Origin of the sequence: Kribbella sp. NPDC048915 (assembly GCF_040649595.1) — a bacterium.
Lineage (GTDB): Bacteria > Actinomycetota > Actinomycetes > Propionibacteriales > Kribbellaceae > Kribbella.
In genome coordinates this window covers 1-85604 of record NZ_JBEZFT010000025.1, presented here as the reverse complement: position 1 = coordinate 85604, position 85604 = coordinate 1, and the positions used below count along the sequence as shown (strand labels likewise).

Annotated in this window: 74 protein-coding genes; 28 read left to right on the top strand and 46 right to left on the bottom strand. The window is 69.1% G+C overall.

Annotation, left to right across the window (positions count from 1 at the left end; translation table 11 throughout):
- The first annotated feature begins 295 nt into the window (after positions 1–295).
- Complete coding sequence (locus AB0B82_RS16040) at positions 296–1666, top strand: MFS transporter (RefSeq protein WP_360167917.1); 1371 nt, start codon at positions 296–298, stop codon at positions 1664–1666.
- A gap of 298 nt (positions 1667–1964) precedes the next feature.
- Positions 1965–3719 (top strand): heparinase II/III family protein, encoded by a 1755-nt coding sequence (locus AB0B82_RS16035; protein ID WP_360167914.1) that lies wholly within the window; start codon positions 1965–1967, stop codon positions 3717–3719.
- Positions 3720–3798: 79 nt separating this feature from the next.
- Here the strand turns inward: AB0B82_RS16035 and AB0B82_RS16030 are convergent, their stop codons facing one another.
- On the bottom strand, positions 3799–4401 hold the full coding sequence (locus AB0B82_RS16030) for a helix-turn-helix domain-containing protein (protein ID WP_360167911.1): 603 nt from the start codon (positions 4399–4401) through the stop codon (positions 3799–3801).
- 54 nt (positions 4402–4455) lie between these two features.
- Here AB0B82_RS16030 and AB0B82_RS16025 point away from each other — a divergent pair, with 54 nt between their 5' ends.
- Both AB0B82_RS16025 and AB0B82_RS16020 read left to right on the top strand, forming a co-directional pair.
- Positions 4456–5238 carry an SDR family NAD(P)-dependent oxidoreductase gene (locus AB0B82_RS16025; protein ID WP_360167908.1) on the top strand — a complete coding sequence of 261 codons (783 nt, stop codon included), beginning with the start codon at positions 4456–4458 and terminating at the stop codon, positions 5236–5238.
- 98 nt (positions 5239–5336) lie between these two features.
- Positions 5337–6686 carry a peroxidase family protein gene (locus tag AB0B82_RS16020; RefSeq protein ID WP_360167905.1) on the top strand — a complete coding sequence of 450 codons (1350 nt, stop codon included), beginning with the start codon at positions 5337–5339 and terminating at the stop codon, positions 6684–6686.
- Here AB0B82_RS16020 and AB0B82_RS16015 read toward each other — a convergent pair.
- From AB0B82_RS16015 to AB0B82_RS16000, 4 genes are all read right to left on the bottom strand, one after another.
- Positions 6664–8004 carry an FAD-dependent oxidoreductase gene (locus tag AB0B82_RS16015; protein WP_360167902.1) on the bottom strand — a complete coding sequence of 447 codons (1341 nt, stop codon included), beginning with the start codon at positions 8002–8004 and terminating at the stop codon, positions 6664–6666. The two genes, AB0B82_RS16020 and AB0B82_RS16015, sit on opposite strands and share 23 nt — an antisense overlap.
- Positions 8005–8080: 76 nt before the next feature.
- Positions 8081–10822, bottom strand: coding sequence for an AAA family ATPase (locus tag AB0B82_RS16010; RefSeq protein WP_360167899.1), 2742 nt, complete (start codon positions 10820–10822; stop codon positions 8081–8083).
- Positions 10823–10952: 130 nt separating this feature from the next.
- A complete protein-coding gene (locus tag AB0B82_RS16005; RefSeq protein ID WP_360167896.1) occupies positions 10953–11585 on the bottom strand; it encodes a sigma-70 family RNA polymerase sigma factor in 633 nt (210 codons plus the stop codon).
- Between the two features lie 107 nt (positions 11586–11692).
- Positions 11693–12403, bottom strand: a complete 711-nt coding sequence (locus AB0B82_RS16000; RefSeq protein WP_360167893.1) for an alpha/beta hydrolase — start codon at positions 12401–12403, stop codon at positions 11693–11695.
- 134 nt (positions 12404–12537) lie between these two features.
- On the opposite strand from AB0B82_RS16000, the gene AB0B82_RS15995 reads away from it, so the two are divergent.
- Positions 12538–14268: an FAD-dependent oxidoreductase gene (locus AB0B82_RS15995; RefSeq protein WP_360167890.1), complete on the top strand. Its 1731-nt coding sequence runs from the start codon at positions 12538–12540 to the stop codon at positions 14266–14268.
- A gap of 69 nt (positions 14269–14337) precedes the next feature.
- On the opposite strand, the gene AB0B82_RS15990 is transcribed toward AB0B82_RS15995, so the two are convergent.
- From AB0B82_RS15990 to AB0B82_RS15960, 7 genes are all read right to left on the bottom strand, one after another.
- On the bottom strand, positions 14338–15018 hold the full coding sequence (locus AB0B82_RS15990; RefSeq protein WP_360167887.1) for an NAD(P)-binding domain-containing protein: 681 nt from the start codon (positions 15016–15018) through the stop codon (positions 14338–14340).
- Positions 15018–16061 carry an LLM class flavin-dependent oxidoreductase gene (locus tag AB0B82_RS15985; RefSeq protein WP_360167884.1) on the bottom strand — a complete coding sequence of 348 codons (1044 nt, stop codon included), beginning with the start codon at positions 16059–16061 and terminating at the stop codon, positions 15018–15020. Before AB0B82_RS15985 ends, AB0B82_RS15990 begins: the two co-directional genes overlap by 1 nt.
- Before the next feature lie 68 nt (positions 16062–16129).
- Positions 16130–16492 (bottom strand): hypothetical protein, encoded by a 363-nt coding sequence (locus AB0B82_RS15980; protein ID WP_360167881.1) that lies wholly within the window; start codon positions 16490–16492, stop codon positions 16130–16132.
- A gap of 12 nt (positions 16493–16504) precedes the next feature.
- On the bottom strand, positions 16505–17389 hold the full coding sequence (locus AB0B82_RS15975) for an RNA polymerase sigma-70 factor (protein WP_360167878.1): 885 nt from the start codon (positions 17387–17389) through the stop codon (positions 16505–16507).
- Positions 17382–17606 carry a hypothetical protein gene (locus tag AB0B82_RS15970; protein WP_360167875.1) on the bottom strand — a complete coding sequence of 75 codons (225 nt, stop codon included), beginning with the start codon at positions 17604–17606 and terminating at the stop codon, positions 17382–17384. The genes AB0B82_RS15975 and AB0B82_RS15970 overlap by 8 nt, the downstream gene beginning before the upstream one ends.
- On the bottom strand, positions 17603–18358 hold the full coding sequence (locus tag AB0B82_RS15965; protein ID WP_360167872.1) for an SDR family oxidoreductase: 756 nt from the start codon (positions 18356–18358) through the stop codon (positions 17603–17605). The genes AB0B82_RS15970 and AB0B82_RS15965 overlap by 4 nt, the downstream gene beginning before the upstream one ends.
- Before the next feature lie 91 nt (positions 18359–18449).
- Positions 18450–19013, bottom strand: coding sequence for a TetR family transcriptional regulator (locus tag AB0B82_RS15960; protein WP_360167869.1), 564 nt, complete (start codon positions 19011–19013; stop codon positions 18450–18452).
- Between the two features lie 52 nt (positions 19014–19065).
- On the opposite strand from AB0B82_RS15960, the gene AB0B82_RS15955 reads away from it, so the two are divergent.
- Positions 19066–20022, top strand: a complete 957-nt coding sequence (locus AB0B82_RS15955; protein ID WP_360167866.1) for an SDR family oxidoreductase — start codon at positions 19066–19068, stop codon at positions 20020–20022.
- Here the strand turns inward: AB0B82_RS15955 and AB0B82_RS15950 are convergent, their stop codons facing one another.
- On the bottom strand, positions 20023–21015 hold the full coding sequence (locus AB0B82_RS15950) for a Gfo/Idh/MocA family oxidoreductase (RefSeq protein ID WP_360167863.1): 993 nt from the start codon (positions 21013–21015) through the stop codon (positions 20023–20025).
- Between the two features lie 11 nt (positions 21016–21026).
- Positions 21027–22007: a Gfo/Idh/MocA family oxidoreductase gene (locus tag AB0B82_RS15945; protein WP_360167860.1), complete on the bottom strand. Its 981-nt coding sequence runs from the start codon at positions 22005–22007 to the stop codon at positions 21027–21029.
- A gap of 179 nt (positions 22008–22186) precedes the next feature.
- Between AB0B82_RS15945 and AB0B82_RS15940 the strand changes: the two genes are divergently transcribed.
- Genes AB0B82_RS15940 through AB0B82_RS15930 form a run of 3 tightly spaced genes read left to right on the top strand, consistent with a single transcriptional unit; the run spans position 22187 to position 26550 of the window.
- Complete coding sequence (locus AB0B82_RS15940) at positions 22187–23326, top strand: ROK family transcriptional regulator (RefSeq protein WP_360167857.1); 1140 nt, start codon at positions 22187–22189, stop codon at positions 23324–23326.
- A 59-nt stretch (positions 23327–23385) separates the two neighbouring features.
- Positions 23386–25119, top strand: a complete 1734-nt coding sequence (locus AB0B82_RS15935) for a DUF4832 domain-containing protein (RefSeq protein ID WP_360167854.1) — start codon at positions 23386–23388, stop codon at positions 25117–25119.
- Positions 25120–25128: 9 nt separating this feature from the next.
- Complete coding sequence (locus AB0B82_RS15930) at positions 25129–26550, top strand: DUF4832 domain-containing protein (RefSeq protein ID WP_360167848.1); 1422 nt, start codon at positions 25129–25131, stop codon at positions 26548–26550.
- Positions 26551–26598: 48 nt separating this feature from the next.
- Here AB0B82_RS15930 and ftsH read toward each other — a convergent pair whose 3' ends face one another.
- On the bottom strand, positions 26599–28590 hold the full coding sequence (ftsH, locus tag AB0B82_RS15925) for an ATP-dependent zinc metalloprotease FtsH (protein ID WP_360167845.1): 1992 nt from the start codon (positions 28588–28590) through the stop codon (positions 26599–26601).
- A gap of 141 nt (positions 28591–28731) precedes the next feature.
- On the opposite strand from ftsH, the gene AB0B82_RS15920 reads away from it, so the two are divergent.
- Positions 28732–29403, top strand: coding sequence for an ATP-dependent Clp protease proteolytic subunit (locus tag AB0B82_RS15920; protein WP_360167842.1), 672 nt, complete (start codon positions 28732–28734; stop codon positions 29401–29403).
- A gap of 3 nt (positions 29404–29406) precedes the next feature.
- Here AB0B82_RS15920 and AB0B82_RS15915 read toward each other — a convergent pair whose 3' ends face one another.
- The 5 genes from AB0B82_RS15915 to AB0B82_RS15895 are packed head-to-tail and all read right to left on the bottom strand — an operon-like array spanning position 29407 to position 33551.
- Positions 29407–30372, bottom strand: a complete 966-nt coding sequence (locus tag AB0B82_RS15915; RefSeq protein ID WP_360167839.1) for a zinc-binding alcohol dehydrogenase family protein — start codon at positions 30370–30372, stop codon at positions 29407–29409.
- A gap of 9 nt (positions 30373–30381) precedes the next feature.
- Positions 30382–30744 carry a hypothetical protein gene (locus AB0B82_RS15910; RefSeq protein WP_360167836.1) on the bottom strand — a complete coding sequence of 121 codons (363 nt, stop codon included), beginning with the start codon at positions 30742–30744 and terminating at the stop codon, positions 30382–30384.
- Complete coding sequence (locus AB0B82_RS15905; protein WP_360167833.1) at positions 30741–31604, bottom strand: hypothetical protein; 864 nt, start codon at positions 31602–31604, stop codon at positions 30741–30743. Before AB0B82_RS15905 ends, AB0B82_RS15910 begins: the two co-directional genes overlap by 4 nt.
- Positions 31605–31620: 16 nt before the next feature.
- A complete protein-coding gene (locus AB0B82_RS15900; RefSeq protein ID WP_360167830.1) occupies positions 31621–32427 on the bottom strand; it encodes a citryl-CoA lyase in 807 nt (268 codons plus the stop codon).
- The gene (locus AB0B82_RS15895) at positions 32424–33551 is read right to left on the bottom strand and encodes a CoA transferase (RefSeq protein WP_360167827.1); all 1128 of its coding nucleotides are present in this window, start codon (positions 33549–33551) and stop codon (positions 32424–32426) included. The genes AB0B82_RS15900 and AB0B82_RS15895 overlap by 4 nt, the downstream gene beginning before the upstream one ends.
- 202 nt (positions 33552–33753) lie before the next feature.
- Here AB0B82_RS15895 and AB0B82_RS15890 point away from each other — a divergent pair, with 202 nt between their 5' ends.
- From AB0B82_RS15890 to AB0B82_RS15880, 3 genes are read left to right on the top strand one after another with little or no spacing between them, the layout of a single operon-like run.
- On the top strand, positions 33754–35229 hold the full coding sequence (locus AB0B82_RS15890) for an amidohydrolase family protein (protein WP_360167824.1): 1476 nt from the start codon (positions 33754–33756) through the stop codon (positions 35227–35229).
- Positions 35230–35266: 37 nt separating this feature from the next.
- The gene (locus AB0B82_RS15885; protein WP_360167821.1) at positions 35267–36088 is read left to right on the top strand and encodes an IclR family transcriptional regulator C-terminal domain-containing protein; all 822 of its coding nucleotides are present in this window, start codon (positions 35267–35269) and stop codon (positions 36086–36088) included.
- A 60-nt stretch (positions 36089–36148) separates the two neighbouring features.
- Entirely contained in the window at positions 36149–36580 is a 432-nt protein-coding gene (locus AB0B82_RS15880; RefSeq protein ID WP_360167818.1) for a VOC family protein, read from the top strand.
- A 12-nt stretch (positions 36581–36592) separates the two neighbouring features.
- Here AB0B82_RS15880 and AB0B82_RS15875 read toward each other — a convergent pair whose 3' ends face one another.
- From AB0B82_RS15875 to AB0B82_RS15865, 3 genes are all read right to left on the bottom strand, one after another.
- On the bottom strand, positions 36593–37054 hold the full coding sequence (locus AB0B82_RS15875) for a hypothetical protein (protein ID WP_360167815.1): 462 nt from the start codon (positions 37052–37054) through the stop codon (positions 36593–36595).
- Between the two features lie 4 nt (positions 37055–37058).
- On the bottom strand, positions 37059–37643 hold the full coding sequence (locus tag AB0B82_RS15870) for a sigma-70 family RNA polymerase sigma factor (protein WP_360167812.1): 585 nt from the start codon (positions 37641–37643) through the stop codon (positions 37059–37061).
- Positions 37644–37727: 84 nt separating this feature from the next.
- The gene (locus tag AB0B82_RS15865; RefSeq protein WP_360167809.1) at positions 37728–40331 is read right to left on the bottom strand and encodes a CHAT domain-containing tetratricopeptide repeat protein; all 2604 of its coding nucleotides are present in this window, start codon (positions 40329–40331) and stop codon (positions 37728–37730) included.
- A 46-nt stretch (positions 40332–40377) separates the two neighbouring features.
- Here AB0B82_RS15865 and AB0B82_RS15860 point away from each other — a divergent pair, with 46 nt between their 5' ends.
- Complete coding sequence (locus tag AB0B82_RS15860; protein ID WP_360167806.1) at positions 40378–41646, top strand: S8/S53 family peptidase; 1269 nt, start codon at positions 40378–40380, stop codon at positions 41644–41646.
- A 208-nt stretch (positions 41647–41854) separates the two neighbouring features.
- Here the strand turns inward: AB0B82_RS15860 and AB0B82_RS15855 are convergent, their stop codons facing one another.
- Positions 41855–42331, bottom strand: coding sequence for a hypothetical protein (locus AB0B82_RS15855; RefSeq protein WP_360167803.1), 477 nt, complete (start codon positions 42329–42331; stop codon positions 41855–41857).
- Positions 42332–42491: 160 nt separating this feature from the next.
- On the opposite strand from AB0B82_RS15855, the gene AB0B82_RS15850 reads away from it, so the two are divergent.
- On the top strand, positions 42492–43934 hold the full coding sequence (locus AB0B82_RS15850; protein WP_360167800.1) for an alkaline phosphatase PhoX: 1443 nt from the start codon (positions 42492–42494) through the stop codon (positions 43932–43934).
- Here AB0B82_RS15850 and AB0B82_RS15845 read toward each other — a convergent pair.
- Positions 43903–45009, bottom strand: coding sequence for a serine hydrolase domain-containing protein (locus AB0B82_RS15845; protein ID WP_360167797.1), 1107 nt, complete (start codon positions 45007–45009; stop codon positions 43903–43905). The two genes, AB0B82_RS15850 and AB0B82_RS15845, sit on opposite strands and share 32 nt — an antisense overlap.
- Positions 45010–45080: 71 nt before the next feature.
- Here AB0B82_RS15845 and AB0B82_RS15840 point away from each other — a divergent pair, with 71 nt between their 5' ends.
- Entirely contained in the window at positions 45081–45665 is a 585-nt protein-coding gene (locus AB0B82_RS15840) for a TetR/AcrR family transcriptional regulator (protein WP_360167794.1), read from the top strand.
- Here AB0B82_RS15840 and AB0B82_RS15835 read toward each other — a convergent pair.
- The 10 genes from AB0B82_RS15835 to AB0B82_RS15790 form a co-directional block, all read right to left on the bottom strand.
- Complete coding sequence (locus AB0B82_RS15835) at positions 45631–46770, bottom strand: MFS transporter (protein ID WP_360167791.1); 1140 nt, start codon at positions 46768–46770, stop codon at positions 45631–45633. The two genes, AB0B82_RS15840 and AB0B82_RS15835, sit on opposite strands and share 35 nt — an antisense overlap.
- Before the next feature lie 56 nt (positions 46771–46826).
- The gene (locus AB0B82_RS15830; protein ID WP_360167926.1) at positions 46827–47159 is read right to left on the bottom strand and encodes a metalloregulator ArsR/SmtB family transcription factor; all 333 of its coding nucleotides are present in this window, start codon (positions 47157–47159) and stop codon (positions 46827–46829) included.
- Between the two features lie 16 nt (positions 47160–47175).
- Positions 47176–48825 (bottom strand): chaperonin GroEL, encoded by a 1650-nt coding sequence (gene groL, locus AB0B82_RS15825; RefSeq protein ID WP_360167788.1) that lies wholly within the window; start codon positions 48823–48825, stop codon positions 47176–47178.
- A 63-nt stretch (positions 48826–48888) separates the two neighbouring features.
- Positions 48889–49914: an NAD(P)-dependent alcohol dehydrogenase gene (locus AB0B82_RS15820; protein WP_360167785.1), complete on the bottom strand. Its 1026-nt coding sequence runs from the start codon at positions 49912–49914 to the stop codon at positions 48889–48891.
- A complete protein-coding gene (locus AB0B82_RS15815; protein WP_360167782.1) occupies positions 49911–50708 on the bottom strand; it encodes an iron-sulfur cluster assembly protein in 798 nt (265 codons plus the stop codon). Before AB0B82_RS15815 ends, AB0B82_RS15820 begins: the two co-directional genes overlap by 4 nt.
- A complete protein-coding gene (locus AB0B82_RS15810) occupies positions 50705–51736 on the bottom strand; it encodes an amidohydrolase family protein (RefSeq protein WP_360167779.1) in 1032 nt (343 codons plus the stop codon). The genes AB0B82_RS15815 and AB0B82_RS15810 overlap by 4 nt, the downstream gene beginning before the upstream one ends.
- A gap of 11 nt (positions 51737–51747) precedes the next feature.
- A complete protein-coding gene (gene mimD, locus AB0B82_RS15805; protein ID WP_360167923.1) occupies positions 51748–52083 on the bottom strand; it encodes a propane 2-monooxygenase effector subunit MimD in 336 nt (111 codons plus the stop codon).
- A gap of 5 nt (positions 52084–52088) precedes the next feature.
- A complete protein-coding gene (locus AB0B82_RS15800) occupies positions 52089–53186 on the bottom strand; it encodes an aromatic/alkene monooxygenase hydroxylase subunit beta (RefSeq protein ID WP_360167776.1) in 1098 nt (365 codons plus the stop codon).
- Between the two features lies 1 nt (position 53187).
- Positions 53188–54231, bottom strand: coding sequence for an FAD-binding oxidoreductase (locus AB0B82_RS15795; protein WP_360167773.1), 1044 nt, complete (start codon positions 54229–54231; stop codon positions 53188–53190).
- 10 nt (positions 54232–54241) lie between these two features.
- Complete coding sequence (locus tag AB0B82_RS15790) at positions 54242–55873, bottom strand: hypothetical protein (RefSeq protein ID WP_360167770.1); 1632 nt, start codon at positions 55871–55873, stop codon at positions 54242–54244.
- 141 nt (positions 55874–56014) lie between these two features.
- Between AB0B82_RS15790 and AB0B82_RS15785 the strand changes: the two genes are divergently transcribed.
- Entirely contained in the window at positions 56015–57712 is a 1698-nt protein-coding gene (locus AB0B82_RS15785; RefSeq protein WP_360167767.1) for a helix-turn-helix domain-containing protein, read from the top strand.
- On the opposite strand, the gene AB0B82_RS15780 is transcribed toward AB0B82_RS15785, so the two are convergent.
- The 3 genes from AB0B82_RS15780 to AB0B82_RS15770 form a co-directional block, all read right to left on the bottom strand.
- Entirely contained in the window at positions 57705–59000 is a 1296-nt protein-coding gene (locus AB0B82_RS15780) for a BNR-4 repeat-containing protein (RefSeq protein WP_360167764.1), read from the bottom strand. The two genes, AB0B82_RS15785 and AB0B82_RS15780, sit on opposite strands and share 8 nt — an antisense overlap.
- Before the next feature lie 57 nt (positions 59001–59057).
- Positions 59058–59597 carry an LLM class flavin-dependent oxidoreductase gene (locus AB0B82_RS15775; RefSeq protein ID WP_360167761.1) on the bottom strand — a complete coding sequence of 180 codons (540 nt, stop codon included), beginning with the start codon at positions 59595–59597 and terminating at the stop codon, positions 59058–59060.
- Positions 59598–59673: 76 nt separating this feature from the next.
- Entirely contained in the window at positions 59674–60246 is a 573-nt protein-coding gene (locus tag AB0B82_RS15770) for an NADPH-dependent F420 reductase (RefSeq protein ID WP_360167758.1), read from the bottom strand.
- Between the two features lie 115 nt (positions 60247–60361).
- On the opposite strand from AB0B82_RS15770, the gene AB0B82_RS15765 reads away from it, so the two are divergent.
- Entirely contained in the window at positions 60362–60844 is a 483-nt protein-coding gene (locus tag AB0B82_RS15765; protein ID WP_360167755.1) for a MarR family transcriptional regulator, read from the top strand.
- Here the strand turns inward: AB0B82_RS15765 and AB0B82_RS15760 are convergent.
- From AB0B82_RS15760 to AB0B82_RS15725, 8 genes are all read right to left on the bottom strand, one after another.
- Entirely contained in the window at positions 60822–61829 is a 1008-nt protein-coding gene (locus AB0B82_RS15760; protein WP_360167920.1) for an L-idonate 5-dehydrogenase, read from the bottom strand. The two genes, AB0B82_RS15765 and AB0B82_RS15760, sit on opposite strands and share 23 nt — an antisense overlap.
- 77 nt (positions 61830–61906) lie before the next feature.
- The gene (locus AB0B82_RS15755) at positions 61907–63037 is read right to left on the bottom strand and encodes a glycosyltransferase family 2 protein (protein ID WP_360167752.1); all 1131 of its coding nucleotides are present in this window, start codon (positions 63035–63037) and stop codon (positions 61907–61909) included.
- Positions 63037–64107 (bottom strand): SDR family NAD(P)-dependent oxidoreductase, encoded by a 1071-nt coding sequence (locus AB0B82_RS15750; RefSeq protein ID WP_360167749.1) that lies wholly within the window; start codon positions 64105–64107, stop codon positions 63037–63039. The genes AB0B82_RS15755 and AB0B82_RS15750 overlap by 1 nt, the downstream gene beginning before the upstream one ends.
- A 134-nt stretch (positions 64108–64241) precedes the next feature.
- Positions 64242–64820 carry a dihydrofolate reductase family protein gene (locus tag AB0B82_RS15745; protein WP_360167746.1) on the bottom strand — a complete coding sequence of 193 codons (579 nt, stop codon included), beginning with the start codon at positions 64818–64820 and terminating at the stop codon, positions 64242–64244.
- 346 nt (positions 64821–65166) lie between these two features.
- Positions 65167–68592 (bottom strand): error-prone DNA polymerase, encoded by a 3426-nt coding sequence (locus AB0B82_RS15740; RefSeq protein WP_360167743.1) that lies wholly within the window; start codon positions 68590–68592, stop codon positions 65167–65169.
- 53 nt (positions 68593–68645) lie between these two features.
- Positions 68646–69314, bottom strand: coding sequence for a Type 1 glutamine amidotransferase-like domain-containing protein (locus tag AB0B82_RS15735; protein WP_360167740.1), 669 nt, complete (start codon positions 69312–69314; stop codon positions 68646–68648).
- Between the two features lie 103 nt (positions 69315–69417).
- Positions 69418–70092 (bottom strand): VC0807 family protein, encoded by a 675-nt coding sequence (locus AB0B82_RS15730; protein WP_360167737.1) that lies wholly within the window; start codon positions 70090–70092, stop codon positions 69418–69420.
- Positions 70089–70760 carry a TetR/AcrR family transcriptional regulator gene (locus AB0B82_RS15725; protein ID WP_360167734.1) on the bottom strand — a complete coding sequence of 224 codons (672 nt, stop codon included), beginning with the start codon at positions 70758–70760 and terminating at the stop codon, positions 70089–70091. Before AB0B82_RS15725 ends, AB0B82_RS15730 begins: the two co-directional genes overlap by 4 nt.
- An 87-nt stretch (positions 70761–70847) precedes the next feature.
- On the opposite strand from AB0B82_RS15725, the gene AB0B82_RS15720 reads away from it, so the two are divergent.
- From AB0B82_RS15720 to AB0B82_RS15675, 10 genes are all read left to right on the top strand, one after another.
- A complete protein-coding gene (locus tag AB0B82_RS15720) occupies positions 70848–71651 on the top strand; it encodes an MBL fold metallo-hydrolase (protein WP_360167731.1) in 804 nt (267 codons plus the stop codon).
- A gap of 180 nt (positions 71652–71831) precedes the next feature.
- On the top strand, positions 71832–72602 hold the full coding sequence (locus AB0B82_RS15715; RefSeq protein WP_360167728.1) for a GNAT family N-acetyltransferase: 771 nt from the start codon (positions 71832–71834) through the stop codon (positions 72600–72602).
- A 3-nt stretch (positions 72603–72605) separates the two neighbouring features.
- Complete coding sequence (infA, locus tag AB0B82_RS15710) at positions 72606–72830, top strand: translation initiation factor IF-1 (RefSeq protein WP_360167725.1); 225 nt, start codon at positions 72606–72608, stop codon at positions 72828–72830.
- Positions 72831–73248: 418 nt separating this feature from the next.
- Positions 73249–74292 (top strand): tyrosine-type recombinase/integrase, encoded by a 1044-nt coding sequence (locus tag AB0B82_RS15705; RefSeq protein ID WP_360167722.1) that lies wholly within the window; start codon positions 73249–73251, stop codon positions 74290–74292.
- Complete coding sequence (locus AB0B82_RS15700; protein WP_360167719.1) at positions 74289–74621, top strand: helix-turn-helix transcriptional regulator; 333 nt, start codon at positions 74289–74291, stop codon at positions 74619–74621. Before AB0B82_RS15705 ends, AB0B82_RS15700 begins: the two co-directional genes overlap by 4 nt.
- A 38-nt stretch (positions 74622–74659) precedes the next feature.
- Complete coding sequence (locus AB0B82_RS15695) at positions 74660–76924, top strand: hypothetical protein (RefSeq protein ID WP_360167716.1); 2265 nt, start codon at positions 74660–74662, stop codon at positions 76922–76924.
- An 81-nt stretch (positions 76925–77005) separates the two neighbouring features.
- Entirely contained in the window at positions 77006–77359 is a 354-nt protein-coding gene (locus AB0B82_RS15690; RefSeq protein ID WP_360167713.1) for a hypothetical protein, read from the top strand.
- Between the two features lie 267 nt (positions 77360–77626).
- Positions 77627–84355 carry an RHS repeat-associated core domain-containing protein gene (locus tag AB0B82_RS15685; protein WP_360167710.1) on the top strand — a complete coding sequence of 2243 codons (6729 nt, stop codon included), beginning with the start codon at positions 77627–77629 and terminating at the stop codon, positions 84353–84355.
- A gap of 141 nt (positions 84356–84496) precedes the next feature.
- A complete protein-coding gene (locus AB0B82_RS15680; protein ID WP_360167707.1) occupies positions 84497–85060 on the top strand; it encodes a hypothetical protein in 564 nt (187 codons plus the stop codon).
- Positions 85061–85300: 240 nt separating this feature from the next.
- Complete coding sequence (locus AB0B82_RS15675; RefSeq protein ID WP_360167704.1) at positions 85301–85498, top strand: hypothetical protein; 198 nt, start codon at positions 85301–85303, stop codon at positions 85496–85498.
- Positions 85499–85604 lie beyond the last annotated feature (106 nt).

Below are 85604 nucleotides of genomic sequence, written 5' to 3'. Positions count from 1 at the left end.
GGCCCACTCGAAGGACGCCCGGATCGGGCAGTTGACCGGATCGGCGCGCCCGACCCCACCACGCCCGACCCCACCACGCCCGACCCCACCACGCCCGACCCCACCACGCCCGACCCCACCACCCAGCCCCATCCAGCACCTCGTCCCCGCGACCCGAACCAGCGACCCGAACCAGCGACCCGAACCAGCGACCCGACCCAACCCCACACCCATGGACCCCGCCCGTCGAGTGTCGAGGAGTCCACTGCGCGAAATCTGTTCGATGAGTGTCGAACAGCGACGTAGGGTCGTCGGCATGGGTTTCCTGCGCCCGCGGGCGGTTGTCGGGTTGGCGATGGTGGCGTCGTTCATGGTGTTCGTCGACGGGACGATCGTGAACGTGACGCTCGGGCAGTTGGCCGAGCATCTGGGCGCATCTCGGGCGGAGCTCGAGTGGGCGGTGAATGCGTACACCTTGGCGTTCGCCGCGCTGATGCTCGGGGCCGGCGCGATCGCGGACACGGTCGGCGCCAAGCGGGCGTTCCTCGCCGGGCTGCTGGTGTTCACGGCGTCGTCGGCCGTGTGCGCGGTGGCCGGGTCGATGCTGATGCTGAACGTTGCGCGACTGGTTCAGGGCGCGGGCGCGGCGCTGCTGTTGCCGAGCGCACTCGTGCTTGCCACGGCGTCCGCGACCGACGAGCGGGACCGGCATCGGCTGGTGAGCTGGTGGGCCGCTGCCGGTGGTGCGGGGATGGCGGCCGGGCCATTGCTCGGCGGCGGGCTGGTCGCGCTGGCGAACTGGCGTGCCGTCTTCGCGGTCAACGTGGTGATCGGGATCCCCGCCGCGCTCTGGGCGTGGCGCGCGATGCCGAGCGTCGTACGGCGGCCCCGCCGGCTCGATCTGGTGGGTATGGCCACCGCGACCGCGTTCATCGGCGGGTTGGTGTTCGCGTTGATCGAGGCGCCGGTGCGCGGGTGGTTCGATCCCGCGGTCGTCGGCGCCGTGGGAGTCATCGTCGCGGGGGTGACCGCGTTCGTCCTGGTCGAGCGATCGGCTCGGGTCCCGCTGTTGCCGACCCGGCTGTACGGCGAGCGCGGGTTCGTGGCCGTGGCGGTTCAGGGAGCGTTGCTGAACTTCGTGTTCTACGGCGTGCTGTTCTCGATGAGCCTGCTGCTGCAGCAAGGCCGCGGGCTGAGCGCGCTCATTACAGGACTGCTGTTTCTGCCGCTGACCGGGCTGATCTCGGTCGCCAACCTCACCTCGGCGCCCTTGGTCGCTCGGTTCGGCAGGTCTGCGGTGCTCGCGACCGGGCAGGCGGTCATCACCGTGGCGCTCGTAGCGCTCGCCTGGGCCAGTACGGCGGACGCGGTCTGGCCGATGGTGCTCGCGCTGATCCCACTCGGTCTGAGCTCCGGTGTGCTCGTTCCGACCATGACTGCGCAGTCGATCGCCTCCGTCGAACCGGGGCTGCACGGCGCTGCGTCGGCCGCGTTCAACACGTCGCGACAGATCGGTGGCGCGATCGGCGTCGCCACCTTCGGGCCGCTGCTGGGGGCCGCGCACGAGCTCGGCGGCGGGTTCGTGAGCTGTGCGCTGGTGGCCGCTGGGGCGAGCGTCCTGGGCCTCGGGGTGGCCGTGGTCGGACGTGGTACGGCACGTCTCGTACCCTCTAACGACACGGCGTGACGCCTGGGGGACGCAACGGAATGAGTGGCGTCGGGCGTCTGGTGAGGTGAGAGGGGGGTGAATGGCGCATCCGACGAGGCGGTTGAGCACGACCGTCGCGCTGACGCTTGTCTGCGTCCTGGTCTGCGCCGTCGCCTTCGCCGGTGCGGTGTTCGTGCTCATGCCAGGTGCCCGCGACCGCAACACGGCAGCCACCACACCTGGCTCCCCAACCCCCAACACTTCACCGCCCACCCCAGGGACCAGCCCCAGGCCCAGCGTCCCCGACTCAACCTCCGGCGAGGAGCCGCTGCCGGGCGTGGACACCCCAGCCACTCCCCCGCCCTCGACCCCGGTGGCCAACACCGGTACCTACGAGTGCCCCGGGTTCAGCGGCATCCAGTCGGCAGTTCCGTTGACGATGCTGCTGCAAGACACCTTTGCTTGGGGCGACGATCCGCCGCACCGCGTCGGCAACGGGAAGGGCGACGTGGACTGGCGCTCGAACCCGTACCAGAAGCCCAGCTGGTACATGTGGCTGCACTCGCTGCGCTGGCTCGGCAACGGTATCCAGGCCGGCCAACGCGGTGACCGTACGGCGCTGACGCACACGCTGGCGATCATCCGCGACTGGGTCCAGGACAACCCGTACTCGTGGAAGAGCGACATCGGCGCCTGGGAAGCCACGATGCACCGCACCAACGTGCTGCTCTGCACCCGGCGGGCGGTCCTCCAGGGGCTCAAGGTCACTACCCTGCCCACCCAGTACGCCTGGCTCGACAAGGCACTGATCGACCATGCGCAGTTCATGATCGCGAACTGGAGCGGCCCGTCGAACCACGGGACGGACGAGAGCATCGCACTGTTCGGTGTCGGCTGCACGTTGCAGCGGCCCGAACTGAAGAAGCTGGCCGTCGACCGGCTCACCCAGGCGATCACGACGGCGATCGATCCGCAGGGGTCGACGAACGAGCAGTCGGTCGGGTACGCGATGTTCAACTACCTGCTCTGGGGACGGGCGACGACGACCCTGCAGCGCTGCGGCGCCGACCCGGGAAAGGTCATCGCGCAACGGCGGGCCGCGCTGTCGGAATGGCTCGCGCTCGCCACCAAGTCCACCGGCGAGCTGCAGCAGGTCGGCGACGCCGTACGGCAGAAGCCGACCGGTGCCGCCGGGACTGCGCTCGACTACGTCGCGAGCCTCGGGAAGCGCGGCACCAAGCCGGGCAAACGGGTCGCGGTCTTCGATGCCGGGTACGTCTTCGGCCGGACCGGCTGGGGTGAGACGCGGTCGTTCGGCCAGGAGTCGACGTACAGCATCCGGTACGGCGCCGCGCGGACGCTGCACGGGCACGACGACCACATGTCGATCACGTACTCGTCGCACGGGCGCGACGTACTGATCGACCCCGGGCACTCGGGGTACCAGCTCGACAAGTGGCAGGCGTGGTCGAAGAGCCAGGCCGCGCACAACGTGATGAGTATCCCGTCGGCCGAGACCACGAGCGTGCCGACGCGACTGCTGCGCGCCTCGATCGCGCCGACCTGGGAGTCGTACTCGCTCGCCGACTCCCCCGCGCCGGGAGTGAACCGCAAGCGCGACGTCCTCGTGCTCAAGGATCCGGACCTCGTCGTCACACTGGATCGCGGTCAGGCGACGAGCAACCAGCGGTACGAGACGCTCTGGCATCTCGCGCCCGATCAGCAGGTCACGGTCCAGTCGCCGACCACCGCGGTTGCCAACGGCAACAACTCGAGAACGTATCTGCTGCAGATCCCCTATCGTCAGCAGCCGGCCGCCAACAGCATCGGCGTCGTCCAGGGCCAGCAGGATCCTGTGCAGGGCTGGTACTACTCGGACATCTTCCACCGGCAGGCGGCACCCGTCGTCACGTTCGCCCGCGCCGGCAGCGAGGCAGCCATCCTGTCCGCGATCGTCCCCACCGCGCCGACGGAAACCGTCAGCTACCAGACCCGGACCGTCGGCAACCTGTTCTTCGTCGACCTGACCGTCGGGACCCGCAAGACCACCATTCGCCTCCAGGACGACGGCCGCCTCACCCGCATCAACTGATCACCGGCTCACCCTGCAGGCTCACCGGCTCACTCGGCAGATCACCGGCACGCTCGGCAGATCAGGGTTTGCCGGCAGATCAGGGTTTGCTCGGCGCGGGCTGCGTCAGCGGGCTCGCTCCCTCCGGACGCAGACCGTCGAACAGGATGCCGAGATAGCGCTGCCACAACGACGGCGACGGGTCGGAGGAGTTCTCCATGATGTGGATCGGTGCGCACATCATCAGGAACACGTCGATCGCCGTCACGTCCGCCCGGATCGCGCCGGCTGCGCGCGCCGCGTCGACCAACTGCCCGATGTACCCGATCAGCTCGTCTCGGGCCGCGAGTACGGCGGTGTTGCCGGCGCTGGCCGTCTGCAGAAAGGTCAGGTTGTGCTGGTGCCGCTGATCGGCGGCCACGGTCAGGAACTCACGCAGCGCCGCCTCCGGATCCGATGCCCCGAGCAACTTCCGGGCCTCGTCGGACAGCGTCGCGATGTGCCCGATCACGATCGCCGCGATCAGGTCCTCCTTGGTCGCGAAGTGCCGGAACACGGTCCCCTTCACCACCCCGGCCCGGCGGGCGATGTCGGCGACGGACGCCGCGATCCCGCGCTCGGCGAACTCCGCCTCGGCCGCGGCCAGCAGCGCCTCCCGGTTCCGCGCCGCGTCGGCGCGCGGCGGTCTCACCGATGTCGTCACGACCCCAGGGTAGCAAGTTGACCGATCGGTCATCTTCTGTCTAAGGTGACAAACATGACCACTCGGTCATTTTCCACCCATCCCGACCTCGGCCGCCCCTTGGCCGGATCCTTCGGAGGAACGATGAAACTGCACGGCGCGACCGCGCTCGTCACCGGTACCAACCGCGGCCTCGGCCACCATCTGGCCGTCGAACTGCTCGCCCGCGGCGCGAAGGTGTACGCCACCGCTCGTCGGCCCGAGCTCGTCGACGTACCGGGCGCCGAAGTCCTGCGGCTCGACATCACCGATCAGGCCTCGGTCGACGCGGTGACCGCGATCGCCGGCGACGTCGACGTACTGATCAACAACGCCGCGTCGACGAACGGCGGCTCGCTGGTCACCGGCGATCTCGCGCAGATCCGCGAGACGATAGACTCGAACTACTACGGCACGCTCGCGATGATCCGCGCGTTCGCGCCGGTGCTGGCCCGCAACGGCGGCGGTGCAATCCTCAACGTGCTGTCGGCCGCGGCGTGGTCGACCGTCCACGGCAACACGGCGTACGCCGCCGCGAAGTCCGCCGCGTGGGGACTGACCAACGGTGTCCGCGCGGAGCTGGAGAGCCAAGGCACGCTCGTCAGCAGCCTGGTCCCCGGCCTGATCCGCACCCAGACCCTGCTCGACTTCGCCGAGCAGACCGGTGTGCAACTCCCTGAGGAACTCATGTACGACCCCGCCGACATCGCCCGCCTCGCCCTCGACGGACTCGAAGCCGGTCGGCTCGAGATCATGGACGATCTGGCGCTCCAGCTCAAGGCCGCCCTCTCCGGCCCGCCGAAGGCCCTCAGCCTGTAACGCCCCATCGGTACCCGGGCCGCGGGCAACTGTCACGGTCACAATCGGCGTGGCTGTCTTGTCTTTCCTGATGATTCGAATTCTTCAGGAGGTTGTGGATGAGCAAGCATCCGGCGGCGCGGGACCACTGTCTGAGTCTGGTGCGCAGCGTGGATCGGCCGATCGGCGGCGCGCGGTACGGGCGGATGTTCCCCGGGCTGGAGCCGCTGGGCACGGATCCGCAGGTGCTGATGCGAGCCGGCGCGGCAGGCGGTATCTGCGCCGGCTCCGCGCACCTCGGCGGCGAGAGCGACGATGCCGAGCAGGCAGCGGGCTGGCCGTTCTTCGGGCAGTTGCTCGCCCACGACACCACCGCCGACCGCTCACCGATCACGACCGGCCTGGCGCAGGTCGAGGCGCTGAAGAACGCCCGCTCGCCGCGGCTCAACCTCGAGATGCTGTACGCCGACGGCCCGGTCGGATCGCCGTACCTGTTCGACCGCGACGACCCCGCCAAGTTCCTCCTCACCCACGACAGCACGAACAACGAAACGAACGACGGCAAGAAGTACGACGTACCGCGAAACCAGCAGGGTGTCGCGCTGATCGGTGACCCGCGCAACGACGTCCACCTGTTCTCCCTGGCTCTGCACATCGCACTCCTGGACGCCCACAACCGCTTCGTCGACCTGCTCCGCGGGTCCGGCGCGGCCGAGGAGGAGGTCTTCGAGCGAGCGCGCATCACCCTGACCTGGCACTACCAGTGGATCGTGGTCCACGACTTCCTGCCGCGCCTGGTCGGCCAGCCGCTGGTGACCGAGGTCCTCGAGGACGGCGGCAAGTGGTTCGCGCCGGAGCCGATGCAGGCGTTCATCCCGCTGGAGTTCGCCGACGCGGCCTACCGCTACGGACACGGCCAGATCCGGCACACGTACCGGCTGGTCGCGAACGGCCCCGAACTGCCACTCTTCCCCGACCTCGTCTGCTTCGGTCCACCGCCCCACGAGCTCGATCTCACCCAACTCTTCGACGTCCCGGGCCGGCCGCCGGCGCAGCGGGCGAAGCGGCTCGACGGCCGGCTGCCCGCGAGCCTGATCGGCCTGCCCGAGCAGGTCACCGGCGCCGTCGACGAGTCGGCGTACCGCTCGCTCGCCGTCCGCGATCTGCTCCGCGGCGACACCACCGGTCTGCCGAGCGGCGAGTCCATCGCCAAACTCCTCGGCGTCCCGCCCCTCACCGATGACACCTGGCCAGGCGGCACCCCGCTCTGGTTCTACATCCTGAAGGAATCCGACGGCGACCGGCTCGGCCCGGTCGGTGGCCGCATCGTCGCGGAAGTCCTGATCGGACTGCTCCGGGCGGACCCGGCGAGCTACCTCAGCCTCGAGCCCGGCTGGAAACCGACGCTGCCGGCCGCCGGTCCGAGGTTCGGCCTGACCGACCTGCTCATTCCGACCGAGCCGCGGTAAGGGCGCGGGAGCGGGCCTCGGTCGCGAATGCCTCGCGCGGGCTCTGGACCGAGGCCAGCGACACGATGTCGCGGCCGAAGAAGAACGACGCGAGCCAGATCGACAGCACCCGGACCTTCCGGTCCCAGGTCGGCACCGCGAGGACGTGGTACCCGCGGTGCATCAGCCACGCGAGCAGGCCCTTGATCACGATCCGCCGGTACTGGAAGATGCCGATCCCGAGGCCGAGCGTCGCGATCGCACCGAGGCTGTGATGCACGTAGTTCTTCGGCTCCCGCCCGCGCAACGACCGCACCAGGTTCTTCGCCAGCAGCTTCCCCTGCCGTACGGCGTTCTGCGCGTTCGGGACCGTGTACGCGCCCGGGACCGACGACGCGAGGTCGGGGACCGCCGCGTCGTCGCCGGCCGCCCAGGCGTCGGGGACGATCTCGGTCTCGGTACCGATCCGCAGGTCGGCCCGCACCTGGACCAGCCCGCGTTCGTTGTGCGGCAGGTCGGTGTGGTTGCGCAGCAACCGGGTCGCGGCGTTGCCGGCCGTCCAGACGATCAGCTCCGAGTCGAACTCCGACCCGTCCGACAGCACCACGTGCCCGTCCTGAGCCGACGTGACAGTCGTGTTCAGGTGCACGGCCGCGCCGCGCTTCTCGAACATCCGGACCACCCACGCGCCCGGCGCGTCGCTGACCTCGGGCAGGATCCGGCCGGTCGCCTCGACGAGATGGAACGCCAGGTCGTCCGCCGACAGCTCGGGGTACTTCTTCAGCAGCGCCCGCGCCAGCGACAACAGCTCCGCGGCGCCCTCGACCCCGGAGAACCCGCCGCCGACGAACGTGACCGTGAGCAGCTTGCGCCGCTGCGGCCCCGGCGCCAGCCCGGCCGCCTCGTCGAAGGCGGTGAACATCCGGTCCCGGATCGCCACCGCCTCCTCGACGTGCTTCATCCCGATCGCGCGGTCCGCGACGCCGGGGACGTCGAACGTCCGCGTCACCGCGCCGGCGGTCACCACGATCACGTCGTACGTCATCGGGTAGCTCGGGCCGACCGACGGACGAATCGTCACGGTGCGGTCGGCGTGCGCGATGTTCGTGACCATGCCGGCCACGATCTTCGTGCGCCGCAGGTTCCGCCGCAGCGACACCGCGGCGTGCCGGGCCTCGACGGAGCCGGCCACCACCTCGGGCAGGAACGGCTGGTACGTCATGTACGGGCGCGGGTCGACGACGACCACCTCGGCCTCGCCGCGGCGCAGCTTCTTCTCCAGCCGCCAGGCCGTGTAGAAGCCCGCATACCCGCCGCCCACCACCAGGATCCTGCGCACCGCGTCCTCCGTCCGTCGAGCTCTCACAAGTAAGACACGCCAGCCTGGTCAACTGTGACAACGAACGACCGCGGCCTTACTGCGGCCGGAGCTGTTTCCGGGACGTGATCCCGAGCTTCGCGAAGACCTTGCGCAGGTGCCACTCGACGGTGTGCTGGCTGAGGAACATCTGGGCACCGATCTCGGCGTTGGTCAGCCCGGCGCCGGCCAGATCGGCGATGTGCGCCTCTTGCGACGTCAACGAGTCCCGCCCGGAGTTGTCCGCCGTACGGCGCTCGTCCAGCACCTCCCCCGCCGCCGCGAGCTCACGCGCCGACCGCTCCGCGAACGCGGCGGCGCCGCTCGCCGAGAACAGCTTGTACGCCATCCGCAGCTGACCGCGCGCGTCCTGGCGGCGTCCCGCGCGCCGCAGCCATTCGCCGTACACCAGATGCGTCCGCGCCAGGTCCATCCGCATCCGCGTCCGGCTCAGCCGCTCGACGCCCTCCTGGTACGCCGCCTCCGCCGCGCGCCCGGTCGACCGCAAAGCCGTTGCCCGTGCGAGAATCCCGAGCCCCCAGTCGGTGCCGCTCGCCTCGGTCTGGTTCGTCAGCAGGTCGTACGCCGTCGCGGCCTTCTCGGGCTGCCCCGCGCGCGACGCGGCCTCGATCAGCTCCGGCAACGCCCAGCTCGCCGGACCGAGCTCCTCCGGGTACGCCGTTGCCGCCAGACCGGACGCCAACGCGGCCGCATAGTTCGCCTGCGCGTTCTGCAGCTGTGCATCGATCAGGTGTGCGAACGACACCGCGCCGCCCTCACCCCTGGTCGCCGAGTCCTCCAGGCTGGCCGCCGTCCGGGCGGCGGCGTCCGGTTGCCCGCGCCAGGCGGCGAGGCAGATCTCGCCGTACGACGCGAGGCCGACGCCGGTCGCCTCGCTGATCGTTCGGACCTCGGCGAGCAGTGCGGCGGCCGTCCCGAACTCGCCGCCGAACATGTTCAGCATCGCCCGGTGGTGCAGGACCAGCGGCAACTGGTTCAGATCGCCGGCCTCACGGGCGATCCGCAGATGCCGGCCGGTCAGCCGGTCCCACGCCACGTCGTCCCACAGACTCACCGCCAGCATCGCGGTCAGCCACATCCAGGTCAGGTCGTCGGCGTCCGACGTACCGTTCTCCGCCTCGAACGCGGTCATCGCCTCCCGCGACGGCGCGACCGCGGCCGGGTAGCCGTCCGCGAAGAGTGTGGTGACCGCCTCGTACAGCAGGTCGCGCTTGCGCGGCTCGGCCAGCTGCGGCACCGACCGGGCCGCGCGAGCGACATGCGCGATCCCCTGGTCGCGGCCGAAGCGGCCCGCGAACTGGGCCGCGGCGATCGCGTCCAGATAGGTGTCGCGGGCGAGGGCGAGATCGAGCGGTTCGAGTCGCCGGGCGGCGTCGATCAGCAACGGCGGCGCGTCCAGGCTGTGGCCGGACGCAAAGGTGAGCCGGGCGCGCAGGAGGTTCACGCGCGCCCGGTGCAGGTCGGTCACCGGGCCCTGTTCGGCGGTGTTCAGCAAGCGCTGTGCGGCCTCGAAGGCACCGGCCGCGAGACTCGCCTCGGCCGCGGCGAGCGCGCGGATAGCACGGGTCGCGGGATCGGGAGTCAGCTCGGTCGCGCGCTGCAGGAACGCCGACGACGCCGACATCCCGCCCCGCCGCTGCGCCCGAGCGGCCGAACTCACCAGCTCGGCGGCCACCTCCTCGTCCGGGCCGTCGGCACCCTGCGCGCAATGCCAGGCCCGGCGGTCGGGGTCGAGCTCGGGGTCGATCGCGCCGGCGATGGCCTGATGCACCGTCCGGCGGTCCGTCGGATCGGCACTGCGGTACGCCGCCGACCGAACCAGCGGATGCCGGAACCGCACCCGGGCCGCGATATCGATCAACCCCGCCGCCTCCGCCGGCGCGGCCGCGGCCATCGGGACGTCGAGGGTCGCCAGCGCACGCACCAGCAGCGGTACATCGCCGACCGGCTCGGCCGCCGCAGTCAGCAGCAACCGCTGTGTGTCCGGCGGTAGCGCCTGGAGACGGCGGGCGAAGTTCTGCTCGATCTGACTCGCGATCGGGCGCGCGTCCGGCAACTCGAACCCGCCGGCCAGCTGCGCGGCGGTCAACCCGCGCGGCAGCTCGATCAGCGCCAGCGGATTGCCACGCGTCTCCGCCACGATCCGGTCCCGGACGGAGCCGTCCAGCCGCCCGGGGACGACGGAGTCGAGCAGCGAAGCGGCGTAGTCGTCGGCCAGACCGCGCACCGGCAGCTCCGGGAACCCGCGCCACTCCGGCCCGACGACCGGCTCGCGGAGCGCGAACACCAGGCCGATCCGGTCCGCGAACAGCCGCCGCCCGACGAACGTCAGCGTCTGGACCGAGGCCTGGTCGAGCCACTGCGCGTCGTCGATGACACACAGCAGCGGCTTCCGATCGGAAGCCGCCGACAGCAGACCGAGCGTCGCCGCGCCGATCAGGAACCGGTCCGGTGGACCGCCGCCGCTGACCCCGAACGCGACCTCGAGGGCCGCCCGCTGCGGGGCCGGCAGCCGCTCACTGAGACCGAGCAGCGGCAGGCACAACTGGTGCAGACCGGCGAACGCCAACTCCATCTCGGACTCGACGCCGTTGGCCCGCGCAACCCGGCAACCGTCGGCGCGGCTCACCAGGTCGTCGAGCAACGCCGATTTGCCGATCCCGGCCTCGCCGCGCACGACCAGCACCTGTCCGGCTCCGGAGCGCATCCCGGCCACGACGTGGTCCAGGCGTGCGGATTCGATCGCGCGTCCCCGCAGCTCCGGCGCTGTGCTGGTCATCGGCTCACACCCCCTCGTCAGAGGCTACGTGCGAGCAGCGATACCGGTACAGGACCCGCGCGTACCGCAACGCCTATCGGACACCGGTTGACAATCGGCTGCCCCGTTCAGCCGCGCCTGAGCCGGCTGCTCAGATGCTTGCCGTGGTCAAGGACCCGGGCGGCCGCGGCGCCGGCTCCGCAGCCAGCCGGTCGCGGGCGCGTTTCGCCAACTGCCGCGCGTTCGGCGTCCCGATCCGCAACGTCTCGGCAATGTCGCGGTACGGATAGCCGAAGCCTTCCCGCAGGACGTACGTCGCCCGCTCGGATGGTGACAGCCGCTCGCTCATCAGCCGGGCGGCGACCGCGTACGCCTCTTGGTTCTCGGCGGCCTGCTGCGGATCCGGCCCAGTCGCGATGCACCCAGTCGCGATGCACCCGGTCGCGATGCACCCGGTCGCGATTCCCCCGGTCGCGATTCCCCCGGTCGCGATTCGCCCCGTCGCGAACTGCTCGTCCGCGAACCGCTCGTCCGCGAGCCACGGGCCGGCGGCCGTCTCGTGCCGGCGCCGCGCGGACTGGACCAGATTGATCGCCAGCCGCGACACCGTCGTCACCAGGAACGCCTGCGGGTCCGTTACCCGCGTCCGGTCCGTCCGCTGCCAGCGCACCCACACGTCCTGGACCAGCTCCTCGGCCTCGTGCGAGTTGCCGGCGATCCGGCACGCGATCCGGTACAACCGCGGTCGAGCCTGCAGGAACTCGTCCAATCCCGTCGTACACACGATCCGGCCTCCTGACGCCGAGCAGCACATTCCTGGGGGGACAACACCCAGCGTCGGCCGCCGGCCACGGGGTCCGCGCCCTGGAGACCCCGTGGTCGGGCTCGTGGTCAGGCGCCCAGGGCCTCCAGGATCGTGGCCGTGACGGCCACGGGCTGCGAGACGCTCAGCGCGTGCGACCCGCCCGCGATCTCGCGAACCCCCTTCGCGCCCGAACGCTCGGCGAGGAACCGGTGCAGCGCGACCGGGATGTTGCGGTCCAGGTCGCTGAACACGAACCAGGACGGAATCGTCGACCAGGCCGGTGTCGAGGTCGGCAGCGGCGCGGTCAGCGCGGCTTCGGTCGCCGGGCGTTGCGTCGCGGCCATCAACGCGGCCTGATCCTCGGGTACGTCGGCGCAGAACTGCTGCCGGAACACGTCCGGTCGGATCGCGAGCTCGTTGCCACCGGTACTGACCGGGTACGCGTGCAGCGCGTCACCGAGCGTGCTGCCCGGGAACTGCAGCGACAGCTGGAACGCCGTCTCGCCGTGATCGGGCGCGAACGCGCACACGTACACCAGTGCCCGGACCTGCTCGTTGTCCGCAGCGGCCTGCGTGATGACCATGCCGCCGTACGAGTGCCCGACCAGGACGACCGGCTTCCCGATCCCGGCGATGACGTCACGCACGTACTGCGCGTCGCCGGCCAGATCACGCAGCGGGTTCGGCACGGCGACCGCCTCGATCGACCGCGCGCGCAGCCGCTCGATCACGCCGTTCCAGCTGGCCGACTCGGCGAACGCGCCGTGGACCAGGACCACGACCGGATTCTCACTCATGGAGCTCTCCTTTGCTCAGGGGTCTACCGAGTGAGACCGGGCAGACAGCGTTGTTGTGACCGGAGAGACAGTCACAGACCCAGGGGCTGCGGTGTCCTACTGAGTGAGACGCTCACACCGGCGGAGGAGTCCAGATGGGTATCACCGAGCAGCAGATCGCCACCTCGGTCCTGGTGATCGGCACCGGTGGTGCCGGACTGCGGGCCGCGATCGAGCTGGCCGAGCAAGGCGTGGAAGTGCTTGCCCTCGGCAAACGTCCGCGATCCGACGCGCACACGTCACTGGCGGCCGGCGGCATCAACGCCGCGCTCGCCACGATGGACGCCGACGACAGCTGGCAGCAACACGCTGCCGACACGCTCCAGGAGAGCTACCTGCTCGCGAACCCGATCACCGTCCAGGTCGTCGCGCAGAACGCGGCCCGCGGGATCGAGGACCTCGAGCGCTGGGGGATGCCGTTCGCGCGGGAGGCCGACGGACGGATCTCGCAGCGGTTCTTCGGCGCGCACACGTTCCGCCGGACCGCGTTCGCCGGCGACTACACCGGGCTGGAGATCCAGCGCACACTGATCAACCGCGCGGTCCAGCTCGGCGTGCCGATCCTGGACACCGTCTACGTGACCAGGATCCTGGTGAAGGACAACACGGTCTTCGGCGCGTACGGCTTCGACCTGACGACCGGGCGGCGGTACGTGATCCACGCCGACGCGGTGATTCTGGCCGCGGGCGGGCACACCCGGATCTGGCGTCGTACGTCGTCGCGCCGGGACGAGAACACCGGCGACGCGTTCCGGCTCGCGGTCCTCGCCGGCGGCAGGCTCCGCGACCCCGAGCTGGTCCAGTTCCACCCGTCCGGCCTGATCGAGCCCGGGAACGCGGCCGGCACGCTCGTGTCCGAAGCGGCCCGCGGCGAGGGCGGTCAACTACGCAACGCGCTCGGCGAACGGTTCATGGCCCGGTACGACGCCGAGCGGATGGAGCTGTCGACGCGGGACCGGGTCGCGCTGGCGGCGTACACCGAGATCAAGGAAGGCCGCGGTACGCCGAACGGCGGCGTCTGGCTGGACGTGTCACATCTCCCCCGCGAAACCATCATGCGCCGGCTGCCGCGCGTGTATCAGACGCTGCTCGAGCTGCAGATGCTCGACATCACCAAGGAGCCGATCGAGATCGCGCCGACCGCGCACTACTCGATGGGCGGCGTGTGGGTCCGGCCCGAGGACCACAGCACGGGCGTGGACGGCCTGTGGGCGATCGGTGAGTCCGCGAGCGGCCTGCACGGCGCGAATCGGCTCGGCGGCAACTCGCTGATCGAGCTGCTGGTGTTCGGGCGGATCGTCGCCGAGGAGGCAGCGAAGTACTCGATCGACCGGCAGGCGCAACACCGCTCGGCGGACGCGGTCGCGGAGGCCCGCGCGGAGATCGATGAGTTGCTGGCGAACGACGGCCCGGAGAACGTCCGCGCCCTGCAACGCGCCCTGCGCGACACGATGACCGCGCGCGCCGGCGTCGTCCGGGACGAGGACGGTCTGCGCGCCGGCCTCGCGGAACTCGCGGAGCTCGAGGAGCGGATCACGCGGATCGGCGTCCATCCGGACATCGCCGGCTTCCAGGACCTGGCCCACGCCTTCGACCTGAAGTCCTCGGCGCTGGCGGCGCGCGCGACACTCGACGCAGCGCTCGTCCGCCGGGAGACCCGCGGCTGCCACAACCGCTCGGACTACCCCGACCTCGACGAGTCGCTCCAGGTCAACCTGGTCTGGTCCGCCCCCGGCGAGGTCGCGCCGGAGTCGATCCCGCCCATCCCCGACGAGCTGCGCCGCCTGATGCGCGACGTCACCACCGACGGCAAACTCGTGGAGTGACCGGCTGGGAAACTTTTCGTCACCCGGCGCACATTTGTTTCCCAGCGACTTTGTTTCCCCGGCGACCGCTCAGGCCGCGGCTGCGCGGGCCTCCAGGACCTCGCGGCCGGGTGCGGTCTGCGGGTAGCGGTCGAGCATGGCGCGGAGTTCGTCCGCGCCGACGTTGGCGCCGAACGGTTCGGTCCCCGGCTCGAGGCGTTTGCCGTCGGCCAGCGGACCGGCGTACACCGGGTCGAAGCCGAACTTGTCGACGATCGCGGCGACCTTGTCGGCGTCGGGCTGCTCGCCCGCGACCGCGATCGCCTTGCGCGGTACGGCGTGCGCGCCCTCGTCCAGGTCGTGATATCCCATGTGGTTGAAGGCCTTGACGACCCGCGAGTCCGCGAGGAACTCCTGGACGAGCTCCGACGACGACGTCAGCGGATCGGTGAGGTCGTCGCGGATGCCGTCGACCTCCCACCAGTAGTTCATCGCGTCGATCACCAGCTTGCCCCGCAGCGCATCGGCCGGGATCGTCCGGTACTTGCCCAGCGGCAGCGCGAGGATCACCACGTCGGCCCGGGCCGCTGCGTCCGAGGCGGTGGTGGCCACCGCGCCGGGCGTGACCACCTCCACGATCAGCGCGATCTTCGACACGTCACCCGAGCCGGCGATCAGCACGTCGTACCCGGCCGCGACCGCCAGCCGCGCAAGCACCGTCCCGACCTTCCCGGCGCCGAGGATCCCGATCGTCGTCGCTGCGTCGGACATCAGGCCTCCGCCAGCATGTCCCGCACCAGCGGGATCACCTTGGTCCCGTACAGCTCGACCGCCTTCAGCCGCGCGCTCATCGGCAGCGGACCGCCCGAGTAGATCAGGTCGAACCGCTCGACGCCGAGTGCCCGCACCGCGCCGGCGATCCGGCGCGCGACGGTCTCCGGCGAACCGACGTACATCGATCCGTGCTGGAGCTCGGCCTCGAACTCCTCGCGCTTCAGCGGCGGCCAGCCGCGCAACGCGCCGATCCGGTCCCGCATCACCTTGTACGGCGCGTAGAAGATCTCCTTCGCCTGCTCGTCGGTGTCCGCGACGAACCCCGGCGAATGCATGCCGACCGGGTGCGCGACGGTCCCGAACTGCTGCGCCGCCCGCCGGTACAGGTCGATGTACGGCGCGAAGCGCTCCGGCGAACCGCCGATGATCGCGAGCATCAACGGCAACCCGTAGTACGCCGTCCGCACGACGGACTGTGGTGACCCACCGACACCGACCCACGTCGCCAGCCGGCCGGACTCGGTCTTCGGGTACACCTCGATGTTGTCGAGCGCCGCCCGGACCGTGCCTTCCCAGCTGACCGGTTTCTCGTCGAGCAGCCGCACGAACAGCTGCAGCTTCTCCTCGAACAACTTGTCGTAGTCGGCCAGGTCGTACCCGAACAGCGGGAACGACTCGGTGAACGACCCGCGCCCGAGAATCACCTCGGCCCGCCCGTTCGACAGCGCGTCGACGGTCGCGAACCGCTGGAACACGCGCACCGGGTCGTCCGAGCTGAGCACCGTCACGCCCGACCCGAGCTTGATCTTCGACGTCTTGGTCGCGATCCCGGCCAGCACGGTCTCCGGGGTCGAGATCGAGAACTCCGGCCGGTGGTGCTCACCGAGGGCGACCGCGTCGACGCCGATCTGGTCGGCCAGCACGGCCTCGTCCACCACCTGCCGGATCGCCGCGGCGGCCGTCACCGGCGCACCGCTGTCGTCCACCGGGATGTCACCGAAGGTGTCCAACCCGAAATCCAGCCGGACCTGCTCGGCCATGCTCACACGCTCCTGTCACCTGGTCGGGAAAAGTCTAGGTTGACACGTCAACGTGAGAGCGGCGGGGTTCATTCCCGGGACTGCCAGTGCCGGAGCTTGTCCGGATTCAGCACGATCCAGACCTCGGACACCTTCTGGCCGGTGACGTTCAGGCTGAGCACCGCGACCACCCGGCCGAGCATCCGCAGCACCACACCCGGCCGGCCGTTCACCGCCTCGACCGTAAGCACGGTCTCCGGGCCCACCAGGTGCGTCACGCACCGGGCGACCTGGTCGGCGCCGCGGACCCGATCCGTCGTCGCGGCCACCTGCCCGCCGCTGTCGCTGACCGCGACCACCTCCGGCGCGAGCAAGCTCCGGACCGCCCCGGCACTGCCCGCACGGCACGCGGTCGCGAAGCGGTGCACAACAGCGTGGTCGCCACGCTTCATCACGTCGGCACCTCAGGCGACCGCCGACAGCTTCGCCGGGTTCAGCTGCCACAGCACCTCGTCGATCCCCGCGGCCGAGGCGGTCACGGTACAGATCGCGAACACCTCGCCGTCGCGGCGCAGCAGCGCGACCGCGCGATCGTTCGCCGTACCGAACTCGACCTCGACGCCGACCCAGAAATGGCTGTGGAAGGCCCGGTGGTACTTCGCCACCCGCAGTCGGCCGACCACCGGGAACTTCGACGCCCGCGCGGCGCCGCCGCCGTCGGAGTAACTGATCGCATCCGCAGCCAGCAGGTTCTCCAGTGCACTGAGGTCGCCCGATCGCGCCGCGGTGATGAATGCCGTGAGCAACGTTTTCTGCCGGCTCCCGCTGACCTCGGTCCGGCGTTCCGCGCGGATCCGCTTCCGGGCGCGGCTGACGAGCTGCCGGACGGCGGCCTCGCTCGTCTGCAGCATCGCGGCCAACTCGTCGTACGGGTAGTCGAACGCCTCACGCAGGATGTAGGCCGCACGCTCGGTCGGTGACAGCCGCTCGAGCACGAGCAGGACCGCGAAACTCAACGCCTCCCCGCGCTCGGCGCCGAGATACGGATCGGCGCTGGTGTCGACCGGCTCGGGCAGCCACGGACCGACGTACGTCTCCCGGCGGGCGCGCGCCGACTGGCTCGCGTTGATCGCCAGCCTGGTCACCGCCGTCGACAGGTACCCGATCGGATTCCGTACGGCGGCACGGTCCGCGGCCTGCCAGCGCAGCCACACCTCCTGGACCAGATCCTCCGCCTCGGCATGACTGCCCAGCATCCGGTACGCGATCCCCATCAAACGGGGCCGCACCTCGTTGAAGGCGGCGACCCCGTCGTCGGGTTGTTCGGTGTTCTCGGGGATCTCAGGCATCAGCGGGAGGATACGGCTCCGGCTCGCCCTCCAGCGCGTGGATCGCGCTGTGCAGGCTGTTCAGATCGGCCGCCTCGGCCTTGAGCTCGAACGGATCGATCAGCCACTCCCCCGGCGACTCCTGCTCGGGCGGCGTGACGGCCGCGTTCCGGGCGAGCTCGGTCTCGACGGCCGCGTCGAGGTTCCGGAGGAACTCGTGGTCGGGGCCCATCGTCATCGCCCGGCCTGGGTCGCGTACCAGTCGGCGTAGTGCACCTGGCCGAGCGTCGCCGCACCGAGCGGCACCAGGCTGCGCTCGGTCAGCTCGGAGCCGAAGTACCGGGCGTGCGGGTCGGAGACCACCTCGCGGGTGTCGCCGCGCTCGGCCAGCGCCGTGCGGAAGAACTCGTCCATCCGGACCTCGTCGGGGCCCGCGATGTCGATCCGGGTGTTGAGCGGCGTACCGACCGCGGTCCGGCCGAGGATCGCCGCCACGTCCTCGGCCGCGATCGGCTGCCAGGCGACCGGCGCGATGTGCACCTTGCCGTCGTCCCAGGTGCCCTCGTCCGCGATCCCGCCGACGAACTCGAAGAACTGGGTCGCGTGCACGAGCGAGAACGGGATGCCCGAGCCCTCGATCAGCTTCTCCTGGGCGATCTTCGCGGCGAAGTAGTGGTTGTCGGCCAGCCGCTCGGTGCCGACGATCGAGATGCCGACGTGGTGCTCGACACCGGCCGCGTCCTCGGCGTCCAGCACGTTCCGGGTCGAGGTGGTGAAGAACTCCATCACCGGCCCGGCCTCGAACGACGGCGAGTTGGCCACGTCGACGACCGCGTCGGCGCCCTTGAGGACCTCCGCCAGGCCCGCACCGGTGATCGTGTTCACCCCGGTGCTCGGAGCGGCCGGGACCGCCTCGTGGCCGTGCTCGGTGAGCTTCGCCACCAGCTTGGTACCGATCAGGCCGGTGCCGCCGATCACGACGATCTTCATCGCAGTCCCCTTCAGTTGGATGTGAGCTGTCACGAGGTAAGACAGGGCACCTGCCCCGGCTGTGACAGCCCGGCCGCGAAAAGTCCTGCTCCTAAGCGGTGAGCGCGGAAAAGTCCTGCAGGGTCGCCCGGATGACGTCACCGATCGGTACGTCGTCCGGCGCCGCGATCCAGCGCTCGAAGGCGACCTTGAACACCCCGACCCCGGTCTCGGCCGCCAGCGCGGCCACCGCGGGCTCGACGCCGCGATCCCGCAGCGCCCCGGCGAGCGCAGTCGTCAGCGAGGCCATCTTGATCAGCTCGCGCTCCCGCAGCTCGGGCGTCGACGCGATCACCGCGGCCCGCCGGCGCGCGTCCTCCCGCGGCAGGTCGGCGAAGTAGTCGGCCGACGCGAGCACGGCGGCCGTGACCGCTGCCATCGGCGACGCGTCCGCCGGCGCCGCGGCCAGGGCGGCGACCAGGTGCTCCTCGAGCTGCTCGGAGCCGCCGAACAGCACCTCGCGCTTGTCGGCGAAGTGCCGGAAGAACGTCCGAGCGGTGACACCGGCGCGGTCCGCGATCTCGGCGACAGTCGTTCGGTCGAAGCCGCGCTCGGCGTACAGCTCCATCGCCGCGACGCGCAGCCGTCCGGCCGCTCCTGGCTCCCACCGTCCCATGCCTCGATCCTAGCCTGATGTCATCGAGTGACATGAGGCTGTAGGGTGAGTGATGTCAGTCAATGACATCACTGGGAAGGAACTCTCGATGCGCGTCTTCATCACCGGAGCCTCCGGTCACGTCGGCTCGGCGCTGGTCCCCGAACTCCTGCACAACGGTCATCAGGTCCTCGGCCTGGCCCGGTCCGACGAGTCGGCGAAGCGGCTGACCGGCTGGGGCGCCGAGGTCGTCCGCGGCGACCTGCACGACCTCGATCGGCTGCGCGCGGCGGCTGCCGCCGCGGACGGAGTCGTCCACCTCGCGTTCCGCCACGACGCCATGCAGGCGGGCGACCTGGCCGGTGCGGCGGAGTCCGACCTCGCTGCCTTGCGGGCGATCGGCGACACCTTGGCCGGCACCGGCAAGCCCCTGGTCAGCACGTCGGGAACCGCCATGCTGGCCGACGTCGCTCGCGGACGAGTGGCGACCGAGGAGGACTTCGAACCGGCCGGCGGGTATCGCGTCGATGCGGAGAACTACGTCGTCGAGCTGGCCGCCAAGGACATCCGCTCATCGGCCCTGCGGCTGCCGCCGATCACGCACAGCCGGCTCGATCAGCACGGCTTCGCGCCGACGCTGATCGGCTTCGCCCGGCGGCACGGATTCGCCGCGTACGTCGGCGACGGGACCAACAAGTGGTCGGCAGTGCACACCCTGGACGCCGCGCGGCTGTACCGGCTCGCGCTCGAATCCGCACCGGCAGGCAGCCGGCTGCACGCGGTGCAGGACGAAGGCATCGAGTTCCGGACGATCGCCGAGGCCATCGGTCGCGAGCTCGGGCTGCCGACGCGTTCGGTCAGCGCCGACGAGGCACCGCAGTACCTGGGATTCCTGGCGCACTTCGCGGCGATGGACGTCCCGACGTCCGCGGCCCGGACGAGTGAACTGCTCGGTTGGCAGCCCACCCATCCGGACCTGCTGGCGGATCTCGCCGCGGGGTTCTACTTCACCGAACCCGCGGTGGGCTAGTCAGACCTTCAGGACCGGCGCGATCGTCTTGGAGCGCGAGCCTTCGTACGCGGCGAGCAGGATGCCGAGGACCGCGATCCCTTCCTCCTCGGTGTGCAGCGGACGCTGCTTGCCGATCAGCGAGTCGGCGAAGTGGCCGACCTCGGCAACGAAGGTGTCCACCGGCTCGAACTCGAAGGTCTCGCTCTCCCCGGAGCGCAGCTGGTACGACAGCGTGGTCCCGTCGCTGGTCAGTGAGCCGAGTTCGCCGACCACCGAGAACCGCTCGGTGCCGGCGGCCGGCTGGTAGGCCCAGCTGGTCACCAGCTGGCCGACCACACCGTTGTCGAAGCGGATCAGCACCTGGGCCGAATCCTCGCCCTCCATGAACTTCAACCGGTGCGTGGAGAGCATCGCGGTCGCCTCGACCGGCAGCCCGCCGGCGAGGTGCAGCATCAGATACGTGGGGTGGTACCCGGTGTCGATGAGCTCGCCACCACCACTGGTCTTGCTGCTCGCCCGCCAGCCCATCGACGTCGGGTCGAAGTCGTTGTAGAAGCTGTCGGTGGTGCGCACCTCGTACACCGTGCCGAGCGTCCCGGCCTGCAACAGCTCCCGGGCCTTCGCCACGGCCGGCATGAACAGCTGGTTGTGCGCGCACATCAGCGTCACGCCGTTCTCGGTGACGGCCTTGCGCACCGCCGCCGCCTCCTCGGCCGTCAGGCACAGCGGCTTCTCGCAGAGGATGTGCTTGCCCGCCTCGGCGGCCGCGACGATCGCGTCCTCGTGCAGGTGGTGCGGCAGGCAGATGTCGACCGCATCCAGCTCCTCGTTCGCGAGCATCTCGCGGTAGTCCGTGTACGCCGCCGCGTCCAGCTCCGCGCCGCGCTTCTTCGCCGTCTCCTCGACGGCGTCCGCGACCGCGGTGATCGTGATCCGGTCCGCGTGTGCGCGGTAGCCCTTGATGTGCGCCGACGCGATCCCGCCGGCGCCGATGAGTCCGACCTTGATCATGAGCGGCTCCTTCAGCTGTAGGAAATGACGCGGTTGGACTCGGCTGCCGCGTTCGCTGCCACCACCAGGCGTGTCAGCTGCACGGCCCGCTCGATGTTCTCGTCCGCGCGGGTGTCGTTGACGATGTGGTCGACCCACTGCGCGAACGGATCCGGCGAGTGTTCCGGTACGTCGACCTGCTCGCCGTTCACCAGCAGCACGTTGCCGCGGTCGGTGTAGGTCAGGGTGCCCTCGGTACCGAACAGCTCGATCGTGAACGGGTTGCTGCTCGCGAACCCGGCCTCGATCACGCCGATCTTCTGGTCGGCGTACCCGGCCACGACGACCGCGTTGTCCTCGAGTCCGAGGCCCGCGACCGAGCGGTACGTCGCACTCACGGTCTCCGGCTGCGCGCCGAGGAAGAGCTGAATCAGGTACACCGGGTGGCAGCCGAGGTCGGTGAGCGCACCGCCGATCGCGGCCTTCGGCTCGAAGAACCGCAGCGGCAGCCAGCCCTCCTTGCCGTCGCGGCCGATCGCACCGTCGTGCGACAGCCGCACGCGGCCGTACGTCACCCGGCCGAGCGTGCCCTTGTCGAGCACCTCACGGATCGCGGTCGTGTAGCCGTGCGCGAGCCGCGGCAGCGACACCGTCAGCTTCACGCCCGCGGCGTCGGTGGCCGCGACGATCTCCTCGGCCTCCGCGACCGTCGGCGCGAGCACCTTCTCGGTGTAGATGTGCTTACCGGCCTGGGCGGCCTTGACCATGATGTCGCGGTGTACGTCCGTCGGCGTCGTAATCACCACACCGTCGATGTCCGCACGCGCGAGCAGCGCGTCGAGGTCACCGGTGAACTCCACACCGAACTGCTCGGCGCCGGCCCGGCCGCGCTCGGCGTCGTCGTCCCAGACGGCGACCAACTCCGTTCCGGGGTGCTCCTGGGCCTGCCTGGAGTAGTCGCCGGCATGGACGTGCCAGAAACTGAGCGTCGCGATCTTCAGCGGGTTGGACACGCGGGTCCTCCTCGAGTGGGAACCTTCGGAAACGTTTCGGATCGAGCGTTCGGCGACTCACGGTACAACGTTGTCAGGAGTCCGCAACAGACCTCCGGCGCGCCCGTTCACACGGTGAGACCCGCGCGCAACACCGATGCTTATAGTTATCCAGGAGTCCCGGAGAAGTGAGGTGGCGGATGACCGAGGAACCGGTCGGCGGGGATCTCTCGCGGCTGCGCCAGCTCAACGCGGCCGCCGTTCTGCGGGAACTGCGCGGTGATCAGCCACTGACCCTCACCGAAGTGTCGAAGCGCACCGGGCTGTCGCGCGCTTCGACCGAGGACGTGACCCGCGACCTCCTCGGCCGCGGCTGGCTCACCGAGGTCGCGCCGGCCGCGGGCTCCGTCGGCCGGCCCGCCCGGCGGTACCGGTTCAACGCCGGCGCCGGGCGACTGCTCGGAATCGACGTCGGCGGTCACAAGGTGCTGGCTCTCGTCACCGACCTGGACGGCGAGGTGATCAGCCAGGCACGTCTCGACGTCGCTGCGTCCGCCGGACGGCGCGCTCGGCTGGCTGCGATCGATCGCTGCGTGACCAAGGCACTCACGAAGGCAGGCGCCGGGGAGATCTGGGCGACCGGGGTCGCGACGACCGGCCTCGTCGACGGCACCGGGAAGGTCATGCTGTCGGACTCGCTGCCGGAGTGGAGCGGCGTCGACCTCGCCGCGCACGTACGGCGCTTGGTCACCGGACCGGTCCGCGTCGAGAACGACTGCAAGCTCGCCGCGCTCGCGGAGACCTGGCGCGGCGTCGCGCGGTACGCCAAGGACGTCGTGTTCCTGCTGGCCGGACTGCGGACCGGCGCCGGGCTGATCATCGACGGCAAGCTCCACCGCGGCTTCGCGAACTGGTCCGGCGAGATCGGCGCGCTGCCGGCGGTCGGCTGGCAGCAGGCGCCGCAGCACCTGTACCGCTGGCTCGAGAAGACGGCGCCGGCCGGTCTCGACCCTGCGCATGACATCGAGCGGGTGTTCGTCGCCGCGCGGGCGGGTGACGACGAGGCGCTGGCGGCGGTGCGCGAGTACGTCCGCGACCTGGCTGTCGGGGCGTCGGCGCTGGTATTGACTCTCGATCCGCAACTGGTGGTGATCGGCGGCGGATTCTCCCGCTCGGCGGACGTGATGGTGGACCCGTTACGGCGGGAACTGGACCGGTGGTGCCTGCGGACGCCGGAGATCCGGGTGTCCGGGTTCGCCGACGAGGGCGTCGCGCTCGGCGCGGTCCGGTTGGCGCTCGACGAGGTCGAGGCGACGATCACCAGTGGGCTGAGGCCTTGACATAATTTTCCTGGACTCCATGATTATCCCCATCGCCACGCCCAGCGAGAGGAAGCATCATGATGCGTCCGTTCCGGCTGCCCGCCCTCGTCCTGACCACCGCCGCCCTTCTGACCGCCGTACTCACCACCCCCGCCCACGCCACGATCAGCGACGCGAGCGCCACCAACACGGCGACGACCGTCTCGTATCGCTTCGCGTACACCGGCACACCGCAGTTCGTCCGCGTGTACGTCGACACCGACCGGAACCCGTCGACCGGCTACGCCCAGGCCGGTACCGGCGCCGACTACCTGCTGGAGAACGGGAACCTGTACCGGCACACCGGCACCGGCTGGAGCTGGACGCTCGTCCGCGCAGTCAGCTTCGGGAACTCCGGCGGTGTCGCGCAGTGGACCGTCGAGCGCTCCGACCTCGGTGAGACTGCCACGCCGAACGACGCCGATCTGATTTTCCAGACGGAAGCTCCGCTCGAGACGTCGGCGAAGTACACGCACACCTACACCGGTGGAAGTGGCGGCGTCACCTACCCGCCGTCGGCCGACAACTTCGCGAATCCCGAGCGCGGTCTGTACCACCACACCGGCGACTGCGACAAGACGGACTTCTCGCTGTCGACGCTGCAGAGCTACCGCGCCAACGAGGGCATCTCGCTGGTGATGTGCGTGTTCTACCTGGCCGAGTACAGGAACGGTCCGATCGCGCAGGCAGCCCTCGACCAATTGCAGCAGCAGTTCAACACCGTTCGCGCAGCCGGTCTCAAGATGGTGCTGCGGTTCGCGTACACCACCTCGACCACGGGCGACGACCCACCGAAGGATCGCGTCCTGGGGCATCTCGACCAGTTGGCGCCGTACCTGAGCGCCGGCAAGGACGTGATCGCGATCGTCCAGGCGGGCCTGATCGGCGCCTGGGGCGAGTGGTACTACACGCAGAACTTCGGCAACGCGGGCGTCATCTCGGCAGCCGACTGGGCGAACCGCAAGGCGGTCACCGACAAGCTGCTGAGCGTCCTGCCGTCGGACCGGATGATCCAGCTCCGGACGCCGAAGTTCAAGCGCACCCTGTACTCGACATCCCCGGTCCAGCCTGGCGACGCTTACAACGGCAGCACGCTGTCCCGGATCGGGCACCACAACGACTGCTTCCTCGCCAGCGCCGACGACTTCGGCACGTACGAGAACCCGTCCGTCGAATACCCGTACCTCCAGGCCGAGACGACGTACGTCGCGATGGGCGGTGAGACCTGTGCCGTCAACGCACCACGCTCGGAGTGCCCGACCGCGACCGGCGAGCTGGCCCAGTTCCACTGGTCGTATCTCAACACCGACTACGAGCCGAACGTGCTGAACTCGTGGAACACCGGCGGTTGTCTCACCACCATCCGCAAGAACCTCGGGTACCGCTTCCGGCTCGAGTCCGGCACCTACCCGGCCACCGCCTCCCCCGGCGGCAGCCTCCCGGTCAGCTTCACGGTCCACAACGACGGCTACGCGACGCCGTACAACCCCCGCACCCTGCAACTCGTCCTGCGGAACACTGCGACCGGCAACACCTTCAAGCTCCCCATGACCGGCGATCCGCGTCGTTGGACCGCTGGTTCGTCCACCACCGTCTCGCAGACTCTCGCAGTCCCCGGCAACGTCCCGGCAGGGTCGTACGACCTGCTGCTGAACCTGCCGGATCCGCTCCTGTCCACCCGCCCCGAGTACTCCATCCGCCTCGCCAACCAAGGCACGTGGGACGCGGCGAGCGGGATGAACTCGCTCCTGCACACCGTCAGCATCAGCTAGGGAGACCCCATGAGACGAAGGCTCGCAGCAGCCGCCTGCGCGATCGGCCTGCTTGTCCCGGCCCAGCAGGCCGTCGCCGGCCACGCGCCGGCACCGGCAAGCACGCGCACCTATTCAGCCAGTGCCGAGGTGATCGCGAACCCCGAGCGCGGCTTCTACCACCACACCGAGACGCACTACCGCGCCGACGGCACCGGGTACGTCCCGCTCGACCTCACCACGCTGCGCAACTACCGGACGCAGGAGAACATCACGCAGATCCTGCGCGTGTTCTACCTGGAGAAGTTCGCGAGCCGGGACGTCCTCGACAAGCAGTACCTCGACCTGGTGCGGGCCGACTTCGCCACCGCCCGTGCGGCCGGCGTCAAGGTAATCCTCCGGTTCGCGTACGCACTGCCCGGAGTGGGCTGGCCGCCGCCGACGCCGTACGGCGACGCGCCGGTCGACCGGGTGGTCAAGCACATCCAGCAGTTGACGCCGATCCTGCGCGCGAACGCCGACGTGATCGAGGTGATGCAGACCGGCTTCATCGGCCTGTGGGGCGAGGGCTACTACACCGACCACTTCAGCGACCCGCAGGACCCGAGCCAGGTGTCGGACCAGAACTGGGCCGACCGCAAGGCCGTCACCGACGCGCTGCTGAAGGCGCTGCCGAAGGACCGGATGATCCAGGTGCGGACGCCGTACATGAAGCAACGCCAGTACGGCGTCCCGACCGGGACCGAGGGTGCGCTGACCGACGAGCAGGCGTACGACGGCTCGGACCTGGCCCGGATCGGTCATCACAACGACTGCTTCCTGGCCAGCGACGACGACTTCGGCACCTACCTGAGCGACCCGATCCAGCTGGACAAGGATTTCGTTGCCCAGGACACCAACTACCTGCCATTCGGTGGTGAGACCTGCGCAGTGAACCCGCCGCGGTCGGAGTGGGACGCCGCAGCCACCGAGATGGCAATGCTGCACATGTCGTACCTGAACACCGACTACAACAAGGACGTGCTCGGCAGCTGGGGCACCGAGATCGAGACCGCCAAGCAGAAGCTCGGCTACCGCTTCGCGCTCACGCAGGGTACGTTCACCGACCGAGCCCGGCCGCGCGGCCAGGTAACGGTCGACCTGGAGATCCGCAACGACGGCTGGGCCGCGCCGTACAACCCGCGCGGCGTCCAGCTGGTCTTCCAGGGCGACAAGCGCACCTACAAGGTCGACGTCCCGGCCGACCCGCGCCACTGGGCCGCCGGCACGACAACCAACCTGTCCTGGAAGGTCCCCGCGCCGCCGATCCCGGGCGAGTACAAGCTGCTGCTGAATCTGCCGGACCCGCGGCTGTCCACGCGACCCGAGTACTCGATCCGGCTCGCGAACGACGGGACCTGGCAGCCGACGACCGGCTACAACGACCTCGGCCAAACGGTCACGGTCGGCTGACCTGACAGCGTTGTGGCGGCCGGGGACGAACCCCGGCCGCCGTCGACGTCAGGCCGGCGAGCCGTGGGTGATGCCGGCCGCGGCGTACGCGTCGGCTTCGTCCAAGGTTTCGTGTTCGAGCAGCTGAGCCGCGATCCCGTCGAGCCTGGAGCGGTTCTCGCGCAGCAGGCGGCGCGCCTCGGCGTAGCACTGCTCGATCAGCCGCCGGACCTCCTCGTCGACGGTGTTGAGCAGCTGGTCGGAGACTCCCGCCATCCGCGCGTCGCCTTCGGACGGCAGCACCGACACCGGTCCGATCGCGTCGGACATCCCCCAGCGGCCGACCATCGAGCGAGCGATCCGCGTCGCCGTCTCCAGATCGCTCTCCGCGCCGGTGGTGACCACGCCCAGGACCTCCTGCTCGGCCGCCATCCCGCCGAGTGCGCCGATGATCCGGCCGCGCAGGTAGTCCTCGTCGTACCCGTACCGGTCCGCCTCGGGTGTCGACAGCGTGACGCCGAGCGCCCGGCCGCGCGGGATGATCGACACCTTGCGGACCGGGTCCGCGCCCTTCTGGATCATGCCGAGCAACGCGTGCCCGCCTTCGTGGTACGCCGTCCGCCGCCGCTCCTCCGCCGGCATCACGACGTTGCGCCTTGTACCGAGCTGGATCTTCTCGAGCGCGTCGTTCAGGTCCCGCTGGGTGATGTGGGACTCGCCCTGACGGGCCGCCGCCAGTGCCGCCTCGTTGAGCAGGTTGGCCAGATCCGCACCGGTCATCCCGGGCGTGGACCGCGACAGCGCGGCCAGGTCGACGTCAGCGGCCAGCGGCTTCCCGCGGGCGTGCACCTTGAGGATCGCCTCGCGGCCCGGCTGGTCCGGCGCGTGCACGGTGATCGTCCGGTCGAACCGGCCCGGCCGGAGCAAGGCCGGGTCGAGCACGTCGGGCCGGTTCGTCGCGGCGAGGACGACGACACCCTCGGCGCCGGAGAAGCCGTCCATCTCGGTGAGGATCTGGTTCAGCGTCTGCTCGCCCTCGTCGTGCCCACCGACCGACCGGGACCCGCCGCGGGCGCGGCCGATGGTGTCGATCTCGTCAATGAAGATGATCGCCGGCGCGACCTTGCGCGCCTCGCCGAACAGTTCCCGCACCCGGCTCGCGCCGACGCCCACGATCATCTCGATGAACTCCGAGGCGCTCGCCGAGAAGAACGGCACTCCGGCCTCACCGGCGGTCGCCCGGGCGAGCAACGTCTTGCCGGTACCGGGTGCGCCGGCCAGCAGGACTCCCTTCGGCGCGCGGGCGCCGAGCCGGCGGTACTTCCCGGGGTCCTTCAGGTAGTCGACGACCTCCTCGATCTCGGCCTCGACCTCGTCGATCCCCGCGACGTCGGCGAACGTCACCCGGACACTGCTCGGGTCGACGGGCTTCTTCTGCTGACCGCCGCCGCCGAGCAGTCCGCCCAGTCCGCCGCCGGCCCGGCTGCGCCGGAACAACCAGAAGTAGAACGCCGCGATCAGGATGAACGGGCCGAGCGAGATCAGCAGGTTCCACAGCACGCCGCGCTGGGCGACCACCGGTGTGGCCCGGACCGTGGCGCCGCCCTTCTGCAGTTCGGCGTACAGGTTGTCGTCGGCGAACGTCGGCCGCTCGGTGGTGAACTTCGTGTACGTCTGGCCGGACTTGCCCGGCACCGGCGCCGCTTCTTTCAGCCGCCCCTCGATGGTGTCGCCGCGGGAGAAGACCTCGGCGACGTTCTGCTTCTGCACCTGGGCGGTGAAGTCGGTGTAGGCGATCGTCTGCTCGGCGCCGGACATCTGGTCCTGCATCGTGGTGAGCAGGAACAGCACCAGGTAGGCGCCGACGATGTACGCCGCCCACTTCCACCAGCGCGGCCGGCGCGGCTTGCCGCCGTTGTCGTGTCCGGCGGGCAGCCCCTCGGTCCGCCACGGCTTGTGCGGCGGCCGCTGCGAGCCGTCGCTGTTCCCGCCGTTCTGGTCACCGGCCTGCCCGCGGTCGGCGCTGGACTCGTCCGTGGCCGGCGGCTCCTTGTCGCTCATGCTGCCCAACATATGTCGTGAACCGCCGTGGACCCAGCAACATCTCGAGCCGCAAGGCACCCGCGGGTGTCTGCTGGCAGCGGAAGGACCTTCCCGGCAGGCGCCCGATGCCGCAGGGTGAGAACGACGAAGGAGGTCATCATGTACATCGAGCAGCAGCCGCCCGGGATTCCAGGACCGGAGCGCCCGTGGCCGGAGATCCCGACGACGCCCGGAGTGCCGGGGGTGCCGCGCACCGCCGGACCGGAGCCGCGACCGATCCTGCCGTCGTGGTACGAACCCACCTCGATCTCGATCGAGCGTGAGCTGGCCGACCGACTGCTCGCCGAGCGGGTGATCCTGGTCGGCGGCCGCCTCGACGACGCACTCGCCAACCATGTCGCGTCGCAGCTGCTCCTTCTGGATGCCCAAGGCAACGACCCGATCACCCTGCACCTGTCCGCGAGCGAGTCCGGTCTCGACGCCGCGCTCTCCGTCGCCGGCGCGATCGGTCTGATCACCGCCCCCGTGCACGCCGTCGCCCGCGGAACGGTCCGCGGTGCCGCCATCGCCGTACTCGCCGCCGCCGCGCAGCGGGAAGCCCACCGGCACACCATGTTCGTCCTCTCGACTCCGAAGTTCACCGCGGACGGTACGGCCGGCCAACTGGCCGCACTCGCCGACCAACACGAACGGCAGCACGCCCGCCTGCTGGACCTCGTCGCCACCGCGACCGGCCGGTCCGCCGACGAGGTGGCCGCCGACCTCGACGCCGGTCGCGTCCTGTCCGCCGAGGAGGCCGTGACCTACGGTCTCATCACCGGACTGCGCTAGGAATCAGGAGAACGTGACAACCAACCGGCCGTTGGTTTCACCCGCGGCCTGCCGCTGCCAGGCATCGCCGATACCTGCCAGCGGTACTGTCTCGTGGGCGACGCCGATCTCGCCACTGGCCGCGTGCTGCAGGACGGCGGTGAGCGCGCCGGCGCGCTGCTCGGGCGTGAGGGCGTTGTTGGTGTAGCCGAGGACGCTCAGCATCTTGCTCCGCAGGACGGCCGAGGAGAACACCGCCTCGTCGGCCGCCGAGCCTCCGAGGTTCACCAGCCGCCCACCCGGGGCGAGCACCCGGGTCGCGGCGGTCGCGGCGGCGCCGAACACCGAGTCGATCACCACGTCGTACGTCGGATCGCCGAACCGCGCAGTCAGCTCGTCGACGTCACCGCCCAGCTCGACGACCTCGTCCGCGCCCGACTCCAACGCACGCTTGCGGGACGCCTCGGATCGCGCTGCGGCCACGACCTGCGACGCCCCGAGAACCTTGGCCGCTCCGATCGCGACCTGACCGACCGCGCCGCCACCGCCGAGGACCAGCACCCGCTCCCCCGCCTGCATCCGGGCCCGCCACGTCAGCATCATCCAGGCAGCGACACCGGACAGCCCGATGGCGGCCACCGCGGCATCCAGCACCGGTACGTCGATCACCACCAGGTCCTCATCCGGAACCGCAGCCCACTCCGCCAGGCTCCCGTCGCCCGCGGTCATCCCGGCTGACGTCGAGAAGAACACCCGCGTCCCCGGCGCGAGCGCCGACGACTCCTTCACGACGCCGACCCCTTGCACGCCCGGCACGTACGGCACGGCCGGCGGACCGAAGTACGACGTACCCGACGCGCACAGCAGGTCCAGCGGAACGATCGGCGCGGCCGTGACCTGGACGATCGACCGGCCTTCGCCGGCGACCGGGTCCGGGTGGTCGCCGTGCGACGGCGGTTGTCCGTGGGTGTGCAGTACTGCGGCGCGCACGCGGGCTCCTCAGGTTGCGATGTCGGGATACGGCAGAGCGTAATGCGCCTTCAAAGCAGCTCCGTACGCCTTCTGGTATTCGAGCGGACCGTGGTCGCGCTCGAACATCGCGATGAACAGCGTCAGCGTCAGGAACGGGTGCGCGCCCAGCCCGAACAGCGCGACGTGGTCGTGCTCGCGCAGCGCCCTGCGTTCCTCGTCGGTGAACGCCAGCCACGTCGACTTCTCCTGGACGGCACAGTTGAGGATCTCGTTCGCCTTCTCCTGCTCCCACCAGGTGACCGTCCCGGCGGGGTCCTCACGGTACCGCTCGACCAGCTCGGGATCGCGGTCGACGGTGTAGAGGAACTTGTCCAGCAGGTACTTGCTCATGCCGGCACTCCGTTCGGGTACCAGGTGAAGTACGCCTCCATGGTGTGGAACAGATCGAGCGAGTCGACGTGGTCCGCCTTCACGCCCGCTCCGGCCACGCCCATCATCAGCATGAAGTCCATGAATCCGTGGGTCGCGTTGCCCGGCAGGTGCAGGCTGTCGAGCGTCACCTCGGACAGGCACCCCTCGATGTCGCCGCGGGCGATCCACTCCACCGCCTTGCGGTCGAACTCCGGGTCCGGCCCGTGCTCGCCGAACTGCCGCGGCCCGCCCAGCTCGAGCGACAGGTGGCCGGTGCCGATGATCGCCACCCGCTTGTCGATCGGCCAGGACTCGACCAGCTGCCGGATCGTCCGGCCGAGTTCGACGAACCGGCCGGGCCGGGGCAGCGGCGGCGCGAAGATGTTGGTGTAGATCGGCACGATCGGCAGATCCGCCTCCGGGCGGAGCGTGATGATCGGGCAGGTGATGCTGTGGTCGATCCGCAGTTCGTTGCTGAAGGCAAGATCGAAGCCGGCGTCCAGCCCGTTGCGCAGGATGTGCCCGGCGAGCTGCTCGGCACCGGCCAGCCGCATCCGCGGCAGCCCGAACTCGCGCTCCTCGTTGTACCAGTTCGCGTCGAAGTACGGTGCCTTGCCGACCAGGAACTGCGGCATGTTGTCCAGCCACAGCTGGTGGAAGTGGTCGCTGCCGACCATCACCAGGATGTCCGGCCGCGCCTTGGTCAGGGTCTCGCGGAAGGCCTCGATCTTCGCCACCCAGGTGTCCGCGAACGGTGGCCGGTCGACCCCGGTGGCGGTGCTCGCCCGGTAGTAGAACGGATGGTGCGTGGAGGCGATCACCGCGGCGACTGTGGCCATCTGGTGCTCCTTCGTCTCAGCTCGTCGGCTCTGAAGTTTCTGGTTCGACGTACACGGCGTTGCGGTCGACGGTCAGGTAGGCGTCCATACCGATCGGGCGACGGCGTTCCTCGGCGAGCTGCCCGAGCAATCCGGCGGCCCGCGCCAGCAGCGCGAACCCGCGCAGCAGCTCGACCGGCAGCCCGAGATCGGCAAGCGCGGCACCACACACGCCGGCGCCGTTCAGCGGCAGCTTCCGTCCGATCACCTGGTCGTGCACCCGCCCGATTGCCTGGAAAAGCTTCAGATGCGGACCTTCCAGCCCTTCCTCGCGGGCGATGCCGATCAGCACCGGCGTCCGCGGATCCTCGACCTTGTGCACGGGATGGCCCAGCCCTGGGATGTACTTCGTCGTCGCGCCGCGCACGACCTCGAGTGCCAGCTCGTCCCAGCCCGCCTCGTCGTCGGGCAGCTCACGCCCGGCGAGCGCCTCGTGCAGGAACGTCCCGCAGTCCTCGGTGACACCGAGGAACCGCGACCCACCACCCAGCAGGCCGGCCGCGAGCGCGCCCTGCAGCGAATCCGGCGCCGACAGATACGTCAGCCGCGCCGCGATCGCCGTCGGTGTGAACCCGTGATCGGCGAGCGCGACCAGGACCGCCTCGAACACCCGCGTCTGCGAAGGCGTCGGCCGCTGCAGCGTGACCAGCCAGAACGCGAGCTCACCGAAACCTACCTTGCCCATCAGGTCGGCCGTCAGGTCCTGCCCGAGCAGCCGGATCTCGTCCGCCGTCGAGGTCCCCAGGGAGGTCGGAAAGGCAGGCACAGCAGCGGCCTCACTCATGTGGACAACCACTTCCTCAGCTCGTCGCCGTGTTCGTCCAGCTCCGGCGGCGGCAGCCGGTATGCCGCCGCGCCGTCGGAGAACGTGATCGGGTTGCGGACGGTCGGGATGCCGCCCACGGTCACCACCGGATCGAGCCCGATCTCCTCGGCGAACGCGACGCCGCCGTCCACGGTGTTGATCGGTCCGCACGGCACGCCGGCCGCGATGATGTCGCGGAACCACTCCTGCTTCGTCCGCGTCATCAGCCGCTCCACGAGCAGCGGTCGCAGCTCGGCACGGCGCGCGGTCCGCTTCTCGTTCCGGTCGAACCGCGGGTCGTCGGCGAGTTCGGGGACGCCGAGCACCTCGACCAGCTTGCGGAACTGCCCGTTGTTCCCGGCCGTGATGATCAGTTCCCCGTCCGCGCACGGCAGTGGCTCGTACGGGAACAGGCTCGGGTGGCTGTTCCCCATCCGCAGCGGTACGACACCGCCGGCGACGTACGCACTCGACTGGTTGACCAGGCCGGACAACGCCGACGACAGCAGGTTCACCTCGACGTGCTGACCGCGGCCGGTCTCGTGGCGCTGGTTCAGGGCCGACAACACACCGATGGTCGCGTGCAGTCCGGCCATCACGTCGAAGACCGAGATGCCGGCCCGGTACGGTTCGCCGTCCGGGGCGCCGGTCAGACTCATCAGGCCGGAGATCGCCTGCACGATCAGGTCGTACCCGGGCAGCGCCGCGCCGCCCGGCCCGGACCCGAAGCCGCTGATCGACGCGTAGATCAGCTTCGGGTTGCCTTCGGCGACCGTCTCGTAGTCGAGGCCGAAGCGGGCCAGGCCACCCGGCCGGAAGTTCTCCACCAGGACGTCGGCCCGGCGCGCGAGCTCCTGCGCCGCCGCGAGGTCGGTCGGGTCCTTGAGGTCGAGGGCGACGGACCGCTTGTTCCGGTTGACCGCGAGGTAGTACGTCGAGATGCCGTCGCGGACCGGCGGCTGCCAGGAGCGGGTGTCGTCGCCGCCGGGCGACTCCACCTTGATCACGTCGGCGCCCAGGTCGGCGAGCAGCATGGTCGCGTACGGGCCGGCCAGGATCCGGGAGAAGTCGGCCACCACGAGCCCGGACAACGGACCGTTCACACGACCTCCTCGGCAGCCTGCAGGTCAACTTACGGACAGTTGTCCGCTTTCTCGATCGCCTCAGTGTCAGCCGCTCCCAGACCAGGTGTCAACAGCAGACCGCGAACTCTTGACACCATCCATCGATGCTCAGATAGTGAGCCTCATCCTCCCCATTGACCGTCAGACGGACGTATGTCCGGGGAGCTTCTTGGAGGCATCGATGACCACAGCCGATACGCCTGTTCCCGACCGGCCGGTGCTGTTGCGGGGCGGTACGGTGCTCACGATGGACGACCACCACACGGTGGTTCACGACGGCGACGTGCTCGTCGACGGCGACCGCATCGCGGCCGTCGGAGCGTCCGGGCAACGCCTCGACGTCCCGGCAGGAACCCAGGTCGTCGACGCGTCCGGTGGCATCGTGATGCCCGGGATGATCGACACCCACCGGCACATGTGGCAGACCGCGATGCGCGCGTACGGCGCCGACTGGACGCTGACGCAGTACTTCGTCTGGTACTACCTCGAGCACGGCAAGTCGTTCCGTCCCGAAGACATCCACGCGGGCAACCTGACATCCGCGTGGGAGTCGCTGGAGGCCGGCATCACCACCACCGTGGACTGGTCGCACGGCCTGCAGAGCGTCGACCACGCCGCCGCGGCCGCGGACGCGCTGCGCGCCGTCCCCGGCCGGTTCGTCCTTGCCTACGGCAACATCCAGGCCGGGCCCTGGGAGTGGACCGCCGACCCGTCGGTGCGCGCCTTCCTGGAGACCCTGCGGGACGACTCACAGATCGGACTGCAACTGGCCTTCGACGTGACCGGCGACCCGGCGTTCCCCGAGCGGGCCGCGTTCGAGGTCGCGCGCGAGCTCGACCTCGGCGTCACCACACACGCGGGTGTCTGGGGTGCGACCAACGACAACGGCATCAAGCTGATGCACGAGAACGGTTTCATGACACCGCAGAACATCTACGTGCACGCCGCCTCGCTGACCGCGGACTCGTACCAGCGGATCGCCGCGACCGGCGGCTCGATCTCGGTCTCCACCGAGTCCGAGCAGAGCGCCGGCCAGGGCTACCCGCCGACCTGGCAGGTCCGCCGGCACGACATCCCGGTCTCGCTGTCGATGGACACCAGCGTCTGGTGGAGCGGCGATCTGTTCAGCGCGATGCGGACCACGCTCGGCGCGGACCGCGCCCGCGAGCACCTCGAGGCGCACGCGAAGGGCGACACCGTGACGCACAGCCATCTGCGCGCCGAGCACGTCGTCGACTGGGCGACCCGCGGCGGCGCCCGGGCCCTCGGCCGCGACGACCTCGGCAGCCTCGAACCGGGCAAGAAGGCCGACGTGATTCTGATCAAGAACGACGAGTCACCGGTGTCGTTCCCGCTGATCAACCCGTACGGCCAGGTGGCGTTCCAGGCGCAGCGCGGCGACGTCCACACGGTGATCGTCGACGGCCGCGTCGTGAAGTACGAGAACCGGCTGATCGGCTGCGACCTGCCCGCCCTGCGGCGTGAGGCGGAGGCGACCGTCGACCACCTGCGCGCCACCCTCGGCGAGGAAGCGTGGGCGAGCGGGATGAACCCGGAGCTGCCGAAGGGCGAGGTCTTCGACAACCCGTACCAGTACACCGACTACAAGTCCGACTCGACGCGAGAGGCACGTGGCACCATCTTCGGTGAACCGTAGGCTGGGCCGTCGATGACGGCTGACTGGAGGAGAGCAGATGGCAGGGCGTGGCGCGGGTCCGGACTTCGTCGAGTCGCTGGCTCGCGGGCTGGACGTCCTGACCTGCTTCGACGCCGGCCACCGCACGATGTCGCTGTCCGAAGTCGCCGCCGCGGCCGGTCTCGCCCGGCCGACCGCGCGGCGGCTGCTGCTGACGCTGGAAGAGCTCGGCTTCGTGCGCACCGTCGACGGGTCGTTCCAGCTCACCCCGAAGGTGCTCACGCTCGGGATGGCGTACGTCGGTTCGCTCGGGCTGTGGGACATCGCGAAACCGCATCTGCAGGCCCTGGTCGCGCGCACCGGCGAGTCGTCGTCGATGGCGCAGCTCGACGGATCGGACATCGTGTACGTCGCCCGCGTGTCGGTGCCCAAGCTGATCGCGCTGCGGGTCGACATCGGGACCAGGTTCCCGGCCGCGCAGACCTCGCAGGGCAAGGTCCTGCTCGCGGCGCTCTCCCCCGACGACCTCGACGACGTCCTCGCGCAGCCGAGCCGCGCGGGGCTGCCGCCGTACATCGGCCGGTCCGCCGACCAACTGCGCGACGAGCTGACCGAGATCCGGGCCCGCGGCTGGGCTTTGGCCGACGAGGAGCTCGCGCCCGGCGTCCGCTCGGTCGCGGCGCCGGTCCGCGACGGCACCGGCACCGTCCGGGCCGCGATGAACGTGACCGTGCACGCGGCCGAGACCTCGGTCGACACGCTGCTGCACGACCACCTGCCGCTGCTGCTCCGGACGGCCGGCGACGTCAGCGCGGAGTGGGCGCTGTGGCAGTCCCGTCCGCACGTCGAGTCCGGCCAGCGGAACGAGACGTCAGCCTGAGACCGAGGCCTGAGACTCGCTCGGCGCGAGACCGCGACCGAGGTGCGCGAGGATGACGGCATGACTGTTCTCGACTCCCCCATCCCCCGCTTCCACCTCGCAATGCCGGTCGACGACCTGGACGCGGCGCGGCACTTCTACGGTGCGGTCCTCGGCCTCGAGCAGGGCCGCAGCTCGGACACCTGGATCGACTGGAACCTGCGCGGCCACCAGTTCGTCACGCATCTCGCGCCCGAGCGGGCGCAACGGATCCACAACCCGGTCGACGGTCACGACGTCCCGGTGCCGCACTTCGGGCTGATCCTGACCGTCGAGGAGTTCCAGACCTTCGCCGAGCGGCTGAAGGCGGCCGGGACCGAGTTCGTCATCGAGCCGTACGTGCGCTTCCAGGGGCAGACCGGTGAGCAGTGGACGATGTTCTTCCTCGACCCGGCCGGGAACGCCCTGGAATTCAAGGCGTTCGCGGACGACTCCCAGGTGTTCGCGGCCTGACCGACCCGCGAGCTACGGCGTGATCCAGCCGGTGAGGATCGTCGTACCGGAGCGGGTCTGACACACCAGGCGGTACGGCGTGGTCGGCGGCGGGCCGAGCACGAAGAAGCCGAGGTCGTCGATCTCCGCGGACGCGAGCCGGCCGCCGTCGCCGCGGGCGGTGACGGTCCCGCGGTCGGGCGGGTCGAGCTGACCGAGGACCGCGTCCGCGGTCAGCTCGAGCTCGACCGTCCAGCCGTCCGACGCGAACGTCAGCGACCGCAGCATCGCGCTCTCCGAGCGGATCGCCAGTGCGTCCAACGGGTCCAGGGCCGAGTCGTAGGTGAGCGCGGCCAGCTCGGCGTCGATGGTCCGCCACGCGAACGCCGCCTTGCCGGCCTCCACGAACTCCGGCGGCACCTCCTGCGCGGAGGTGAACGCGTCGCGCAAGGCCTCGATCAACGCCTCGTCGTCGTCCCAGTCCGGGTCCGTCACCGTGTCACCCCCTCGTCCCGTCACCGGGCCCGTCCGCCGTCAGCAGTGCCAGCGCGGGCGTTCGTCGCAGCCGCGTCAGGCAGCGTGCCCGGCTCGGCCCGATACTCCCGATCGGCAACTGCAGTCGCCGGCTGATCTCGTCGTACGGCGCGGGCGGGTCCTGCATCAACATCGCCAGCAGCTGCTGGCATTTCCGCGACAGCTGGGCGAACGCGGTCCGCAGGATCGTGCGGCGTTCGTGCCGCAGGACTTCCTCCTCCGCGATCGCCTGTTCGGGCACGTCGGGTGCCTGGCCGGGATCGACCGCTTCGACCCGGCTGCTCGCGCGGATCAACCGGAAGCACTCGCGCTGGGTCGTGGTCGCGATCCAGCCCGGCAACGCGGCCGGCTCCCGCAGGCCGGGCAGGTGCTCGACCAGCCGCAGCCACACGCTCTGCCCGACGTCGTCGATGTCCGGCGGTGCCAGGCGATACCGCCTGCACACCGAGTAGACGAGCGGTGCGTACCGCTCCACCAGCTCGTCCCATGCCGCCTTCTCGCCGTCCCTGGCCCGGGTGACCAGGTCGACGACAGTCGGATCGTCCCGCATGCCGTCCCCTCTCCCACCGGACCACTCCTACCGGCTTCTCACGTCTCTCATTGATAAGGAGTGGCCCGGACGACTTCTGATACATCACGCGCCCAGCGCAACGAACGACCGCCCGGCCGCGTCCGCGACCGGATCACCTGCAGACTCTCGGCGGGCCGTCGCGAAGCCGGCCGCCAAGCTCTCCCCCGCCCGCAACTGCTCGTGCACCGCGAGCATCAACGGCGTGGTCGCGGGGTCGTTGACCGGGACGACGCTCGCCAGGATCCCGGCCGCGCCGAGCGGGATCAGGCTGCTGCTCAAGCCCAGCAGTTCGTCGGCACCGACCGGCTTTGCCAGCCCGGAATCGCAACTGGACAGCACCATCCGGTACGGCGCTCTGCGCAGCCGCTCGAAGTCGTACACGGTCAGCGGACCGTCGTCGAGCCGCAGCGACGAGAACAGCGGGCTGTCCGCGCGGAACGTGCCGTGCGCCGCGATGTGCGCGATCCATGCGCCGTCGAGCTCCCGCAGTACCTTCTCCGCGGTCGCGTCACCGTCGGCCAGGACGGTCGCATCCGGGTACTGCTCCGCCAGCCGCAACACCTCCGCGCGGCCGGCCGACAACCCCGGCCCGAGTACGAGCACCACCCGCCGATCGCTCGGCGGCCGCAAACGTCGCGCGCGCAACCAGGTCGCGGCCGACGGTGCCACGTTCACGGCCCGGTCGCCCAGCGCCGGCAGCAGTCCCCACGGCAGCGCCTGCAGCCGCGCGGGCGGCACGACCACGACCGGCCGATCACCGAACACCTCCTGCGCCGGTCCGAGGATCGCGTCGGCCAACCGCGTACCCAAAACGTCGAGCGACGGCCCGAGCTGGGCATGACCGCGGGCATGCGCGAGCCGCCGGAGCCTGAAGCGCGACCGCTCGACCTCCAGCGCTGCCGCCGCCAGCGGACCGACCTCGTGCTGTGTGATCCGCCCGTCGCGCACCACCACCGCGTGCAGTACGCCGTCCACCTCGACGAGCTCCACCAACACCGTCGGACCCAACGCCTCGACCAACTCGTCGACGTCCAGCCGATCCGGCCGTACCGCACGCGACGAGTGACCCGCGGCCCGCAACGTCCGGTCGCGCACCGCCTTCTCCAACCGCCGGCGTTCGCGATCGAGCGACGGATCAGGCGCCGCATCAAGCCTCCGTACGACGTCCCGCAACGCCGCGAGCTCTCCCGCCAGGTGCGCGTCGTCCGACGCCCGCACCGGTGGTACGCCGAGTGCGGTCGCCCGCCACCGCTCGCCCCAAACCAGCAAGCGTCGGGGATCGTCGCACCGCAACGCATCCCGCAATGCGAGCGCCGCCAGCTCGGCACCTCGTCCGGTCGCCAGCGCGCGCAACTCGGTCGCGCCCATCGCCAGCCGGTGCTCGTCGAGCGCGTCCAGACCGCGACCACACGCCGACAGCATCCGCCGCTGCTCGCCACGCGCCTCGGCCCGCAACGCCTTCGCCAGCCAGGCAGCGCTTCGCGCCATCGGCGGGGCGTCCTTGCTGTGCCGTCCGGCCAACTCCAGTTGACGATCCGCCGCGCGTCTTCGGCCCGCGGCCAACGCCAGTCGGCCGGCGAGCAGATGCGCGGCCGAAGCCTCGGCTGCACCGAGAGCGTCGAGCCGACCGGCCACCGCACTCACCCGGCGCAGCAACTGCTCGCCGCGCTCTCCCGACTGGTATCGCGCCTCGAGCAGCACCATCGACGACCGCACCGACCACCACTCGCGCCGCTGCGCGGAGAACAACCGCCGCGCCCGCTCCGCCCGTTCCCGTGCCGCCACCGGATCGCCGGCCGCCAGCGCCGCGGTCGCCGCCGCGAACAACAGCTCGCCGCGCTTGGTCGCCGTACCGCCCTCGGCCTCGATCGCCTGGTCCAGCTCGGCCAGCGCCTCCGCGCTCAGGCCCGCGGCCAGCAGGACGCCCGCCCGGTCGATCGCCAGGTCCGGCCAGACCACGTCGACGGCGGCGAACCGACGGCCGGCCTCGTCCAGGTACCGCAGCGCCGCGGGCAGGTCGCCGCGCGCGTACGCGACCAGGCCGCGGTTCTGGCGCGCCTCGGCGTACTCGAATTCCTGGCCGGTCGCGGCGTACAGCTTCTCCGCGACCGCGAAATCGGCATCCGCGGTTCTCGTACCGCCCAGGGCGAGTTGGATGAAACCGCGGTAGTTCCGCGACCGCGCCTCCCATACCTGGTCGCCCGATCGCCGCAGTCGCGTGATCGCCGAGCGCAGGTCGTCGAGCGCCTCGCGATGCCGGCCGAGCACCAGCAACACGTCGGCTCGGCGCAACAGCACGCGCCCGGTCAGCGCACCACGGCTGAGCTCCACGGCCCGGTCGAGCCGGACCAGCGCCTCGCGCGTCCGTCCGGCCCGCCCGAGCGTTGCGCCCAACGTGGCAAGGACATCCGCCTCGCGCTCCGACCGTCCGCACCGCTCCGCGAGCCGCAGCGCAGTCCGCAGCTCGCGCACCGCCCGCGTGACATCGCCGAGCTGGCGCAGGCTGATCCCCCAGGCCTGATGCGCGATCGAGGCCTCGAGGTACGCCGGACCGCGCGCCAGCACCGTCCGCGCCGACGCGATCGCGTCGTGCGGACGTGACAAAGCAAGCGGCAGCAGATTCTCCAGACTTTCTGCCGCCTCAGCACTCCCCCCGGCCGATGGCACTCTGTAATCATATCGGTCATTCGTGAAACCAGGGGGAAGGATTCGGGTGGCCGATCAAACGAACGACAGAAAATTCATCTCTCAGATCAGACTGATTCTGGAGGCCTTCGGACGCGACGTCGCGGTGTTTCCGGAGGACTGGGAGAAGCGGCCGGAGGGGGCCGACTATCTCTACCGCACCGGCGTCGTGCTGGTCCGCGACGAGGACGTCCCACGGGTGGTCGAACTGTTCCGCGGCGGGCAACCCGCCGACGGCGGCATCGGCGGCGTGACGCGACTGGTGCTGCCGGCCGAGGTCCCGAAGGAGGCACCCGAGGACCCGTCGCCGACCCAGCGGTTCCTCAAGTACGCCGACCTGCGGCTCGGGCGCGGTGTGGTCACGCCGGAGCATCTGTTCTACGTGACACCGAGCGTCAGCCCGTGCCCGGCGACCGAACCAGAGGAGGTTCCACCCGGCAGCCCGCCGGACCCGGTGCTCCCGACGCCGTTCCTGGCCGATGGTGCCGCGGACGGTCGCGGCGTGAAGGTGGTGGTTCTCGACGTCGGCTGGTCCGAGGCGCCCGCGGCGTACTGGCTGGCCGGGGTGACCGGCGATCCGGAGGACGCGTTCGACTCCTCCGGACGCATCCGGCCGTACGCCGGGCACGGGACGTTCGTCGCCGGGGTGCTGCGGTCGATCGCGCGCAACGTCGAGGTCGTGGTGAAGAGTTACTTCACCACCGCGGGTGCGATGTGGGAGTTCGATCTGGCGGCGGCGCTCGACGAGGTGCTCGACCTCGCGCCGGACATCATCAGTCTCTCCGCGGGAACCCGGACCCGGTTCGACCTGCCGCCGCTGGGACTCGACGTCTTCGTCCAGACGCGGCTGAACCGCGTCAACGGTCTGACCCTGGTGGCCGCCGCGGGGAACGAATCGTCGCGCGACTACTTCTGGCCGGCGGCCTTTCCCGAAGCCGTCGGTGTCGGTGCACTGGCCGACAACGGCCGCGACCGCGCGGCCTTCAGCAACTTCGGTGGCTGGGTCGACGTCTACGCACCCGGTGAGCACCTCGTCAACGCGTTCCTCACCGGCGACTACGAGTGCACCGAGCCACCGAACACGGGTGAACTGCGGTCCTTCAAGGGCATGGCCCGCTGGAGCGGTACGTCGTTCGCGACACCGCTCGTGGCCGGCTTGATCGCCGGCCGGATGTCGGTCACCGGTGAGAACGCGCAGCAGGCAGCCGACGCGCTGCTGGCGTTCGCGCTCACCCAACCGTCCCCCGGCGCCGGACCGGTGCTCCGCGCTGCCGACGCCCTCGCCTCACTCGCCTGACCTGCCTGATCCGGCAGTCACGAGTCGGCGTGGGCGCGCTGACGCGGTGCGGACCCCCAGCGTGACCTCCGGGTCCTGCACCGCGTCAGCCTCCCCCTGTTGCGCGCCCTCGCTCCGCCCTCCCCCTTGCAGCGGCCCGAGGGCAACCCCCCATTTCTGCGGAGTCACCCTCGGCGCGCGGTGATACACCCGGTGATCGGGAAAGTTTTCAACCGGTCGGCGGGCTCGGACGCTCACAAAGGAACGGCGCCCGGTGACCGCCGGAGTGGTAGTGGTACTGCTTCCCGCCGGCCTCGAGCACGGTCCGGGTCCCGGGCACCAGCGCCTGGGTGTACATCATCCCCGGCTCCGGACAGCCGAGACTGCCGTCCCGCCAGGTCACCTCCTCGGAGCTGATCACCCTGATCTGGGCGGCGTCGACCCCGAGCCGCTGGGCGAGATCCGCCTTGGCCTGGTCCGTCACACTGCCGCCCGGCGTCGCACTCGGGCTCGCACTAGGCGTACTGCTCGATGGGCTGCTGGGTGTACTGCTGGGATCGCTGGGACTGCTGCTCGGCGTCATCGACGGTTGTCCTCCCGCACCGGAACTGCCGGACTCGCGACCGGCCTCACTGCCACATGCAACCAGAAGCACGGTTGCCGCCAGAACGCCGGTCGCCCTGACCGCACCGATCACTTTGCGCATCTCGATCACCTCCCACAGTAGACGCCGGCCAGGACCTGTTCGTTGCAGCCAGGTGTCCAGGGTTGTTCACGTGGAGTTCGCCGCCTGTCGGTGCACGGCGTGCAGGATCACGACTGCCCAGATCTTGCCTGGGAATCGTTCCGTCCAAGGAGTCACATCCATGTCAGTCGATCGTCGTTCCGTCCTCCGGGGCGCCGCCGCGGGCGCGGCCGGCGTCGGGTTCACCGCCGTCGGTACCGTGCCGACGCTGGCGGAGGCCGCGCCGGCTTCGCACGGCGGCCGCCCGCCGGTGCGTCAGCACAAGCCGTTCCCGCCGTTGCTGGACGACCCGAAGGGCCTGCTTGCCCTGCCGCCCGGGTTCCGGTACAAGATCGTCACGCAGGCCGGCGAGACCAGGCTCGCGAGCGGCCAGCCGACCCCGAACGCGCACGACGGCACCGCCGTGTTCAGCGCCGGCCACAAGTACCTGCTGATCCAGAACCACGAGATCAGCGACAACAGCACCCTCGGCGTGCCGCAGATCCCGGGCACCGTGTACGACAGCGGTGTCGGCGCGGCCGGCGGCTGCACGGTGATCAGCGTCGACCGGGACGGCAGCAACCGCGGTGAATGGGTCGGCATCTCCGGCACCCTGACCAACTGCGCCGGCGGCCCGACGCCGTGGGGCACATGGATGACCTGCGAGGAGACCGAGAGCAAGGCCGACGGCAAGACCCGGCTGAAGGACCACGGGTACGTCTTCGAGGTGTGGGGCGACGGCAAGACCGCGCACCCGGTCCCGCTGAAGGCACTCGGCCGGTACGCCCACGAGGCGCTCGCGATCGACCAGGACCGGACCCACATCTACCTGTCCGAGGACGCGTCCGGACCGAACGGCCTGTTCTACCGCTGGGCCGCGCCGCGCGGGTACAAGCTCAACGCGCGCAGCTGGCAGGACCTGCAGGACAAGGACTTCGGCACCCTCGAGGCGCTGGCGATCCTCGGTGACGACGGCAAGCCGATCCCGGACGTCGCGTACCTGACCTCGGCGCAACTGCTCCGCCCCTTCCGGGTCGCCTGGGTGCCGGTCCCCGACCGGGACGCCGGCACGACCTCGGTGCGCAAGCAGTTCACCGACGGCCAGGTCACCCGCGGCAAGAAGTTCGAAGGTGTCTTCGGCACCGACGAGGGCGTGTACGTCGTCAACTCCTACGCCGAATCCGGTACCTCCGACCTGCCCGCCGACGCGATCCCGCACGACGGCATGGTCTGGTTCTACAACTACGCCGCGAAGACCATTCAGCTGGTCACGTACTTCCCGGAGAACGCCGCCGCGGACACCGGCGCCGCGGCGCGGTACGACGACTTCAACTTCGACAGCCCGGACAACGTCACCGTGACGCCGTGGGGGTCGCTGGTGCTGGCCGAGGACGGCAACGCGAGCAGCCACGTGCTGAGCGCGACGCCGGGCGGACCGACGTACGCAATCGCCCGGAACATGCTGAACGACTCCGAGTTCACCGGTCCGGCGTTCTCGGCCGACGGCAAGATCCTGTTCGTCAACATCCAGACGCCCGGGATCACGCTGGCGATCACCGGCCCGTGGCGCGAATACCTCGGCTGAGTGCGTCCAGCAAAGTGATCGAGCGCGGGTCGGGGCCGACCCGCAGCTCGTTCATCAGGTAGGAGAAGGCGGCCTCGCGGCCCGGCCAGGCGCCGTGCCGCGAACCGCCGGCACCACCATGACCGAAGGCGTCGGGCTCGTCTCCCATCCGCCGTTCACCGGCCTGCAGTTCGAAGCCGGCGCCGTACACCATCGGCGCTCCCCAGGTCGGTTCGGTGCCACGGCGGATTTCCTTCCGGCCGAGTTCGACGGTCTCCGGCGAGAGCACCCGGACGCCGTCCACCTCGCCGAGCAGCGACGCGTAGAAACGCGCCATCCCACGGGCCGTCGCGTAACCGCCGACCGCGGGCAGGCCGGCGCCGCGGTACTCGGCACTGTTCCAGAGCTGCTCCGCGCCCGGGATCCAGAGCGGATTCGGCCGGTTCAGTTCGTCCCACGGGCCGTCCACCAGGACGCCGTCCGGGGCGACCATCGTTGCCGCCCGGGAATGCAGGTCGTCGGGCAGACCGATCCAGACCTCGAGGCCCAGCGGCGCGGCGAACTCGTCGGCGAAGAACTGTCCGACGGTGCGCCCGTCGACCCGGCGCACGAGTTCGTCCACGAGCCAGCCCCAGGTCACCGCGTGGTACATGAAGCCTGCCCGCGGATCGGATGCCGGCGCCTGCACGGCCAGGTGGGCGGCCATCGCGTCATGGTCGAGCAGATCGGCGTACCCGGCCTCGACCCACGGGAGCCGGGCCTGGTGGGACAGCACCTCGGCGATCGTCACCCGTTCCTTGCCCTCGGCACCGAACTCCGGCCAGTACCGACTGACCGGGTCGTCCAGTGCGATCCGCCGGCGCTGGACCAGCAGCAACACACACGCACTGCTCGGCCCCTTGGTTCCGGAGAACATCAGGTGCACTGTGTCGCGATCCCACGGCCGCCCGGTCGCGGGGTCGGCCGTGCCACCCCAGAGGTCGGCCACCAGCTCACCGCGGTGGTACGCCGCGAACGCCGCCCCCACCTCGCCCCGCTCGACGAAGTTGCGCTCGAACGCCGCGGCCACGTCCTCGAAACCTGTCGCTGTCCACATGAGGATAGATAGTACCGATCGTTCTCAACTTGGTCCAGCTCGGTAGGGTGGGCCCTGGAGGTGGTGCCACGATGCCGGTCAAGGCGGGTGAGCGACTGGATCCCGAGGCGACGAAGGCGCGGATCCTGAAGGCGGCGGCCGAGGTGTTCGGCCGGCGCGGGATCCACGCGACCGGGATCAACGACATCGTCGAGGCGGCCGGTGCGTCCAAACTCACCATCTACAAGAACTTCGGCTCCAAGGAAGGGCTGGTCGAGGCCGTCCTCACCGACCGCACGCACCGGGTCCGGGCCTGGCACAACGTCGCCGTCGAGGCGGCGCCACCCGGCCGCGACCGGATCCTGGCGGTCTTCGACCTGGTCGCGGAGTGGTACACCGAGGCCGGGTTCCGCGGCTGCGCGATGATGAACGCGGCCACCGAGGACCGCGGCGCCGACGGCGCACCGCGACGCCTCGCCCAGGATCACCTCGCCTTCTACCGCGAGCTCTTCGAGCGGTTGCTGACCGAGGCCGGCGCGCATGATCCGCGGACGACAGCGCGGCAGCTGGTCGTCGTCCTCGAAGGGGCGACGCTGATCAGCGCCGTCGACCAGGATCCAGGGCTGGGCGCCGAGGCTCGCGTCATCGTGGAGACCTTGCTCGACGCGGCATTCTGAGCAGTACGCCGACACTCGCCAGGCCGGCGGCGGCCGCCACCAGGAAGGCGGCCGGGAACCCGCTCCGTTCGGCGATCAGTCCACCGAGCGGCCCGGCGACCAGCACGCCGAGATCCCAGAACGACGTCATCACGCCCATCGAGAGACCCGGCCGCTGCCCGCGCACCCGGTCGAGCGTCATCGACACACCCGCCGGGTAGACCAGCGCCATCCCGAAGCCGGCGAGCGCCGTACACCCGAGCACCATGGCCGGATCGTCCGCGAGCGCAATCCCGAGCAGTGCCACGATCTCCACGGCCGCGGTGGCCAGCGCGACCAGGCGACCGCCGAAGCGGTCGACCAGCGGACTCCCGGCGAACCGCAGCAGCAGGAACGCGACCGCGAACACGGTCAGCGCATAGTCCGCGATCCACAGGTGCGCAGACCGTAGGACCAGCAGCGCCGCCACGGTGCCGTAGCAGTAGGCAGCCAAGCCGATGATTGCTCCCGGCAACTGCACGCCGCTCGGCACCAGATCGCGCAGCGCCCGAACTCGCGCCAGCGGTTCACTCCGGCCGGGATCGCTCCGCGTCGTCGCCACCAGCACGACCGGCGCCAGACACAACGCGACGACGACCCACCAGACAACCTCGACGCCACCAACCAAGCGAACCAGAGCGGTCGCCAGCACGGGACCACCGGCCAACCCGCCCCACATCGACAATCCGAACCAGCCGGCCAACTGCCCGCGCCGACCGACTCGCGCACCGGTCAGCACCCACGGCAGCGCCGCCGAGAACAGCGCGGCCTCGCCCGCACCCATCACCAGCCGCGCAACCAGCAACACACTCAACTGCGGAGCGAAAAGTTGCCCCAAGCCACCGATCGCCGCGAGCACTCCCCCGGTCAGCACGACCGGCCGGGACCAGCCCGCATCCGCCAGCCACCCGGCGAACGGCCGGGCACAAGCAGTCGCCAGGAACGCGATCCCCACCGCGGTCCCGCTGGCCGCGGCTCCGCCGCCGAACGTCGCCGGGACGTACATCGGCAGCACCTGCAGCGTGGCCCCGAACGCCAGGTATCCGCACAACACCGCCAGCCACAACCGCCGTACCGGAATGTCCACGCGCTAGATAGTACCGTTCGGTACCATCTAGCGCCAGGCGCACCGAGCTGCCCCTTTCAGACCGCACTCCGCTCCGGCGGCGCGATCGTTCCGGCCGGGGTGATGTGGGCGAAGATCTGGTCGAGCAGCGCCAGCACGTGCGGATCCTCGACGGTGTAGATCTGGTGCCGGCCGTGCCGATGCGCCGCGATCAGCCCGGCGATGCGCAGTTTGGCCAGCTGCTGGCTGGCTGTGGTGATGGGTACGCCGGCGTGTGCCGCCAGCGTGCCCACGTCGTACTCACCCTGCGCGGCGAGCCAGACCAGGTGCAGCCGAACCGGCGACACCAGCAGGCTGAACGTCCGGGCCGCCGCCGCCAACTGCGCGACGGACGGCTCGGACGCAACCATGACAGACACCGGACACTCAGTAGATGTTCGACGGCCGAACCATGCCCTCAGCGAGATCGCCGAAGCCGGGCGCCATGATCGCCCCGGGATGCCCGACGACCTCCTCGACGACCGCCGTCTCGGTGGTGATCAGCAACGCCGCGATCGACGCCGCGCTCTCCAGGGCGGCGCGGGTCACCTTCAGCGGATCCATCACGCCCTCGTCGAACATGTCGTCGTACCGGCCGGTGAGTGCGTTGAACCCATGACCGAGCGGCAGGCTCGCCACCTTCGCCACGACCTCGTCACCGTCGTACCCGGCGTTGATCGCGATCCACCGCAGCGGCTCCGGGAGTGCGCGCCGGACGACCTCGCGGCCGATCGCGTCGTCACCAGTGAGCTCGACGCGGGACACCGCCTCCTGCGCCTGGACGAGCGCCGTACCGCCGCCGGCCACCACACCTTCTTCGACCGCCGCCCGAGTGGCGGCCAGCGAGTCCTCGACCCGCAGCATCCGTTCCTTGAGCTCGACGCTGGTCGCGCCGCCGACCCGGATCACTGCCACCCGCCCCGACAACCGGGCCGAGCGGAGCTGGAGCCAGTCGCGGTCGGCGTCGATCCGGGCGCGCTCGAACTGCGTCTCGAGCTGCCGCAGCCGGGTGTCGACCAGCGCCGCGTCGCCGTGCCCGCCGACGATCGTCGTACCGCCCTCGCTGATCGTGATCCGGTCACAGGTGCCGAGATGCTCGATCGACACCTCGGCGAGTTCGAGGCCGGTGTCCTGGGCGATCACGTGGCCGCCGAGCGCCACCGCGAGGTCCTCCAGCTCGGCGATCCGGCGATGCCCGAACCCCGGCGCGCGGACCACGACCGACCGCATCGTGTTGTGCATGTTCCCGCCGACCAGGAACTGCAGGGCCGGACCGGTGACGTCCTCGGCCAGCACCACCAGCGGCCGGTCGGCGCGCTTGGCCACCTCGACCGTCGGCATGATGTCCTGCACCTGGGTGATCTTGCGGTTGGTCAGCAGGATCACCGGATGGTCGAGGACCGCCTCCATCCGCTCCCGGTCGGTGACCATGTACGCCGACACGTACCCGTGGTCGAACTCGATTCCGTCGACCACCTCGACCGACATCCCCAACTCGTCGGACTCCTCGGTGGTGACCACGCCGGTCCGGCCGACCCGCTCGACCGCCGCCGCGATCACCTCGCCGATCGCCTCGTCGTCCCCGGCCGCCATCGCCGCGATGTGCCGCAGGTCCTGGCCGCCGCCGACCTCCGCGGCCCACGACCGCAGCGTCGCGACCACGACCGGTACGGTCTGCTCGATCCCGCGGCGGACCCGCATCGGGTTGGCGCCCGCATCGACCGCACGCAGCCCTTCACGGACCATCGCCTGCGCGAGCACGGTCGCGGTCGTCGTCCCGTCGCCGACCACGCCGTTGGTCTTCATCGCGACTTCCTTCACCAGCTGGGCGCCCATGTTCGCGAACGGCTCGCGGAGCTGGATCTCACGGGCGATCGTGACGCCGTCGTTGGTGATCGTCGGCGGCCCGGTCAGTTTCTCCAGGACCGCGTTGCGGCCCTTCGGGCCCAGGGTCACCTTCACCGCGTCGGCCAGGGCGTTCACCCCGGACTCGAGCAGGCGTCGTGCTTCTTCGTCGAACCGCAGTTCCTTGGCCATGATCGGGCCGCCTTTCGGGTCGCGGGCAGTGTGCTGAGTCGGAGGTACTGCTTGACGGTGAGGTCAGGGGACGAGGATCGCCCGGCCGCGGACGAGCCCGCGGTCGAGGTCGTCGATCGCGGTCTGGAAGTCGGCGAGCGCGTACTTGCTGGTGTGCAGGGTGACCTTGCCCTGCGCGGCGAGCACCATGAGTTCCTGCAGGTCGGTGTAGGAGCCGACCAGGTTGCCGACGAAGTTGATCTCGGTCGAGATGATGTCGATGGTCGGGACGTCGATGTTCTCGCCGTACCCCACCACGTAGTAGTTGCCGGCCCGGCGCAGCATCAGCACACCCTCGGCGGTCGCTCCGCCCTCACCGACGAAGTCGACGACCGCCGCGGCGCCACGGCCGCCGGTGAGGTCGTGCACCTGCTGGACCTGGGTGCCGTCGGCAACGATCCCGTGGTCGGCGCCGATCGACACCGCGAGCTCGACCGCGGCCGGATTGCGATCGACGACGACCAGCGTCGCGGCCGAGATAGCCTTCAGCACCTGGATCCCGATGTGCCCGAGACCGCCGGCGCCGATCATCACGCAGACGTCGCCGGGCCGCAGGGCCGCCGCGGCCTTGCGCACTGCGTGGTACGCCGTGAGGCCCGCGTCGGCGAGCGCCGCGACGTCCGCGGGTTCGAGCGAGTCGTCGATCCGGACGACGCTCCGGGCAGTCGTCCGCAGGTACTCGGCGTACCCGCCGTTGGTGTCGATGCCCGGGAACTGGCTGTTCTCGCAGTGCACGTCGTCGCCGAAGCGGCACGCCCGGCACAGACCGCATGTGATCAGCGGGTGCAGGATCACCTTGTCGCCCGGTTTGACGTTCGTGACCGCGTCGCCGATCTCGTGCACCCACCCGGCGTTCTCGTGGCCGATCGTGTAGGGCAGCGTGACGCCGGACTTCTCCGCCCACTGCCCTTCGAGGATGTGCAGGTCGGTCCGGCAGACCCCCGCACCGCCGACCTTGACGATCACGTCGAGCGGTCCTTCGAGCTTGGGTTCCGGTACGTCGTCGAGTCGCAGATCGGTGTGGTACCCGACCACCTGGACCGCTCTCATGACGTGCTCCTCTCCGTTGTGACATCCGGCGTGACATCTGTGGTGACGTCGCCGTACCTGGTGGCCAGCAGCCCGCGGCAGAAGTGCGCGTTGCCCTCGATCGAGATCCGCACCGCCTTCGCGAACCGCAGTCGCAGCGGCACGTCCGCGGCCGCGAGCGGCCGGCCTTCCTCGTCCACCACCAGCGGGTCGTCCGGCCGGACACCGAGTCCGACCGCGGCCCGCCGGCGGAGCAACGCCTCCTTGTGCGGACCCGCCGGTACGTCGGCGAGCCTGGCCGCGTGGAGTTCGTCCACGGCCAGCTCGGTGGTCCGCAGCAGTGCTTCGGCGCAGCGTTCCATCGCGGCGGTGTGCGCCTTGCGGTGGAAGATCTCGCGCAGCTCGTCGAGGCTGGTCTCCGCCTCGACACCGAACGTCCCGACGTACCCGGCGTCCGCCGCGAGGCCGGCGTTGATCTTGTCCGAGTCGTGGTGGTCGTCCAGCTGGACGACCACCCTGCCGATCCGCTCCACCTGCCGGAGGGCGTCCAGCGCGTCGGACGCCATCAGGTAGGCGAAGTTCGGCGAGCAGAACGACGTCGGCAGCCGCAGGTGCACGGTCACGTCACCGTTCCGGATCCGGATCGAGCGGACGAAGCCGAGCTCGGTGATCGGCTCGTCCAGCTCCGGGTCCACCACCGTGGACAGGGCGGCCAGCACCCTTTCCGACAGTGACACCGACCGAGCATCCGGCCGAGCATCCGGCCGCGCTGCCGGCTGGGAGGCCGGCAGCGCCTTGGCGGCCATCGCGATCATGACCGCGCGCCCGCCGCGACCTCGACCGGGGCGTCGCCGGCCACGGTGGGCAGCCGCAGTTCCTCCGGTACGTCGATGCCGTACATCGCCGCGGCGTTCAGGCCGAGGATCTTCTTCTTCTGCTCGGTCGTGATCGGCGCGTACTCGGTCAGGTCCGCCGGGATCTGGAAGTCCACGAACTTCTCGATCAGCCACTTCGGCGTCCACAACGCGTAGTCGCTGGCAAAGAAGATCTTGTCCTCGCCGATCCAGTACAGCAGCTCCCCGATGATCTGGGCGAAGTACCGCGGCCGGGTGTGGATGAACGGGATCGCAACCGCGAGACCGCCGTACACGTTGGACTCCTGGGTGGCGATCCAGCAGAAGTCCTCCAGCCGGGGCAGCCCGACGTGCTCGACGACGAAGTTCAGGTCGAGGTAGTCGGTGGCGACCTTGTCGATGTCCGCGACGTCGAACGCGTCCCGGTCCAGCGGCCGGATCGTGGGGCCCTTGTGCACATGGATGTTCTTGATCCCGAGCTTCAGGCACTCCTCCAGGTACCGCCGCGACCACGGATCGTCGAGCTTGTAGCCGCGCGAGTCACCGTGCCATTCGGCGGTGTAGAGCTTCACGCCCTTGAGGTTCATCCGCTCCGCGTCACGCCGTAGTTGCTCGAGGCCCGCTTCTCCGTTGCGCGGGTCGTACGCGTGGTTGTAGGTGAGCTTGTCCGGGTGCTCCTGGGCCAGCCCGAACGCTTCCTCGGTCTGGCCGAACCCGGTCTTGTAGAAGTCGCTGAGCAGCGTCGCCTGGAAGATCGCGTGGTCGACGTACCCGTCCTCGAACAGGTCCTTCATCAACCGCTGACCGCCGTAGTAGGTGTAGGTGTCGTAGTCCCACACGACTTCTTCGGGGCTCAGGTTCTTGTGGTAGTCGTAGAAGCAGTCGATGAACTGCTTGCCGTGCACGTTCTTCAGGTTCGACGCACGGCCGTCCCAGATGTGGACGTGCGCGTCGACCACGAAGTACTTCTCGCCGTCCTTTTCGTACATGCCGGGCTCCTTCAGTGCGCGGTGAGGTCGAAGCCGATGTACTCGGCGGCGTCCTCCGGGCTGGCGAACAGCAGCGTGCGTTCGTCGAGGTGAACCATCCGGCCGTAGTGCGTCGAGCTGATCTCCTCGAACACCGCCCCGTCGAACTCCGAGCCGAGCGCGTCGGTCAGCTCGGCGTAGTCGAAGTCGAGGACGCCGATCCCGTCGACCCGGATCATCGACGGGTACTCGGTCAGCTCGACGCCTTCCTTCGCACCCATCACATCCGCGACCACCCGGCCGACCGGCGTGTTCATCAGGGTCACGCCGCACTTGTTGGAGAACTTCGTCTGCGATCCGAACTGCATCGTGGTCACTGGTCCAGCTCCTTCGGGGTGTCGAGCCCGAGCTCACCGAGCAACGAGCGGAACTTGTCCTTGGCCGCGTCGAAACTCGACGCGAACGTCACGGCCTTGTCGGCCGGCTGCGACCAGATCGGCTGCAGCGCCTGCGCCGCCGCGAGCGCCCGCGGTACCCAGGTCGCCAGCCAGTCGCCGAACAGCTGCTGGTTGCGCTCGCCGTACTGCTCGTCGCGGGTCAGCAGCCGGTACAGGTTGCGCGAGTAGCCGAGGTCGCGGTCGTAGTCGTACTCGCCGGTGCCGACGATCGTCGGCGTGATGTAGTCGCCGTTGCGGGCCGCGATCTGCATCACCAGCTCGGTCCGGAACAGCGAGCCGACGAGCTGCTCGAAGACGATGTTGGTCGCGAACAGCAGCTCGCACCAGTCACCGACCGCGGTCAGCTGCTCGACCATCTGGCGGGTCGGCTGCCACTCCGGCGCCGACTGCCAGACCTCCTTGTGCGCCGCGCCGTCGAATGGCACGTGGGCCTCGCTCAGGTCCAGGTTGAACAGCGCGAGGTCCTGTGCGAACCGCAGCTTGTGCGCCGCGTTCACCGCGACCGCGGTGTTGATCATGTTGGTCGGGCCGGACCGCTGCACGGCGGTGAAGACGTGCAGACCGAGGCCGTGCTCGGCGTGCATCCAGGCGCCGAGGTTGCGCTCGATGAACTTCAGCCAGGCCGTGTTCCAGCCGTCGTACGCCCGGGCCCGCTTGGCGTTCTGCAGGCACAGGTCCACCTGTCGTACCACCGCGGAGTTGTTGCGGTAGATGGTCTGGTCCCACTCCTCGTTCGGGTCCAGGAACGCGTGCCAGTTGGACGACTTGGCCGCCGTCCATTCCTTCGGGTAGCCGCCGGGACCGTCGCCGAAGCCGTAGATCCAGCCCTGGCTGAGATGCCGGTCCGGGTCCGGCTGCACGTCGACCGTGACGTCCTCGTACGTCGTCGCCCGCAGCTTGGCCGGCTTGTAGTAGTTGTAGGTCCGGCTGGTCGAGCTGGGGAACTCCCGCGCGCCGGCCTCGGAGTCGGTGAACTCGATCCTCGGGAAACTGCGCTGCTTGGTCTGTGTCATCTCAGACTCCATCGGTCACTGGATCGGTAACTGGACTGGTGAACTTGTCGTAGAAGACCTGGTCCTTCGGTACGCCGTGGTTGTCGAGCAGGGCGAGTGCGGCGTCGACCATCGGCGGCGGACCGCACAGGTACGCCTCGCACCTGTGCAGCTCCGATTCCCGTCGCTCGACCACGTCGGTGACGTTGCCGCTCTCGAACTCGCCCTCGGCCGTCTCGGACAGACACGCCACGAACTCGAAGTCGGTCAGCGTCGCGCCGACCGCGCGGATCGCGTCCAGGTAGAACAGATCCGCCGCGGTCCGCGCGCCGTAGTAGAACCGGACCGGACGGGTGCTGCCGGTCTCGCCGAGGTGCCGCAGAATCGACAGGATGGGAGCCATCCCGGCACCGCCGGCGATGCAGACGACCGGCAGCACGTGCCCGTCCTTGAGCGTCGACGAACCGTACGGGCCGGTCAGCGACAGCTCGTCGCCGACCGCGAGGCCGTCGTCGAGCAGCCCGGAGAACCGGCCGCCGGGGTACTTCTTGATCAGGAATTCGATCTCGCCGGCCGCCGACGGCGTGGTCGCCATCGAGAACGACCGGTGCTCGTCGGTGCCCGGGATGGTGAGGTCGGCGTACTGCCCGGGCTTGAAGTCGAACGGCTCGGCCGGCCGCAGCCGCAGCCGCAGCGACACGATGTCCCGGGTGACCGGTTCGATCGCCGCGACCTCGGTCGTCACGGTCCGGATCGGGATGCCGCCGAGCAGCTCGTCCTCGTCGAAGTTGAGCAACTCGATCGTGCAGTCGCTGAAGGCGTGGGCCCGGCAGAGCAGTACGTAGCCCTCGGCCACCTCGGCGTCGTTGCAGGCGAAGGTGGAGTAGCGCTCCATCTGCAGGTCGCCCTCGAGCACGTACGACTTGCAGGCGGAGCACTGCCCCTCCTTGCAGCCGTGCATCAGGTGGATGCCCTGCCGGAACGCGGCGTCGAGGATCTTGTCGTCCTCGTCGACCTCCATCTCGATGCCGACCGGCTCGAACTGGATACGGTGCTTGTCGGCCACCGGGTGCTCCTCAGGCGACCTTCGTGCCGTTCGCGCGGTACTCGGCGATGTGCGCCTCGCGCTCGGCGTCGGTCATCTCGTTCAGCAGCACGTTCGGGCTGTTGAAGGTGTTGCCGCGGACGTCGTCGAGGGTCCACATCTTCTTCGGGTCCAGATCCAGGTGCGGCTGCCCGATCAGCGTCTTGCCGTCGTCGCGGACGTAGCCCAGGTCGGACACGATGTCGGCCAGGTCCTTGCCGTGGTGCAGCGTCTCCCATTCGCGGAAGCCGGTCAGCCGGCCCATGTTCGGCGTCGGGCGTCCGTCGTACTCGCCGCGGAACGCGACCGCGTCGGTCCAGTAGCAGGTCTCCGAGCAGTACGTGCGCCACTGGTCGTCGACCTTCTCGACCACGATGTCCTCGTGGATCAGCGCCGGCACCATGCAGGTCCAGCAGCGGTGCGGGTACTGGTAGCCGACGTCCTCGAACGCGATCGGCTTGTTCCGGCCCGGGTAGGCGAGCCGGTTGTAGTTCTCCCACCACTTGCCGTACTTCGAGTACCAGCCGGGGTACTTCTCCTCGAACCACTCGAAGTCCTGGTCGGTCATCGCGTCGATCCGCCAGTAGTTCACCGGCCATCCGGTGGCGAAAAACCGTGCCACCTCGTGCACGTAACCCTTGTTGGTGATCCGGTTCCACGCCTCCTCGACCAGATCGTGCGGAATGGTGAGTCCGTACTTCTCCAGCGGCAGCAGGTAGCTGCGGTAGTAGTCGTCGTAGATCCAGCGCCGCCACATCTCGGCATAGCTCTCACGGTCCTTGCGGCGGTCCTTCGTGCCGTACTCGATGAAGGTGCCGATGGCGGCGTCCACGACACAGTGGTTGTTCCACCACGCGTAGCGCAGGTCGCGCTCGAGCAGCGGGCGGTTGCGTTCGTCGGCGAGCGCCATCAGCAGGATCGAGTACCCGTTGCTGATGTGCCGCGACTCGTCGGACTGGACCGAGTGGAAGACGGTCGGCAGCAGGTAGTCGCCGTTCGCGGCCGCCTCGTCGGGCATCGCGACGAACAGCGTGTTGGTGAACGCGGTCTCGGCGACCACGGTCAGGTAGATGTTCGCGGCAGTGATCGCGTCACCGGTGATGAACCCTTCGCCGAACTGCCGGCCGATGGTGCCCGCGTAGTTGTTCGCGAACGCCTTCTCGGTCATGTCGAAACCGGCCGGGTCGATGTAGTTGTTCATGTACAAACGTTTGAGGTTCATCTGGATCGTCGAGTGCCGGACCTCGTCGATCATCTGCACCGCGAGCCCGTTGTGGATCTCCGGGTTCGGTACCGCGTCGATCGCCATCGGCATCGCCCGCGCCGCCGAGATCTCCGGGAACGGGATGATGCTCAGGAACAACTTCTGCCACTCCAGCCAGCGCTGCTGGACCTGGCGGAACATGTTGCCGCGGATCGCGCCGTCCATGGCGCCGTACACGCGGTTGTCCTTCTCCTCCTCCATCGGGAAGTACGACCGCATGATCTGCTTCAGCGGATCCTTCTTCGGCGCCTTCTCGAAGGTGTAGTCGGTGCCGAACCGGGTGGCCGGCGTCGCGAACGTCGGCTCCCACGAGAGCTCGGTGATCTTCGCGTGCGCCTTGGTGAGACTCTGCCTGCTCATTTGTGTCTGCCTCCTGCGTAGGCGAGCTGATGGCAGAGATGAAAGCGGCCCGGCACCGGGGCTGCTGTCTCAATGTGAGATACGGGTCACACCATTGCACAGCTAGCGTGAGCAGTGTTCGCTGGCCCGAGGAGGTGTCCGATGACGTCGAGCCAATCTGTCCGAGACTCGATCCTGTTGTCCTGGCAGCGTTCCGAAGCGTCGCTGGTCGACGCCGACCAGCCGTCCCCGGCGTACTTCCCGGGAATCGACGTCGACAGCACCCTGACCCGGGCCGCGCGGCCGGTGATCGACGCGCTGGCCTCCGAACTGACCAACGAGCCGGTCTGCATCATCCTCACCGACGCGAAAGGCATCGTCCTGGACCGTCGCGGCGGTGATCCGGGGCTGATCCGGAAACTCGACGCGGTCGACCTGTCCCCCGGTTTCACCTACGCCGAGTCCCAGGTGGGGACGAACGGGATCGGTACCGCACTCGAGGTCGGCGGACCGATCCTGGTGTCCGGTCCCGATCATTACACCGGTGTACTGCGCCGTTTCGCCTGTGCCGGTGCGCCGATCACCCACCCGGTGACCGGTGGCCAGCTCGGTGTTCTCGACATCACCACCCAGGCGCAGAACTCGAACGCCGTCCTGCTGTCGTTCGCGAAGCTCGCGGCGCGCCGGATCCAGGAGCGGATCGTCGAGGAGGCCAACGCTCTGGACCAGGCTTTGCTCAGCGACTACTACGCCGCCTGCCGGCACTCCGGTGGCTCGGTGATCGCGTTGGGCGATGAGGTGTTCATGATCAACGCACACGCCCAGGCGCACTTCGACGCGACCGACCAGGCCGCGCTGATCGACCGGACCCGGGACGCGCGCGGCGGGACCAGACCGTGCACCTTCATCGCCGATCTGCCGAGCGGCATCACCGCACGGCTCGCCTACCAGCCGACGTTCCTCGGCAACCGTCTCGCCGGCGGCGTCGTCCAGGTCCGTGAACACCGCACCACGGCGAAGTCCAGCAGTGGTCCGGCGCGGGTACCGACCCTGCCCGGGGTGATCGGGACCAGTGCGGTGTGGCGGCACACCACCCAGGAAGTGCTCGAGTCCGCCGGCCGCAGGGAGTGGCTCGTCGCCGAGGGTGAAACCGGTACCGGCAAGTTGACCCTGCTGCGCGCGGTCCATCACTACACGCGACCGCGCCAGCGGCTGGCGATCGTCGACGCCGACGATCCGGCGCTGGTCACCACGGTCGCCACCGAGCTCGAGTCCGGCGCGGATCTGATCCTCCGGCACGCCCATCTGCTGTCGACCGAGGCCATCCACACGCTCGTCGACGTCCTGCAGGGCGCCCGCGACAGTCTCGCCGACGAGTCGTGGATCGCCTTGACGGTCACCACCGGTCAGTCGGGTGCGCAGGACGAGCTCGACACCCAGCTACTGCGGTTCTTCCCGCGCACAGTCGCCGTACCGCCGCTGCGCCATCATCTGGACGACGTACAGGCCCTGGTGCCGCACCTGCTCGCGCGCACCGGCGTCACCGGCGTGACGCTGTCGCAGGCTGCGATCAGCCAGCTGATGCGGCTGCCGTGGCCCGGCAACGTGACGCACCTGCGGACCGTACTCGCGGAGGTCGCGCGCCGCCGCCGGTCCGGGGTCGTTGAAGTCGACGACCTGCCCGCGCAGTGCCGGGCGTCGACACGCCGCCACCTCACGCGCCTCGAGGCCCTGGAGCGGGACGCGATCGTGGACGTGCTCGCGGTCCACCAGGGCGACAAGGCCGCCGCTGCCCTCGCGCTCGGCATGTCGCGGGCGACCATCTACCGCAAGATCCGCGACTACGCGATCGTCACCTGACCTGGTCGCGGAGAACGACCTCGCAGGTGTAGTGCTGGGACGCGCTCATGTGGCCGCGGAACCACAGCAGCGGCACCCGGCTCGGGTCGCCGGGCGCGACGATCGGGCGAAGGTTGTCGACGGCCGAGTTCTCGGTCACCGGGGTCCAGGTCCAGGTCGCGCCGCCGTCGGCGGTTCGGCCGTGGTAGATCTCGTGGTGCTCTCGCGCGGAGCCCTTGCGGGGATCGATCGGCGTCGAGACGTACACCGAATCGAGGTCGTACGGGTCGATCGCGACCAGGCCGGTGTAGTCGTTCTCGTGCACGAGCAGACCGTGGCCGGCCATTGCCAACTGATGGACCTGCCACGTACCGCCGGGCGCGAGACGGCCGTAGAAGAAGCGGTGGTCCGGCACCGGATGGTCGCGCGCGAAGGCGTCCTCCGGCTGCTCCGGAGTGTTGTGGCGCGCGAGCATGACCGCCGCGAGCTCGCCGTCGCCGGAACGGCGGATGTCGATCGTCCAGGCGTGCGTCATCGGCTCGCCGTCCCACACCGAGTCAGCGGCCAGCACCTTGGTCAGCTCGACCTGCGACGGCGCGTCGTCGTCGAGTGCCTTCTCGTCCACGACGGTGCCGTCGGTGCGGTGGAGGGCGCCGTTCTCGAGGTAGCCGTGGTAGATCGAGTTGTTGTAGTCGCGTGGGTGGTGGTCGGTGGTGATCAAATCGATGCGCTTCTTGCTGGACGTGTAGCGGGTGTAGCCGTTGACGTACCCGATCTTGGGCCGGGTGAAGAGCTTGCCGGCGTACGTCCACGTATCGCCGTCGTCGTCGGACACCAATGCGCACGGGTCGTCGTTCACCGCTCGCGCGAAGCAGTACAGGCGGCCGTCGAGCTCGTGCAGGTTCGAGTACGTGACGCCGCGGCCACCAGTGAACTCACTCCAGTCGAAGGTCCGCTCGGGTCCCCACGTCCGCGGGTCGTTCGGCTCGCTGATCCGCCAGCGCGTCAGGTTGTCGGTCTTGTGCTTGGTGTAGACGGCCAGCCAGCGGCCGTCCCGCCGCCGCCACAACGCCGGTACGTCGTGATCGTCCGCCTCGAACCGCTCGTGCAGTACGACGACGTCCGCCGTACCGCTGTGCAGGTCGACGACTGTCAGCTCAACGTTGCCCGCCCGGGAGTCGCCGCCGGGGCCCTCGGGTGCGGCGATCGAGCCCGCGACCAGCACGCCGCTGTCCGGATCCACCAGCGCCCGCTCGTCCTGGAACCAGCACCATGCACCGTTGTCGTTGATCACCCGAGGCGTCTCCATGGCGACTCAGTGTGTCAGCTCCGGCGCGGTTGGGGGTAAGCGCTTGCCAGCATGTGGTCAGATCGCGCGGCGAAGCTCCGCCAGCAGTCCGAGGTGCTCGTCGACGCCGTCGGAGTGATCCCAGAGGACGTGGTCGGCGCCGGATCCCGCGAGCCGCCCGAGGTCCTCCAGCACCTGCTCCACACTGCCGGTCAGCGGCTCGCGGTCGTCTCTGGGCTGCGCGCTCACGGTTCCGTTGACGCGGACGACGATCGGCAGTGTCGCCGGGTCGTGGCCCGCCTTCGCGGCGGCGTCCCGGAAGATCGAGACCGCGCCGTCGAACATCTCCCAGCCCATCATGATCAGGTTGAGCCCGACGCCCAGCCGTCCGGCCCGCTCGATCGAGGCCGGGGCCATCGCACCGGCCAGCAGCCGGACGCGACCGTCGTCCACCGGCTTCGGCCCGACCCAGGACGGCGCGATCCGGTAGCGCTCCCCCTCGTACGCCACCGGATCCGGCCCCCACACCGCCTGGACCGCCCTGATGTGCTCCTCCATCCGGGCGCCGCGCCGTTCGGTCGGCACACCGGCCGTCGGCAACCCCACACCCGGCTTCATCGCGGACTCCTCTCGTCTGCGCCTACCTCAGCAGGGCGACCTTTCAGTCCGCTTTCAGTCCGGTTCGGGCTGCGCCTCAGACGAGCGCGAACCCTCCGGTCCAGGCCACCTTCTCACCCAGGGCGAGGGTGAGCTGGAGGAAACCGAGCGCCTCGAGCTCACGGGCACGCTTCAGCGGACCGGCGTCGACCGCCTTCAGCCCACCGGCCGCGACGACGCCGGACAGCAACGCCTTGGCGTCCGCGTCGTCACCCGCGATCAGCACCGTCGTCGGTACGTCGCCGACCGTGCCGCTCGCGATCGTGGCGGCGAAGTTCGTGTTGAAGGCCTTCAGCACCTTGGACTCCGGCAACTGCGCGGCCAGCTCGGCCGCCGCGGAACCATCCGCCGGAACGACCAGCGAGTCGAAGGTCTCGAAGTTCAGCGGGTTGCTGATGTCGACGACGATCTTGCCGGCCAGCTGGTCCGCGCGGTCCGCGAGCACCTGGTCGTACGCCGGGTACGGGGTCGCCAGGATCACCAGCTGGCCGGTGACTTCCTTGTTCTTGTCGGTGGAGTTGAACAGCTCGACGGTGCTGCCGCCCTTCGCGACGATGCCCGCGATGGCCTGCCCCATGTTCCCGCTACCGATGATGCTGACGTGCGTCATACCCACTCCTTTTGGTTGTACCTTCAACTATTACGGTAGCAGGGACTACTTGAAGCTACAACTATTGCGGTGACCGAACAATGCCGTGGTGTGCCACGGGTGACAGGATGGTGTTGTGAGTACGCGTTGGCTGGATGACAACGAGATGACCGCTTGGCTGCGGCTGGCCGCCGTCCTCGAGCTGCTGCCCGGCGTCCTGGACTCGCAACTGCGCCGCGACGCCGAACTGAGCCACTTCGACTACTTCGTCCTGGCGATGCTGTCCGAGGCGCCGAAGCGGACATTGCGGATGACCGCGCTCGCCCAGCAGACGAACGCCACGCTCCCCCGGCTCTCACACGTCGTGAAGCGGCTCGAGGACCGCTCCTTGGTCGAGCGATTCCCCTGTCCGGAAGATGCCCGCGCCACCAATGCCCGGTTGACGGCGACGGGCTGGAAGAAGATCAAAGCGACCGCGCCCGGCCACGTCGAGACGGTACGTCAGCACGTGATCGACGTACTCACCCCCGAGCAGATCACCCAACTCACCGACATCACCGGCGCGATCCTCGAGGCGGTCGACCCCGAAGGAAAGCTCAGCTCCGTGTATCGCCGCTGATCTCCAGCAACACCTTGGACGCGATCGTCCGGTCCCCCGCCAGCTCGAACGCTTTCCGCGCCTCCGCCAGCGGGAACACGTGCGTCACGATCGGCTCCACCGGCAAGCCGTCCGCGAGCCAAGCGATCGCCGTATCGAACTCATGGTCGAACCGGAACGCCCCGACCAACCGCAGCTCCCTCGTCATCAGGAGACTCCCCGGAAACGCCGTGTCCCCACCGGGCAGCGATCCCACCTGAACCACGGTCCCACCCCGCCGTACTCGCTCGAGACAGGTCCGCAACCCACCAGCCGTACCCGACGCCTCGATCGCCACCTCCGCCCAGTCGCCGGGATCCTGGGTGCCGGCTCGGATCGTGCGGGTCGCCCCGACTTCGGCGGCCAGAGCGAGGGGTGCTTCGTGGAGGTCGGTCACAACGATCTCGGCCGCCCCGGACTTGCGCAGCGCGGCAACCACCAGGAGCCCGATCGGCCCCGCACCGGTCACCAGCACCCGCTTCCCCGCCACCGCATCGTCCCCGGCCTGCCGGACGGCATGAATCGCCACCGACAGCGGCTCGGCGAGTACGGCGGTCCGCAACTCGAGCCCGGCCGGCAACACCCGCACCTGATTCGCCGGAACGATCAGCTCCTCGACGAACCCGCCCTGGATATGCGGGTAGTGCGCCGCACTCCCGAGATAGTTGCTTGAGGCACAGATGTTGCGCCGGTCGGATCGGCACTCCTGGCAAGCACCGCACGGCGTCGCCGGATGAATCCCCACCGCGGTCCCCACCGCCAACCCGCCCGCACTGACCCGCCCCACGACCTCGTGTCCCAGCACCAGCGGCTCCCGCACGGCGAAGTCGCCCACAGCACCGTCGTGGAAGTAGTGCAGATCCGACCCACAAACCCCGCCGTACGCGACCCGCACCAAAACTTCCCCCGGCCCCGGCTCCCGCCCAGCGACCTCCTCAACCCGCAAATCCCCGGCGCCATGCACCACACACCCGAACACACCCACCCACCCTTCACCGGAGTTCGCCCTTTCCCTGACCCTATCCGTGCGGGCACCGGCAGCCGTCAGCTCAGCGCGTGCCGCGCCAACCGGAGTTGCGGCCGGATGACTCCGGCGTTGCGGTGCTTGAGCACCATGCGCAGGTAGGACCAGCCGCCGATCGGAGTCAGGACGAGGCTGGAGAACAACGTGTAGAGCGGCATGAGGAGCATCCAGCGGTCCCGGGAGCGCCAGTGCAGCCAGATCGCCAGGCCGTAGTAAACAGCCGCCGCGGCTGCCAGGGAGAGTCCAGGGTGGATCACCGCGGCCCAGCGCAAGGGGAAGGTGCCGATGGCGACCACGGTCCCGTAGAGCCAGAAGAACGGGTGCCAGATGACGAAGCGGATGTTGGTCACGAACAGCCGGAACTCACCGCCGGTCCAAGCGAGCCGCTGCCGCCACCAGGACCTGAGTGTGTTCGGGGCGGACGTCAGCACCTCGAACGGCACGTGACCGACGCGGTAGCCGATCGTCTTGGCGATCACACCCAGCTCGATGTCGTTGCCTTGGAAGAACAGACTGTGCCGCGCCATCACGTCCCGCATCGCGCTCGTTCGTCCGGCGTGGCAGGCACCCGAGACCAACCAGGGCGCCAGGAACCGGAGTTGCATCGCCAACGCGTACTCATGACGCTGGAGCTTGACCAGCCAGCTCGACTCGTCCCGGATCACCAGCCGGACCGAGGCGACGTCGTACCGCTCGTGGTGGAGCTCGCCGACCAACTCCCCGAAGTCCCGAACCGTGGTCGAGTCGGCGTCGAGCATCACCACGTACTCGCTGGTGACGATCTGCAAGGCGTCGCGGATGACTCGGTCCCGAGTGGTTCCGGAGGTAGCTCGCTGACCGACACCCGTGGTGACCTTGCTCGGGCTCCGGAAGACCCGGAACCCGTGCTGGTAGGCGATCGCGTTCAGCGCGCGATAGAACTCGCCGGACTCGCCGCCCGTCGTGCACAGCACAATGCGGTTGCCGTACTGCTTCAGGTACTCGACGTTCTCCAAGTACAAGGTGTCGCCGTAGATCGGCACCAGGACCGTGAAGTCGTCGTACCAGTTGATCGTTGCCTTGCGCCCGTATCCGCGGGCCCGCAGCGCCGCGACGGTGTCCAGCAGCGCCAGAACCAGGACGGGTACGACGATGAGCCAAGAGGTCGACATCAGGCGGCCACTCCGACCTGGGTGTTGGCGTCGATCAGGCGAACAAGCTCGTCGGCCAACTCGACCGGAGTGAGACCGAGGCGGACCGCGCGGTAGAGGCCGTCGACCTCGATCCGCAGTACGTCGGGATCACCGGTGAATCCGTCTTCGACGTGCACCTTGCTGATGCGCGAGTGGCTGGTGCTCTGCCGCGGCTCGGCCGGATCGTACAGCTCCTCGTGCATCTTCTCGCCGGGACGCAGGCCGGTGAAGACAATGCGCGGCAGCCGCCGGTTCACAGCCTCGGCGAAGCGCGCGACCACGTCCATGATCCTGATCGGTGAGCCCATGTCGAGCACGTAGGTCTCCCCGGCTTCGGCGAGCACGGCGGCCTCGATGACCAGGGACGCGGCCTCCGGGATGGTCATGAAGTAGCGGGTGACATCCGGGTGGGTGATGGTGATCGGCCGATCGCCGTCGATCTGCAGATCCAGGGTCTCCAGGAACGATCCGCGCGAGCCCAGGACGTTGCCGAACCGGACCGAGGCGATCCGGGTCCCCCGACCGACGTAGCCGGCGGCAATCATCTCGCCGAGACGCTTGCTCATGCCGAGGATCGACGACGGCCTGGCGGCCTTGTCGGTGGAGATGTTGACCACCAGCTCGGCGCCGGCCCGCACGGCTGTCCGGACGACGTTCTCGGTTCCCCGGACGTTGGTGATGATCGCGGCGGCCGGCGACTTCTCCAGCAGCGGCAGGTGCTTGTGTGCGGCGGCGTGGAAGACCAGGTGCGGCCGGACGCGGTCCATGATCTGCTGAAGCTGCGCGAGGTTGGCGATATCGGCCAGCAGATAGTGCGCGTCGTCGAGCAGGCCGTTGCCGTCGAGCTCGTGCTGCAGCCGATAGAGAGCGTATTCGTCCTTGTCGAGGTAGTAGACCTCGGCGGCTTCCAGCCGGTGGAGCTGACGGACGATTTCCGATCCGATGGAACCGCCCGCGCCGGTGACCAGCGCGACCCTTCCCCGAACCAGCCCGGACGCCTCCGAGCCGTAGACAGGCTCGGCCGTACGGTGCAGCAGAACGGACGCCATTCGCGACCAGTTCCTCATATGTCTGGTTCCCCCATACATGATTGTGGACAGTTGCTCACCCTGAGTTGTCCCCCCTCAGACTGAGCACCGGTCCCCTCATCGGTGTAGGGACACGGAGCGTTACAGATCCGGGCTCAGGAATGCAGGGTTGGGCGGTAGCTGAGTTCCTGGGTGTTGCCGTCCAGGGTGCGGGCTTCCAGGAGTTCGAGGTCGAAGTCTTCGGCGTTGGCGAAGATCGGGTCTTCACCGGTCTTGCCGTTGATGACCGGGAAGATTGTCACCTGAACGCGGTCCACCAGGCCGGCGGCCAGGAGGGCTCGGTTGAGCGCCAGGCTGCCGTGGGAGCGCAGCGGTACGTCGGATTCCTCCTTCAGCCGCGCGACGATCTCGACTGCGTCACCGCTCGCAATGGTCGTGTTCGGCCAGGCCAGCCGGCCCTTCAAAGTTCTCGACACGACCGTCGTCGGGAGGTTGTGCATCCGGGCGACCCATCCGTCGAGCACCTCGTCGTGCGCCTTGCTCGTCGCGATCGCCTGCACGAACCCTTGGTACGTCGTCGCGCCGAACACCATCCGCGCCGGCTCGTCGTACAACCGGGCCCGCCGCTCGAGCAACTCGGGTCCCTGCTTACCCCAGTAACCACCCCAGTCCCCACTGTGCGCCCCGAACCCGTCCAGGCTGGCGAACACGTCGAACGTGTAGGTAGCAGTCATCACGCACACTCCTCAGGTACGGCGACCACGCTCTGCGGCCACTCACCCCTGCGACGAAAACCGCCCACCCGATCCGACACCTCAGTCGCATCCGAACGCGTCCGATGCCTCCGAGGCGCCCAAGGCGCCCGAGGCGCCCGAGCCGTTCTGCACTCTCGCCGCGCACTCCGTCCGCCCCTGACCTCGCGAACCCTCCAGTTCGATGGGCAACCCCTCAACTGCAGGGTTGCCAACTGAAAATTTGAGTTGGCAACCCCCCATTTGAGTAGGCCACCACGCAAGCACTCGCCGCGCCCGACCCGGCGGCGACCCTCGACCGGCCGGCTGATGACCGGCTGTAGGAGGCTCAGCGGAAGTCGCGGGACTTGGTGCGGGCGGCCAAGGGCAGGTGTTCGAGGTGTTCGGCGGAGAGGTTGGTGACTTCGCCGGCGCGTTCCACGCGGCCGCGGATGATCAGGGCGGCGGCGTTGCGGGCGACGGCGGCGTGGCGGTGCCAGCAGCCGACGGTGACGACGATGTTCGCCATACCGGTCTCGTCCTCGATGTTCATGAACGTGACCCCGGACGCGGTCGCTGGCCGCTGCCGGTGGGTGACCACGCCGGCGACCCGGACGCGAGCGCCGTCCGGTGCCTTGCGCAGCTCGGCCGCGGACAGGATGCCCTCGGCGCGGAGGCGTTCGCGGACGCGCTGCATCGGATGGCTCGTGGTGGTGATCGACGTGGACCACAGGTCGGCCATGTCGGCCTCGATGTCGCTCATCCCAGGCAGCATCGGCGGTGGACCGGCTGCGGTGATCCCGGCCAGTTGGCCGGGCCGTTCCTCGGCAGCCCGGCCCGCCTCCCACAACGCCTGCCGGCGATCGAGACCGAAGCAGTCGAACGCACCCGCGGTCGCCAGCGCCTCGACCTGCGCCGCTGTGATCCCGGTCCGCCGGACCAGGTCGGCCATGTCGGCGAACGGCCCGCCCCGCTCCCGCTCCTCGACGATCAGCTTCGCGCCCTTCTCCCCCACGGTTCGCACCTCGGACAGCCCGAGCCGTACGGCGAACGCGCCGTCACGCCGGTGCAGTGTCGTGTCGAACGGCGCCTTCGGATCGAACGGACCGACCAGCGGCTGCGGGTCCGCGAGACATTCCGGCATCCCGGTCGGCCCGGTCAGCTCCTGCCCTTCGACCAGCAGCTCGAGCCCCGCATCGACACCGGACAGGTGCAGATGGGGGCGCCGTACCTCGACACCGTGCCGCCGGGCGTCGGCGACCAGCGACTGCGGCGAGTAGAACCCCATCGGCTGTGACCGGAGCAGCGCCGCCAGGAACGCGGCCGGGTAGTGCAGCCGCAGCCAGGTGCTCGAGTAGACCAGCAGCGCGAAGCTGATCGAGTGCGACTCGGCGAACCCGAAGTTCGCGAACGCCTCGATCTTGGCGTAGATCTCGTCGGCCAGCTCCCCGGTGATCCCGTTGCGCGCCATCCCGGCGTACAACTTCTCCTGCAACGACGAGATCTTCTCGATCCCGCGCTTGGACCCCATCGCGCGGCGCAGCAGGTCGGCCTCGTCGCCGTCGATCTCGCCGACCGCCATCGCCATCTGCATCAGCTGCTCCTGGAACAGCGGGACGCCCATGGTCCGCTCCAGCACCGGCCGCAGCTTCGGGTGCAGGTACGTGACCGGCTCTTCGCCGGTTCGGCGGCGGATGTACGGGTGGACGGCGCCGCCCTGGATCGGACCGGGCCGGATCAACGCGATCTCGGTGACCAGGTCGTAGAACCGCCGCGGTTTCAGCCGTGGCAGCGTCGCCATCTGCGCGCGGGACTCGACCTGGAACACGCCCACCGAGTCCGCGTGACACAGCTGGTCGTAGACCCCTGCCTCCTCGCGTGGAATGGTGTGCAGCTCCCACGACTCACCGATCCGCTCGCGGACCAGATCCAGGCAGTGCCGCAGCGCGGCGAGCATGCCGAGCCCGAGCAGGTCGAACTTCACCAGCCCCATCCAGGCGCAGTCGTCCTTGTCCCACTGCAGCACGGTCCGGTTCTCCATCCGGGCGTGCTCGATCGGCACCACCTCTCCGACCGGCCGCTCGGTCAGCACCATCCCGCCGGAGTGGATCCCGAGGTGCCGCGGGAACTTCAGCAACTCGGTCGCCAGCTCCACCACCGGCGGCGGGATGTCGTGATCGGTCGAGGTGATCTCGGGGCTCCACCCGTCCACCTGTTTCGACCAGGCGTCCTGCTGGCCGACCGAGTACCCGAGGGCCTTGGCCATGTCGCGGACCGCGGACTTCGGGCGGTACGAGATCACGTTCGCCACCTGGGCGGCGTTGCGCCGGCCGTACTTCTTGTAGACGTGCTGGATCACCTCCTCGCGGCGGCCGGAGTCGAAGTCGACGTCGATGTCCGGCTCCTCCGCGCGAGTGCTGGCCAGGAACCGCTCGAACGGCAGGTTGTAGAGGATCGAGTCCACCGCGGTGATGCCGAGTGCGTAGCAGACCGCGGAGTTCGCCGCCGATCCCCGGCCCTGGCAGAGAATCCCGTTCTCGTGCGCGAACCGGACGATGTCCTCGACGATCAGGAAGTACCCCGGGAAACCCTTCTCCTCGATGACGTCGAGCTCCCGCTGCAGCCGCTCGTACGCATCCGGGCGCTCCGCCCGTGTCCCGTACCGCTTCGCAGCACCGCGGAACGTCAGCTCCCGCAGCCACGACATCGGAGTGTGCCCGTCCGGTACGTCGCGCAACGGCAACCGGGGCTTCGCCCGCGCGAGGTCGAACGCCAACTGGTCCGCCAGCGTCACCGACCGCGCCACCGCTCCGTCGTACCGCCGGAAACGGGCAGCCATCTCGGCACCGGACCGCAGGAACGCCATCCCGCTCGACGGCAGCCAGCCATCCATCGAATCCAGGTCGCGCCGCGCCCGTACGGCGGCCAGCGCCGACGCGAGCTTGTGCTGCGCCGGGGTCGCGTAGTGAACGTTGTTCGTGGCAACGATCGGGAGGCCGCGGTCGGCGGCCAGGTCGGCGAGGATCCGGTTCCGCGTGGTGTCGGCCGGGAGATGGTAGTCCATCAACTCGACGACCACCCGGTCCTTGCCGAACAGCGCGGTCAACCGGTCCAGCTCACGCCCGGCCGCGACCGGGCCGTCGGCCTGCCCGCCGAGCTCGAGCGCCTGCCGGACCAGCCCCTTCCGGCAGCCGGTCAGGATCACCCAGTGGTCCTTCCCGACGGCGGCCAACTGCTCCAGCTCGTAGACCGGCTTCCCCTTCTCGCCGCCTTTCAGCTGCGCCTCGGTGATCTCGCCGGCGAGCCGGTGGTACCCCTCCTGCCCTTCCGCCAGCGCCAGCAGATGGCTGCCCTCCGGATCGGCGACGCCGTTCTGCGGGCCGGTCAAACCCAGCGACAGCTCCGCCCCGAAGACAGTCGGCAGCGAGTACGCCGCCGCGGCCTCGGCGAACCGCGCCGCGCCGTAGAACCCGTCGTGATCGGTCAGCGCCAGCGCGTGCAGCCCTTGCCGTACGGCGGTCGCGACCAGGTCCTCGGGCTGCGAGGCGCCGTCCAGGAAGGAGAAGTTCGAGTGGACGTGCAGCTCGGCGTACGGCACCGCATGGTCCGGCCGCTCGACCGGCTCCGGAACATACGGCCCCCGATGCTGCGACCAGGCAGGACTGTCCCCACCGTCAGCTGTGACCGGGCGCCCACCATGGCTCCCCGGCCGCACCCGATCCGACAGCCGCCGCTCCAACTCCGACCACTTGATCGGCGGATTGTTGTAACCCACCCACCCATATTAGAACATTTGTTCGATGCCACTCAACGATTGCTGTCAGGGGTTTACGCGGGGAAGGCTTTCCAGTGGCCTTCGGAGATGACCTTGACGGCGGCGTTGGCGACCTGGATGGCGGACTGGTCGTCCAGGGCGTAGGCGGGGTTCGGGATGGTGGTGGCCCAGCGTTCGGCGTCGGCGAGGGTGTTCTCGGGCATGTCCTCGTGGTCCAGGTGGGGGAAGATCGAGAAGTCGACGACGCCCAGGGTGCAGTCGTCCTTGGCGGCCGGCCAGCTGACGAAGTCCTGGCCGATGCGTGGTGTCATCACCATGCTGCCGGCGCTGATGCCGACCCAGACGGTGTCGGGGAGCGTCGGGATGAGGTCCGACAGGCCTGACTCGCGCATCCAGTGGTACAGGTACGTCGCGTCGCCGCCGTCCGCGAGCAGTACGTCGGCTTCGCGGACCCACGGCACCCACCGCTCCGGGCCGATGCTGGGCAGTGCGGTGAGCTCGAGGACGCCGAGGGACGCCCACCCAAGGCTGGTCATCGAGTTCCATGGCGGCGTACCGGCGACGAAGTTGCGGACCGTTGCCGGCCCGAGCATCGGATGGCCCCACTGCGCCGTCGGGATGCAGAGCGCGCGGGACTCGGCGATCGGCTTGCCCAGCAGCTCGACCAGCGCATCGCGGATGCTGTCGTTGGTTATGCCTCCAGATGTGAGCAGCAGCTTCACAACGCCTCCCAGGTGGTGTGCGACAGAGTCTTGTCACATCGGCAACGAACGCTACGTCCCGCTTCCGACAACCCCTGCCGAAGACGGGTCTTCGGCTCCGCGGCTATCCGGCCGGCGGCTCAGGGGTGTCGCGCAAGCTTCTGCGGCCGTAGGCCTTGGTGCCTTGAACGACGATGGTCAGCAGGACGACCAGGAGGACAGCGCCGGCGATCGGGACAATGTCGACGGGGAGCGTGTACGCCATCACGATGCGCGCGGCGGAGTCGATGAGAAAGGCGAGGGCCCACCACACCGTCATCTGCTTCCACAGCCGACGGAATCGCGGTTCGTCGTCCCACTTCCGGCGCCACTCCGCCGCCTGGTCGGGCGGCATGACGGCCAGCGTCGCGGTGAAGATCACCGGATGCGGGCGGAACAGGCTGCAGAGGATCCAGAGGCCGACGATCGCGGTCAGATAGCTCTCGCGGGCGAGCAGCAGTCGGGGGTCGCCGGTGAGCAGACCGACCAGCGTCCCGGCCACCAGGATCGAGAGCGAGAAGAGTGACACCTGGCTGACCTCTCGGCGGCGAACCATCACGTAGGCCAACCGGACGAGGGACGCGGCACCACCGACGACCAACGCCAGCCAAGCCGATGCTCCAGCCGCCCGCAGACCGTAGTACACCGCCAACGGCAGACCGGCGTCGAGCGCCAGCCCCGCGAAGAACGCGGCCTTGCCCCGACGGCGATCCACCTCGTCCGACTCGCGGACCGCGGTCTGATCAACAGCATCGTTCATCGGGCTACCTCCAAGGTACGGGCCGCGATCGTCAGGAGAGTTTCGGTCAAGGCGGCTTGGTCGAAGTCCGGGTCGGCGGCGCTACGTGCGGCGACTGTGTCGATCACCGAGCGGATGATGACGGCCATCGCGGAGGGGTCGACGGCGGCGAAGTCGCCGCGCTGAATGCCGTCGCGGATCAAACCCTCGAGATGCGCGGTCACCGGGTCCGGGCCTTTCGGAGCGAACTCCAGCGAACCGTCGGTACTGCGCAGGTTCCCCAGCACCTCCATCGCAGCCCGAACGTGACGACGATTCTGGGCGACGAACGCCAGGTTCGAGGTGATATACCCGTGCAGGATCCGCCAGCTGACCGAACTCCCCGCCGCCTCGGCGCCTGCATCCGGCGAACCGGCCTCCACCGCGACGGTGAGGCTTGGATCAAGGCTGGTTGCTGCGGCGATCTGCCGGCCGGCGCGTTCGTAGAGCTCCGTGACGACCTGCTTGAGCAGCGCATCCTTGGTCGGGAAGTGGTAGGTCACCACCCCTTTGCTGACACCGGCACGCCGGGCGACCTCGCCGATCGACGTACCCGCGAAGCCGACCGCGCACAGCGCGTCCACAGCGCAGTCGACCAACTGCCCGCGCCGAGCTGAGGCAGCCAGCGACAGGTCCCGATTAGTACGCACGTACTAACGGTAGCACGATCGTACTAATGAGCACTCGAGGAGTCGGGCACCACTCCCAGAAGGGCCGGCAGGTACTACCGTTCAGGCATGTTGACCGGGGTAGGCGAAGGGGTGTTCGCGCATCAGAGCGAGTTGTTGCGCAACAACAGCGTGGTGGTTCAGGGGCGGGCCGGGGTATTGGTGGTCGACCCTGGGATCACCGAGGGCGAGCTGAGTTGTCTGGTCAACGACGTGCGCACCTTGGGGCAGCCTGTGGTGGCTGGGTTTGCCACGCATCCGGACTGGGATCATGCGCTCTGGCATCCCGACCTCGGCGAGGCGCCGCGGTACGGGACCGCGGCCGCTGTGACCTTTCTGCAGGAGTTGCTGTCGGCGGACGACTGGAAGGCGCAGCTCGCCGAAGGGCTGCCGCCGGAGATCGCGGACGAGACCCCGCTGGATCTCTTCGGCCTCCTCACCCCGGTGGGCGGCGACACCCTCCCCTGGGACGGCCCGGACATCCGGATCGTCGAGCATCCCGCACACTCGACCGGGCACGCCGCACTGGTCATCGAGGACAGCGGCGTTCTCGTCGCAGGCGACATGTTGTCGGACGTCCTGGTCCCCTTCCCGGACCCCGGAGCCGCGGATCCGCTCGGCGACTACCTGGCCGGGCTGCAGGCGCTGGAGGACGTCGCGGACAGCGTCGAAACGGTCGTCCCCGGCCACGGCTCGGTCGGTCGCGGCGCCGACATCCGGGCCCGGATCGACCTGGACCGGGCGTACGTCGAAACCCTGCGCGCCGGCCGCGCCCCCGAAGACCCGCGGCTCAGCCCGGACGCCACCTTCGGCGACTGGTTGCCAGGGCTCGCCGAGTGGCACCTCGAGCAGTTCGGCGGCAAGAGCCGGTAATTGAATGGATGGCACCAGGCGCCGGTTGGTACCGTGCGGATGTCCGTGACCCGATCGCAGGAGGTGATGCCCCCATGAACGCAGCAGCGCTGTGGGTGCTCCCCCTCTCGTGGTCACGGGCGGGCGATTGACGTAGGTGTCGTCGGGAGCACCGCGAGAAGCTCCCGAAAGGAAACACCTGTGAACACTCTGCCCACCGGTCCGGGCGTCGGCGCGGTGACGATCACCCGCGTCGCGGACCACCACTGGCACGCGATCGAGAACGATCTCGTCGTCGGCCGTGGTCACACGACGCGGCGCCTCGACGGCCGCACCTTCGTCAGCATCGACACCTGGCGCGACGACGTCTTCGACCACCTCGCCACCGCTGTCCGGCGAGATCACCGAAGCCCACTGCACACCGTGGTCGACGAAACCGACCACGACCTCACCGCGCAATGGATCCGCGCGGGATTCCGCGTCCATCGCATCGAAGCGGAGTACGTCGTCCCGACCGCGACGACCCGCACCCCCGCGCCGCCCGGCGTTCAGATCGTCACCGACCCCGACGGGGTCGAGCTGCGCGCCCTGGACGAGGCGATCCGCGCCGAGATCGCCGCCGCCGTCGGCTGGCACACGATGCCGGCCGAGATCCTGCCGTGGCAGGGCGGCACCCACCCGATCGAACCGGCCGGCCACACGGTCGCGATCCGCGACGGCCGGTACGTCGGCCTGATCCGGCTCGCCACCCGCACGCGCCGTGCCCGCATCGGCCTGATCGCCGTACGCACCACAGAGCGACGCCGAGGTATCGGCCGCGCACTCCTCACCCATGCGCTCGACCGCCTGCACCGTGAAGGATTCGAGGCCGCGACGGCAGAGGTCGACGAGACCAACACCGCCGGCATCGCGCTGCTCCGAGGCGCCGAACGCACCGGCCGCGCGCTCGAACTGATCAGCGGGAGGGCCTGAACCATGCCCAGAGCAGCAGGCGGTATCGAGGTCGAGGGCATCGTCGTCGAGTGCCTCCGCAACGCCACCTTCCGGGTCGAACTCGCCAACGGCCACAAGGTCCTGGCGCACATCAGCGGCAAGATCCGGAAGAACTACATCAAGATCCTCCCCGAGGACCGCGTCCTGGTCGAACTCAGCCCCTACGACCTGACCCGAGGCCGCATCATCTTCCGCTACCGCAGCTGACATCATCGCGCACGACATCGCACACACCTCCCGTCCCGATCAAGACTAGAACATCTGTTCGATGAGGCGTTAATCTGAAAACATGCTTGGTCGGTTCACGGTTCGGCCGTCCGACGACGGATCTGGGTTCGGCGTCTGGGACGGTGCGGTCAACGGGTGGCGTGCGACAGGTTCTGAGCGGGATTGCATCTGACCCGGCTTACAGCACGCGTGACACATCGGAGAATTCGCAGGTCAGGGCCTTCATGATGCCAGCTCGCTGACGCTGGGCGGACTGTTGACAGGGAGGCCCGTAACGGATTCAACGATGATGCGTTGAATGCATCATGGGTGAAGTGGACCTACCGGGCGCGGCGCATCTGGTGCTGGCCGATGGGGTTGTGCACCTGGATCCGGCCGAGGCTGTGTGTTCGAGGCGATGCTGGAGGGATGGGCGCGGCAGCAGCGGACCCGGTTCTTGAACGTAGAGGGCACGATCAAGCCGCGGTTGACGTTGGTGCGGCGGTTCGCGGAGTTCACCGGCGAGTACCCGTGGCGGTGGCGTGCCGAGGATGTCGAGGCGTTCATCGATCAGGTGCGGGCGCGGCGGCGTGAGCAGGGCCGGGGGTTCGCGGTGTCGACGGCGCGGAACTATCAGAACGGGTTGCGGCTGTTCGGTGAGTACGTCACGGATGCCCGGTATGGGTGGCCGGCGCGGTGTGTGGAGTTGTTCGGTGAGGCGCCGGCGCAGATCTTGCACGAGTGGAACACGGTCACCCATACCAGTGACTACGAGGGCAGTGCTGGGCGTCGGCCGTTGACGTACGACGAGGTGCAGGTGTTGTTCGACGCGGCCGACGGCCGTGTCGAACAGATCCGGTCGCGGCGCCGCAAGGGAGCGTTGGCGGCGATGCGGGACGCGGCGATCTTGAAGACGGTGTATGCGTTCGGGTTGCGCCGGCAGGAGGCGACGATGCTGGACCTGGCGGATCTGCGGCACAACCCGAAAGCTCCTGGTTTTGGGCGGTTCGGTGGTTTGTTCGTCCGTCACGGCAAGGCATCGAGAGGCGGTACGCCGAAGCGGCGGACGGTGCTGACGGTGCCGGAGTTCGACTGGGTGGTGGAGGTGCTGGACCAGTACGTGGCCGAGGTTCGGCCGTTGTTCTCGCCGGGCCAGCATCCGGCGTTGTGGGTGACGGAGAAGCGGGGCCGGATCTCCCGGCGGCGGCTGGATGAGGCGTTCGAGACGGTCAGGGCCGACGCGGGGCTGCCGGGCGAGCTCGACCTGCACTGCCTGCGGCATTCGTATGTCACGCACTTGATCGAGTTCGACTACCCGGAGCGGTTCGTGCAGGACCAGGTCGGCCACTCCTATGCCTCCACGACCGCGATCTATTCGGGTGTGTCGGACGAGTACCGCAACCGGCTGCTGCAGCGCGCGTTGAAGGCTCGTCACGCCGACCTGTGGGAGGACCGTTCGTGATCAAGAAGATGGGGATCCAGTGGCGGCTGCGTCACCTGATGGCCGCCCGCGACCTGTTCCAGACCACCGATCTGGTGCCGTTGCTGGCAGAACGCGGGATCCACTTGTCCCGCGAGCAGGTGTTTCGGCTGGTGACCCAGCCGCCGCAGCGCTTGTCGATGGACACCCTCGCAGCGTTGTGCGACATTCTCGACTGCACCCCGAACGACCTGATCGAGGTCGACGTCGTCAACACCGAGGTCCGCAAGACCGCCGGCCAACCAGAGCAGACGACAGGGCCGGCGCCTGCGGTGCGCCGTACGACGATCCGCCGGCCTGATTTGCCGTGACCAGGCCGAGCTTCGACCGGGATGCAGCACGGGACAGGGTGGTCGACCGGCTGGTGCAGTGCCTGCCCGGGCTGACTGCCGAGCAAGCCGCAAACGCGCTCAAGTCGGCGGGCTGCGATACCCCACGGCGGCTGAAGACGCTGGACCTGCACCTCACCGAATCCTCGCGGGCGCTACTGGCAGCGTCGTCCCAGGTCCCGGTCGCGCTGGTCAAGCTGACGCATACCTTGCACAGTCAGGGCAGGCATGACGTCGCGCTGCCGATCTGTGCCGGGTGCAACGAGGCCAGGCCGAGGATGAATTCGGTCGACGGCACGGGCGGTCGGTTGTGCGAGCGGTGCGCGCGTGCCCGGGGCAGTAAGCGGACTTGTGCGTCGTGCGGCCGGCTTGAGCGCGTGGTGGTGCGTCGGCCTGAGTGCGGGATTTGCGACCGCTGCTACCAGGCCGATACCTCCAAGCACGAACCCTGTGCTGTGTGTGGCCGCACTCTCCGCGTCGCCCGACGTCTCGAGGATGGCTCCGGCCTGTGCCAGACCTGCCGACCGAAACCCACCTGTGTGTGCTCTGGCTGCGGTGACAGGGCTCCGGCCAAGGCCATCGGCACCGAAGGGCCGGTCTGTGAGGTCTGCTACCGCTACCCTCAGCGCCTCTGCGGTGGATGCGGACGGACCAGGCGGATCTATCGCCGCGCGACCGCGGACTCCCCGGATCTGTGCGGCTGCTGCTACAAGGGAGCCGAGGGTACCTGCACGGTCTGTGGCCGGATCCGGCTCTGCCGCCGCAACCGTGCGACCGGCGGCCTCGTCTGCAGCGGTTGCCGCCCTGAGCCCCAGCGGCTGTGCAGTTTCTGCAACCGGATCGGCCGCCTCCGCGCGATTTGGCCGGCCGGGCCGGTCTGCCGAGGCTGCTACCAGACCGTTCGCCGCAATCCAGCCCTCTGCGCGGATTGCTCGACGCGCGATGTCCTGATCGGCAAGAACCCCGCCGGCAACCCGATCTGCGGAGGCTGCGCCGGAGTCGAGACCGACTACAGCTGCCGTACCTGCGGACAGCCCGGAGACCTCTACGCCACCGGCACTTGTGACCGCTGTGTCCTCAAGGAACGCATCGTCGACCTCCTTGCCGGCCCCGAGGGCACCATCGATCCCCGCCTGGAGCGACTGCACGAAGCGTTGCAGGCTGTCCCGAGGCCCAGATCGACACTTGTGTGGATGAGGAGGTGCCCTGCCGCGCGGCTTCTGGTCGAGCTCGCGCAGCAGCCTGACCTGATCAGTCACGACTACCTCGACCAGTCCCCGCACACCCGGGCCGCCCACTACCTGCGCGGGATCCTCGTACGCACCGGCGTCTTGCCCGAACGCGACGAGCACCTCGAGCGGATCGGCCCCTGGGCGGACCGGCTGCTGACCGAGCAGCCACAGCATGCCCACCTTATTCGGCCCTTCACTCACTGGTTCCTGCTCCCGCGGGCCCGCCGCCGAGCACGCCGCCGTCGGTTCACCACCTACTCGGCAGAGACACCCCGCGCCCAGGTGCTGGCAGCGCTGAACCTGCTCAACTGGATCCACGACCACGACACCACCCTGGACAGCATCGACCAGCACGACATCGACCAGTGGCTCACCACCGGACCACCGAGCCGCTACGAAGCAGCTCTGTTCCTGCGCTGGGCCACCAGCCGCCACCTCACCGCAGCTCCACTCGTCATCCCCACCAGGCGAACCAAGACCCCGGGACCATTCCTCGACCCCGACCAACAGACCAGTCAACTGGACCGGTGCATCCACGACACCGCTCTGCCGCTCGATGTCCGCGTCGCTGGCGCGCTGCTCCTGCTGTTAGGGGTGCCGACGTCACGCATCACCACCCTCACCACCGACGACATCTCCACCGAAGACGACACCGTCAGCAACAACGCCCAGCGAGACACCCGACTCTGCCTGACACTCGGGGACACCCCTCTCCAACTGCCGCCAGCACTCGCCAGGCTCATCCTGCGACTACTCGACGAGCGACACGACCCGGCGGCCGTCAGCCACGGCGTCACTCAGGTCACCAGTCCCACTCCGTACCTTCTTCCCGGCACGATCGCCGGCCAGCCCCGCAGCCCCTCCGCACTCACCAGAAAACTCAACCGGCACGGCATCACCGCGTTCGCCGCCCGCAACTCCGCCCGCCGTGCCCTCGCCGAACAGCTCCCCGCATCCGTTCTCGCCGACCTGCTCGACATCAACATCTCCACCGCCATCAGCTGGGCCCGCCAAACCAAGACCGACTGGACCAGCTACGGTGCCGAACGATGACCTGGCCCGCATCGCAAGCCAGCATCGCGGACAAGTTGAAGCGACTAGAACAGAGTTTCGAATATAGGTTATCGTGGTGGCATGTTCGGACGGTTCACAGTGCGGCCAGACGACCAGGCCGAAGGGTGCTATGGCATTTGGGATGGCGCCGTCAACGGCTGGCGCGCCCACGGTCTCCAAGATGAGCTGATCGCAGCCGAGAAGGCAGTCGAGCTGGAGATGCAGTACGACGCCCACGGCCCGCGCCCCGCGGACGCGGTGAGACTCCTTCCCGCCCCGCGACCGGTGCGCCGCGCTGCCTGGTCCGACGGCCAGATCGAGGCCTGGGTCCGCGATACAGGAACCGGCGCCTGGTACGCCAAGTTCCGCGATCCCGCCGGCCGGGTCAGCCTCGTCCTGGGAAACGACGTCCGCCCGATCAAGGGCGCGTCCTGACGACGAGTCGACACCCGCAGTCCACTGGCATCTTCCCGGCAACCAGGCGGCAGACCGTCGTCTCGCTGCAACGTCCATCGTCCATCTGACAACTTCGTCCCGGTGAACGCCCCGGCGGGTGTCAACTGCTCGATGCGAAGTTGCATCTTGCTGCAATTCCGGTAACGCCCGGATCCCTGCACGCGATGTAGCCGATGCTGGCCCGGCACGGTGACCCGCCTAGTTGCCGGTGCTTGTCCTGGGGTCGGCGTGAGGCGGAGGTTAGTCATGTCTCGTTCTCGTCGTGCCCGCCGGCAGCTCGTGCGGTTGGTGGCGGTGGTGGTGTCGTTCGCGTTGCTGGTGACCGGCCTCGAGGCGCAGCAGTTGGCCGCTGCAGCGCCGGCTGCGGATCCGAAGCCTTCGGCTGCGAAGGTGGCTTCGCGACCGGATTTGGTGTCGGCGGTGGTGACGGCGCGGTCGCAGGGCTCGAAGGTCGAGGTCGAGTCGCTGCGGTCGGAGACTTCGACGACGTGGGCCAATCCCGACGGGACGATGACGACCGAGGCGCACGCCGCGCCGATCCGGTTCCGGAACGCGTCCGGTGCCTGGGAGCAGGTCGACCTCACGCTGGCCAGAGCCGCGGACGGGACGGTCGCCCCGAGGGGTCACCAGTTCGGGCTACGGCTGGGGAAGCGGAACGCCGCGGCGGGCGGTCTGTTCGCGTCCGCAACTGCCGGCGCCGGCCGCCTGGTGGAGTGGCTGGCCCCGTGGAAGCTGCCCGAACCGACCCTGGACGGGACGAAGGCGACCTACGCCGAGGTCCAACCGGGGATCGACCTGAGGCTCGATGCGCGCCGCTCGGGGTTCGAGACCGACTTCATCGTCAAGCAGCGCCCGGCCGACGGTACTGCGCCGGTGTGGCGGATCCCGCTGCGCACCAAGGGCCTTACCGGGCGGCAGCTCGAGGACGGGACGATCGAGTTCGTCGACGCGAAGAACGTCGTGCAGTCGCGGATCCCGGTGGGACAGATGTGGGACGCGGTCACCGACGAACACACCAAGATGCCGGTGAACACCGCACCGGTCGCGATGTCGCTGGAGCAGGTCTCGGCGGGGCGGGCGACACTGGTGATCGCTCCGGACGCGAAGTGGTTCCTGGACCCGGCGCGAGTTTTCCCGGTAACGGTCGACCCGACATACGCCAATGTTGCTGTGCTGCCGACGTTCGACACGTTCGTGCAGTCCGGCTGGCCCAACGACTTGTCGACCACGACGGATCTGCGGGTCGGAAAGAACGGCACGACGACGGAACGGTCGTTCCTGAACTTCGCGGGCTCGGCGTTCCACGGCAAGGACGTCGTCTCGGCATACCTGTCGCTGATGCAGTGGGGTGCCACGACCTGCACCGCCACGACGATGAGCCTGCACGCCTCCCTGCCGGCCTCGACCGCGACCCGTTGGACCAACATGCCGGTCACGAGCTCCACGGTGTGGGGTTCAGTGTCGGCGGCGAAGGGCTTCTCCAGTGCCTGCCCGGCCGATCGGGTGTATGTGGACATGACCGGGCTGGCGCAGTACTGGTCCGGCCAGACCGACGCCACCGTGGCGGTGATGCTGAAGGCCGCGAACGAGACCGACGCGAACGCGTGGAAGCGGTTCTACTCATCCGAGGGGCCGGCCGATCCGTACATTTCGCTGACCTGGAACCGGCCGCCGAACGCGCCAGCGACAGTCGAGACACCGTATGCGGCTGCCTATGCGGCGCCCGGTGAGTCGACGTCGCACATGTACTCGGCGACACTGCGGCCATGGGTGCGGACCAAGGCGACCGACCCGGATGGCAACACGGTGAAATACGTGTTCGAGTTCATGACAGGTTCGGACACGGTTGTCGGTACGTGCACGTCGTCGGTGTACGCGAGCGGGACGACGGCCGGCTGCCGCCCAGCCGCCGATCTCCCGGACAACACGCTGCTGTATATCCGGGCGAAGGCGAACGACGGCCGCAAGGATGGCCCGTGGACGAGCTATCAAACACGGCTGCGGATCGGCGCCGCGATCCCGGCCGCACCGCAGATCTCGTGCCCGAGCCCGTACGTGATCAACTCCTGGCAAGACAACCCGCCAGCGACTGATGTGCAGTGCACGGTGACCGCGACCGGCACCGGCTACAACGCTCCCGGCTACATCCGGCTCACGGTCGACGGCGAGCCAGTGGCCACGAACTTCACCGGCGGCGCACCGGGCCAGGTCAAGATCACCCCGTCCAGCGACCCCGCGATCGCCAAGACCACGGTCACCATCAGCAAGGACACCGCGGGCCTGCACCGGATCACCGCGACAGCCGACACCCCGGCCGGCAACCCGTCGCCGTCCAGTTCGTACAGCTTCGGATGGGGTGGATCGGCGATGACCTCGCCGACCGCCGAGCCGCGGGTCACGACAGCGAACACGATCCGTGTCACCGCGTCGGGACCACCGAAGGGCCAGTCCGCGACGGTCACCGCCAAGGTGAGGTGGCGGACGTCCGGGTACGGCGGCAGCGCCTACGACACGGTCGGCTGGACCGAAGACGCCACCGAGCTCCCGGTGACCGACAACGGCAGCGCCGGCGTGTCGGTGAACACGGTGTGGGACACCATGAAGGCCAAGATCGACACCTATCTGGACTCCGACCCGAACCTTGCGGACATCCAACCGACCACGTTGAACGACCGGATCCCGGTCAAGCTGGATATCCAGGTCTGCTTCACCTACGCCTCATCCAGCCAATGCACCTGGTCCCAGACCCCCGGTACCACCGTGCAGCGGGTACCGCACGCGTTCGGCAACGGGTTCCCGACCTCCGAGGCGGGTCCCGGGCAGGTGGCGCTGTGGACGGGCGAGTTCAACCTGTCCGCCACCGATGTCTCGGTGCCGGGTTACACCGGGGACCTGTCGATCTCGCGTTCACACATGACGTACGAGACCCCGACTGACCAGATCAACGGTGCGTTCGGTCAGGGTTGGACCGCGCAGTTCGACGGCGCGGACGCCGGTGCTGCGGGTATGCAGGTCATCGACCAGACGAAGGTCGACGGCACGTTGGTGCTGCTCGACGGCGACGGTACCACGCGGATCTACGAATCCCCGTCCGGCGAACGCCGGACGACCGCCACCTACGAAGCCGGGGCCTGGACCCCGGTCGACGAGGACACCGCACTCGACGGGGCTAGACTCACCATCTCCGGAACAGGCACGTCGACAGTCGTGTCATATGTCGAGCCTGACGCGACAGTGACCACCTGGTCTCCGGCGGCTGCGCCGGTCGCGAATGCCGCGACGCTGTTCCGTGCTGACGGGATCTCCGAGCCGGGTGTTGCAGGGAAGACGACGTTCTCCTACGACGGCAACGGCCGGATCGTGCGCATCCTCGCCCCGCCCGCGCCGGGCGTGAGTTGCGGCGCCTACGTGTCAGGAAGTCCGCTGAGCGGCATGGCCCCCGGCTGCCGCGCCCTGCACTTCGACTACACCACCATTGGTGCATCCCGGGTCCGGCTCAGCGCCGCCTGGCTGGACATCTACAACCCAGACAGGCTGGTCAACGGCGTGCCATCGCCCGGGATGGAATCCGTCCAGGTCGCCGCCTACACCTACGACGCGAACGCTCTGCTGACCAAGGTCACCGACCCCCGGTCGGGCTTGTCGACCGAGTACACCTACAACGCCAGCAACCACCTGACGTCGATCAAGCCCGCCGGGCAGGTGCCGTACCAGGTCAACTACGTCACCGTCGACAGCCGCGAGAAACTCGACACCGTCACCCGCGCCCGCCCGGCCGGTGACCCGACCGGCGGCACCGCCACTCTCGGCAAGTATGTCTACGACGTCCCGCTGTCCGGCTCCGGACTGCCCGACCTCACGGAGGCGTCGGTAGCGCGGTGGAACCAGAAAGCGGTCCCAACCAACGGGTTCGCCGTCTTCGGTTCTGACCACCCGTTGAGCGGCGCCCCGACGGCGGCTGATTGGCAACACGCCGATCTGTACTACACCGACGCCGCGGGCTACACCGTCAACACTGCCAGCCACGGCGCCGGGGCCTGGCAGTACACCTCGACGGACTACAACGACCAAGGAAACGTTGTACGCGAACTGGACCAACGTGCCCTGCGCGCTGTCATCGACAATTCGCTACCGGCTGGCGCGACCGTCGACCAGCTCGCCACAGTCACGGTCTACAACTCCGATATCAAGAACGTCGCCGGCGACACCGTGCTCACCGTGGCCGGCACCTTGGTCACCGATACCTACGGTCCAGCCAGATTCGCGGTGCTGAGGGATGGAACAGTCAAATGGGTTCGCCCACGCACACATACCGAGTACGACCAGAGTGCACCCAACGGTGGCGTCAACCCTGCGACGTCACTGCCATACCGGCTGGAAACCAGCGAGAAGGGCACCGTCTTCGATCCCGGCACGGGTCAGGATCTCGAGACGATCGCCGGCTCCATCACCGACTACACCGCACCGTCGGCTGGCGATCCTGACGGTTGGGCTCTGGGGCTTGAGAGCCGATCTGTCACCGATCTGGACCTCAACGGCACGATCAGCGGCGGTGACCAGGTCCACCTGCAGCGCTACGACGCTGAAGGTCGACCAGTCGAATCCCGGCAGGCGAACTCGGCTGCCGGCACCGGAAACGACGCGGGCACCACGAAGACCGCCTACTACACCACGGCCGCGAACACAGCCTTCCCTGAATGCGGCGGCAAACCGCAATGGGCAGGCATGCCGTGCAAGTCGTATCCGGGTGGCGCGCCAGTCTCCGCTGCGGGACAGCCTGCTACGCCGACGCTTCCAACGACCACAACTGCCGGATACAACTACCTACTCGCCCCGACGATGGTCACCGAGACATCGGGCGCTGTGACCCGTACGACAACCATCGCCTACCTAACTGACGGGCGGATCAAGCGCAGTACGACTACTACCAGCGGCCTGACCGCTCCAGCCCCGACGACCAACAAGGAAACCACCTACGACACGTCGACCGGGCTGGCGACCGTTGCGACGGCGCTCAACCCTGACGGCACCACGGCCGGCAGCATCACGACGGGCTACGACAGCTGGGGCCGCGAGGTCAGCTACCAGCCGTCTGGCGAGACCGCAACCACCACGACCTACGACGCCGCCGGAAACATCGCGCAGGTTATCGACGGCAACGGCACCACCACCTACACCTACGCGGGTACCGACGCGAACGGCGTCGCCGAAGCCCGGCGAGTCGTGACGAAGGTCGATGTCACCACAGCTGGGGGTACGTGGACATCGAAGGCCGCCTACGACGCCGGAGGCGCGATGGTGGTCCAACAACTGCCTGGTGGCATCGCCCAGAACACGCGCTATGACCACGCCGGTGTCGCCATCGGACTCGAATACAACGGCACTGTCACCACCACCAACCCCGACGGCTCCACCACCGTCGATCCGAACGGCAAATGGCTGGCCTGGTCTCTCGACACCGACGTCAACGGCCGCCTCGCCCGCGAGTGGACACCCGACGGCGCGGCATTCACAGCCTCAGGTGGCGTCGGCGACGCATCGCCATACGACCGCGCCTACTCTTACGACCCGGCCGGCCGGCTTACCCAGGTCAAGGACCGCACCGGCACGTCAGGCACCGACATCCTCGACCCGACGCAGGCCGCTTGCGTCACCCGCACCTACGGGTTTGACGCCAACGACAACCGGTTGACCAAGGCCACAGCCAGCTCCGACGCCACCGGGACCTGCACGAGCAACGGCGGGACGACCACAACACGTGCTTTCGACAGCGCCGACCGACCAACATCTGGCAGCAACGGCCAAGGCAACTACGCCTATGACCTCTTCGGTCGCACGCTCACGATCCCCGCGGCGGACAGTCCACGACCCGAGCACGGCGACGTCACCCTCACCTACTTCGACAACGACCTCGCCAAGACCATCACCCAGGGCGGAACGACAACCAGCTACACCCTGGACGCGCTCGACCGCCGCGCGACCGAAACCACGACCACCAGCGGCGGATCCGTCGTACTCACCCGGCACTACACCGACGCCTCCGACAACCCCACCTGGGTCACACAAGGATCCGCAACACGCCGGTACACCGAACTCGTCGGAGGAGATCTCTCCCTCACCGTTGATCAGACTGGCGCCGGCCAGCTGACCATCGCCAACGAACACGGCGACGTCGTCACAACGGCCGACCTAACTGGATCGGCCACGACCGCGACAGCCATCAGCGGCTGGAACAACTACGACGAATACGGAACGCCCGCGCCGACCAACAACGTCTCCACAGGCCCAGTCCAGTATGGCTGGCTCGGCGCACACCAGCGCGCTACCTCCGGCACCGACCTGCTCCTCATGGGCGCCCGCCTCTACAACTCCGCGACAGGCCTGTTCACGTCCACGGATCCGATCCCCGGCGGCAACACCAACGACTACACCTACCCCACCGACCCGATCAACCAATTCGACCTCGACGGGCGAATGCTCCACCGCGATCGGCTCGGTCGCTCTCGCGGAGTCGACTACGGCGGATACTCGAGCCGACGGTCAGACATGGCTCCCAGGCAGCCTGCCACCCGAGCCGGCATACCGACGGCATCCGGCGGCTACCGCTACAGCCTCCGCCACCACAACAACGTCATGGACCGGCTCGAGAAGAGCAACCGCAGCAAGCGGATCCAGGCCAAAGGCAAGAAGGGCATGGCGTCTGCCCGGGTCACCCAGAACACGAAGCGCATCTGGGTAGGCAAGAAGTACTACGTTCCGGACTACAGGCGCCCTGGAGTTATCGGAGAAGTCAAGCATTATAGGGTTGGACGCAAGCTCTCGTACACTCGGCAACTCAGGGCAATGGCGCAATGGGCGCGCAACAATGGCCGCGTGTTCGAACTGAAAGTCAACTGGGGCGTCCGCCTGAGTGGCCCGTTGAAGGACGCGATCAGACGAGGGGATATCAAACTAATACGCTATTCAGTTCGGTAAACGGCCTGTGACAGGCGATTCACCTTCAAGGAGCCTCCTATTAGTCAGCATGAACTTCTCTATACGACTGCAGAGCGTTCACTCGCAGTTGCGCTGGGAGTCGACCTCGATGAGGGGGAGCACTTCGGCGACGACCGTGTTGTGACCGCGGATGAACCGATGCTTGAACGCTGCCAGCAGGTGGTCAATTCACGCCCGGACCCGATGGTTCTGGTCGCACTCATCGGCGCATTACGTGGGTCGTATCACCGGAAGGCAGTGCATGGGTTGGTTGAGGAGATGGCGCGACAGAGCGTGTCGTCCTGGCGCGCCGGGGACCGCGGGATCGCCTCCCGTGACTTGGCTCGCGAAGCTCCACAGGCGTTCGCGTACGGAGCACGGGAGGCGGACGCTGAATTCGTTCTTGAGATGTGGGACGAGGCCGAATTCACAGCCGAAGGAGAATATGCGGAAGACTTCCGTGCGTATTGGTCGCTCGCTGCTGAGAAGATCAAAGACCCGCGGGTGGCGGACTTCGCACGAGGCCTGCTCCAAGCAGATCTCGGCAACTGGAGCGACAATCGACTTCTCGGCGCTATGCGCGTCATCAGCAAGGCATGGAAGGCTGGTGATGAAGACATGTTTCAGCGTGTCGCGCTTGAGCACCCTGATGCTGAGATGCGACGTGACGCCATGCGCATCCTGAAACGACATAGCGCCGTTTAGGGACTCTTCACGATCGACGGTGGTAGCTGCAGCACGCCCGAGCTCGCGAGAGATGAGCAGGCCCGTGAACCTGGTGCTCCGCTCACCTTGGGTTGGCACCGACGCAGCAGAGCACCGACCCCAGCCGCACCCCGGCGACGAGCCCATCCAATCAGGGAATACGACACAGTTGGAATAAGTCATCTGCGCCGGTAGATCGGCGACGAGGGGCAGGCTCGCGAGCTCGCCGCCGATCTCGACGTGCAGTACGACGCCCACGGTCCTCGGGCGGCGGACGCCGTCCGGCACGTCGACCCCGCCCAGCCCGTGCAGCGGGCGACCTGGGCGACCGGCGAGCTGGACGTCTGGATCCGCGACAACGGCGTCTGGCTCGGCCGGTTTCGGGACAAGGAGGGCAAGATCAGCTGGGTCCCGGGCACCGACCTCCGCCCACTCTGAAGCCCAGGCTCTGCACAACGGGCGCTTGTGACTGAAGCCCAGGCTCAGCGCGGCTCCCGCGGCCGCCCGTCCGAGGGTTCGGCCGGCGGTGGGTTCGGGTTGCCGA

Bases quoted from the DNA above. Each gene is read 5' to 3' on its own strand.
- AB0B82_RS16040 (WP_360167917.1), top strand. From the start codon at position 296: ATGGGTTTCCTGCGCCCGCGGGCGGTTGTCGGGTTGGCGATGGTGGCG.
- AB0B82_RS16025 (WP_360167908.1), top strand. From the start codon at position 4,456: ATGACCACTCGGTCATTTTCCACCCATCCCGACCTCGGCCGCCCCTTG.
- AB0B82_RS16020 (WP_360167905.1), top strand. From the start codon at position 5,337: ATGAGCAAGCATCCGGCGGCGCGGGACCACTGTCTGAGTCTGGTGCGC.
- AB0B82_RS16010 (WP_360167899.1), bottom strand. From the start codon at position 10,822: ATGACCAGCACAGCGCCGGAGCTGCGGGGACGCGCGATCGAATCCGCA.
- AB0B82_RS16000 (WP_360167893.1), bottom strand. From the start codon at position 12,403: ATGAGTGAGAATCCGGTCGTGGTCCTGGTCCACGGCGCGTTCGCCGAG.
- AB0B82_RS15995 (WP_360167890.1), top strand. From the start codon at position 12,538: ATGGGTATCACCGAGCAGCAGATCGCCACCTCGGTCCTGGTGATCGGC.
- AB0B82_RS15990 (WP_360167887.1), bottom strand. From the start codon at position 15,018: ATGTCCGACGCAGCGACGACGATCGGGATCCTCGGCGCCGGGAAGGTC.
- AB0B82_RS15985 (WP_360167884.1), bottom strand. From the start codon at position 16,061: ATGGCCGAGCAGGTCCGGCTGGATTTCGGGTTGGACACCTTCGGTGAC.
- AB0B82_RS15980 (WP_360167881.1), bottom strand. From the start codon at position 16,492: ATGAAGCGTGGCGACCACGCTGTTGTGCACCGCTTCGCGACCGCGTGC.
- AB0B82_RS15975 (WP_360167878.1), bottom strand. From the start codon at position 17,389: ATGCCTGAGATCCCCGAGAACACCGAACAACCCGACGACGGGGTCGCC.
- AB0B82_RS15970 (WP_360167875.1), bottom strand. From the start codon at position 17,606: ATGACGATGGGCCCCGACCACGAGTTCCTCCGGAACCTCGACGCGGCC.
- AB0B82_RS15965 (WP_360167872.1), bottom strand. From the start codon at position 18,358: ATGAAGATCGTCGTGATCGGCGGCACCGGCCTGATCGGTACCAAGCTG.
- AB0B82_RS15960 (WP_360167869.1), bottom strand. From the start codon at position 19,013: ATGGGACGGTGGGAGCCAGGAGCGGCCGGACGGCTGCGCGTCGCGGCG.
- AB0B82_RS15955 (WP_360167866.1), top strand. From the start codon at position 19,066: ATGTCAGTCAATGACATCACTGGGAAGGAACTCTCGATGCGCGTCTTC.
- AB0B82_RS15950 (WP_360167863.1), bottom strand. From the start codon at position 21,015: ATGATCAAGGTCGGACTCATCGGCGCCGGCGGGATCGCGTCGGCGCAC.
- AB0B82_RS15940 (WP_360167857.1), top strand. From the start codon at position 22,187: ATGACCGAGGAACCGGTCGGCGGGGATCTCTCGCGGCTGCGCCAGCTC.
- AB0B82_RS15935 (WP_360167854.1), top strand. From the start codon at position 23,386: ATGATGCGTCCGTTCCGGCTGCCCGCCCTCGTCCTGACCACCGCCGCC.
- AB0B82_RS15930 (WP_360167848.1), top strand. From the start codon at position 25,129: ATGAGACGAAGGCTCGCAGCAGCCGCCTGCGCGATCGGCCTGCTTGTC.
- ftsH (WP_360167845.1), bottom strand. From the start codon at position 28,590: ATGAGCGACAAGGAGCCGCCGGCCACGGACGAGTCCAGCGCCGACCGC.
- AB0B82_RS15920 (WP_360167842.1), top strand. From the start codon at position 28,732: ATGTACATCGAGCAGCAGCCGCCCGGGATTCCAGGACCGGAGCGCCCG.
- AB0B82_RS15910 (WP_360167836.1), bottom strand. From the start codon at position 30,744: ATGAGCAAGTACCTGCTGGACAAGTTCCTCTACACCGTCGACCGCGAT.
- AB0B82_RS15905 (WP_360167833.1), bottom strand. From the start codon at position 31,604: ATGGCCACAGTCGCCGCGGTGATCGCCTCCACGCACCATCCGTTCTAC.
- AB0B82_RS15900 (WP_360167830.1), bottom strand. From the start codon at position 32,427: ATGAGTGAGGCCGCTGCTGTGCCTGCCTTTCCGACCTCCCTGGGGACC.
- AB0B82_RS15890 (WP_360167824.1), top strand. From the start codon at position 33,754: ATGACCACAGCCGATACGCCTGTTCCCGACCGGCCGGTGCTGTTGCGG.
- AB0B82_RS15885 (WP_360167821.1), top strand. From the start codon at position 35,267: ATGGCAGGGCGTGGCGCGGGTCCGGACTTCGTCGAGTCGCTGGCTCGC.
- AB0B82_RS15880 (WP_360167818.1), top strand. From the start codon at position 36,149: ATGACTGTTCTCGACTCCCCCATCCCCCGCTTCCACCTCGCAATGCCG.
- AB0B82_RS15870 (WP_360167812.1), bottom strand. From the start codon at position 37,643: ATGCGGGACGATCCGACTGTCGTCGACCTGGTCACCCGGGCCAGGGAC.
- AB0B82_RS15855 (WP_360167803.1), bottom strand. From the start codon at position 42,331: ATGCGCAAAGTGATCGGTGCGGTCAGGGCGACCGGCGTTCTGGCGGCA.
- AB0B82_RS15850 (WP_360167800.1), top strand. From the start codon at position 42,492: ATGTCAGTCGATCGTCGTTCCGTCCTCCGGGGCGCCGCCGCGGGCGCG.
- AB0B82_RS15845 (WP_360167797.1), bottom strand. From the start codon at position 45,009: ATGTGGACAGCGACAGGTTTCGAGGACGTGGCCGCGGCGTTCGAGCGC.
- AB0B82_RS15840 (WP_360167794.1), top strand. From the start codon at position 45,081: ATGCCGGTCAAGGCGGGTGAGCGACTGGATCCCGAGGCGACGAAGGCG.
- AB0B82_RS15830 (WP_360167926.1), bottom strand. From the start codon at position 47,159: ATGGTTGCGTCCGAGCCGTCCGTCGCGCAGTTGGCGGCGGCGGCCCGG.
- groL (WP_360167788.1), bottom strand. From the start codon at position 48,825: ATGGCCAAGGAACTGCGGTTCGACGAAGAAGCACGACGCCTGCTCGAG.
- AB0B82_RS15820 (WP_360167785.1), bottom strand. From the start codon at position 49,914: ATGAGAGCGGTCCAGGTGGTCGGGTACCACACCGATCTGCGACTCGAC.
- AB0B82_RS15815 (WP_360167782.1), bottom strand. From the start codon at position 50,708: ATGATCGCGATGGCCGCCAAGGCGCTGCCGGCCTCCCAGCCGGCAGCG.
- AB0B82_RS15810 (WP_360167779.1), bottom strand. From the start codon at position 51,736: ATGTACGAAAAGGACGGCGAGAAGTACTTCGTGGTCGACGCGCACGTC.
- mimD (WP_360167923.1), bottom strand. From the start codon at position 52,083: ATGCAGTTCGGATCGCAGACGAAGTTCTCCAACAAGTGCGGCGTGACC.
- AB0B82_RS15800 (WP_360167776.1), bottom strand. From the start codon at position 53,186: ATGACACAGACCAAGCAGCGCAGTTTCCCGAGGATCGAGTTCACCGAC.
- AB0B82_RS15790 (WP_360167770.1), bottom strand. From the start codon at position 55,873: ATGAGCAGGCAGAGTCTCACCAAGGCGCACGCGAAGATCACCGAGCTC.
- AB0B82_RS15785 (WP_360167767.1), top strand. From the start codon at position 56,015: ATGACGTCGAGCCAATCTGTCCGAGACTCGATCCTGTTGTCCTGGCAG.
- AB0B82_RS15780 (WP_360167764.1), bottom strand. From the start codon at position 59,000: ATGGAGACGCCTCGGGTGATCAACGACAACGGTGCATGGTGCTGGTTC.
- AB0B82_RS15775 (WP_360167761.1), bottom strand. From the start codon at position 59,597: ATGAAGCCGGGTGTGGGGTTGCCGACGGCCGGTGTGCCGACCGAACGG.
- AB0B82_RS15770 (WP_360167758.1), bottom strand. From the start codon at position 60,246: ATGACGCACGTCAGCATCATCGGTAGCGGGAACATGGGGCAGGCCATC.
- AB0B82_RS15755 (WP_360167752.1), bottom strand. From the start codon at position 63,037: ATGTCGACCTCTTGGCTCATCGTCGTACCCGTCCTGGTTCTGGCGCTG.
- AB0B82_RS15750 (WP_360167749.1), bottom strand. From the start codon at position 64,107: ATGGCGTCCGTTCTGCTGCACCGTACGGCCGAGCCTGTCTACGGCTCG.
- AB0B82_RS15745 (WP_360167746.1), bottom strand. From the start codon at position 64,820: ATGACTGCTACCTACACGTTCGACGTGTTCGCCAGCCTGGACGGGTTC.
- AB0B82_RS15730 (WP_360167737.1), bottom strand. From the start codon at position 70,092: ATGAACGATGCTGTTGATCAGACCGCGGTCCGCGAGTCGGACGAGGTG.
- AB0B82_RS15720 (WP_360167731.1), top strand. From the start codon at position 70,848: ATGTTGACCGGGGTAGGCGAAGGGGTGTTCGCGCATCAGAGCGAGTTG.
- infA (WP_360167725.1), top strand. From the start codon at position 72,606: ATGCCCAGAGCAGCAGGCGGTATCGAGGTCGAGGGCATCGTCGTCGAG.
- AB0B82_RS15705 (WP_360167722.1), top strand. From the start codon at position 73,249: ATGCTGGAGGGATGGGCGCGGCAGCAGCGGACCCGGTTCTTGAACGTA.
- AB0B82_RS15690 (WP_360167713.1), top strand. From the start codon at position 77,006: ATGTTCGGACGGTTCACAGTGCGGCCAGACGACCAGGCCGAAGGGTGC.
- AB0B82_RS15685 (WP_360167710.1), top strand. From the start codon at position 77,627: ATGTCTCGTTCTCGTCGTGCCCGCCGGCAGCTCGTGCGGTTGGTGGCG.